This is a genomic window from Nocardia sp. NPDC004151 (assembly GCF_042874235.1).
Lineage (GTDB): Bacteria > Actinomycetota > Actinomycetes > Mycobacteriales > Mycobacteriaceae > Nocardia.
In genome coordinates this window covers 230,687-341,736 of sequence record NZ_JBIAMR010000007.1, presented here as the reverse complement: position 1 = coordinate 341,736, position 111,050 = coordinate 230,687, and the positions used below count along the sequence as shown (strand labels likewise).

General features: G+C 68.6%; 115 protein-coding genes, 3 pseudogenes and 1 riboswitch (2 of these 119 running past the window's edge). Of the genes and pseudogenes, 66 read left to right on the top strand and 52 right to left on the bottom strand.

Annotated features, from left to right (window positions below):
- A pseudogene (locus tag ACFYTS_RS18835) lies at positions 1-125 on the top strand (PaaX family transcriptional regulator C-terminal domain-containing protein); its annotated part reaches 202 nt to the left of the window's first position; the annotation flags it as partial.
- Here the strand turns inward: ACFYTS_RS18835 and ACFYTS_RS18830 are convergent.
- The gene (locus ACFYTS_RS18830) at positions 113-610 is read right to left on the bottom strand and encodes a hypothetical protein (protein WP_387305803.1); all 498 of its coding nucleotides are present in this window, start codon (positions 608-610) and stop codon (positions 113-115) included. The pseudogene ACFYTS_RS18835 and the gene ACFYTS_RS18830 overlap by 13 nt on opposite strands.
- A gap of 15 nt (positions 611-625) precedes the next feature.
- Complete coding sequence (locus ACFYTS_RS18825; protein WP_387305801.1) at positions 626-1,774, bottom strand: NAD(P)/FAD-dependent oxidoreductase; 1,149 nt, start codon at positions 1,772-1,774, stop codon at positions 626-628.
- A gap of 448 nt (positions 1,775-2,222) precedes the next feature.
- Here ACFYTS_RS18825 and ACFYTS_RS18820 point away from each other — a divergent pair, with 448 nt between their 5' ends.
- Positions 2,223-3,452, top strand: a complete 1,230-nt coding sequence (locus ACFYTS_RS18820) for a saccharopine dehydrogenase family protein (RefSeq protein ID WP_387305798.1) — start codon at positions 2,223-2,225, stop codon at positions 3,450-3,452.
- An 83-nt stretch (positions 3,453-3,535) separates the two neighbouring features.
- Positions 3,536-3,685 (top strand): annotated as a pseudogene (locus tag ACFYTS_RS18815) (XRE family transcriptional regulator); the annotation flags it as partial.
- Between the two features lie 25 nt (positions 3,686-3,710).
- Here the strand turns inward: ACFYTS_RS18815 and ACFYTS_RS18810 are convergent.
- Positions 3,711-4,352 carry a GNAT family N-acetyltransferase gene (locus ACFYTS_RS18810; protein ID WP_387305796.1) on the bottom strand — a complete coding sequence of 214 codons (642 nt, stop codon included), beginning with the start codon at positions 4,350-4,352 and terminating at the stop codon, positions 3,711-3,713.
- 8 nt (positions 4,353-4,360) lie between these two features.
- Positions 4,361-5,590, bottom strand: a complete 1,230-nt coding sequence (locus tag ACFYTS_RS18805; RefSeq protein ID WP_387305793.1) for a serine hydrolase domain-containing protein — start codon at positions 5,588-5,590, stop codon at positions 4,361-4,363.
- 94 nt (positions 5,591-5,684) lie between these two features.
- Here ACFYTS_RS18805 and ACFYTS_RS18800 point away from each other — a divergent pair.
- From ACFYTS_RS18800 to ACFYTS_RS18775, 6 genes and pseudogenes are all read left to right on the top strand, one after another.
- Positions 5,685-6,140 (top strand): annotated as a pseudogene (locus ACFYTS_RS18800) (ArnT family glycosyltransferase); the annotation flags it as partial.
- Between the two features lie 77 nt (positions 6,141-6,217).
- Positions 6,218-6,703, top strand: coding sequence for a hypothetical protein (locus ACFYTS_RS18795; RefSeq protein WP_387305790.1), 486 nt, complete (start codon positions 6,218-6,220; stop codon positions 6,701-6,703).
- A gap of 43 nt (positions 6,704-6,746) precedes the next feature.
- Entirely contained in the window at positions 6,747-7,976 is a 1,230-nt protein-coding gene (gene dinB, locus ACFYTS_RS18790) for a DNA polymerase IV (RefSeq protein ID WP_387305787.1), read from the top strand.
- A 36-nt stretch (positions 7,977-8,012) separates the two neighbouring features.
- Positions 8,013-8,813 carry a HugZ family protein gene (locus ACFYTS_RS18785; RefSeq protein WP_387305784.1) on the top strand — a complete coding sequence of 267 codons (801 nt, stop codon included), beginning with the start codon at positions 8,013-8,015 and terminating at the stop codon, positions 8,811-8,813.
- 180 nt (positions 8,814-8,993) lie between these two features.
- Positions 8,994-9,188, top strand: a complete 195-nt coding sequence (locus tag ACFYTS_RS18780) for a hypothetical protein (RefSeq protein ID WP_387305782.1) — start codon at positions 8,994-8,996, stop codon at positions 9,186-9,188.
- A 67-nt stretch (positions 9,189-9,255) separates the two neighbouring features.
- Positions 9,256-10,485: a site-specific integrase gene (locus ACFYTS_RS18775; protein ID WP_357276668.1), complete on the top strand. Its 1,230-nt coding sequence runs from the start codon at positions 9,256-9,258 to the stop codon at positions 10,483-10,485.
- 16 nt (positions 10,486-10,501) lie between these two features.
- Here ACFYTS_RS18775 and ACFYTS_RS18770 read toward each other — a convergent pair whose 3' ends face one another.
- Positions 10,502-10,894, bottom strand: a complete 393-nt coding sequence (locus tag ACFYTS_RS18770; RefSeq protein WP_387305779.1) for a nuclear transport factor 2 family protein — start codon at positions 10,892-10,894, stop codon at positions 10,502-10,504.
- 170 nt (positions 10,895-11,064) lie between these two features.
- On the opposite strand from ACFYTS_RS18770, the gene ACFYTS_RS18765 reads away from it, so the two are divergent.
- The 6 genes from ACFYTS_RS18765 to ACFYTS_RS18740 all read left to right on the top strand — a co-directional run bounded on the left by ACFYTS_RS18765 (position 11,065) and on the right by ACFYTS_RS18740 (position 17,108).
- On the top strand, positions 11,065-13,527 hold the full coding sequence (locus tag ACFYTS_RS18765; protein WP_387305776.1) for a patatin-like protein: 2,463 nt from the start codon (positions 11,065-11,067) through the stop codon (positions 13,525-13,527).
- 243 nt (positions 13,528-13,770) lie between these two features.
- Positions 13,771-14,721, top strand: a complete 951-nt coding sequence (locus tag ACFYTS_RS18760) for a hypothetical protein (RefSeq protein ID WP_387305774.1) — start codon at positions 13,771-13,773, stop codon at positions 14,719-14,721.
- Positions 14,722-14,830: 109 nt separating this feature from the next.
- On the top strand, positions 14,831-15,442 hold the full coding sequence (locus ACFYTS_RS18755; RefSeq protein WP_387305771.1) for an ArsR/SmtB family transcription factor: 612 nt from the start codon (positions 14,831-14,833) through the stop codon (positions 15,440-15,442).
- A 2-nt stretch (positions 15,443-15,444) separates the two neighbouring features.
- Complete coding sequence (locus ACFYTS_RS18750; protein WP_387305768.1) at positions 15,445-16,179, top strand: SRPBCC domain-containing protein; 735 nt, start codon at positions 15,445-15,447, stop codon at positions 16,177-16,179.
- A 47-nt stretch (positions 16,180-16,226) separates the two neighbouring features.
- Positions 16,227-16,799 (top strand): dihydrofolate reductase family protein, encoded by a 573-nt coding sequence (locus ACFYTS_RS18745; RefSeq protein WP_357276682.1) that lies wholly within the window; start codon positions 16,227-16,229, stop codon positions 16,797-16,799.
- A 99-nt stretch (positions 16,800-16,898) separates the two neighbouring features.
- The gene (locus ACFYTS_RS18740) at positions 16,899-17,108 is read left to right on the top strand and encodes a hypothetical protein (protein ID WP_357276684.1); all 210 of its coding nucleotides are present in this window, start codon (positions 16,899-16,901) and stop codon (positions 17,106-17,108) included.
- 238 nt (positions 17,109-17,346) lie between these two features.
- Here the strand turns inward: ACFYTS_RS18740 and ACFYTS_RS18735 are convergent, their stop codons facing one another.
- On the bottom strand, positions 17,347-17,889 hold the full coding sequence (locus ACFYTS_RS18735; RefSeq protein ID WP_387305765.1) for a hypothetical protein: 543 nt from the start codon (positions 17,887-17,889) through the stop codon (positions 17,347-17,349).
- Positions 17,890-17,987: 98 nt separating this feature from the next.
- On the opposite strand from ACFYTS_RS18735, the gene ACFYTS_RS18730 reads away from it, so the two are divergent.
- Positions 17,988-19,283, top strand: coding sequence for a glycoside hydrolase family 1 protein (locus ACFYTS_RS18730; protein ID WP_387305762.1), 1,296 nt, complete (start codon positions 17,988-17,990; stop codon positions 19,281-19,283).
- Positions 19,284-19,435: 152 nt separating this feature from the next.
- The gene (locus ACFYTS_RS18725; RefSeq protein WP_357276694.1) at positions 19,436-20,044 is read left to right on the top strand and encodes a helix-turn-helix domain-containing protein; all 609 of its coding nucleotides are present in this window, start codon (positions 19,436-19,438) and stop codon (positions 20,042-20,044) included.
- A 59-nt stretch (positions 20,045-20,103) separates the two neighbouring features.
- On the opposite strand, the gene ACFYTS_RS18720 is transcribed toward ACFYTS_RS18725, so the two are convergent.
- The 5 genes from ACFYTS_RS18720 to ACFYTS_RS18700 all read right to left on the bottom strand — a co-directional run bounded on the left by ACFYTS_RS18720 (position 20,104) and on the right by ACFYTS_RS18700 (position 22,973).
- Positions 20,104-21,276, bottom strand: coding sequence for a lipase family protein (locus ACFYTS_RS18720; protein WP_387305758.1), 1,173 nt, complete (start codon positions 21,274-21,276; stop codon positions 20,104-20,106).
- 65 nt (positions 21,277-21,341) lie between these two features.
- The gene (locus tag ACFYTS_RS18715) at positions 21,342-21,479 is read right to left on the bottom strand and encodes a hypothetical protein (protein WP_387305755.1); all 138 of its coding nucleotides are present in this window, start codon (positions 21,477-21,479) and stop codon (positions 21,342-21,344) included.
- Positions 21,476-21,898 carry an MFS transporter gene (locus ACFYTS_RS18710; protein WP_387305752.1) on the bottom strand — a complete coding sequence of 141 codons (423 nt, stop codon included), beginning with the start codon at positions 21,896-21,898 and terminating at the stop codon, positions 21,476-21,478. Before ACFYTS_RS18710 ends, ACFYTS_RS18715 begins: the two co-directional genes overlap by 4 nt.
- A 53-nt stretch (positions 21,899-21,951) precedes the next feature.
- The gene (locus ACFYTS_RS18705; protein WP_387305749.1) at positions 21,952-22,104 is read right to left on the bottom strand and encodes a hypothetical protein; all 153 of its coding nucleotides are present in this window, start codon (positions 22,102-22,104) and stop codon (positions 21,952-21,954) included.
- A 221-nt stretch (positions 22,105-22,325) separates the two neighbouring features.
- A complete protein-coding gene (locus ACFYTS_RS18700) occupies positions 22,326-22,973 on the bottom strand; it encodes an SDR family NAD(P)-dependent oxidoreductase (protein ID WP_387305747.1) in 648 nt (215 codons plus the stop codon).
- Positions 22,974-23,183: 210 nt separating this feature from the next.
- On the opposite strand from ACFYTS_RS18700, the gene ACFYTS_RS18695 reads away from it, so the two are divergent.
- Complete coding sequence (locus ACFYTS_RS18695) at positions 23,184-24,053, top strand: TIGR03619 family F420-dependent LLM class oxidoreductase (RefSeq protein WP_387305895.1); 870 nt, start codon at positions 23,184-23,186, stop codon at positions 24,051-24,053.
- Positions 24,054-24,070: 17 nt separating this feature from the next.
- Positions 24,071-24,511, top strand: coding sequence for a nuclear transport factor 2 family protein (locus ACFYTS_RS18690; RefSeq protein WP_387305744.1), 441 nt, complete (start codon positions 24,071-24,073; stop codon positions 24,509-24,511).
- A gap of 27 nt (positions 24,512-24,538) precedes the next feature.
- Here the strand turns inward: ACFYTS_RS18690 and ACFYTS_RS18685 are convergent, their stop codons facing one another.
- The gene (locus tag ACFYTS_RS18685) at positions 24,539-25,435 is read right to left on the bottom strand and encodes a LysR family transcriptional regulator (RefSeq protein WP_387305742.1); all 897 of its coding nucleotides are present in this window, start codon (positions 25,433-25,435) and stop codon (positions 24,539-24,541) included.
- A gap of 48 nt (positions 25,436-25,483) precedes the next feature.
- On the opposite strand from ACFYTS_RS18685, the gene ACFYTS_RS18680 reads away from it, so the two are divergent.
- Positions 25,484-26,209, top strand: coding sequence for an SDR family oxidoreductase (locus tag ACFYTS_RS18680; RefSeq protein ID WP_387305739.1), 726 nt, complete (start codon positions 25,484-25,486; stop codon positions 26,207-26,209).
- Positions 26,210-26,470: 261 nt separating this feature from the next.
- On the opposite strand, the gene ACFYTS_RS18675 is transcribed toward ACFYTS_RS18680, so the two are convergent.
- The 5 genes from ACFYTS_RS18675 to ACFYTS_RS18655 form a co-directional block, all read right to left on the bottom strand.
- Complete coding sequence (locus ACFYTS_RS18675; RefSeq protein WP_387305736.1) at positions 26,471-27,778, bottom strand: FAD-binding oxidoreductase; 1,308 nt, start codon at positions 27,776-27,778, stop codon at positions 26,471-26,473.
- A gap of 25 nt (positions 27,779-27,803) precedes the next feature.
- Positions 27,804-29,264: an amidase family protein gene (locus ACFYTS_RS18670; protein WP_387305733.1), complete on the bottom strand. Its 1,461-nt coding sequence runs from the start codon at positions 29,262-29,264 to the stop codon at positions 27,804-27,806.
- Positions 29,261-29,713, bottom strand: a complete 453-nt coding sequence (locus ACFYTS_RS18665; protein ID WP_357276728.1) for a DUF2871 domain-containing protein — start codon at positions 29,711-29,713, stop codon at positions 29,261-29,263. Before ACFYTS_RS18665 ends, ACFYTS_RS18670 begins: the two co-directional genes overlap by 4 nt.
- Before the next feature lie 7 nt (positions 29,714-29,720).
- Positions 29,721-30,158, bottom strand: a complete 438-nt coding sequence (locus ACFYTS_RS18660; RefSeq protein ID WP_387305730.1) for a DUF4267 domain-containing protein — start codon at positions 30,156-30,158, stop codon at positions 29,721-29,723.
- A gap of 73 nt (positions 30,159-30,231) precedes the next feature.
- The gene (locus ACFYTS_RS18655) at positions 30,232-33,420 is read right to left on the bottom strand and encodes a BTAD domain-containing putative transcriptional regulator (protein ID WP_387305727.1); all 3,189 of its coding nucleotides are present in this window, start codon (positions 33,418-33,420) and stop codon (positions 30,232-30,234) included.
- Between the two features lie 256 nt (positions 33,421-33,676).
- Here ACFYTS_RS18655 and ACFYTS_RS18650 point away from each other — a divergent pair, with 256 nt between their 5' ends.
- The gene (locus ACFYTS_RS18650) at positions 33,677-34,336 is read left to right on the top strand and encodes a class I SAM-dependent methyltransferase (protein WP_387305724.1); all 660 of its coding nucleotides are present in this window, start codon (positions 33,677-33,679) and stop codon (positions 34,334-34,336) included.
- Positions 34,337-34,488: 152 nt separating this feature from the next.
- On the opposite strand, the gene ACFYTS_RS18645 is transcribed toward ACFYTS_RS18650, so the two are convergent.
- Entirely contained in the window at positions 34,489-35,214 is a 726-nt protein-coding gene (locus tag ACFYTS_RS18645) for a TetR/AcrR family transcriptional regulator (protein WP_387305721.1), read from the bottom strand.
- A gap of 107 nt (positions 35,215-35,321) precedes the next feature.
- On the opposite strand from ACFYTS_RS18645, the gene ACFYTS_RS18640 reads away from it, so the two are divergent.
- The gene (locus tag ACFYTS_RS18640) at positions 35,322-36,446 is read left to right on the top strand and encodes an FAD-dependent oxidoreductase (protein WP_387305718.1); all 1,125 of its coding nucleotides are present in this window, start codon (positions 35,322-35,324) and stop codon (positions 36,444-36,446) included.
- 41 nt (positions 36,447-36,487) lie between these two features.
- Here the strand turns inward: ACFYTS_RS18640 and ACFYTS_RS18635 are convergent, their stop codons facing one another.
- Positions 36,488-37,300, bottom strand: coding sequence for a dienelactone hydrolase family protein (locus tag ACFYTS_RS18635; RefSeq protein ID WP_387305716.1), 813 nt, complete (start codon positions 37,298-37,300; stop codon positions 36,488-36,490).
- A 91-nt stretch (positions 37,301-37,391) separates the two neighbouring features.
- On the opposite strand from ACFYTS_RS18635, the gene ACFYTS_RS18630 reads away from it, so the two are divergent.
- Positions 37,392-38,384, top strand: a complete 993-nt coding sequence (locus tag ACFYTS_RS18630) for a GlxA family transcriptional regulator (RefSeq protein WP_387305713.1) — start codon at positions 37,392-37,394, stop codon at positions 38,382-38,384.
- On the opposite strand, the gene ACFYTS_RS18625 is transcribed toward ACFYTS_RS18630, so the two are convergent.
- From ACFYTS_RS18625 to ACFYTS_RS18610, 4 genes are read right to left on the bottom strand one after another with little or no spacing between them, the layout of a single operon-like run.
- The gene (locus tag ACFYTS_RS18625) at positions 38,359-39,537 is read right to left on the bottom strand and encodes a cytochrome P450 (RefSeq protein WP_387305710.1); all 1,179 of its coding nucleotides are present in this window, start codon (positions 39,535-39,537) and stop codon (positions 38,359-38,361) included. The two genes, ACFYTS_RS18630 and ACFYTS_RS18625, sit on opposite strands and share 26 nt — an antisense overlap.
- Positions 39,538-39,558: 21 nt before the next feature.
- A complete protein-coding gene (locus ACFYTS_RS18620; RefSeq protein WP_387305707.1) occupies positions 39,559-40,764 on the bottom strand; it encodes a GNAT family N-acetyltransferase in 1,206 nt (401 codons plus the stop codon).
- A complete protein-coding gene (locus ACFYTS_RS18615; protein ID WP_387305704.1) occupies positions 40,761-42,044 on the bottom strand; it encodes a DegT/DnrJ/EryC1/StrS family aminotransferase in 1,284 nt (427 codons plus the stop codon). The genes ACFYTS_RS18620 and ACFYTS_RS18615 overlap by 4 nt, the downstream gene beginning before the upstream one ends.
- Before the next feature lie 7 nt (positions 42,045-42,051).
- Entirely contained in the window at positions 42,052-43,233 is a 1,182-nt protein-coding gene (locus ACFYTS_RS18610) for a 2-deoxy-scyllo-inosose synthase (protein WP_387305701.1), read from the bottom strand.
- A 268-nt stretch (positions 43,234-43,501) separates the two neighbouring features.
- On the opposite strand from ACFYTS_RS18610, the gene ACFYTS_RS18605 reads away from it, so the two are divergent.
- Positions 43,502-44,314 carry a helix-turn-helix transcriptional regulator gene (locus tag ACFYTS_RS18605; RefSeq protein WP_387305698.1) on the top strand — a complete coding sequence of 271 codons (813 nt, stop codon included), beginning with the start codon at positions 43,502-43,504 and terminating at the stop codon, positions 44,312-44,314.
- Here the strand turns inward: ACFYTS_RS18605 and ACFYTS_RS18600 are convergent, their stop codons facing one another.
- From ACFYTS_RS18600 to ACFYTS_RS18565, 8 genes are all read right to left on the bottom strand, one after another.
- Positions 44,315-45,106: an alpha/beta fold hydrolase gene (locus ACFYTS_RS18600; protein WP_387305695.1), complete on the bottom strand. Its 792-nt coding sequence runs from the start codon at positions 45,104-45,106 to the stop codon at positions 44,315-44,317.
- A gap of 145 nt (positions 45,107-45,251) precedes the next feature.
- Entirely contained in the window at positions 45,252-45,848 is a 597-nt protein-coding gene (locus tag ACFYTS_RS18595; RefSeq protein WP_357276762.1) for an ATP/GTP-binding protein, read from the bottom strand.
- Positions 45,823-46,170: a DUF742 domain-containing protein gene (locus ACFYTS_RS18590; protein WP_357082077.1), complete on the bottom strand. Its 348-nt coding sequence runs from the start codon at positions 46,168-46,170 to the stop codon at positions 45,823-45,825. The genes ACFYTS_RS18595 and ACFYTS_RS18590 overlap by 26 nt, the downstream gene beginning before the upstream one ends.
- A complete protein-coding gene (locus tag ACFYTS_RS18585) occupies positions 46,167-46,601 on the bottom strand; it encodes a roadblock/LC7 domain-containing protein (protein WP_357276764.1) in 435 nt (144 codons plus the stop codon). The genes ACFYTS_RS18590 and ACFYTS_RS18585 overlap by 4 nt, the downstream gene beginning before the upstream one ends.
- Entirely contained in the window at positions 46,598-48,172 is a 1,575-nt protein-coding gene (locus tag ACFYTS_RS18580; protein ID WP_387305692.1) for a sensor histidine kinase, read from the bottom strand. The genes ACFYTS_RS18585 and ACFYTS_RS18580 overlap by 4 nt, the downstream gene beginning before the upstream one ends.
- Positions 48,173-48,592: 420 nt before the next feature.
- A complete protein-coding gene (locus ACFYTS_RS18575; protein ID WP_387305689.1) occupies positions 48,593-49,354 on the bottom strand; it encodes an aquaporin in 762 nt (253 codons plus the stop codon).
- A gap of 74 nt (positions 49,355-49,428) precedes the next feature.
- A complete protein-coding gene (locus ACFYTS_RS18570) occupies positions 49,429-49,803 on the bottom strand; it encodes a helix-turn-helix transcriptional regulator (protein WP_357277141.1) in 375 nt (124 codons plus the stop codon).
- Between the two features lie 191 nt (positions 49,804-49,994).
- Positions 49,995-50,708: a hypothetical protein gene (locus tag ACFYTS_RS18565; RefSeq protein ID WP_357276771.1), complete on the bottom strand. Its 714-nt coding sequence runs from the start codon at positions 50,706-50,708 to the stop codon at positions 49,995-49,997.
- 153 nt (positions 50,709-50,861) lie between these two features.
- On the opposite strand from ACFYTS_RS18565, the gene ACFYTS_RS18560 reads away from it, so the two are divergent.
- The 3 genes from ACFYTS_RS18560 (at position 50,862) to ACFYTS_RS18550 (ending at position 53,775) form a co-directional block, all read left to right on the top strand.
- The gene (locus ACFYTS_RS18560) at positions 50,862-51,428 is read left to right on the top strand and encodes a hypothetical protein (protein WP_387305686.1); all 567 of its coding nucleotides are present in this window, start codon (positions 50,862-50,864) and stop codon (positions 51,426-51,428) included.
- Positions 51,425-52,057 carry a hypothetical protein gene (locus ACFYTS_RS18555; RefSeq protein WP_387305684.1) on the top strand — a complete coding sequence of 211 codons (633 nt, stop codon included), beginning with the start codon at positions 51,425-51,427 and terminating at the stop codon, positions 52,055-52,057. The genes ACFYTS_RS18560 and ACFYTS_RS18555 overlap by 4 nt, the downstream gene beginning before the upstream one ends.
- 359 nt (positions 52,058-52,416) lie before the next feature.
- The gene (locus tag ACFYTS_RS18550) at positions 52,417-53,775 is read left to right on the top strand and encodes a family 1 glycosylhydrolase (RefSeq protein WP_387305681.1); all 1,359 of its coding nucleotides are present in this window, start codon (positions 52,417-52,419) and stop codon (positions 53,773-53,775) included.
- 17 nt (positions 53,776-53,792) lie between these two features.
- Here ACFYTS_RS18550 and ACFYTS_RS18545 read toward each other — a convergent pair whose 3' ends face one another.
- On the bottom strand, positions 53,793-54,464 hold the full coding sequence (locus ACFYTS_RS18545; RefSeq protein WP_357276781.1) for a MerR family transcriptional regulator: 672 nt from the start codon (positions 54,462-54,464) through the stop codon (positions 53,793-53,795).
- 102 nt (positions 54,465-54,566) lie between these two features.
- Here ACFYTS_RS18545 and ACFYTS_RS18540 point away from each other — a divergent pair, with 102 nt between their 5' ends.
- A complete protein-coding gene (locus tag ACFYTS_RS18540) occupies positions 54,567-56,297 on the top strand; it encodes a GMC oxidoreductase (protein WP_387305677.1) in 1,731 nt (576 codons plus the stop codon).
- A gap of 60 nt (positions 56,298-56,357) precedes the next feature.
- Here the strand turns inward: ACFYTS_RS18540 and ACFYTS_RS18535 are convergent, their stop codons facing one another.
- Positions 56,358-56,669 carry an EthD family reductase gene (locus ACFYTS_RS18535; RefSeq protein ID WP_387305674.1) on the bottom strand — a complete coding sequence of 104 codons (312 nt, stop codon included), beginning with the start codon at positions 56,667-56,669 and terminating at the stop codon, positions 56,358-56,360.
- Positions 56,670-56,696: 27 nt separating this feature from the next.
- Positions 56,697-57,161 (bottom strand): hypothetical protein, encoded by a 465-nt coding sequence (locus ACFYTS_RS18530; RefSeq protein WP_357276788.1) that lies wholly within the window; start codon positions 57,159-57,161, stop codon positions 56,697-56,699.
- Positions 57,162-57,399: 238 nt separating this feature from the next.
- Here ACFYTS_RS18530 and ACFYTS_RS18525 point away from each other — a divergent pair, with 238 nt between their 5' ends.
- The 10 genes from ACFYTS_RS18525 to ACFYTS_RS18480 all read left to right on the top strand — a co-directional run bounded on the left by ACFYTS_RS18525 (position 57,400) and on the right by ACFYTS_RS18480 (position 67,223).
- Positions 57,400-57,942, top strand: coding sequence for a DUF2599 domain-containing protein (locus ACFYTS_RS18525; protein WP_387305671.1), 543 nt, complete (start codon positions 57,400-57,402; stop codon positions 57,940-57,942).
- A gap of 114 nt (positions 57,943-58,056) precedes the next feature.
- Positions 58,057-59,337 carry an aminotransferase class V-fold PLP-dependent enzyme gene (locus ACFYTS_RS18520; RefSeq protein WP_387305668.1) on the top strand — a complete coding sequence of 427 codons (1,281 nt, stop codon included), beginning with the start codon at positions 58,057-58,059 and terminating at the stop codon, positions 59,335-59,337.
- Positions 59,334-60,590, top strand: coding sequence for a heavy-metal-associated domain-containing protein (locus ACFYTS_RS18515; RefSeq protein ID WP_387305665.1), 1,257 nt, complete (start codon positions 59,334-59,336; stop codon positions 60,588-60,590). Before ACFYTS_RS18520 ends, ACFYTS_RS18515 begins: the two co-directional genes overlap by 4 nt.
- Before the next feature lie 32 nt (positions 60,591-60,622).
- Positions 60,623-62,032 carry a decarboxylase gene (locus ACFYTS_RS18510; RefSeq protein ID WP_387305663.1) on the top strand — a complete coding sequence of 470 codons (1,410 nt, stop codon included), beginning with the start codon at positions 60,623-60,625 and terminating at the stop codon, positions 62,030-62,032.
- The gene (locus tag ACFYTS_RS18505) at positions 62,032-63,366 is read left to right on the top strand and encodes a pyridoxal-phosphate dependent enzyme (RefSeq protein WP_387305661.1); all 1,335 of its coding nucleotides are present in this window, start codon (positions 62,032-62,034) and stop codon (positions 63,364-63,366) included. Before ACFYTS_RS18510 ends, ACFYTS_RS18505 begins: the two co-directional genes overlap by 1 nt.
- Positions 63,367-63,466: 100 nt before the next feature.
- Complete coding sequence (locus tag ACFYTS_RS18500; RefSeq protein ID WP_387305658.1) at positions 63,467-64,075, top strand: hypothetical protein; 609 nt, start codon at positions 63,467-63,469, stop codon at positions 64,073-64,075.
- Positions 64,076-64,182: 107 nt separating this feature from the next.
- Positions 64,183-64,458: a hypothetical protein gene (locus tag ACFYTS_RS18495; RefSeq protein WP_357276802.1), complete on the top strand. Its 276-nt coding sequence runs from the start codon at positions 64,183-64,185 to the stop codon at positions 64,456-64,458.
- Positions 64,459-64,512: 54 nt separating this feature from the next.
- Positions 64,513-66,381 carry a Na+/H+ antiporter gene (locus ACFYTS_RS18490; protein WP_387305655.1) on the top strand — a complete coding sequence of 623 codons (1,869 nt, stop codon included), beginning with the start codon at positions 64,513-64,515 and terminating at the stop codon, positions 66,379-66,381.
- Between the two features lie 66 nt (positions 66,382-66,447).
- Entirely contained in the window at positions 66,448-66,912 is a 465-nt protein-coding gene (locus ACFYTS_RS18485) for a hypothetical protein (RefSeq protein ID WP_357276805.1), read from the top strand.
- Positions 66,909-67,223, top strand: coding sequence for a transcriptional regulator (locus tag ACFYTS_RS18480; protein WP_357276806.1), 315 nt, complete (start codon positions 66,909-66,911; stop codon positions 67,221-67,223). Before ACFYTS_RS18485 ends, ACFYTS_RS18480 begins: the two co-directional genes overlap by 4 nt.
- 28 nt (positions 67,224-67,251) lie before the next feature.
- Here ACFYTS_RS18480 and ACFYTS_RS18475 read toward each other — a convergent pair whose 3' ends face one another.
- Positions 67,252-67,881, bottom strand: a complete 630-nt coding sequence (locus ACFYTS_RS18475; RefSeq protein WP_387305652.1) for a hypothetical protein — start codon at positions 67,879-67,881, stop codon at positions 67,252-67,254.
- 567 nt (positions 67,882-68,448) lie between these two features.
- On the opposite strand from ACFYTS_RS18475, the gene ACFYTS_RS18470 reads away from it, so the two are divergent.
- From ACFYTS_RS18470 to ACFYTS_RS18460, 3 genes are all read left to right on the top strand, one after another.
- Positions 68,449-68,847, top strand: a complete 399-nt coding sequence (locus tag ACFYTS_RS18470; protein WP_387305650.1) for a hypothetical protein — start codon at positions 68,449-68,451, stop codon at positions 68,845-68,847.
- 57 nt (positions 68,848-68,904) lie between these two features.
- On the top strand, positions 68,905-69,525 hold the full coding sequence (locus tag ACFYTS_RS18465; protein ID WP_357276812.1) for a TetR/AcrR family transcriptional regulator: 621 nt from the start codon (positions 68,905-68,907) through the stop codon (positions 69,523-69,525).
- A gap of 93 nt (positions 69,526-69,618) precedes the next feature.
- A riboswitch (M-box (ykoK) riboswitch) is annotated at positions 69,619-69,792 on the top strand.
- Between the two features lie 221 nt (positions 69,793-70,013).
- Positions 70,014-70,727 carry an MgtC/SapB family protein gene (locus ACFYTS_RS18460; protein WP_387305647.1) on the top strand — a complete coding sequence of 238 codons (714 nt, stop codon included), beginning with the start codon at positions 70,014-70,016 and terminating at the stop codon, positions 70,725-70,727.
- 6 nt (positions 70,728-70,733) lie between these two features.
- Here the strand turns inward: ACFYTS_RS18460 and ACFYTS_RS18455 are convergent, their stop codons facing one another.
- The gene (locus ACFYTS_RS18455; RefSeq protein ID WP_387305644.1) at positions 70,734-71,498 is read right to left on the bottom strand and encodes an SDR family NAD(P)-dependent oxidoreductase; all 765 of its coding nucleotides are present in this window, start codon (positions 71,496-71,498) and stop codon (positions 70,734-70,736) included.
- An 87-nt stretch (positions 71,499-71,585) separates the two neighbouring features.
- Positions 71,586-72,425 carry a helix-turn-helix transcriptional regulator gene (locus ACFYTS_RS18450; RefSeq protein WP_387305641.1) on the bottom strand — a complete coding sequence of 280 codons (840 nt, stop codon included), beginning with the start codon at positions 72,423-72,425 and terminating at the stop codon, positions 71,586-71,588.
- 83 nt (positions 72,426-72,508) lie between these two features.
- Here ACFYTS_RS18450 and mraY point away from each other — a divergent pair, with 83 nt between their 5' ends.
- Positions 72,509-73,594, top strand: coding sequence for a phospho-N-acetylmuramoyl-pentapeptide-transferase (mraY, locus tag ACFYTS_RS18445; RefSeq protein WP_387305639.1), 1,086 nt, complete (start codon positions 72,509-72,511; stop codon positions 73,592-73,594).
- A 58-nt stretch (positions 73,595-73,652) separates the two neighbouring features.
- Here mraY and ACFYTS_RS18440 read toward each other — a convergent pair whose 3' ends face one another.
- On the bottom strand, positions 73,653-75,182 hold the full coding sequence (locus ACFYTS_RS18440; RefSeq protein WP_357277143.1) for a DHA2 family efflux MFS transporter permease subunit: 1,530 nt from the start codon (positions 75,180-75,182) through the stop codon (positions 73,653-73,655).
- Between the two features lie 233 nt (positions 75,183-75,415).
- On the opposite strand from ACFYTS_RS18440, the gene ACFYTS_RS18435 reads away from it, so the two are divergent.
- The 5 genes from ACFYTS_RS18435 to ACFYTS_RS18415 are packed head-to-tail and all read left to right on the top strand — an operon-like array spanning position 75,416 to position 79,434.
- The gene (locus ACFYTS_RS18435) at positions 75,416-75,634 is read left to right on the top strand and encodes a hypothetical protein (protein WP_379099087.1); all 219 of its coding nucleotides are present in this window, start codon (positions 75,416-75,418) and stop codon (positions 75,632-75,634) included.
- A 44-nt stretch (positions 75,635-75,678) separates the two neighbouring features.
- Positions 75,679-76,785: an SPFH domain-containing protein gene (locus tag ACFYTS_RS18430; RefSeq protein ID WP_357276824.1), complete on the top strand. Its 1,107-nt coding sequence runs from the start codon at positions 75,679-75,681 to the stop codon at positions 76,783-76,785.
- Positions 76,786-76,828: 43 nt separating this feature from the next.
- Entirely contained in the window at positions 76,829-77,224 is a 396-nt protein-coding gene (locus ACFYTS_RS18425; protein ID WP_357276826.1) for a cold shock domain-containing protein, read from the top strand.
- 51 nt (positions 77,225-77,275) lie between these two features.
- Positions 77,276-78,376, top strand: a complete 1,101-nt coding sequence (locus ACFYTS_RS18420) for an ATP-dependent DNA ligase (protein WP_387305633.1) — start codon at positions 77,276-77,278, stop codon at positions 78,374-78,376.
- A complete protein-coding gene (locus ACFYTS_RS18415) occupies positions 78,373-79,434 on the top strand; it encodes an ATP-dependent DNA ligase (RefSeq protein WP_357276830.1) in 1,062 nt (353 codons plus the stop codon). The genes ACFYTS_RS18420 and ACFYTS_RS18415 overlap by 4 nt, the downstream gene beginning before the upstream one ends.
- A gap of 218 nt (positions 79,435-79,652) precedes the next feature.
- Here the strand turns inward: ACFYTS_RS18415 and ACFYTS_RS18410 are convergent, their stop codons facing one another.
- Positions 79,653-80,198, bottom strand: a complete 546-nt coding sequence (locus ACFYTS_RS18410; protein WP_387305630.1) for a hypothetical protein — start codon at positions 80,196-80,198, stop codon at positions 79,653-79,655.
- Positions 80,199-80,224: 26 nt separating this feature from the next.
- Here ACFYTS_RS18410 and ACFYTS_RS18405 point away from each other — a divergent pair, with 26 nt between their 5' ends.
- The 4 genes from ACFYTS_RS18405 to ACFYTS_RS18390 all read left to right on the top strand — a co-directional run bounded on the left by ACFYTS_RS18405 (position 80,225) and on the right by ACFYTS_RS18390 (position 83,694).
- The gene (locus ACFYTS_RS18405; protein WP_387305627.1) at positions 80,225-80,416 is read left to right on the top strand and encodes a hypothetical protein; all 192 of its coding nucleotides are present in this window, start codon (positions 80,225-80,227) and stop codon (positions 80,414-80,416) included.
- A gap of 344 nt (positions 80,417-80,760) precedes the next feature.
- A complete protein-coding gene (locus ACFYTS_RS18400) occupies positions 80,761-80,961 on the top strand; it encodes a hypothetical protein (protein WP_387305625.1) in 201 nt (66 codons plus the stop codon).
- 161 nt (positions 80,962-81,122) lie between these two features.
- Positions 81,123-82,058 carry a cytochrome P450 gene (locus ACFYTS_RS18395; RefSeq protein ID WP_387305622.1) on the top strand — a complete coding sequence of 312 codons (936 nt, stop codon included), beginning with the start codon at positions 81,123-81,125 and terminating at the stop codon, positions 82,056-82,058.
- A gap of 340 nt (positions 82,059-82,398) precedes the next feature.
- Positions 82,399-83,694 (top strand): cytochrome P450, encoded by a 1,296-nt coding sequence (locus tag ACFYTS_RS18390; RefSeq protein WP_387305620.1) that lies wholly within the window; start codon positions 82,399-82,401, stop codon positions 83,692-83,694.
- Positions 83,695-83,792: 98 nt separating this feature from the next.
- Here ACFYTS_RS18390 and ACFYTS_RS18385 read toward each other — a convergent pair whose 3' ends face one another.
- The 4 genes from ACFYTS_RS18385 to ACFYTS_RS18370 all read right to left on the bottom strand — a co-directional run bounded on the left by ACFYTS_RS18385 (position 83,793) and on the right by ACFYTS_RS18370 (position 88,810).
- The gene (locus tag ACFYTS_RS18385; protein WP_387305617.1) at positions 83,793-85,040 is read right to left on the bottom strand and encodes a cytochrome P450; all 1,248 of its coding nucleotides are present in this window, start codon (positions 85,038-85,040) and stop codon (positions 83,793-83,795) included.
- A gap of 392 nt (positions 85,041-85,432) precedes the next feature.
- Positions 85,433-86,521, bottom strand: coding sequence for an amidohydrolase family protein (locus ACFYTS_RS18380; RefSeq protein WP_387305615.1), 1,089 nt, complete (start codon positions 86,519-86,521; stop codon positions 85,433-85,435).
- 43 nt (positions 86,522-86,564) lie between these two features.
- On the bottom strand, positions 86,565-87,803 hold the full coding sequence (locus ACFYTS_RS18375) for a serine hydrolase domain-containing protein (protein ID WP_387305612.1): 1,239 nt from the start codon (positions 87,801-87,803) through the stop codon (positions 86,565-86,567).
- 110 nt (positions 87,804-87,913) lie between these two features.
- The gene (locus tag ACFYTS_RS18370; RefSeq protein WP_387305609.1) at positions 87,914-88,810 is read right to left on the bottom strand and encodes a LysR family transcriptional regulator; all 897 of its coding nucleotides are present in this window, start codon (positions 88,808-88,810) and stop codon (positions 87,914-87,916) included.
- A 159-nt stretch (positions 88,811-88,969) separates the two neighbouring features.
- Here ACFYTS_RS18370 and ACFYTS_RS18365 point away from each other — a divergent pair, with 159 nt between their 5' ends.
- On the top strand, positions 88,970-90,376 hold the full coding sequence (locus ACFYTS_RS18365) for an MFS transporter (RefSeq protein ID WP_387305606.1): 1,407 nt from the start codon (positions 88,970-88,972) through the stop codon (positions 90,374-90,376).
- A 45-nt stretch (positions 90,377-90,421) separates the two neighbouring features.
- Positions 90,422-90,970: a YdeI/OmpD-associated family protein gene (locus ACFYTS_RS18360; protein WP_357276851.1), complete on the top strand. Its 549-nt coding sequence runs from the start codon at positions 90,422-90,424 to the stop codon at positions 90,968-90,970.
- 51 nt (positions 90,971-91,021) lie between these two features.
- Here the strand turns inward: ACFYTS_RS18360 and ACFYTS_RS18355 are convergent, their stop codons facing one another.
- Complete coding sequence (locus tag ACFYTS_RS18355) at positions 91,022-91,858, bottom strand: LLM class F420-dependent oxidoreductase (RefSeq protein ID WP_387305603.1); 837 nt, start codon at positions 91,856-91,858, stop codon at positions 91,022-91,024.
- A gap of 57 nt (positions 91,859-91,915) precedes the next feature.
- Positions 91,916-92,785: an AraC family transcriptional regulator gene (locus tag ACFYTS_RS18350; RefSeq protein ID WP_387305600.1), complete on the bottom strand. Its 870-nt coding sequence runs from the start codon at positions 92,783-92,785 to the stop codon at positions 91,916-91,918.
- Between the two features lie 150 nt (positions 92,786-92,935).
- Here ACFYTS_RS18350 and ACFYTS_RS18345 point away from each other — a divergent pair, with 150 nt between their 5' ends.
- Positions 92,936-93,973 carry a saccharopine dehydrogenase family protein gene (locus ACFYTS_RS18345; protein ID WP_387305597.1) on the top strand — a complete coding sequence of 346 codons (1,038 nt, stop codon included), beginning with the start codon at positions 92,936-92,938 and terminating at the stop codon, positions 93,971-93,973.
- On the opposite strand, the gene ACFYTS_RS18340 is transcribed toward ACFYTS_RS18345, so the two are convergent.
- The 3 genes from ACFYTS_RS18340 to ACFYTS_RS18330 form a co-directional block, all read right to left on the bottom strand.
- Complete coding sequence (locus ACFYTS_RS18340; protein WP_357277145.1) at positions 93,970-94,530, bottom strand: helix-turn-helix domain-containing protein; 561 nt, start codon at positions 94,528-94,530, stop codon at positions 93,970-93,972. The genes ACFYTS_RS18345 and ACFYTS_RS18340 overlap by 4 nt on opposite strands.
- A 172-nt stretch (positions 94,531-94,702) precedes the next feature.
- A complete protein-coding gene (locus tag ACFYTS_RS18335) occupies positions 94,703-95,848 on the bottom strand; it encodes an acyl-CoA dehydrogenase family protein (RefSeq protein ID WP_357276859.1) in 1,146 nt (381 codons plus the stop codon).
- A gap of 86 nt (positions 95,849-95,934) precedes the next feature.
- Entirely contained in the window at positions 95,935-96,597 is a 663-nt protein-coding gene (locus tag ACFYTS_RS18330) for a TetR/AcrR family transcriptional regulator (protein ID WP_387305595.1), read from the bottom strand.
- Between the two features lie 156 nt (positions 96,598-96,753).
- Here ACFYTS_RS18330 and ACFYTS_RS18325 point away from each other — a divergent pair, with 156 nt between their 5' ends.
- The 6 genes from ACFYTS_RS18325 to ACFYTS_RS18300 all read left to right on the top strand — a co-directional run bounded on the left by ACFYTS_RS18325 (position 96,754) and on the right by ACFYTS_RS18300 (position 101,937).
- Positions 96,754-96,969, top strand: coding sequence for a hypothetical protein (locus tag ACFYTS_RS18325; protein WP_379099041.1), 216 nt, complete (start codon positions 96,754-96,756; stop codon positions 96,967-96,969).
- Positions 96,966-98,039 (top strand): hypothetical protein, encoded by a 1,074-nt coding sequence (locus ACFYTS_RS18320; RefSeq protein WP_387305592.1) that lies wholly within the window; start codon positions 96,966-96,968, stop codon positions 98,037-98,039. Before ACFYTS_RS18325 ends, ACFYTS_RS18320 begins: the two co-directional genes overlap by 4 nt.
- Before the next feature lie 117 nt (positions 98,040-98,156).
- Entirely contained in the window at positions 98,157-99,608 is a 1,452-nt protein-coding gene (locus tag ACFYTS_RS18315; RefSeq protein WP_387305590.1) for an SDR family NAD(P)-dependent oxidoreductase, read from the top strand.
- Between the two features lie 298 nt (positions 99,609-99,906).
- Positions 99,907-100,683 (top strand): O-methyltransferase, encoded by a 777-nt coding sequence (locus ACFYTS_RS18310; protein WP_387305587.1) that lies wholly within the window; start codon positions 99,907-99,909, stop codon positions 100,681-100,683.
- A gap of 20 nt (positions 100,684-100,703) precedes the next feature.
- The gene (locus ACFYTS_RS18305; RefSeq protein WP_357276871.1) at positions 100,704-101,075 is read left to right on the top strand and encodes a DUF2784 domain-containing protein; all 372 of its coding nucleotides are present in this window, start codon (positions 100,704-100,706) and stop codon (positions 101,073-101,075) included.
- 85 nt (positions 101,076-101,160) lie between these two features.
- Complete coding sequence (locus ACFYTS_RS18300) at positions 101,161-101,937, top strand: O-methyltransferase (RefSeq protein ID WP_387305584.1); 777 nt, start codon at positions 101,161-101,163, stop codon at positions 101,935-101,937.
- Between the two features lie 51 nt (positions 101,938-101,988).
- On the opposite strand, the gene ACFYTS_RS18295 is transcribed toward ACFYTS_RS18300, so the two are convergent.
- A complete protein-coding gene (locus ACFYTS_RS18295) occupies positions 101,989-102,777 on the bottom strand; it encodes a thioesterase II family protein (protein ID WP_387305581.1) in 789 nt (262 codons plus the stop codon).
- A 65-nt stretch (positions 102,778-102,842) separates the two neighbouring features.
- Between ACFYTS_RS18295 and ACFYTS_RS18290 the strand changes: the two genes are divergently transcribed.
- Together ACFYTS_RS18290 and ACFYTS_RS18285 are read left to right on the top strand one after the other, a co-directional pair.
- The gene (locus tag ACFYTS_RS18290) at positions 102,843-104,213 is read left to right on the top strand and encodes a CoA transferase (RefSeq protein WP_387305578.1); all 1,371 of its coding nucleotides are present in this window, start codon (positions 102,843-102,845) and stop codon (positions 104,211-104,213) included.
- Positions 104,214-104,388: 175 nt separating this feature from the next.
- Positions 104,389-105,951 (top strand): MFS transporter, encoded by a 1,563-nt coding sequence (locus ACFYTS_RS18285; protein ID WP_387305890.1) that lies wholly within the window; start codon positions 104,389-104,391, stop codon positions 105,949-105,951.
- Between the two features lie 2 nt (positions 105,952-105,953).
- Here ACFYTS_RS18285 and ACFYTS_RS18280 read toward each other — a convergent pair whose 3' ends face one another.
- Positions 105,954-106,526 carry a helix-turn-helix domain-containing protein gene (locus ACFYTS_RS18280; protein ID WP_357276881.1) on the bottom strand — a complete coding sequence of 191 codons (573 nt, stop codon included), beginning with the start codon at positions 106,524-106,526 and terminating at the stop codon, positions 105,954-105,956.
- A 122-nt stretch (positions 106,527-106,648) separates the two neighbouring features.
- On the opposite strand from ACFYTS_RS18280, the gene ACFYTS_RS18275 reads away from it, so the two are divergent.
- From ACFYTS_RS18275 to ACFYTS_RS18265, 3 genes are read left to right on the top strand one after another with little or no spacing between them, the layout of a single operon-like run.
- Positions 106,649-107,680: a nucleoside hydrolase gene (locus ACFYTS_RS18275; protein WP_357277148.1), complete on the top strand. Its 1,032-nt coding sequence runs from the start codon at positions 106,649-106,651 to the stop codon at positions 107,678-107,680.
- Complete coding sequence (locus ACFYTS_RS18270; protein ID WP_387305575.1) at positions 107,677-108,564, top strand: amidohydrolase family protein; 888 nt, start codon at positions 107,677-107,679, stop codon at positions 108,562-108,564. The genes ACFYTS_RS18275 and ACFYTS_RS18270 overlap by 4 nt, the downstream gene beginning before the upstream one ends.
- A 40-nt stretch (positions 108,565-108,604) precedes the next feature.
- Positions 108,605-108,967, top strand: a complete 363-nt coding sequence (locus ACFYTS_RS18265; protein ID WP_387305572.1) for a DUF1304 domain-containing protein — start codon at positions 108,605-108,607, stop codon at positions 108,965-108,967.
- A gap of 3 nt (positions 108,968-108,970) precedes the next feature.
- Here ACFYTS_RS18265 and ACFYTS_RS18260 read toward each other — a convergent pair whose 3' ends face one another.
- Together ACFYTS_RS18260 and ACFYTS_RS18255 are read right to left on the bottom strand one after the other, a co-directional pair.
- A complete protein-coding gene (locus tag ACFYTS_RS18260; RefSeq protein ID WP_387305569.1) occupies positions 108,971-109,969 on the bottom strand; it encodes a zinc-binding dehydrogenase in 999 nt (332 codons plus the stop codon).
- Positions 109,966-110,421, bottom strand: coding sequence for a MarR family winged helix-turn-helix transcriptional regulator (locus ACFYTS_RS18255; protein WP_379099006.1), 456 nt, complete (start codon positions 110,419-110,421; stop codon positions 109,966-109,968). Before ACFYTS_RS18255 ends, ACFYTS_RS18260 begins: the two co-directional genes overlap by 4 nt.
- Positions 110,422-110,606: 185 nt before the next feature.
- Between ACFYTS_RS18255 and ACFYTS_RS18250 the strand changes: the two genes are divergently transcribed.
- Positions 110,607-111,050, top strand: the 5' portion of a protein-coding gene (locus ACFYTS_RS18250) for an acyl-CoA dehydrogenase family protein (RefSeq protein ID WP_387305566.1). The gene runs 741 nt beyond the window's last position; 444 of the gene's 1,185 nt are visible here — the first part of the coding sequence; its start codon is at positions 110,607-110,609; its stop codon lies off the right edge, out of view.

Genomic DNA, 111,050 nt, shown 5'->3' with positions numbered 1-111,050 from the left:
CGCGCGCGGCGGTGGCGGCCCGCTGGGCACAAGTGCTCAAATCCGATCCCGCGCAACCTGTTCGATTGTTCCGCTGGTACTCGAATGTCATCAGCGGGGCCTCCGACCCCGCTTACACGTCGTAGTTTCGGTTCCCGCCGTTGGGGCCACACACCTCGGCGCGCCACATTCGCCACAGCGACGCCGCGGTCAGCACTGTGGTCAGCAAGGTGAGGGTGAACCAGAGCCATCGCCACGACGGGGGTAGCGGTACCAGGATGCAGATCGCGGCCACGTACACGATGGTCGCTATCCGGAGCCGTCGCTCGTCCAGGATGAACTGGCGCAGCTGCTGTCCGCCGGAGAGTGCCGCCCGGTGATAGCGCAACCTCACACCGGTGGCGACGACCCGATGCCACACACGCAGGTTCGCGCCGAGGTTGGCCAGCAGGAATGACAGGCCGAGCAGTTGTGCCCACATCGCCGACTCCCCGTCCGACGGGTAGGACTGCGGCAGTGTCGCCACCCCCACAAGCAACCCGACGGCGGACTCGACGAGGACGAGACGCCGAGCGGGGCGCAGTTGATGTAGTCCGCGCAGGTATGAGCGCACAGTGCCGTTGTACTCCATCGACAACCTCGTGATTCAGATCGCAGCGAGCTCGGCGGCGCCGGTAATGTGATGGAGTACCCGGCGGGCAGCGGCAGGTGCCAAGGTGATTCCAGCATCCATACAGGCGACGAGCACCTGAGGTGCGCTGAGGAGGGCGCCCAGGTAGGGCCGCCCGGCCGTAGGCATCGGTTTGAAGCTGACGCGAAAGTCCATCAGTTGCAGGGGATTTCGCAGGCCGAAATCGCGGCGGATCACGTCGAGTGCGCGGTGCACGCGAGTTACGGGGCGATGCGGTCCTTCGGATGTCACGTAGTCCGCCGCACCCAGATACGTTCCTCGATGCCAGGGCCTGATCTCGTAGTCCGGGCCTGACAGGACTCGCCGTGACAGTGGCGCGGCGGCCCGGAAGGTGTATCGGATCGCCGGTGCGGACTCGACCTCGAGCACAGTGCCCACCTGTGCTGCCAGACGTGGGGCACCAAGCTCGTTCGCCAACACCACGTATCGCGCGTTGAAGACGCCGGCATCGGAGAAGACCTGTGCCCCACCGTCGATCCCGACCGCAATCTCGGAGACGGGCGCCTCCACGACCCGGACCCCATGGTCTCGGGCGGCGGCGAGAAGGGTTCGTCGCATTCGCCCTGGCGCGACCGCACCTTCCTGCGGTGCGTACGCCGCAATTTCCGGTCGGCGACGCAAGGAGGGTTCCAGACGTCGGAAGCCGTCGGCATCAACGGCTTCGGTCGGCAAGGCCAGCCCCTGTTGCCTCCTCACATACGATTCGGTGTGTTCCGGTGCCCGAAACCAGGTCAGCGACCCGGCCCATGAGATCGATAGCGCACCTCCGAGATCCGCTTCCAGAGCGCGGAAGTCAGCGATCGCGTCGCGATGCAGTTCCGAGCCGATACTGGTGTGAGTTGGGCGGATCCACCCGAACGCGCTATCGGTCACTCCAGCACCGCGCACATCGAGATCGATACAGATTGCGCGGATGCCGTTGTGCGCCAGGACATAAGCGATGGTGGCCCCGGTCGCACCCGATCCGATGACGATGACGTCGGTCGCCGTCTGTTCGAGATCTCGCTCGCGGAGGAAATCACATCCCTGCTGCCGAACTGTGCCAGCTCTGTGGCGGCGGCCGCTGCCGTTGAGGCCCGGTTGTCGAGTCGATGTCGATCGCATGCCCGGCGCGGTGCCCCCGGCCGCGGACTCGCACATATCTCGCCCTCCAATAGATCATACGTTCAACTATCGTTCTTGATACGATCGTACGACATTCGAAAGAAAGAGTGATGGTGAAGCTTCTGACCCGCAGTTCAGCCCTCCTGCTCCTGGCAGCGGCGATCACAACCGGAACGGTCCTGGCGCCAGCAGTCGCGGCCGCGGAGCACCGCCCGCACGTCGCGCAGCCGAGCAGCACCGAGCATGGTCACTTCAGCGACTTATCACGGCCGGGGTTGTCGTATGGGATTGGGGGGCAACGGTGTGGAGGCAAGTTCCAACGCCCTCTCTCACGAGTCCCACGCCCGGACGGCGCGGGCACAGCGCTCTGCCGACCACGCGCAAAGTGGTGCACGGCACCGTGCGCGTGAACCCGGCAACCCACGATCTTGGAAGTTAGGAGCACCCGATGAAGGTTCTTGCACTGGGAGGGTCGGGTGCTATGGGCACCGTGGCCGCGCAAACAGCGGTCAATGTCCGAGGGGTGACGGAAATCGTTGTCGCAGATAGAGATCTGGGCGCAGCCGAACGATTGGCGCGTCTCTTGGCAGAGGCGCCCGTGGCTGTGCGGGCGATCCAGGTGGACGTCACCGACGAAGCACAGTTGCGAGCTGCGCTCGCGCCGGCAGACATAGTGCTCAACACGGTCGGGCCCTACTACCGCTTCGGGCTGGCGGTATTGCAAGCGGCGATCGACACACAGACGCACTACCTCGATATCTGCGACGACTGGGAACCCACGCTGCAGATGCTCGAGCTCGACGCGGCGGCTCGTGCCCGGGAGGTGTGCGCGATCATCGGCATGGGTGCCAGCCCTGGCATCAGCAATTTGCTGGCGGCAATCGCTGCCGCGGAACTCGACTCGATACGCGATGCCTACACAGCGTGGCCGGTCGACGTCGACGACGCGGGCGACACGACCCGAGACGACGCGCAACTGCTCGGGCCCGACGGTCTCCCCTCGGCCGCGGCGGTGCACTGGATGCAGCAGAGCAGCGGCACGATCAAGGGTGTGACCGCCGGTCAGCTCAACGAGCAACGCCCCCTTCGCCCGGTGTCGTTGAAACTTCCCGGTGGACGCTGTGGAACCGCGTACTCCATCGGCCATCCGGAGCCGATCACCCTGCAACGCACCCTGAAACCCACCGGCGATGCGATCAACCTGATGGTGATGAGTACGTGGACTATGGCCTACCTCGATACCCTCCGACGCGATATCGACAGGGGCAAACTCACCAATGAAGGTGCCGTGGCCGCCCTCGCCGATCCGAATTTGCTGCGCATCATCCGGTCGGCGCCGACCGCGCTGCGCGCCAAGGGACCCGAGAATCTCCCGCCGTTCTTCGCAGCGGTATCGGGCATCAAGCGGGGGCGCCCGCACATGGTATTGGCGCACCTGAACCTGTCCGGCTCACCGGAGGACCCGGCCCGCGCCTTGCTCGGTGACATGGCGCGGGCAACCGGAATCCCGCTGGCAATCGGCATGTCTCAGGTCATCGATGGCTCGGCCCGCCGACCGGGCGTCCACCCGCCCGAGGCCGTTATCGACCCCGAACGGTTCTTCGAGGCTCTCGATGTGGTGTTGGGGCGCAAGGCAGGCACCCCCGTCTATCTGGTCGAGCAGGAACCGATCGAATAGTCGATACCGAGACTCCCGGTGGCCTGGCCGATTCCGGGCCACCGGGTGGTCGTCCGAGCCTGATTAATGGTTGTACGTGCTGTGACATCGTGCTCGGTCACGGTGAGGCCGCAGAATTCGACACCCGGGTGCCGCATTGGTTTGGCAGCACCGGCCGGGGATCGGTCGAGATCCTCAGCCTCTTCGGTTCCCAAGGGCAGCGCATGCACATGCGCGCGAAGTGGACCGGGTGAGAAGTGGTCGGCTCGAACGACGTCCTCACCGATCTCCGTGGGCGTCGCCGGTCGCGATAGCCAAGCGCATCTCGACCGAATCGAGTCCGGGCGCGAAGCCGTCACGGACGGACGCGATGGCCACGAAACCGAAGCGCTCGAAGAACGGCTGCGAGTGCTGGCTCGTTACGAGGACGACCCAGGACGCCCTGCCCTGCTCGCGAATCAGGCGGAGGCGTTCCCGGGTGAGTAGGGTGCCGATGCCCCCGTGGTGATCCGCGCGTCGCACCATGCCCCAGCACAGCGCGGCCGTGCCGTCTGGGCGCAGGCGCCACCCGCCGCATGCGACGATGGCGCCCTGATCCTCGACGACGAAGTATGGGTCGCTCAGATTGTCGAGATACTCCTCGAACTCCGAAACTTCGTGCCGTGCAAAGAATTCAGGGGTGTTGCTCGCCATGATCTTCAAACACGCTTGCTTGTCCGTAGGCTGGTACTTCCTGATATCGATGGTTCGCTCCCGTTCATCGTGTGCGGCCGCGCGATGGATGGCGTGTAATGCGTCCCTGGTGAACCCATGTGGGACGTAGATCTCGCTCGCGTAGAGAAGGTCTCGCCGCCGATGTCGCTGGGTTTCGTTGAGCCACACCACCGTCCGCGCGCTGACCGGGTTGACCCACCACGACACGACCTGAGTCAGCTCTCCGGGCGGATCGCCGTCGAGATTTGCGCGACCAACCGCGACGGCCGGTCCATGTCGGCTTGGGCCTTGCCGCTGGTCAGGATCGCGCCCGCGAGACTGCGCGCGGGGTCGGCCCAGCCGTACTGGGTGGTGAGTCCGCTGCGGCCGAAATGGGAGCCGGTGTCGGGGCCGAATTTGGAACGGCGCGCACCCAATTCGTAGCCCGCCACCGATACCCGGCCGGCGACGCCCGGCAGCCGGCGGGCCGGACGAGTCGCCGCGGCCAGGGTGTCGGGCCGCATGATCCGGACACCGTCGAGTTCGCCGCCGCGGGCCAGGATTTCGTAGAAGCGCGACAGCTCGGTGGCGGTGGTGACGAGGTTGCCGGAGGGGAGTTCCGCGGTCAGGAAGGCGCGGGCGGCGGATTCGTCGGTCGGGCCGGACAGGCCGCCGCCGAGCGCGCGCCCGGCGAGGTGACGCCACACCTTGGACGGGCCGGGGCCGACCCGCACGCTGGGGACCACGCTGTCGACGTCCTCGGGCCGGACACCGAAGTTGTTCCAGCGGAAGCCGAGCGGTTCGAGGACCTGCTCGCGCAGGTGGTCGCGCATGGCCCGCCCGGTGGCGCGCTGGACCAGGAGTCGCTGGATCAGGCCGCCGGTCATGGCGTGGTAGACGCGGAAGCGGTTGGGCCGCCAGCTCGGCACGAGATCGGCGAGGCCGCGCACGGCGAGTTCTTCGTCGAGGACGAGTTCGGAGCCCCGGTAGGGCGGGGTGATGAACGGGACGCCCGCGGAGTGCGACATGACGTCGCCGATGGTGATGCGATCCTTGCCGTGGCTGCTGAACTCGGGCACGTAATCGCACACCCGGTCGTCCAAGGCGAACGCGCCTTGTTCGATGAGCATGAACATCACGGCGGCGGCTACGCCTTTGGCCGTGGAGAAGCCGCAGAACGGCGAGTCGGGCGTCACCAGCCGCTTGTCGGCATCCGGTGCGTCCTTCGGCGCGTTGCCCCAACCGTAGCCGATGGCCCGGTTCAGGACGATGTGCCCGCGGTGGCGCAGGCACACCTGGATGGCCGGCGTGGTGCCCATCCGATACCAGTCCTGCACGGACCGCCAGATCGCCTCGATGTCGCCGCCCGGGAGGCCGGCGTCGGCGGGGTCGGATTCGGGACCGATCGTGGTCACGGCGTCGAGGTCGGGGTCGATCCGCACCAGCGCCGTCATCGGAGGGGTCATGCGACCAGCATAGGGAGATCTTGGTTCCCAGGAAGCTCCCAGCTTGAGGCCAGGGTGTTCACCGGCTGGCCGGACACACACTCCCGCGGTGAGCGTGACCACCGCCGAGCTGGCACCGTCCGAACCGACCACCCCGCCGACCGCGCAACCGGACGGCCTCGCCCCCGCCCGACGCTGGGAACGGATCGCGCCGGCGGTGCTGCTCCTCGGCACCGCGGCCGCCTACCTGTGGAACATCGGCGTCAACGCGATGGGCAACAGCTTCTACGCGGCAGCCGTCTGGTCCGGATCGCGGGATTGGAAGGCGCTGCTGTTCGGGTCGCTGAATCCGGGCAACTTCATCACGGTCGACAAGCCGCCGGTCTCGCAGTGGGTGATGGGCCTGTCCGGGCAGGTGTTCGGATTCAGCAGCGCGAGCATGCTTGCACCGCAGGCAATCATGGCGGTCGGCGCGGTGGCGCTGATGTACTCGGCCGTGGTTCGCGTGACCGGCAACCGCGGCGCGGGGCTGCTGGCCGGCGTCGCGCTCGCGGTGACGCCCGTGGTGGCGTCCTAGCGTCCCTGGCCGGTTCCACCGCCTACGCCGCCGCCACTCTGCCGCAGGCCCACACCGGTGGCAGTCCCACCGTGGGCCCGACCCGTCCGAAGCAGTCCGGGCCGGCCGACCAGTTCCGCCGCCAGCTCTCGACCCTGATGGGCGGGCAAGCGGATACCCAGCTGGTGGCCTTGCTGCAGCAGACGAACACGAAGTGGTCGGCCGCCATCGACCGTTCCTCCCCGGCGGCGGGCCTTGAATTGGCCAGCCGCACACCCATCCTCGCGATCGGCAGCTTCACCTCGGAGGATCCGGTTCCCACCCTCCCACGGTTCCAGCAGATGGTCCGTGACCACGACATCACCTACTACCTGATCCCCGAGGTCAAGCTCCCCGACTCCTGGCGCGTGGACCCCAAACCGGCGGACCCCTCCAGCACCATGCAACCGAATGCACCCCAAGGCATCTGGCACCCGGCCGGCAACACGGAAATCCTCGCCTGGGTGACCGCTCACTACACCGCCACCCACCACTTCGACGACATGGCCGTCTACGACCTGACCGCGCCACCGCACTGATTCGGCCGCCCCGCACACATCAGACCGATGGGTATGCGAACATATGTTCGTGTCCGGGTCGATGTCGAGCAGGCAGGAGCGCCCCGAGCGGGCGGCGATCCTGCACGCCGACCTGGACTCGTTCTACGCATCGGTGGAGCAGCGGGACAATCCGCGACTGCGCGGCCGACCCGTCCTGGTGGGTGGCGGGGTGGTGCTGGCCGCCAGCTATGAGGCGAAAGCGTTCGGAGTGCGGACGCCGATGAATCTGCGTCAGGCGGTGAGCCTTTGCCCGAACGCGATCGTGGTGCCGCCGCGGATGTCGGCGTATTCGGAGGCCAGCAAGGCGGTGTTCGAGATCTTCCGGGACACCACCCCGGAGGTCGAGGGCATCTCCATCGATGAGGCGTTCCTCGATGTGGCGGGCCTGTGGCGGATCGCGGGAAGCCCGGTGGATATCGCGCGCGGACTACGGGAGCGGGTGCGGGCCGAGGTCGGGCTGCCGATCTCGGTGGGGGTGGCTCGGACCAAGTTCCTCGCCAAGGTGGCCAGCGCGGTGTCCAAACCGGATGGGCTGCTGGAGGTTCCGCCGGACAAGGAGCTGGAGTTCCTGCATCCGCTGCCGGTGGAACGACTGTGGGGCGTGGGCGCCGTGACGGCCCGCGAACTGCACGAGCGCGGGATCACCAAGGTCGGCCAGCTCGCCGACATGGGTGAGGGACCGCTGGCCGCGGTACTGGGCCCGGGTGTCGGCCGGCACCTGCACGCTTTGTCGTGGGCGCGTGATCCCCGGCGCGTGGACACCGGCCGGAGGCGTCGGTCGATCGGCGCGCAACGGGCCATGGGGCGGCGGTACCGCAGCGACGAGGAGCTCGAAGCGTATCTGCACGGACTGGCCGATCGGCTCGGGCACCGGCTGCGCAGAGCGGGACGGGTGTGCCGAACGGTGGTGTTGCGCATGCGCTTCGACGACTTCACCCGCGCCACCCGCTCGCACACCCTTGCGGAGGCCACCGACAGTGGCACGGTGATCCTGCGTGCGGCGCGCACGCTGCTGGAGACAGTGTTGCCCCTGATCAAGGAGCGCGGTGGGCTCACGCTCATCGGCCTGACCCTGACCAATCTCGATCGGGCCGACAATATGCAGTTGTCGCTGCCGTTCGAGGCGCGCGCGGAATCGACCCTGGATTCGACGCTGGACGCGCTGCGGGATCGATTCGGTGCGGGCACGGTCACCCGCGCGGCGCTGCTGCGCAAGGGTGAAGGGCTGTCGGTGCCGATCCTTCCGGACTGATCAGTCGTGTTCGGTGGCGCGGGTAGCCTGTGACGCATGGCTCTCGACCACGGTGACCCCGGCGACGCTCCCTCGACTCCGCCGCCGCTGACCCCGATCGTGAACACCACGCGGCCGTCCGCGGCCGATGAGGCCAGAACGGTTGCCGCGGCGACGAATACGGCGACCTTGGCGACGTTGTCCGCCGACGGCGGACCCTGGGCCAGTTTCGTTACGTACGGGCTGCTCGATGGTCAGCCGGTGCTGTGCGTGTCCCGCATGGCCGAGCACGGCCGCAATCTGGCGGGCGATCCACGGGCCAGCGTCTCGATCGTCACCCCGGATCTGCCCGAGGATCCGCTGGCCGGAACGCGATTGACGCTGGCCGGTGTCGCCGAGCGGCCCGAGGGCGCGGAGGCGGTCGCCGCTCGTGAGGCGCACCTGGCGGCGGTCCCGGCAGCCAAGACCTACATCGACTTCAGCGATTTCACGGTGTGGGTGCTGCGCGTGCAGCGGGCCCGGTGGGTTGGTGGCTACGGCCGGATGGACTCGGCGACGGGCGAGGAATACGCGGCGGCTCAGGCCGATCCGATCATTCCCGCCGCGGGGCGGGCGATCGCGCATCTCAACGATGATCATGCTGATGCCTTGCTCGACATGGCGCACGCGCGCGGCGGGTACCCGGATGCGACGGCCGCGGTCTGCGAACGTGCCGACCGGTTCGGACTGGATCTGCGGGTCACCACGCCCCGCGGCATCGCCGTGACGCGGATCGGCTACCTCGAGCCCATCGACACCATCGCCGAATTGCGTACGGCGACAGTCGAATTGGCGCGAGCCTCGAAGGATGCGCCATGACCCACGGCGCCGCGCCTCAGGCGCCCGAACAGGGTCGCGTCGCGAACGGCGATCAACACCTCCATGGACAGCGGATGCCCTTCCGGCGCTGCGAAGACGCGCAGACCGCACGACAGCCCGCCACCTTTGAGGGATGATTGGGCCATGTCGGACACGCCGTCTGTCTTCAAGCATCATCGGATGCCAGAGCATGACGCCATGCGCTTGTCCGGCACGGTCGAAGCCATGCTCTGGACACACCGCAATTGCGTCGAAGGCGACGGCGACACCGAGCAATCCTGTGGACGACGGCAGCAACTGCTCGAACTGCGCGTCCGGCACGGCTGGATCTGGCCGCTCCCCAAACCTGACGCGGCCTGGCGGCTACAGCCCTGACCCGGTGCCGGACACGCGAAACGGGGTCTGCCGCAACGGGAACGCCCGCTCGATCTAGGGTCGAGACATGCCGGAACCGACCGAGATCAGCGAACGCCCGCCCGGGGATCAGTCCGCGGTGATCGCGGTACCCGACGAGGTGCGCGGCGAACTGCGGCGCGGGGTGCGCAGCGTGCTGGTCGACGCGGCGGCCTTGCGGCTGGTGCGAGACCGGTTCGACGAGGTCCAGGCGGAATCGTTGCGCCGCTATCTCGAAGCGTCGCAGTCGGCGAACACGCTGCGCGCCTACCGGACCGATTGGATCGCTTGGGCGGCGTGGTGCTCGGCCGAATCTCGGCAGGCGCTGCCCGCGGACGCCCTGGACGTCGCGGTCTATCTGGCCGCCGCGGCCGACGCGCGTCGGGAGAACGGCGAATGGGCGTTCAGCGCGGCCACTTTGGAACGCAAGGCCGCCGCGATCGCCGCGGTCCACGCTGCCAATGGACTGCCCTCGCCGACCCGCTCGGACGTGGTGCGGCTGACGCTGCGCGGTATGCGCCGCACCCGCCGCAGCCGCCCGAAACGCAAACGGCCGGTCCTGCTGCACACCCTCGACCAACTGCTGGGCGAACTTCCGCCCGCCGGGTGGCCCACCGAACCAGCGCGCCGCCGCGACACACTGCTGCTGCTGGTCGGCTTCGCGGGAGCGCTGCGACGCAGCGAGATCGCCGCCCTGCGGGTCACCGATGTCAGTGTGGCCACCGACCACACCACCGGCGAGCCGCTGCTGCTGATTCAATTGCCCGCCACCAAGACCGACGCCACCGGCGTGAACGAGCAGCGGGTGGCCCTCCCCCGCGGTCAACGCCCGCACACCTGCCCGGTATGCGCCTATGCCGACTGGACCCGGCTGCGCGAAGCGCACGCCGACGGCGACCTCCGCACCTGGATCGACGCCGGCCCCGCCCCCGACCCGCGTCTGCACCGCTGCCACGGCTTCACCGGCACCACGCTCACCGACCCGGATCTGCCACTGTTTCCCTCGATCTCACGCCACGGCGGGCTCGCGGCAACCGCCATGTCCGGCCGGGCGGTCGCAGAACTGGTCAAGCGCTACGCGGCCCGCGCCGGTCTCGATCCCGTGCTCTTCTCCGGCCACTCGCTGCGCGCCGGCTTCGCCACCCAGGCCGCCCTGGGCGGCGCCAGCGACCGCGAGATCATGCGCCAGGGCCGCTGGTCCAATCCGCGTACGGTGCACGGCTACATTCGGACGGCGAACCCCCTGGAGGACAATGCCGTAACCAAGCTGGGTCTCTAGGGCGCGATACCTCCGGTCAGGCGATCTCGGCGGGCACGGACAGTGCGGCCTGCATCGCCACGCCGTCGACGTAGGTGTGCTTCTCGCGTACCAGTCCGCCGTCGATTAGCACCAGGTCCGCGATATCGACGTGCACGGCGGCGCCGGTGATGGAGGTACCGGTCAGGACCCATTGGACGACCCAGAAGTCCTCGCCCACACGCAGATTCACCATCGTGAAGGTCAGGTCCGGGACGAGAGCGAAGTTCTCGGCGGCGGCGGCGCGGATCGCGTCGCGCCCGCGTGCGGGTTCGCGACCGGAGTGCAAGTGGAAAATGGCGTCGGGCGTGTGCAATTCGGCGATGCGGTCGGGGTCGTGCGCGGCCCAGCAGGCGTGATAGCGCTCGAAGAGATCCTTGGTATCGGACATGAGAAGAATCCTTCTGAGATACAAACAGGATGACTGCATGTTCCCGGAAGGCGGGTGACCGGGTCAAGGGGTGCTCCGCCAGCTATCGAGTAGCTCAATACGCAGGTCGCGGCGGTAGCGGTGGCTTAGTCTGATGGAATCGCCGTGTGGTGTCTCTCCAAGGGGGCCCGATGTCTCAGAACGCCGAACTGCGAATCGCGCTCGTCTGCTATGGGGGCGTATCTCTCGCCATTTATATGCATGGCATAACTAAGGAATTACACAAACTCGTCCGCGCCTCCCGCGCTTTCGATGAGCGGTTCGGTACCGAGGCGGAGAACGTGAATCCCTTCGTCGACGCCGACGGCAAGCCGGTCGATACGGAAAGCGTCTATTTCGACGCTCTTTCGCGGATGAATGCGCGAGGGCGGCCGCTGTCGGTCGGCATCGACATCATCGCGGGCACCTCCGCCGGGGGCATCAACGGTGTCGTGCTGGCCAAGGCGATCGCCCAGAATGCCGATCAGGGACAGCTGAAGCAGTTGTGGATCGACCAAGCCGATCTCCACCTGCTGCTGCGGGGCCGGCGGATCGGCACGCTGCCGCTGCGCTTCGCGCTGGCCTTCGCGGTCAAGCTCGGGACGTTCTGGACCGGGCGCTCCGTCCTCCGGGGTGATCTCATGTCGCGCCTGCTGTACGGCGCCCTGTCGAGCATGGACGATCGAGGAACGGTCCCGTGGTCCGCGACCACGGCGGGTCCCGTGCCCGCGACGTTGATTCCGCGGGAGGGTGAGCTGTCGCTGTTCGTGACCACGACGGATCTGAACGGTTTCGATGTGGCGGTCGCGTCGAGCGGCGGCGGGGTCGGGCAGCGTGACCGGCAGCACGCGCAGGTACTCCAGTTCCTGCGCGACGACGACGATCCGGCGGCCTTCGGTCCGCACGCCACCCCGACACTGTCCTTCGCCGCGCGGGCGACCTCCGCGTTCCCCGGTGCTTTCGAACCGGTCAATCCCACAACCTTCCCGGCCGAGGCCGGGTTCCCGCGCGATACGCGGGTCGATACCGATCGATTCCGGTACAGCTATCAGGAGATCGGGCGGGACGCGGGCACCGCCTGGTTCGTCGATGGCGGAGTGCTGGACAACGCGCCCTTCGACCTGGTCATCGAGGCGATCGGACGCAGACGGGCGGCGACCCAGGTGTATCGCCGGCTCGTCTATATCGAACCGGATCCCGCGTGCGGCCTCTCGGCCGCGGCCGCCGACACCAACGCGGGCAAATCCTCGAAGCGCCGGTGGGCAGCCGATGTCCGCAAGGTGCTCATCGGCATCCGCGGTAGTCGGTCATTGATCCCGGACCTCCTCCGGTTGCGCGACCTGAACGAGAAGATCGCCGAAGTGGGCGCCATCTCCATGCAGCAGGAGGCCGAGGTCCTCGACCACGTCGCCAGTGCTCTCGCCACGCTCCCCGGCATCCAGCGATCCGCGCCGCAGCCCGGCTCGCAGGGCTTGTGCGCGGCGATCGAGTCCATGCCGCCGCTGGACTTCCTCCTGGATCAGGCAGACTTCCAAAAGCTGTCGGACCGCCTGTACGCGGATGCGGTGACGGCACTCGGGTCGACCTGGAACACCTATCAGCGGCTCAAGGCCGACGCGGCCGCCCGGTGCCTGGCCGATGCGATCGTGGCGCATTTCGCCTTGCCCGGCGAATCGGGGACCGCGGTCTTCATCCGGTGCGCTATCGCTTCCTGGCTGCGCAGCCAACCCTGCTGGACCGCATCGGATTCCAGCGAACTCTCGCCGCTGCTGAAAGACATGGACGCCCCCTACCGGCAGCGCCGGATGCTGTTCATCGTGGCCGGACTCAATCGGCTCTACACCGTCGGGGACGGGCCGCCACGCGCGGACGTCAACAACCTCAAACGCCAGGCCTGGGCGCAGCTCGAGACGATATCCCAGGCGCCGCGCACGGCGATCCAGGCGCTGTCCGAACAGCACGTACTCGACTTCCTGGACCCGGTTCGCCTGCAGGCCGGGGACTTCCAGGGGGTGCGGTTCGGGACGCCGGAGGATTTCGCGAGCCGCGCGACGAAGAATTTCGACCGGCTGTTCACGGAGTATCGCGCCGTGATCCGGGGGCTCATCGGAAGCGACGGGCAGACGCTCTGGGAGGCGTTCGCACGAACGACATCGCCGTGGAACAAGCGCGACCGGATTCTCCTGGCCAGTCGCTACTTGGGATTCGGCCTCTGGGACGGGCTGTTGTTCCCCACGATCTCGCTGTCGGAGCTCCCGCAATTCACCCCTATTCCGGTGGTGCAATTCAGTCCCTTGCGCGCGACCGCGCTGACACCACTCGGGCAGCGCAAGCTCAAAGGCGTTGCCCTGCACCACTTCGGCGCGTTCGCCCACGCACCCGACCGAGAGAACGATTACCTGTGGGGGCGGCTGGACGCGGTCGAGTTGATTTTGCGGACGCTCGACGAGACATTCCAGAACGACGGCGACGTGGGACGGACCCTCCTTCCCCGGGCGCTGTCGGCGGTGCTCGCGACCGAGGCCGATCTACGGCGCATCCCTTCGAAATTAATGGAATCCTTGCGCGCGCAGATTGCCGCGCTCGAAGCCTCAGATATTGGTTATAACCGCTGAATCCAACCCTTTCCGGGCGCTATGAAGTGCATCACATTGGCCGAGAAAACAGCCGTATTCATGGTGAGTGGAGTCACCGCGGGTGGACTGTCCACCCGATCGACTGCTTTCCTATATGACGAAGATTCATTTCAGATTATCTGGGTTCTGGATCGCGGTCCGGGGCCGCTGCCTTCCGCCGCCGTGGTGTGAAAGATCCGCCAACGGCCAAAAAAGCAACAGGAATCCACAGTCATGCGTCTGATGTCCGCACCGTCGGAGGAAACAATTCGTGCCGCGCTGGAAATGGCACGGGAAGCGCCCCTCGCCAATGGCACGCTGCCGTGGATGTGGTGGCTCGACGGCGCGGCCCTGCATATCCGCATGGACGAGCCGCACGTGCCGCTGATCGCGGATCCGGCAGTGGAGCGGGCTCGAATGATCGGCAACGGCGCCGCCCTGCATCACCTGCGGACCGCGCTGACCGCCTTCGGCTGGGCCGTGGTGACCGTACCGCTACCCGACCCGCGCGATCCGAATCATCTTGCGGTGCTCCATTTCGCGCCGAGCACGGCCACCGGCGATCAGATCGGTCTGGCGGGTGCGATCTTTCAGCGGCAATTCCAGCACAACCGTTTCCGGCCCTGGGATATGCCGGCCACCATGATCCGCTCGATCAGCGGCAGCACCGCCGGGACCCGGGCGGCGGCACGGCATGTCCCGGATCAGCTGCGGCGTAGTCTGTCGACCGTGTATCGCGCGGCCGCCGACCGCGACGGCGACTACGGCGAATTCCTGACCGGTGTCGCGGGACGAATCGACCAGCGTGACCTCGCGGCCAGGCCCGCACCGCCGAGCTGGAGTTCGAACCGGTCCGCGATCGAGCCGATCCCGGCCACCGGCAGCCCCTACGACGAAAATGACCCGGACTCGGCCGAACTGCTCATCCTCTGCACGCCCACCGACGATCGACTCGGCCATCTCAACGCCGGTGTGGCCGCCAGCTCCATCCTGCTGACCGCCGCCCGCAACGGTCTGGCCAGCTCGCTGCTGACCCAGACCATGAAGGTTCCGGCAGTGCGGGAAGGCCTGCGCAGCGCACTGCTGCACGAGTGCGCCTATCCGCACGCCCTCATTCGGCTCGGCCGCCCCGACCAGTCCGATGCCGGGGCGGGCTATGTCCAGCCCCTGCCGGGCACCAGGAAGGCGGCCTGAACAGGTCTGGCCCCTGGTTCGGCGGGCCGCTCGGCCACGACGGCGCAACCCACGCACCGACAACATAGGTTGTCTTGACAAAAATATTTGTCGGTGGGAAGGTTGAGCCATGCTCGACGTCGCAGTGATCGAAGAACCCGCGGCGGCAGAGGCGTCCCTGGACCCGATCCGGTCTCGGATCCTCGCCGCGCTCGCCGAACCCGGGTCGGCGGCCATGCTGGCCGGACGGCTGGGGCTGCCGCGGCAGAAGATCAACTACCACCTCAAGGAGCTGGCCCGGCACGGGCTGGTGGAGTTGGTGGAGGAACGTCGCAAGGGGAACGTCACCGAGCGCGTGTATCGCGCTACCGCAGCGTCTTACGTGATTTCGCCCAGTGCGATGGGGGCGGTCAGTCCCGATCCGGCGCGGTCGCCCGATCAGCTGTCGGCGCGGTGGCTGCTGGCGCTGGGGTCGCGGCTCGTGCAGGAGGTCGGGACGCTGCTGAGCGGGGCCGCGCGGGCACAGCGGCGGGTCGCGACGTTCGGGATCGACGCGCAGGTGCGGTTCGCCTCCGCCGCCGACCGAGCCGCGTTCGCCGAGGAACTGGCCGATGCGGTCACCTCGCTGGTGAGCCGCTATCACGACGAGTCCGCATCGGCGGGCCGCATTCACCGGGTGGTGGTCGGGATGCATCAGATTCCCGACGCCGCCACCGAAACCGCAGCAGGACAGGGGAACTGACCATGGGACATCCGTTCGAGATCGAACTGGAGGAGCACCTGCCCGCCACCCCGGAGCAGGTGTGGGACGCGATCGCGACCGGGCCGGGGGTCGACTCCTGGTTCATGGGGCGCAATGAGATCGAGGCGCGCGAGGGCGGGATGTCGGCCATGGAGACCGGCGGCCAGCGGGAGGAAGCCGTGATCACCGCCTACGAACCGGGTAAGCGGCTCGCGACCCGCACCGGGACCGACGAGGACGGGCGGTTCATGGCCTTCGAGTATCTGATCGAAGGGCGCGAGGGCGGCAGCACCGTGCTGCGGGTCGTGCACAGCGGCGTGCTGGGCGACGACTGGCAGGACGAATACGACGCGCTGCGCCGGGGCTGGCCGTTCCACCTCAATACGTTGCGCGAATACCTCCGCTACTTCCCGGGGCGAATCGCGGTGCCCGTATTCGGTGTCGCGACAGGCTCTTCCGGCCGCGCGGTGCGGGACGCGCTCATCGCGGCGTTGCCCCTGCCGACGCCGCTCGTCGCGGGCGCCCAGGTGCACGCCTCCCCCGCCGGCCTGCCGCCGATCGATGGTGAGGTGGTGTGGGCCGACGACGAACGGTTCGAGATCCGGACCGCCGACGGCCTCTACACCTTCCACCAGGCCCCCACCGGTCTGGCCCTGATGTTCCACCACCTGTTCGGACCCGACACCGACGGCGCCGAAACCGCTTGGCAGCACTGGCTCACCGCCCTGGTGAGCTGAACCCGACTCGATCACCACCCCGCACCCCAGATATCAAGGAGAACAGCATGCGCACCCTGATCAGCACCGCCTTCGTGTCCCTCGACGGTGTCGTGGAAGGCCCCGGCGGCGAACCCGGCTACCGGAACTCCGGATGGACCTTCAAGGACATCGACTTCGTTCCCGAGGCCTACGAGATCAAGGGCCGCGAGCAGGACGAGTCGGCGGCGATCCTGCTGGGCCGCACCAGCTATGAGGCGTTCAGCCCCGTGTGGCCGGACATGGAGGACTTCGCCGGCTACAAGGTGATGCCGAAGTACGTCGTCTCCACCACCCTGAAAGAGGACAACCTGGTGTCCAACTGGGGCGAGACCACCATCCTGCGTTCCCTCGACGAGGTCGCCAAGCTCAAGGAGACCGAGGGCGGCCCGATCATCGTCCACGGCAGCGCCACCCTCAACCGCGGCCTGTCCGACGCGGGCCTCATCGATCGCTACCACCTGCTCGTCTTCCCGCTGCTGCTGGGCGCGGGCAAGCGACTGTTCTCCGACACCGACAAGGATGTCCAGAAGCTGAAGCTGGTCGAGTCCGAGACCTACGCCAACGGCATCCAGAAGAACGTCTTCGACGTCGTGCGCTGACCGTTCCCGGCTGCTCCGAATTCTGGCCCGGCGGATCGAATCCGCCGGGCCAGAATGTTCCTGCCGGTACTGGTGATCATCCGCGACTACGCTGACCCCGTGGGCTCAATTGATTACGGACCGGGTGACGTCGTCTACTTCCCATCCGGACCCTTCTCCGGAATCTGCGGCGTAGTCCGCACCGTCTACCCCCACCGCGAAGAACTCCGCATCGACTTCGCCGAAGGCATCGTCCACCGCGAGGGCGGTGTGCTTCGCGAACGCCGACACACCTTCACCGTCCGCTTCGACGAAGTTGAACTCGTCTGACCGGCTACTGCCTGACCATCGGGTGGTACGAGTGCCGAATCGTGTAGCCGGTCAGCATGCGAGCCGTGCGTTGATGGCGGCGGGCGCCAGCGAGTCGTCCAGAATCATCGCGGCACACGCCTGGACGCCGGTCGGGGCATCCGGGGCGGCGGGCTCGATACGCAGGGCCCGGGTATTGAGGGCCGAGGAGCGGCGGTAGATCTGTTCGCGCAGTCCGGCGGCCAGTGTTGAGGCGCGATCAGCTGCAAGCCGGGGATGTTTGATTCACCAGCGACAGCGTGGTGCAGGTCCAGTCCTTCTGGACCTTCCACTTGCCGTCCTTGGCGACGACCGGCACCACGACCGGGTTCGGCGCTCCACCGTCGATCGACACCTGAGCCTCGGCCATGACCGAGCCGTTGCCCGAGTCGATCACCTCGGTGACAGTGATGGTGACATTGCTCTGCTTGAAGGCGTCGGCCAGGCGTTGCGGCAGTATCGGATCAGCCTGGATGCCCTGGACCAGGTCCAGCTTCTGCCCGTTGGGGACGGTGGGATCCATGAGCTTGTGCAGCTCGGAATTCAGCTCCGTCGTCGTGGGGACCGGCGGGTAGTTCCCCTGGGCGGCGGCAACTTTCGAGGGGGTCGCCGGAGCTGGCGCGGCTTCGTCCTTGCCGCCGCAGGCGGACACCCCCAGTGCGGTCATCACCGTGACGACGGCGATCGCGATGCGAGCGGTGGCGGGAATCATCAACGTGCTCTCCTCCAGGTTCGTGCTGGCGTTCTGGTCGGCGGACGCCACGCCGGAGCGTACCGACTGAACAGTCAGTGTGTTATATATTCGTCGGAATTCTCGCTCCCGCCGCTCACCGTGAGCGGCCGCCGACGAAGGAGGACAACATGCGCCGGAAGATCGGAATCGCCGCGGTCGCCATGGGGCTCACGATGCTGTCGATCACGTCCGCGACCGCCGAGCCCGGCGGCGACCAGCGCGAAGGGAGACTGCCAGCGGGATTCCTGTGGGGTGTAGCGGGTTCCGGGTTCCAGTCCGAGGGATATTCACCGGACAGCAACTGGTCGCGCTATGCCGCGTCGGGCAAGACCCACGATCCCGTCGGAACCTCGGCCGACTTCCTGCACCGCTACCGCGAGGACATCGCGCGCGCTCGCGATCTGGGCGTCGGGGTGTTCCGCTTCGGGGTGGAGTGGGCGCGCCTGGAACCCGCTCCCGGACAATACGATCCGGCGGCATGGGCGTTCTACGACGATGTCGTGGCCACGATCCGAGCCGCCGGCCTGCGGCCGATGATCACCTTGGACCACTGGGTCTATCCCGGCTGGGAGTTCGACCGCGGCGGCTGGCGGCACGAGGACATGCTGACCGATTGGCTGGCCAACGCCCGGCAGGTCGTGGACCGCTACGCCCGGTTCGATCCGATCTGGATCACGTTCAACGAACCTTCGGCGTACGCGTTCCAGGAATTGCAGGTTGGCGGGCTCGCCCCGGCCGATCTACCCGGAGCGCTCGATCGCTGGGCGCGGGCCCACCGCACCATCTACGACTACATCCACTCGGTACAGCCGGACGCGCAGGTCTCGTCCAATGTCGCCTACTTCCCCCTCGGTGAGACCGCTGTCGACACCACCTTCCTCGACCGGGTCGCCGATGAACTCGACTTCATCGGGCTCGACTATTACAACTCGATGTCCCCGACGGATTTCAGCTTCTTCAACGCCTTCGCCGAGCCCTGGAAGGCCAACCCAGCTCCCGATGGCATCTATTACGCGTTGCGGCATTACGCCGAGCGCTACCCGGCCCGGCCACTGTATGTCGTCGAGAACGGAATGCCGACCGACAACGGTGAGCTTCGTCCGGATTACGAGCGCTCCGATCACCTGTCCGACGTCGTCTACTGGGTGCAGCGCGCCGTGCAGGACGGGATGAATGTCATCGGCTACAACTACTGGAGCCTCACCGACAACTATGAATGGGGCAGCTACGAGCCACGTTTCGGACTCTATACCGTCGACGTGCGCACCGATCCCGGCCTCGAACGGGTGCCCACCAAAGCCGTCGACACCTACCGGTCGATCATCGCGAACGACGGTGTCCCCACCGGCTACCGGCCGGTGTATCCGCAAACCCTCTGCTCGCTGGTCGATGCCCTGGAAAGTTGCCTGCGTCCCATTCGCTGACCCGACCCGGCGCGGCAATTGCCCGTCCGCGCCAACGACATCCATGGGCGAGTCGCGCCGAACCCCGGCGGTCGAGCAGTATGACTGGACAGTAGGCTGGCTACGACGGAGCGATCCAGCGAAACCCGTTCAGCGAGTGAAAGGTCGGATGAATGGCGCGAACACGCGACGCCGAACAGTCGGGCGCGGCACGTCGTGGCCAGATCCTCGCCGCGGCAATGACCTTGTTCGCCGAGAACGGCTATCGGGGCACGTCGCTGGCGGCTGTCGCCACCGCGGCCGGCATCACCCGGTCCGGGGTGCTGCACCACTTCTCCAGCAAGGAAGCGCTGTTGTCGGCGGTGCTGGCCGAACGTGATCAGCAGGCGTTCGACGCGGTCGAGGTCGATCGGGAGTACGAGGGCCCGGCCGTGATGCGAGCCCTCGACATCGTGGAGGATCTGGCCGAGCGCAATCGCGCGGATCGGGAATTGACCCGGATGAGTCACCTTGCGCTCTTCGGCTCGGCTGACGCGCCGGATGTGGCGCACGAGTGGTCGAATGAGCGGATCCGAACCTACCGCGACAACCTGGCGAGCGTGATCGCGCAGAGCGCCGCCGCGGGTGAGATCCGCTCCGACGTGGATGCCGAGGCCGCCGCGCTGCTGCTGGTGGGCGCGCTCACCGGCCTGACCGAGCTCTGGCTGCGCGACGAGTCGTTGGACATGGTGGCCGCGGTCCGAATGCTCACCGGCCTACTGCGCCGGGATCTGGCGAAGTAGGCCGGTGAGCTGCTTTCTACCGTCCCACGGGGCGATTCAGATCGGCATCGGCGACCGGGTCACCGACGGTGAGCCGGTCCCGGAGGAACTGCTGGGCCGTGGACTGCCGCAGCGACGCCTCCAGACCGTGTTCGCCCTGAGGGTCTCGGATGGTGACGACCGTCGCTCCCCCGCGCCGCCAGGCCGCGACCAGGTCGTCCGCCTGCGCTACGGGCACCACCTCGTCGGAGTCGGACTGAATAGTTGAGGATCGGCATGGTCGGCGCGCTACCGCCGAGCGAATTCCGTTGCAGCGCTTCGGTCAGCCGACTGTCGTCGTGGTACCCGTCGGCGGTGGCCGCGGCGAGCCGCCAGAACGGGTAGCGGATCAGCAGCTCGATCACGCACAGATCGGCGGCCGCCGCGATGTCTGCCCGGCCCCGCAGGTTGAGCAGCTCGTCGATGCGGGCTTCGGGGAACTCGCGCTGATAGCACACCAGCACGCCGACCAGGAAGCCGGAGAACACTCCGCCCTCGACGTTGTTCATGACCGCGGGCAGGCTCGCGGGCACGCCGCCGATGGCAGCCCCGGCGAAAGCCAGCTCGGGTGCGTAGGTGGGTCGCAGCTCCGCGGCCCAGCCGGTCGCCGCCGCTCCCCCGGAATATCCGTCCAACGCCCAGCGGGTGTCGGGACCGAGTCCCGCGGGAGTGAATCCACCGGCGGCCCGCACCCCGTCCAGGATGGCGTGACCGGATTGCGGGCCGGTGAAGGAGGCCGACTTCGGCCCTTCGAAGTCGGGTACCGCCACCGCCCAGCCCTCGGCCAGCATCGCCGCGAACTGATCCCCGGATTGCAGTGTGCCCGTGGCGATTCCATAGGACGGCGCGCACCGGGTACCGGTGGCGTCCTCGGGAATCTGCTCGGAGACCGCCGGCCGGGAACCGGGACCGGTCCACGGCGCGGTCGGCACCAGTAGCGTGGTGATGCCCAGTTCCGCGTTCCCGTGCGAATCGTTGGTGCGGTAGGACACCTGCCAGGCTCGCACCGGAATCGGCAGCGTGGTGCGGATTTCCCGTCCCGCCACCACCTGCCCGTTGCCCAGCGAGCCGATATCGGATGGCGCGGCGTAGAACGGATCCTGATCGGGCACCACCGAAACGGTGACGACCGGGGGTTGTTGGGCGGACACCGGGCCGGCGGCGGCCGCCGCGGCGACGGCCAGCACGGAGGCCACCGCTAGACGCGAAATCATGAAATAGGTTCTCTCGGTTGATTGTCGAATCGGCGGCTCGCCCCCGGCCGGCCGTCGCTGGTCGGTCAGCTGCCGGATCCGCTGCTGCTGCCCGATCCGAGCGAGGGCGGCATGCGCAGCACGGCGTCCGGCACTCCGGTGCCGTTGGGATCGAGGATGCCGCCCTGATGGGCGTACATGCTCTCGCCGGGCGCGGCGTTCACCGTGGACAGGTAGCGCCACACGCCGTCGACGACCGCCGCGCCTCCGGCGGTGAGCGTCCCCAGCAGTCCGCCCATCCCCGCGAACGTGCCAGCGCACCCGCCGCGGATAAGGCGAGGAAGCTCAACAAGATTCGCCGCTTGCCGTACAGATCGGCCAGCTTCCCGGCCACCGGCGCGGTGGCCGCACCGACGATCAGGAACGCCATCATGACCCACCCGGAGGCGGTGGTGCGGAAGTGCGACGCGATGGCGGGCTCGGTCATCGGAGCCAGCGGATAGCTGAGCGCGAGCGTCTCGACAACGGCGACAAGGGCGGCCAACGAGCGGGCCGACCCCCAGGTCCAGCCCGGTCGCGGCGGGCCCGGCGGTTCGACCTGCGCGGCGGGTTCTGTGGCGTCGAAGGAGGCGTGGGAAGCCATGGCGGATCCGTTCGGGAGTTGCGGTGGAGAGTTGTCGATTGGTGCCCGGCGTCTCAGCGGACGCTCTTGATCGGCAGCACGGCGAGCGCGCCGAGGGTGGAGACCACGGCGGCGGTCGGATACACCGCGCCGTAGCTGCCGCTGTGGTCGCCTGTCCCGCGGTGATCAACCCGACCGAACCGATCAGCGCGCCGAGCAGAATCCATGGTGGGCGCCCGCCCGCCCGGGTGCGGGTGCGGTCGGACAGCACGCCGATCAGCGGCTGGGCGACCATGGCGGCCACCGCCCCGGCCGCCTGCACCAGGGCCAGATTGGCCACCTTGGCGGCGGCGTCCACGGCCTGGACCTGAAGTGCGAGAAAGTATCCCGATACCGCGAACCCCAATCCCGAGGTGGCGCTGGCGAACGGCACGGAGGTCAGCAGTCGTTACGGTTCCCGCGCTCGACGGCCGAATCCGTCCGGCCGGTTGCGCTGTGCGTCGAGGATGCGGGTCGCCGCCTGCCCCGGGCACAGCAGGGTGACGCCGATCCCGTCGTCGGCCAGCTCGGAACGCAAGCCGAGGGTGAGGCCGACGACCGCGTGCTTGGTGGCGCTGTAGAGCGCGCTGGTGGCGGTGTCGGGCAGGAAGGCGTGCGTGGAGGCCGTGTTCATCACATGCCGCCACCCGCTGGTCTGCCGCATCCGGGGCAGGAAGGCGTGCAAGCAGTTCAGCATGCCTTCGACGTTCACCGACGACAGCCACCGCCAGTCGCCGATCGTCGAGTCGGCCACCTCCCCGAACAACAGCACTCCCGCGTTGTTGCACAGCAACTCGACCGACCCGAACTCCTCGTAACTGGCCGCCGCCAGCTCCGCCACCGATCCCGGGTCCGACACGTCCACCCCGTAACCGAGCGCGCGAACTCCCCGCGCGCACAGCTCCGCGGCGGTCCGGCGCACCCCGATCTCATCGATATCCGCCAGCACGAGCGACATCCCCCGCGCGCCGAGCTCGGCCGCGAGGGCCGCGCCGATCCCTCCTGCCGCGCCGGTGACGACGGCGGTACGGCCGGTGAAAGGGTCTGGTTCAGACAAGGGGGTCCTTCCTCGAACAGGCCTGTCCTCATTGGCGAGACACGCCGACTGACTCATCAGTCGGTCAGCCTAACCTGTTACCCCGCTCACGTCGAGGGGCCTCATCGGCAGGGTCGCCTTCCCGGAGATCGAGACTGCGCGGTGAGGAAGTTCGGGCGGCAGGTGATGGTGGTGGCATCTGTCACATGTCATCCAGGAGGTATGGCCGTCGTGCGATTCCACTTCGCTGAGGCTGCGGGCGACCCTGCCCATTGGCTCCCGCTGGCGCGATCGCTCGAGGAGGCCGGGTTCACCGGCATCTGTTTGGCGGACAGCCTTGCCTATCCGACGGAGTCCGACGCGCGGTATCCGTATACCGAGGATGGGACGCGGGAGTTCTTGCGGGGGAAGCCGTTCATCGAGCCGTTGGTGTTGGCCGCCGCGGTGACCGCGGCAACCAGCAGGCTGGAGGTGACTCCATTCGTGTTGAAGTTGCCGGTGCGGCCGCCTGTTCTGGTTGCCAAACAGGCGGCATCGGTCGCGGCTTTGAGTGGAGGCCGGTTGTCACTGGGCGTTGGGATCAGTCCCTGGCCGCAGGACTTCACGATGATGGGCGTGGACTTCGAGAAGCGGGGCAAGCGGCTCGACGAGTGCATCGATATCGTTCGCGGGCTGTGCGCGGGCGGGGCGTTCCAATTCCACGGGGAGTTCTATGACATTCCCGAGATCGAGATGAATCCGGTTCCCGCGCGGCCGTTGCCGATTCTGATCGGTGGGCACAGCGAGGCGGCGTTGCGGCGGTCGGTGGTGCGGGGCGACGGCTGGATGAGCGCGGGTGGGAGCAGCGAGGAGCTCGACCGGATTCTCGGTCGACTGGGTGAACTGCGGCGAGAATTGGCTCCGGAGAAGGAGTTCCGGACCTTTGCGGCGTCCCGTGAGGCATTCACGGTCGAAGGGGTTCGACGCCTGGCGGATTCGGGGGTCACCGATGTGGTGGTGGGGTTCCGCGGGGTTCACGAGAGCGGTCCCGACGAACGCACCCTCGATCAGCGGATCGAACAGATCGAAAAGTACGCCGCCGCGGTCATCGCGGCACTCTGAAATCCCGAGGAGAAACCATGGATACAGTCGAATCGATTCGCCGGCTGAAGTACCGCTACCTGCGGGCACTGGACCTGAAGAACTGGGACGAGTTCGCCGACACCCTCACCCCCGATGTCACCGCCGAATACGGTCACCGCCTCTCCTTCTCCGATCGCGACGCGCTGGTCGGTCACATGCGCAACAGCCTGACCCCCGCGATCATCACCGTCCACAACTGCCATCACCCGGAAATCGACATCGACGGCGAAACCGCCACCGGCACCTGGTATCTCACCGATCAGGTCATCTTCACCGAGCAACGCCAGATCATCTCCGGCGCCGCCTTCTACTCCGACGAATACCGCCGCTGCGACGACGGCGCCTGGCGAATCAGCAAGACCGGCTATACCCGCAGCTACGAAGCCATGGAATCGGTCAGCGACACCTGGCAACTGCTGGAGAACCGCTGGCGCTGAGCGCGCGGCATGCGCGGATGGCATCGGCTAGAGGCGTATCGCCGTACGGACGAGGTCGGCGACGGCTCGGGATCTGCTGTGTGGCGGCCAGGCGATGACGGTCGTGACGGCCGGTGCGTCCGGCACCGGCACGATGGCGTGATCGTCGCGGAGTTGGGCTCGCAGCGACTCGGGCATGAGCGCGCAGGCCCGTCCGAGCGTGATCAGTTGCGTCAACTGGGTATGGTCGCGAACCTGCGGGCCGGGGCCGTCCGGATAGCTCCCATCCGGTCGAGGCCAGCGCGGCAGGGGCAGGTCCGTCAGGGTCTTGACCTCGGCCATCGACAGGTGGGGTCGGACGGCGAGGGGATGCCCCGCCGGCAGGACCACGACCTGCTGTTCGGTGTGCAGGTCTTCGGTGTCGAGTCCGGCTGTCGTGTCGTAGGGCCGGTGCAGCAGGGCAACGTCGGCACACCCGTTGCGTAGCAGTCTTTCCGGCTCGCGGGGCCCGCACAGCATCACCTCGACCGCGACCGCGCCGGGTTCCGCGGCGTAGGCGTCCAGCAACTTCGACAGCAGTTCTCTGGACGCTCCCGCCTTGGTGGCCAGCACCAGACCGGGCCGGTCGGCCGCCGCGCGCCGGGTGCGGCGCTCGGCGGCTTCGACCGTTTCGAGGGCGAGCCGGGCCTCCCGCAGCAGCACCGACCCGGCCTCGGTCAATGTGATCGTGCGCGAACCGCGGTGCAGCAGAACGACTCCGAGCCGCCGTTCCAGCTGCTGGATCGCCCGCGACAGCGGTGGTTGCGCCATCGCGAGCCGTTGTGCCGCCCGCCCGAAGTGCAACTCCTCGGCGACGGCGACGAAATAGCGCATCTCCCGCGTCTCCACCACGTCATCGTATCCGGCGCTCACCAGGACGAATACCCGTGAGGTATCGTCGCCCACCCGATCGGTCTTGGACGCCGCACCCGAGTCGGCAGCACGATCGGCGGTGTGAGTGAACGAACGATTGCGCTGGTGACCGGCGCGAACAAGGGAATCGGATACGAGATCGCCGCGGGCCTGGGCGCCCTCGGCTGGCGAATCGGTGTGGGCGCGCGTGATCGGCAACGCCGCGAGACCGCGGTGGAGAAGCTGTGCGCGGCGGGGACCGATGCGTTCGGCGTGCCGCTGGACGTGACCGACGACGCGAGTGTGGCCGCGGCGGCCGAGTTGATCGCCGAGCAAGCAGGAGGGCTCGACGTCCTGATCAACAACGCCGCGATCACCGGCGGTATGCCGAAGACGCCCACCACGGTCGATCCCTCAACCGTGCGAATCGTCGTGGAAACCAACGTCATCGGGGTCGTCCGGGTGACCAACGCGATGCTGCCGATGTTGCGCGCCTCGGCCTCGCCGCGAATCGTGAACATGTCCAGCAGCGTCGGTTCGCTGAGCCTGCAAACCACACCGAGCATCGACATGGGCCCGGTTCCCGTTGCGTACTTGGCGTCGAAGTCCTTCCTCAACGCCATCACCATCCAATACGCCAAGGAACTGAGCGGCACCGGCATCCTGATCAACTGCGGCTGCCCCGGTTTCACCGCCACCGACCTCAACGGCTTCAGCGGCGTCCGCACACCACAACAGGGCGCGGCCGTCGCGATTCACCTCGCCACCCTGCCCGACGACGGCCCGACCGGCGAATTCATCGACGACGCCGGAGCCGTGCCCTGGTGACAGGCACACCGGTGCCTCACCACATCCCGCTCGAGTGATCAGCGACGAGGTGATCGGGTTCTCCGAGAAGCGGTCCGCCCAGGCCGAGTTGGTCGTAGTCGACGTCGACAACCTCACACACAAGCCGCGCAACGTCTCGTGGGCAGTCGCGGGCGGCCGGGTCGGTCGTCGGTGTGGCCGGGTCGGTCGTCGGTGTGGCCGCGCTGTGCCCCGCGGTTCACGATCGTCGGGGCACAGCGCGGCGGGTTCGACACCGCAGGGTCAGTGGAGGATCGGGAAATTGGCGCGGAATACGCCGTGTGGGTCGCGGGCGTGCTTGAGCTTTCGCAGCCGGTCCAAGGCGTTCGTGTCGAAAACCTCTGTGGCGCTGCCGCCCGCGGACAGAACGGTGAACGGTTTGCGACCGCCGACTCGCCCACCCAGATCGGCGACGATGCGCTTCTGGGTGGCCTGTACCGCGGCGACGATGTCCGGGGCCGAGCCGACGGCCTGCAGGGACAGTGTGTAAGGCTCCTCGAACGACGGGACCGCGCCGTCGGTGGGCTCGGCGAGCGCACCTCCCAACTGCCGGAGCTGGATACCCATCAGCGGATCGATCGGTGTGTGGAACAGGATCTCGGCGGCGGTCTCGTCCAGTGTGGTCAGCAACTCGGTGCGCGGCAGTCCGGGGCCGGGGGCGGTGGGCTCGTTGACGATCGTGCCCAGCTCGGCCGGGGACAGTTCCCGGCGCGTGTCCGCGAGGGCACCATCGATCGTGTCCAGCGGTCGCAGCAGTTCGCGTCCGTGGGCCGGCTCGCCGAGGTAAGTGGCGGCGATGGCGATGACCGGCGGAGCTTGCGGCAGTTCCAACCGGTTGAGCCAGACCGTCAGCTCGGCCGGGGCGTTGTCGGTGATCTCCCGGAAGGCGGCGCGGACGGCATCGGTCCGCGCGGCCGGCCAGGCGATCAGTCCGCCGAACAGGGCCGGAGCCGGGAACAGGTCGAACTCCATTGCCGTCACCAGCGCGAAATCGCCTCCGCCGCCACGCAATCCCCAGAACAGTTCCGGGTCGGACTCCGCGGTGACCCGGGCCGCACGGCCTTCGGCGTCGACGATGTCGAAGGCCCGGACGCTGTCGGCCGCCCACCCGTGTTTGCGGCCGAACCACGACAATCCGCCGCCGAGGGTGTAGCCGACCACGCTGACCACCGGGGAGCTTCCGGCGAGTCCGGTCAAACCGTACGGCGCGGCCGCCGACTGCACCTGGCCCCAGTTGGCTCCCGCGCCGACACGGGCACGCCGCCGCACCGGATCCACCTCGACCCGATCGAGTCGTCCGGTGCGAACCAGGATGCTGCCCGCGGTATTGCCGGAAGCGCCGTGGCCGTTGGGCTGTGCGGTCACCGACAGGCCCGCGCCGCGGGCGTACTCGACCACGGCGGCCATATCGCCGGCGTCCTCGACCTCCACGACCGCCGCGACGGGCTGGTCGATGTTCAGATTCCACGGGGTCCGCGCGATGTCGAACTCCGCGTCGCCCGGCAGCAGTACACGTCCGCGCACGGCGGATCGCAATGTGTTGTGTGACATCAGGATTCCTTCGTTCGAAAAATGGTCAGAGGGCGTCCGAGCCGCCGGCCGGAGCCCGGCTCGAGGCGGGACACCGCATGGTCGGGTCGGTTGCCGGGGAGATGGGTGTGGGCATCGGGAAGGCCGCCTCGATATGGGCGGCGGCCCTGAGCGCGCGACGCTCGGCGAACGGGGCGGTGATCAACTGGACCCCGATGGGAAGACCTTCGACCGAGACGCCCGCCGGGACCGTCGCCGCGGGCAGGGCCAGGTAGTTCGCGGCGATCGTGAGGCGGTGCGCCGCGTACATGGTCGCGACCTGTGCGGTGCCGCCGAGGTCGTAGTCGGCCGGCCAGGGCAGTTCGGTCGAGACCGGGCCGAGCACGATCGGATGTTCCGCGAGGAACTGGGACCAGGCCGCGCGGTGGGTGAGGCGCTCACCCAACGCGGTCATGTAGCCCGCCAGGTCCAGCGGCGGGAACAGGTTGATCGCGGCGTCCACGAAGGTATTGAGTCCGGCGCTGCCGAAACGCCGCATGGCGTCGCGGCGCTGCACCACCACCTCGGTGGACACCAGCCGACCGTAGTCGGCCGCCACGTCCCCCAGGTGCGGCGGATCCAGTTCGGCCACCGGATATCCCGCGCGTTCGAGGGCATCGGCGCAGCCGAGCACCGCGGCCCGCACCTGCGGATCGATATCGTCACCGAGCGTGACGGCGACCGCCGGCGGGGTGGCGTCCGGCGCGTCCGGCACCGGGAGCCACCCCGGATCGCGCGAGTCGGCACTGTCCCTCAGCACCTCGAACACAATCGAGAGATCACGCACGGTCCGCGCCAAGGGACCAGGCGCCGCGAACAATTGGTTCGTCGGCGCGGGTGCGGGCCCGGGCAGGCTCGACGCCACCGCCACCCGGCCGGGCGTGGTGCGCAGCGAGGCGACCCCGCAGAACGCGGCGGGCACCCGCAGCGAACCACCGAAGTCGGTGCCCAGACCCAGAGGCGTCATGCCCGTCGCCACCGCGGCCGCGTCACCGCCACTGGAACCGCCCGGGCTGCGCGTCGGGTACCACGGATTCACCGTCTGGCCCGCCGCGTCATTGTCGGTGTGCCAGCGAGTGGCGAAGTCCGGCATATTGGTTCGCCCGATGACGATCGCCCCGGCTCGCCGCAGGGCGGCCACCGCGGGTGCGTCCGCGGTCGCGATGGCCTGCCCGAACCCCGCTACACCCCAGGTGGTCGGGCTGCCCGCGACGTCGAGGTTGTTCTTGACGGTCACCGGCACCCCGTGCAGTGGCCCGGTCGGGGCCCCACGGTCGGCCGCGGCGGCCTCCGCGCGCGCGGTTTCGGCGAATACCGTAGTGAGCGCGCTGATTTCGGAATCGACCCGCGCGATGCGCTCGAGGTGCGCCTCGACGACCTGGGCGGCGGTGACCGCGCCCGCGGCGATCAGCGCCGCGAGCGAGACCGCGTCCCGCGTCCACAGCGCGTTGTGCCCGCCGGAGTTCACGATGCCTCCTGTTCGGCGAATGCCGCTGCGGTGCGCACGGTTCGGCTGCCGTCGACGGCCTTTCCGAGGGTGATGAAGAAGACGATCAGCCCGGCGGTCAGCAAGATGTGGCCCAGACCGGCGACCAGCGCGATGGCCTCGTTGCTCTTCTTGCCGAGCACGGTCAGGGTTCCGTGCAGCGTCATGACCGCGACGGTGAGAGCCAGGCCGGCGTTGTACAGCCAGAAGAACCAGGCGAACAGGTTCTTCCAGGCGCTGAGCGTGAAGTGCTTCTCCACGGCCAGCACGATGAGGAAGAACAGCATCCCCAGGGCCAGCACATGGGTGTGCACGACACCGAGCTGCGTCTGCCCCGTGAAATGTTCGATCTTGGTGATCTCGCGGTAGTACAGCCCCGAGAGCACGCCGATGATCATGTAGATGTGGGCGGTGTTGACCAGCGTCTTCATCGAGCGCTCACCGGTTCTCGCGGCGCAGCACCAGTACGCCGCTGGCGGCCACCATCGCGGCGGTGAGACCGTGCACCGACAGGGCGGTCGCGGTCGAGCCGCGGCGCGCCAGAATTGTCAGCATGTCGCCGGTCGGAATGAGGGCGAGGGTGAGCACGGTGACGCCGAGCGCGCGGCGCTGCCCGGCCGCGAGCAGAGCGAGCGGAATCAAGCCGGTGACCACATCGCGGACGCCCTTGACGTTCAGAAAGCCGTCGGCTTCGACGTGCGGGCGTTCGGTGAATCCGAAACCCGCGGCCATCCGTTGCGGGGCGAGCAGATAGCCGCCGCCCACGGACATGATGAACCCGGCGCCCAGCACGGCGCCCGCCGTGCCGAGACGTCCGCCGAGTCGGCGGGAACCACGCACGGAAACAACGGGTTCCGTGTTCGAGGGAACGGACATGTGCACTCCTGGATCGGTGGGATACGCGTCCCGAGCATCCAGTGCGGCCCATACCGTCCGCTGACAGTCGTTGTCAGCGAACGGTACGCAGCAGTTCGAGCACCGCCTCGTCTGGAAGCCGTGCGCCCGCGAGGAACTCCGCGCCCAGGCGCGCCGGCCCGAGCGCCGCCTCCGCTTGCCCGAGCGCCCGCCGCCGGAACGGGCCGATGCGGCTCACCCCGGCCCGCCGGTTGATCCGGTCGGTGGCGCCGAGAATCCGCGCCGCGCTGCCCGGAGCGCCCTTCGCGAGCGCGACCAGGGCGTAACCGATTCCGATCTCGGCCAGCAGCGCCGCCGACGACTGGGCGGCCAGATCTCGGGGCACGGCCAGCTCGCGCAGCGCGTCGTCCGGCCGGCCGGCCGCGACCAGGGCCGCCGCGTGCGCGGTGCACACGAAGACCAGGTTCACGAAGCGGACGGTATCGTGGCGGCCCGCGGGCGGCGGGCCGATGGGCAGCGGATACTCGGCCATCCGCCGGTACAGCTCCATCGCGCCGTCGTCGTCGCCGCGCAGATGCGCCAGGTGCGCCCTCATCGCGGTCAGGAATCGCCCGGGCGCGGGAATGATGTGCGGGGTGATCAAGGCTTCGGCCCGATCGATGTAGACCTCCGCGGCATCCGCGTCGCCACCGACCAGGTACATGTCCGCGGTGAACAGCAGCACGCCCATGCGCTCGCCGGCGCCCAGATCGGGGCTGAGCAGTTCCAGCGCGCTCGCGATCAGCGGGCGAGCGCTGTCCAGGCCGAGCATCCGGGTCCGGTAGCTGGCCAGCGAGATCAGGGCGCGGCTGTGTGACCGGGAGTCGCCGTGCGCGCTCAGGCAGGCCACCGCCGCCTCCAGGGTCGGGAGGGCGCGGGCCGGATGATCGCCGCCGAGTCCATCGAAACCTTTGGCGATCAGCGCATTTCCGCGCAACCAGGGATCGTCGGAGGTGGCGCACGCGGTCAGCAGGCGGTCATCGTCGCCGAGCAGGTCGCGCAGCGCGAGGATCAAGACGAACATCGGGTGCGGGGGTCGATCCTCGGTGAGGGCCGCGCGGGTCAGCCGCTCGAATTCCCCGGTGTTCTCGCGGATCTGCCCCCACCAGATATTGGTGAAGTACGCCGGCACATCCTCGGCGTACCGGCAGGCCAGGTAGGCCCCGGTGCACCCTGGCGGTGGTGTGTCGCCGAGCAGGGCGAGGACCTCGCGGCGGCGTTCGGCGATGTCGCCGTGCAATCCGCGCAGCAGCCAGTACCAGACGAGATTCGCGAACAGGCGAACCGCGCGCTCGCCGTCACCGACCTCCAGCGCCCAGCGCAGCGCCGCCTCACCATTGCCGTGTTCGGCGATCAGGCGCGCGAGCCAATCCGGTTGTGCGGCCGTGCGCAATCCGTGCGCGGCGGCGTCCGTGAACTCCAGGAAGTAGTCGGCATGGGTGCGGGCGACCGCGTCCGCCTCACCGCCGGCGGTCAGTTCCGCGGTCGCATAGGCTCGGATGGTCTCGGCCATTCGATAGCGCTGCCCATCGAAGTCCACCAGCGACTTCGTCACCAGCGAGGAGACCGTGTCGATGGCGTCCGGACCGCACACGCCGATGACGGCGTCCAAGGTCGCGCCGCCCGCGAAGAGGGAGAAGCGCCGGGCCGCGGCGGCTTCCGCATCGGTGAGCAGTTCCCAGCTCCAGGCGACGGCCGCGTGCAAGGTGCGATGGCGTGCGACCGCGTGACGAGTGCTGTTGGTGAGCAGCCGGAATCGATCGGTGAGCCGCGCCTCGAGCTCTGGCAGCGGCAGGCTCCGAAGGCGGGCGGCGGCCAGTTCGATGGCCAGCGGCATGCCGTCGAGTCCGCGCACGATGGCCCGAATGTCGGCCGCATTGCTGTCGGACAGAACGAAATCCGGAAGTGCCGCGGTGGCGCGGTCGATGAACAAGCGGACCGCGGGCGATGCGCCGGCCGCAGGTAGATCGGCGTCGGCTTCAGGCAGATCCAGGGTCCGGACCGGATACAGTCGCTCGCCGTCCACGCCGATCGGCTCCCGGCTCGTGGCGAGCACCCGCAGCAGGGGCAGCCGCTGCAGAAGATCGTCGATCAGACGCGCGGCCGCCTCCACGACATGCTCGCAGTTGTCGAGTACCAGCAGCATGCGACGGCCGGACAGCGTCCGTTCCAGGACGTCGGCCCACTCGGTGGACAGTTCGTCGGGTCGCTCGAACTGGGTGAGGGCATTCGCTATCGCCACGCCGACCGCGGTCACAGCCGACCGGTCGGCTCGTTCACGCTCGAGCGCAGCCAGCTCGACGAAGGCGTAACCATCCGCCCAGTCCACGGTGTGCGCCCCGACCGTCTCCGCGGCCAGCCGGGTTTTCCCCACGCCGCCGGAACCCGACAAGGTCACCAGCCGGGCCTCGCGCAGCGCCAGCCGCACCCCCTCCACATCACGGCCGCGTCCGACGAAACTGGTGTGCCGCTTGGGAAGCGGCGGCGCGGGGATCTTCGATGTACCGCTGACCCGGGATGCTGCCGCGACTCCCGCTGGACCCGAGCCGGACATCGTCGCGATCGCAGGTTCGCCTACCTCGCGATCCCGAGGTCCAATCGTGTGAATCTCGGCCAACGCCGAGCGCAGCACCTCGGCGGGCGCCGTGCCGAGTTCTTCCCGCAGCAAGGCCTCGATTCGCTGAAACTCCTGTATCGCCTCGGATGTTCGTCCCGCCGACGCCAGTGCCCGCACCAGCCGCGCGGCCAGCGTCTCACGGAAAGGATGCGCCACAACTTCCGCGCGGAGCTCACGCAGCGCCTCGCCGCCTCGCCCCGAGGCTCGCAAGGCGTCCGCCCACAGTTCTATGGCGTCCAGCCGCTGTTCGGTCAATCGCAGTGCCGCGGCGCGCAATACCTCCGACTCCCCCACATCGGTGAACGGTTCCCCACGCCACAACGCGAGCGCGGCATCGAGGCGCGCGACCGCTGCTTCGGTCTCCCCGGCCGCGAGCAATGCCCGCCCCGCCTCGACCTCCCGAGCGAACCGATGCGCGTCCACATCCTCGGGAGCGAGCTCGAGCACATACCCGCCCCCATCGCTCCGCACCACCCCCGGCGCGGCCGCACGCAACCGACTCGCCAAGGTCTGCAACGCATTTCCCGTCCCTGCGGGCGGATCCTCCCCCCACACCCCATCGACCAGTCGCGCCGCCGGCACCACTCGCCCGGCCTCCAGCGCCAGCAACCCCAGCAACGCCCGCACCCGAGGCCCCCCGACCGACGCACGCGTCCCGTCCGCGGCCTCCACCATTATCGGACCCAATAGCCCTACCAGCATGAATCGCCCATCTCACGATCGATCCTGCGTGGCATCGAGCCGCTCGTCAAACTGCGCCAGGTTGGGCATCGCGAACCGCACGCCCCGTAGTACATGCAGACAGTGGGATCGCCTGTGGCGCAACCGACCAGCCCTGAACTGAGGGCGGGTCCCGATCGGGTTCTCCGGATAGAGTTCGACTGTGGGAACGGGGCTGAACGCTGACGGCTGGCTCGAAGCCACGCAGAGGTCGTACGACACGGTCGCCACTGCGTATGCAGACCTCACCCGTTACCTCTTGGACGAAACACCCGAAGAACGTTCAGCGTTGGCGTCGTTCGCCGAACGAGTGCGAGTCCAGGGTGGCGGCCTGGTCGCAGATGTGGGCTGCGGAGCGGGGCGGATCACCGCCCACCTGCATCAACTGGATGTCGAGGCATTCGGAATCGACCTCTCGCCCGGGATGATCGAAGTCGCCCGCCGTGATCACCCCGACCTCCGGTTCGACGTCGGCTCCATGACCGACCTCGCCCTCCCGGACGCCTCGCTGGCCGGCCTGATCGCATGGTATTCGCTGATCCACATCCCCGATGACGAACTCGGTTCCGTCATCGACCAATTCCAGCGAGTGCTTCGCCCAGGCGGACCACTGCTACTCGGCTTCCACGTCGGAGACGAGTCGATTGTGAAGACCCACGGCTACGGCGGACACCCCATGCATCTCCAGGTCCATCGCCGTCGGCACAGCCGAATGCGCACGTGGCTCGACGATGCGGGCTTCGTCGTCGAGACCGAGAAGACTCTGACTTCGGCCGAGAGTCCGCTCGGCGGGATCATCCTCGCGCGCCGCAAGACCGCGTAGAAGCGCAGCAACGAAGCCATGGAATCGGCCGGCGACACCTGGCCCTATCCGGCCCTCGGAAACTTGCTGTGGCCGAAGTTGTCTCGTGAACGCGCGCCCCTGGTGCGGATCGGTGATTGTCTCGGCAACATGTGGCCGTTGCGCGCCGCGGGTCACCTGGCTGCGGGTTGCAGATCGTTCATGAGCAGGCGGAGGGTGAACTCGAAGCGCTCGTGTCCGCTGCCGGAGATCAACTCGGAGGCATGGCGTCGAGTCAGAGGGAATTTCTCCACGGGCAGTGCGGTGAAGCGGTCCAGCAACTCCTCGTGGCTGAGCACCCATTCCTGATCCTGGTGCTTGCGTCGTTGTTGGACCAGTGACTTTTCCAGTGCATAGGCGCTGACGTAGAGAGACATCGCGTCGCGGGCCCATCCGGCGGCCTTGGGTTCGATGTCGCCCGCGAGCAGGATCGCCAGGATTCCTTCGCCGACCCGCAGCGTTTCCAGATTGGTCGGCACCATGGCCAGCGCGGCCCGCGAGACTCCGGGGTATTTCAGGTACAGGTCGCGGATCTGCGTGTACACCCCGAGCAACTGCTCACGCCAGGCGTCCGAATTCGGTTCGGGGAGAACGACTTCAGCGTAGAGCCTGCCGATCAGCAAATCGTCGATGTCGTCCTTGTTGACGATGTGCGCGTAGAGCGACGACGGACCGGTGCCCAGCGCGGCGGCGACCCGGCGGATGGTCAGCGCGTCATACCCCTCGGTGGCGACGACTTCCAGGGCGGCGTCGGTGATCCGTTCGACGGTGATGGGTTTCTTGCGTGGCGCCGACACGACAGCTTCGGTTGCGGGTTGGGCGTGGCGGGCTGCGCGGCGTTGGCGGGGATCAGCGGGCATACCGCCAACTATAGCTTGACACGAACTAAGTTCGTTTCGTAGAACTTAGTTCGTTAGAAGCGAACTTAGTTCACATTGCTGTCCAGTTGCTGTCCAGGAGGTGCGTGATGCGAGTTTCCGTCGTCGGAGCCGGTCTGGGAGGTCTGGCTCTCGCGCAGGGTCTGCGTGGTGCCGGGATCGAGGTCGACGTGTTCGAGCGCGACCCGGGGATCGTCGCGCGGTTCCAGGGCTACCGGCTCGTGCTGAATCCCACCGGCTTCCAGGCGGTGCGCGGCTGCCTGCCGACGCGATGGCACCCGCTGCTCGACGAGATCGTCATGGACGCCTCCGCCGAACAGCTGATCCTGGATCCGCAACTGAACGAGATCGGCAGGCTCGGCGCGAGCCGGGCCGGCATCGTCGTAGACCGGCAGGTGCTGCGACACCTGTTGCTGACCGGTCTCACCGTGCACACCGATGCCGCGCTGACCGGTTACGACGTGCTGGCCGGCGGCAAGGTCCGAGCCCGGTTCGCCCGCCGCGGCCCGGCCACCGCCGACCTGCTCGTCGGCGCGGACGGAGTCACTTCCGCGGTCCGGGGGGTGTTGTCGCCACAGACCACCCCGACCGACACCGGCGTCCGGTTCGTCATCGGCCGCACCCCGCTGACCGACGAATTCGCCAGTCTGGCTAAGGCATTCGGCTCGAAGGTCACGGGCGACGGCGTCAGCCTGCTGCTCGGCGCAATGCGCTTCCGAACCCCGCCGAAGCAGGCCGCCGAACACCTGGCCCCCGAAGTCACACTGCCCGACATCGGCGACTACGTGCGCTGGGCGATGATCCTGCCGCCGAACGGCTCACTGGAGAACCTCACCGCCCAGGAAGCCGTGCTGTCCAGGATGAAAGGTTGGCACCGGCAGCTGCGCGCGCTGATCGAGCAGGCCGACCCGGACAACAGCACGCTCCTGTCCATCCGGGTGGTCAAGCCCGGTGAGCGCTGGGTCTCCGGCCCGGTCACGCTGCTCGGCGACGCGATCCATGCCACCTCCCCGACCGGCGGCAACGGCGCGAACACCGCGCTGCGCGACGCGGACCTGTTGCGCCGCTGCCTGATCGAGGCCAACGAAGGCCGCCAGGGTCTGCTCAGCGCGGTCGACGACTACGAGCGACAGATGTTCGAGTACGCCACCGAAGCCGTGCGCAGCAGCCTCGACAAGCTGCCCGCCTTCGCCCCCGAAGCCAAACTGTCCTGAGGACGTTCACCTTCCGCCGCTGCGGATCCCGCTTTCGCGGGCTACTGCGGAGGGGTGGTCAGGCGGGTGGTCAGGAAGGCGAGGATTTCGTCTCGGGCTTCGAGGGTGGGGTGGCCGGGTTTGTCCACGAGGTGGGCGGTTACGACGCTGTGGGGGGTTTGGACTGTCTGGGCGAAGAAGGGGGGTGGGGTGGGGTTTGCTTGGGCGGCGGGGAGGACTCGGGCGTCGAAGCGGTCGCCCAGGAGGGAGTGGTAGGCGGCGAATCGGGCTGCTGTGCACCACTTGTCACCCTCGAAGCGGTAGCCGAGGGCTCGGAGATCTTCGCGTTCGAAGCGGGCGGCGATCGCGGAGGCGTCCGCTGGGGAGAGTTCGAGGGCGCAGGGGTCGTCGAAGGGTAGGGAGGGGTGGTTGATCACGGGAGCTATTACGGCGGGGTCGAGGGTCATTGTGAGGGCGAAGTTTCCGGTCAGGCAGAGGCCGATCGCGCCTACTCCGGGGCCGCCGCATTCCGCGTGGGCTCGGCGCGCCAGGCCGCGAAGCCAGCTGACGACGGGGCTGGTGCCGGTGCCGGCGAGCACTCGGAATTCGGCGCTCACGCAGATGTGGTTGTAGACGCGCTTGCCCAGTTCGACGGTGGGGTAGGCGCCGTCCACGCCGAAGAGGGAGGGCATGTGAACGGTGAAGCCGGCGTCTCGGATCCAGCGGGCGAAGCGGGCTACGTCTGGGCTGATGCCAGGCATTTCGGGCATGAGGATGACAGCGGGGCCGGATCCGGAGACGTGGACGATCTTGGTGATGTCGTCGACGGTGACAGCGCGTGGGGTGAAGTCGTCGAGAGGGTCGTCATGGTCCATGCCGAGGAAGGTAGGGCGTGGGCGCGGCCTGTCACATAGGCTGGATCGCCATGTATGAGGGTGATCTGGCCACCGGCGCAGGAGGTGTGATGTGACGCGATTGCGGGTGGGGGTGCTGGCGTATGACGGGTGCTTCGCGTCGCAGGTGTACTCGGTGCCGGATCTGCTGACGATCGCGGCGCAGGTTGCGCCCGCGGGGCAGGCGCCGGAGATCGTTGTGCTGTCGCCGCGGCGGCACGTGGTGGCGGCGGGTGGGCTGCGGGTCGCGGTGTCGGCGCTGCGCGAGGTCGATGTGTTGATCGTGCCGGGGTTCGAGACGGGTTCCGGCGCGACGTTCGCGGGTGTGCGGTCGCGGTTGGGGCCCGAGATCGCCGCGATTCAGAGGCTTCGCGCGCAGGGCACGAAGGTGGTGTCGATCTGTGTCGGGGCGTTTCTGCTGGCCGAGGCCGGGTTGCTCGGTGGGCGCGAGGCGACCACCTCGTGGCTGTACGCGCATGATCTGGCGGAGACGTACCCGGAGGTCAGTGTCGTGGCCGAGCGCACGGTGGTGGTCGCCGACGCGGAGGTGATCACCACAGCGGCGTTCAGTGCGATGTACGACCTGGCGCTGACGCTGGTGCGTGAACACCACGGAGATCGGGTGGCACGGACAACCGCGAGACTGACGCTGCTAGATGACACTCGGACTCGGCAAACTCCGTATGTCGACCCGGCACTCGTTCCGGCCCGCCGCGGTGGTCAGCTGTCGCGAGAGGTGACGCGGTACCTGGATCGAAACCTCGACCAGCGCTACGACCTGGATGCCCTGGCCGCGGTCATCGGGGTCAGCCCGAGGACGTTGCTGCGCCGTTTCACCAGCGAAACGCAGCAGACGCCTTTGGAATACCTCCAGCGGGCCAGGGTGCGGCGGGCCGGCCTGCTCTTGGAGGAAACCGATCATTCGGTGGCGAGGATCAGTCACCTCGTCGGATATCGCGACGCCGCGACCTTCGCCAAACTCTTCCGACGGCACACCGGCTGCGCGCCCGGCGAGTACAGAACCGCCTTCAAGCGCTCGGCTACCAGCGCACCGGCAACGCCGTGAGTCCGCCGGTGAAGATGTCGTCACGTTCGGTGAGAGTGGCGGGATCCACGGCGAAGGCCAGGGTCGGGAAACGAGTCACCAACTGCGAGAACGCTATTTGGAGCTCGAGCCGGGCCAGCGGAGCGCCGAGGCAGTAGCGGGGGCCGTAGCCGAACATGAAATGGGCCGATTCCTGGCGGGTGATGTCGACCCGGTCCGGGTGGGTGAAGGTGGTGCGGTCGTGGTTGGCGGAGGCCACGCCGAGCAGGACGAGGTCGCCGGGGGCGATGTCGGTGTCGCCGACGGTCAGGGCGTCGCGGGCATAGCGGGGCAGGCTGCTGGCGTTGCAGGCGCGCAGGAGTTCCTCGGCGGCGGAGGCGACCAGGTCGGGGCGCTCGTGCAGGAGCTGGAACTGGGCGGGGTTCTCGAGCAGCATGCGGATGCCGACGCCGATCTGGACGGCGGAGGTTTCGTGGCCGGCGAACAGGAGAACCATGGCGTGCGTGGCGATTTCGTCGTCGGTGACGCCGTCGACGGCGCACAGGCGTGACACCACGTCGTCGCCGGGGTAGCGGCGTTTGCGGCCGACCAGGTGCAGGCAGTAGGCGAACAGTTCGGCGACGCCCTGTTCGACCTTGGCGCGGTCGGCGACATTGCCGACGGCGTCGACCCAGTCGCGGAAGCGGTTGCGGTCCTCGTAGGGGACGCCGAGCAGTTCGCAGATCACCAGCAGTGGCAGCGGAAGCGCCAGGGCGGCTTGCAGGTCGGCGGGCGGGCCCTGGTCCTCCATGGCGTCGAGCAGTTCGGTGGTGAGTTGTTCCACGCGCGGGCGCAGTTCACGCATGCGTTTGGGTGAGAAGTGCGGTTGCAGCAGGGTGCGCATGCGGGCGTGGTCTTCGAGTTCGGTGTCGAAGTTGCCGATCGGGCCGCCGGAGAAGGCCGATTCCCCCAGGCGCGCCGCGGTTTCCGGGGTGCGGTGCGAGCGGCCCAGGCGCGGGTCGGTGAACAGGTCACGGACCAGGTCGTAGCCGGTGGCCAGCCAGGCGGAGTCGCCAGTGGGGGTGGTGGTGCGGGTGATGCCGGAGCCGACGACGCCGGTGACCGGGCAGACCGACGGGGTCGTGTCGCGCGCGGCGCCGGCCGCGGGCAGGGGTTCGGCGGGTGTGGTTGTCATCGGTGGTGTCCTCGGGTGCGTTCAGAAGGGTGTGGTGTTGAAGGGTTTCCGCGTGGTGGCGAAGGCGCGGTCGAGTGCGTCGGCGGCGCCGGCGGTGAGTGAGTACACGCGGCCCGCGCGCTCGAACTCGCTGATCGAGTGCGTGCCGAAGTAGGCGGTCGTGAGTTCGAGCGGCCCGATGCGGACGTCGGCGGCCGCCCCGTCGGCGGGCGTCCAGGTGCCGTGGCCGCCGGTGATGTCGAGCCGGTAGGCGCCGGCGCTCAACCCCCACGGATCGGCCACCTCGATGACACCGTGGAAGTCGGCCCGGAACTCTCGTGCCGCGATGGCCTTGGGCAGGTTCAGGATCCACGTCGACAACCCGGCATCGACGCCGGTCACCGCCGCGGCGCGAGCATCCTCGAGCAACAGCGGGGTGGGGTCGTCGATGGCGGTGTCGAGGAGGATCCGGGCGTATTCGCCCTGGCCGAGCAGGCAGCGCAGCAGCTCCCGGTGGGCGGGCACGGTGAGCGCGCAGAAGTCGCGCACATGCACGGTGTCTCCGGCGAGTTCGTAGACGACATAGCCGTCGGCGTGCGTCAAGACGAACGCCCGCGGATGCAACGCACTGGGCCACCAGGACTCCGCGCGATCCAGCGCCCCGGGCGTGCCCTGCTGCCAGCGGGCGTAGAGCCGGCGCAGCTCCCCCATCGACTCGGTGTACGAAGACTCCCGCACTCGGCCCGAATCCGGTTCGGCCGCTCGAAGTTTCGCCCGCGCGCGGTCGATCCGCAGATGCCGGGTGTGGGTGGTGACGCCGACATAGGCGTAACTGCCGCCGGGCCCGGGCATGGCGGCGAACACGTCGGCTTCGGTCTCCAGGGCGATGGCCATCAGCTCGGCCTGCACCTTGGCGTAGATTCCGCGCTTCTGATGGGTGGTGGCGACCATCCCCTGCGCGCAGGCCGCGACGGTCAGCTGGGCCCCGCCCGGCGCGGTCACCGTGGTGCGAATGATGGCCGCGGTCCCCACGATGCGCGGTTCCCCGGCCTCGGTGACGTCCTCCACCACCGCGATGTCCTCGAGCCGGAACTGCCGTTTCCACGCCTCGAAATCGTGGGTCTTCACGCCCCCGAACGCGCGGTCGTAGCGCCCGCGCAGCGCCTCCCAGTCGGATTCGACGGCGCGGCGGGTGCGGATCCCGTCGATGGTGCGGCTCTGCCAGTCGGCCATGAGTTCCGAGGTCATGCCAGGCCTTTCGGGTCGAGGGCGGCGGCGTGGGTGCGCACCTTGTCCAGCGCGGTGAGGATGTCGTCGATGTCGGCGCGCTCGCCCAGCAGCACGCTGTGGTGCATGAGCAGGGTGTGATCGCGGTAGTGGTCGGCGCCGGTGAAGTCGCGCCCGGTGGCGCGTTCGACGGCCTCGGCCCAGCGCCGCGCGAAGCGAGGCTTGGTCTGCGGGCGCAGCAGAGCGCTGCGGTGCAGCGGATCGCGGGGCGGGTAGACCTTGGTTCCGAGTTCGGCCGTGAGCGCCGCCGCCACCTGATCGACGCTTGCGAGACCGAAAGCACCAGGTTGCAGACGGATTCCGTATTCGTAGACGGCACGCCGGTCCACCGCCGCGGGGACGGGAATGCGTTCCAGGCCGGGAATGTCGGGCAGCCCGGCTTCCAGCTCCTTCGCTCTGGCCTCACGCAGCGCGTGCTGGTCGTCGAGGCGCGGCAACTGGTCGAGCAGGAGCCCCGCGGTGAGTTCGGACATGCAGTAGTTCGCGCCCATGACCGTGGCCTGTTCGACGAGCTCGAACTCCCCGGCAGCGGGTGCGGCCTCCGTGTACGCGCGAGAGTCCGCGCGCAGCATGAGCATCCGCTCGTACAGGTCGCGGCGGTCGGTGATCGCGGCCCCGGCCTCCCCCGCGGCCAGCGACTTGGCCGCACCGAGGCTGAACACCCCGATCGCGCCGAACGTCCCGACCGCGCGCCCGGCCCACCGAGTGCCGTGCGCTTGCGAGCAATCCTCGATCAAGGCGAGCCCCTCGTCACCGGTGACCGCCACGATGTCGTCGAGTTCGGCCGCGGTGCACGCCAGATGCACCACGATGACCGCCCGCGTGCGCGGCGAGACGACCGCGCGCAGTTCATCACCGGTCAGGCAGCCGGTATCGGGATCGACATCGGCGAGCACCGGGACCGCGCCCACCCGCAGCGCCGCCGTCGCCGGAGCGACCCAGGTCATGGCCGGCACCACCACCTCGTCCCCGGGCCCGATCCCCAGCGCCTCCAACGCGATCACCAGCGCACTGGACCCGTGGTCCACGCTGATCCCGTAGGCCGCGTCGTTGTAGCGGGCGAACGCCTCGCCGAACAACCGCTCGCGGGACTTGCCGCCGCGCGGGCTGTACCAGGTCACCGACCAGCGCGAGGAGTGCAGCGCGGCAAGCAGTTCCGCCGCGGTCCGATTGTCGTATTGCGGCCAGCGCGGCCAGGCCCGTCCCCCGCGGACCGACGCACCCCCGTGCAGTGCGAGCATGGCGCGCCTACCCGACCACGACCGGCGCGGACGTCCGCGCGACGACATCGAGCGCGGCCCGGATCTCCGACACCTGCACCGGCACCAGCGGAAGGTCCCCCGTATTCGCCGGACGCCCCAGCGACCGCAGCAGCACGAACGGCACCGTGTCCGGCCGCGGCGGCAGGTACCCCTTCTTGTTGTCGTCGGCGATCACCGCGAGCACATCGTCGACGCTCACCGACGCGGGCAGCGCCGGCTCCACGCCCAGCCCGGTGACGATCTCGTAGTGGACGCTCACCTCGTCATCGGACAGCCATCCCCGTGCGTGCGAGATATGCGCGGCCACCAGCATTCCCAGCGCAATCGCCGCGCCGTGCGGAAGTCCCGCGACCCCGCGCACCCGGTGATCGCAGATCTCGATGGCGTGCCCGGTGGTGTGCCCGTATTCGAGGACCAGCCCGGTGCGGCGCTCGAAGGTGTCCGACCGGGTGACCGCGGATTTCGCGGCGATGCTCGCGTCCAGCAACCACAGCAGCGAATGCGGGCTGCTCAATTCGCCCGCCGCGATGACCCTCCGCAATCCGTCCAGCGCCGACGGTTGGATCGCGAGGCAATTCTTCGCCATTTCACACAATCCCGAAAGCAATTCGCGCTCCGGCAGGGTGGTGAACAGTTCGACGTCGGTGAATACCGCCTCGGGCGCGTAATAGGTGCCCAGATGATTCTTCCCGACCCCGGAGTTGATCGCCTGCTTGAGCGACAGTACCGAATCCATGGCGGCGATCGTGGTGGTCGGCACGTGCACCAGCCGCACCCCTCGGAACAGCAGGTTCGCCATCAGCCCGGCCAGATTCCCGGGCACCCCGCCGCCGAAGGACACCACGACCGAACGCCGCGTGACGCCGGCCCGCAAGGCGGTCTCCAGATGGCTCGACAGGCAGGTCAGCGTCTTCATGGATTCGCCGGAGGGATGCGAGAGGATCAGTGCGGGAATGGATCCGGCCAGGGTGTCGAGGTGGTGACGGTAGCGGGTGCGGACGTCGTCGTCGGTGACGATCACGAGTTTGTCGGGTCCCAGGGCGGTGATCGCCGCACCGATCTCGGCTAGGCAGTCGCGGCCGAAATAGTAGGGAAACGATTGTTCGCCGATCACTATCGTGCGCGACCGCAGACCCGATTCGTCGCGCGACAATGAAGTATTGGCCATTTCCGGTGCCGCTCCTCGCTATTGGCCGATCCCCCATCGACTCCCCTGCCGGCGCCATTGCCGACCCTCGCACGGCAAATATCGAATGCGCGCTCCCCACTTGGCAACCGCTGGGATTCCCCAGTCAGGTGCAGGCGAATTCGCGAGTACCACTGTGCGAAACACGGTGTTGCGCCGCCACCACCGCCGGTGGTACCGCCGCCTCCGGCCACCCCGGGTCGTCGTTCCGTGCGGCCCCGCCCGGTGCCGCCCCCTAGGCTGGGGGCAGATGACCGTGTGCGAGGGGATGCTGTTGGCCGACAACGAATTCGGGCTGCCGACCGTCGAGGTGCTGCGCGCGCCCACGCTGGCGGAGTTCGTGCGCGAACGCCGGGCGCGGGCCAGTACGCGTTATCCGGCGGGGCTGACCCGTAAGCAGCTGGCCGAGGCCACCCACGCCAGTCTGGGCTACATCGCCAAGATCGAGCAGGGTGAGGCGCTCAATCCCGGTCCGGCCATTCTGGATTCGCTCGCGGTGGTGCTCGAGCTCGACCCGGCCGAACGCGTGCACCTGTACCACCTGGCCCAGCAGCGTCCGGCGGCGTCGTCGGCGCGGGCGTTGCGTCACGGTGACTCGGCGGCCTCCGCGGTGCGCACCACGCTCGACGCCCTGCTGCCGCATCTGGCCGCCGCGATCGACGATGCCTGGAATGTGGTGGCCTGCAACAGCGCCTTCGACGAGGCGCTGCCGGGACTGTCGTGCCGGGGGCACGTGCTGCGCTGGATGTTCACCGATCCGCGGGCGCGCATCGTGCTCGAGGAGTGGGAGCGTGAGGCGCGGTTGATGGTCGGGCGCTTCCGCGCCTACGCCGCCGGCGTTCCGGAAAGCGGCGACCTCGACGGTCTGCTGCGGGAACTGGGTCAGCAGCACGACTTCCGGCGGCTGTGGAACGAGGGCCATGTGCACATCGGCCGCCTGGACCCCACCTTCACGTTGCGAAACCCCCGCACCGCCACCGTGTTCGACGTGCGGGTGCAGCGCTATCGCGCGACCGACCCCGGCCCGGCGCACCAGTTGTTCATCGGACTGCTCGAGCCGTGATCAGCGGGGCATGCCCGCGAGGAACCCCCGCAGCAGCGCGTTGACCTCTCCGGGATGGGTGAGTGAGGGGGTCATGGCGGCGCCGGCGATGGTGTGCACCGGCACCGGATTGCCCAGGGCCGAGGCCAGTTCCTCGACCTGCTCGGCGCTGATCGCCTGATCGGCCAGCCCGCGCAGCACCAGCGCCGGACACCGGATCTCGCCGAGCAGTTCGAGCACGGTGTCCCGGTTGACCAGGCACTCCCCGGCCAGCCGGATCCGTTCGCGGTCAGCGGCGCCCCATTTGTCGCGCCAGGGCTGCTGCTCCTCGACCGTGCCGCCGACCATGAGTGAGCCCACCATCCTGATGGTCGGGCTCGGGGTGGCGCTGCTCGTCCACTGCGCGAGCACCTCCTGGTACCCGGCGCGGCGTTGCGCGGTCATGGCGGTGCCGCTGCAACCGACCACGATCAGCCCGTCGACACGCGGCTGCGCCAGCAGCGCCATGCGCAGCGCCGTGAACCCGCCGTGCCCGACCCCGCCCACCACGACCCGGTCCAGGCCCAGTTCGTCCACCACCGCCCAGGCGTCGCGGGCGAGATCCCAATAGCTGAACGGGGTGTCGTCGTCCTCGGTCTCGCCGTGCCCGCGCGAATCGATGGCGATGATCCGGTAGTCGGGCGCGAGCGCCTCGATCTGGGGTGCGAACATCGCCTGATCCATGAACAGCCCGTGCCCGAGCACCACCGCCGGACCCGGCCCGCCGGTATCGGTGTAGTGGATCTTCACCGATCCTCTGCTCGCAAACGGCATTCCGAAACTCCTTCAGTTCACCCTGCAGGAATCGCTCACCGTACAGCAGATTCCACACCGGGTGACCGTCCTTGCGAGATCCGTCACGCGGCCCGTTCCGCCAGGCCTCTCACCACGAATGATGTTCTGCCCGTAGAAAATACGGCTAGACGCGGGGCTCCAGCAGATACTCGACCAGAGTGATCAGCGCCTGCAGGCAGGGGTTGCGGTCGCGGGCGTCCAGACGCAGCAGCGGGGTGTCCGGATCCAGGTCGAGGGCCTCCCGGATCTCCTCGAGCGGGTGGCGGGGCGCTCCGTCGAAGTCGTTGACGGCCACCGCGTACGGCACGCCGCGCTCCTCCAGGATCGACAGCGCCTCGTCGGCCTTGTCCAGGCGGCGGGTGTCCACCAGCACCAGCGCGCCGAGCGCGCCGACGGCCAGGTCCTCCCAGATGGGCACGAACCGGCGCTGGCCGGGCGTGCCGAAGAGATACAGGGCCAGGCGGGGATTGAGGGTGATGCGGCCGAAGTCCATGGCCACCGTGGTGGTGGTCTTGCCCGGCAACCCGGCCATGTCGTCGACGCCGACGCTGGCCTCGGTGATCGTCTCCTCGGTGCGCAGCGGCCGGATCTCGGACACACTGCCTACGAACGTGGTCTTCCCGACGCCGAAGTTCCCCGCCACCAGCAACTTCACGGTGCGGGTGACGGTCTCCGGCACATAGTCGACGACGCGCTCATGCGGAGAGAGCGCGGAGTCCATGGAGTACCTCCTCCAAGAGGGCTTGTCCCGGCAGCGCTTCCACCGGGGCAGGGTGGGCCAGATGGCCACTGTCGAGCAGATCGGCTACCAGGATCTTCACCACCGATGGCGGCAGGTCCAGGTAGGCCGCCAGCTCGGCGGGGGTCAGCACCCCGCGCCGAGCGATCTGCAGGATGCGGCGAGCGTCCGGGGACGCACCGGGTGGCGGATCGGACACCGCGACAACCAGACTGACCAGATCCAGCGCCCGACTCGGACGCGAGCGGCCGCCGGTGCGCACGTAGGCCCGGACCAGGTCGGGATCGCGCCGGGGCCGGCTCATGACCGCGGCAGATCCACTCTGGTCCGCGACGTACTGCCGAGCTCACGCCCGACCCGCCCGGCCAGTTCGTTCATCCGGTGCGCGACCAGGCTGACGTCGACGTCCTGGGTGGTCGAGACTCCCAGCAGCGCACCGGCTCCGGCGGCGGTGATGAAGATCATCCCGTCGGCGTACTCGGTCATGTTCTGGCGCACCGAGTTCCCGGGCGAACCGCCACAGAATTCGGCGAGCGCCTTGCCCAGGGCCCGCAGACCCGACGCCGCGGCGGCGAACCGCTCGGCATCGTCGATGCTGACGCCGCCGGTGTGGGCGATGCGCAGGCCGTCCTCGGACAACAGCACGGCGAACCGGACACCGGGGGCCTCGAGATCCTCGAGCAGCCAGGCCAGCCGGTTGGTATCACTCACTGCCGTCGCGGGCGTACCGGTCACGATGTCATCCCTTCGGAGTGCTCGTACGCGGCCGCACGGCCGCGCTGGGAGCCGCTGTGCCAGGCAGCGGCGATATCGGGACGCGCGGAGGCGGTGGCGTCCGCGGCGTCCGGGCCGGCGGTGGCCAGGGCCACCGTCGCGGAGCGGCGGCGCCGTCGAGGCAGGCCGCCGGAGGTCAGTTCCTGGGGTGCGACCGAATCCATGGCCACCACGGTAGGTTCGGGATCGGGCGAGGGCAGCCGGGTGGGCGCGGGCACCGGGGCGGGGGCCGCCACGGTCATCGGCACCGGGGCGGGCGTCGGCACCGCGGCAGGGGCGGTCGGCTGCGCGGCGGCCGGTGCGGCCAGCAGGGTTTCGGGGATGAACACCATGGCACGCATACCGCCGTACATGTTCGGGCCGTCGATGTAGACCGAGAACCCGTAGCGGCGCGCCAGCGCGGCCACACCGGGGAAGCCGACGCGGGGCGTCGGGCCCAGCGCGTGGATGTCGACGACCTGGTCGCCGGCCAGCACGCGGCGGGTCTCCTCGAGCTGTTCGGGGTTCATCCGGACACCGGCGTCATCGACGATGACGGTGACGCCGTGGTGGCCCTCCTGGAAACCGATGTCCACGAACGAGGTCGGCGGCGAGTAGCGCAGGGCGTTGTCCAGCAGCGTCGCGATGGTGTGCACCAGCGGCTCGACCACGCGGCTCACCACCGGGCGGTCCAGTTCGCCCGAACGCACCCGGGTGTAGTCGCGCACGCGGCCGGTGGCCCCGCCCACGACGTCGGTGAGGGACTGCTGCGGCCAGCGGCGGCCGGGCAGACCACCACAGACGATCACGTAGGACTGCGCCTGACGGATCATCTGCTGCACGGAATGGTCGATGCGGGTGAGCGTCTCGAAGGTCTCGTCATTGCGGTGGCGACGCAGCGCGGCGCTCACCACCTGGCTGACGTCGGCGCCCAGGCTCACCACGGACGCGCCGAACGCGCGCACGGCCGCGGAGGTGGCGTCGCGCGCCGCGCCTTCCACCTGCGCACGAGCGCTGTCGGCGGCGTCGGCGACCGCGGCGCGGGCGTTCTCGTTCGATTGCGCGACCGAGACGCGGGCGGCCTCCTCGGCCTGGGCGATGGCCAGCTGCGCCATCTCCTCGATCTGGGCGATCGCGCTCTCGCGGGAGGATTCGGCCTGGGCGAGGGCGAGCTGGGTCTCGTTGGCGCGTTCGCGCGCGACCCGCTCGGCGGTCTCGGTGGCGACCTTCTGCAGTTCTTCGCCGCAGCGGGCGGTCCACTGCCACACCAGTTCCGCGATGCGCGACTGTTCGAGGACGACCGGCAGGTTCACGGTCGGGTTGTCGGGGTCCGAGCGGCGCACCGCCGCACCGATGGCGGGCACGACATTCTCGGTCAGGTTCGCGATCATGGCCTCGACCGCGGCGTCGCGGTCAACCTGTTCCTCGCGCACAGCCGCGACACGCCCACGTTCGGCGCGCAGGGCGCGCCACAGGAATACCACCCCTACCACCGCGAGCACGAGAGCGGCGGCGAGGACCCAGGAAAGCAGCACGGCGTTGTCTTGATTCATCAATTCTCTTGTCGTCCGGCCGATCCTGAAATCGGCGGAGCCACCATAGCAGAATCGTCTGTGTCCCCGAACCTTTCGGTATCTCCGAGCAAACTGCCGACCGGAGTCCATGCAGCTCATCGCATTTCAGCGCACTCTTGCAGGCCGAGGGCTCGCTGCGTTGGACCTGCCCGCCGAGCGGGTTCGAACCCGAGGTCCGAGCGCCACAATATGGACGTTCGACCATTACTTCCGAGGTCGTGACCCGAGGTGCCGTCACCGGGCCTGGATCACCGGTCGCGCTGCCCTGAGAACGGTCCAGCGGCCCAGCTACTCCCCCGCGCCCGCAGCGGGGGCGCCTGACCCTACAAGCCCGCTGGGTCGCGTCCCGCTCACCGCCGCACTCGATGCCGGCACGGCCGCAGACGCCGACTTCTGCCGTCACGACCCCCGCGGGGCCTGGACGCCGCGGACGGCCGGGCGGTACAGCAGGGTGATCAGGCTGGAACCGGCCAGGCCGCCGAGGATCTGGGCCGCGGTGAACGCGGGCACCGAGGACGGGGCGATGCCGGTGAACGAATCCGACAGCATGCGCCCCAGGGTGAGCGCGGGATTCGCGAACGACCCCGAGCTGGTGAACCAGATGGCCGACCCGAGGTAGGCGGCCACCGCCGCGGCGCCGGCTCCGCGTCCGAGCCGGGCGGCGGCGAAGCCGATCGCGACCAGTCCCGCGGCGGCGAGCATCTCGCCGAGCAGGTGGCCGCCGGTGACGCGCTGCTGGGTCGCCAGTTGCAGCGGAGGCCGGTCGAACATGGCGTTGGCCAGCAGCGCACCGACGATCGCGCCGGAGCATTGGGCGGCGAGGTAGACGCCGAACGCCCGAGTGGACAGTCCCCGACGATCGCGCCGACCGCCCAGCCAATCCGCCAGCGACACCACCGGATTGAGGTGCGCGCCCGAGATCGGGCCGAAGATCAGGATGAGCGCGGCCAGCCCCAGCGCGCTGGCGGTCGAGTTCTCGAGCAGTCGCAGGCCGGGGTCTGCGGGTGAGAGCTGGTCGGCCGCGATGCCCGAACCGATCACGACGGCGCCGAGGGCGGCGGTACCGGAGAACTCGGCCACCGCTCGACGCCCGAGCGGCAGCGGGCCCGCGTCGGGGACGGCGCGGTACGCGGCGAGGACGGGCGGTTCGGGGTTCGGCACCCGGTCACAGTGCCAGACCAGGGGCTTCCGAAGCCGGGCTCGGCACAAGATATTTCGTATATACCGCCGCCGCGCTATTCGAGGCCGCCCGCGCCCACCTCCGGCAGGCCCTCGGTGAGGCGCAGCCGCTCGGCCATGGTAACGAGCAGGTGCTGGGATTCCTCGCTCAGATCGACGGCCGCGATGGCGAGTCCGCGCAGGCCGGGGAATTGCAGGCGGGCGAGCAGGTCCAGGTCGTGGCCGCGCGGGACCGGATGGGCGGCGGTGGCGAAATGGTCGGGGCGGACACGGAAGTAGCGCGCCAGGGCGGCGATGGTCTCGCGGGAGGGGTTGGTGCGCGCACCCGAGCGCAACTGGCTCAGATAGGGCTTGGAGATCGGGTGACCCCAGGCGGTGAGCTGGGCGGCGACCGCGGAGTTGGTGTGCGGGCGTCCGCCGGGCGTGGGCATGGCGTCGAAGAGCTCGTTGAGCCGGGCCGCGAACCCGGTGACGGCCGACGGGATCGGGGCGGGCGTGCTGCGCCGCGTCGGGGTGCGATGCGGGATGCGGGCGTAGAGGCGGCGCAGGGCGGGGTCATTGAGTGAGGAGCGTTCGATCAGGTCTGCGATGCGCAGCACCGGGTCGGGGGCGTGATCGGGGCTCATTCGGCCACCTCCTGGCCGTCGAGGCCGGTCATCCAATCATGGTCGCTGCGCAGTCCGGCCCAGCGCACTTCGACGGCCGGGACCGACGGGAACGCGAAGAGCTGCGCGATCTCGTGGGCGCTCAATCCCATCGCCTTGCCCCAGGCGAGCGCGCGGTCACGCTCGCTCAGGCCCTCCAGACGGCTGCGGAACGCCAGGCGGGAGACGACGGATCCGGCGATGTCCTCGGCGGCGGCCAGGACCTCGGACAGCTCGGGGCCGTCCTCGCTCACCACCGCCACCGTCGACGCGGGCTGGTACTGGTAGAGATCTCCACCGCGGCGGCTGCGGCGGAAGTGCTCGACGAACGCGCGGACACACGCACCGAGGAAGTAGCCGCTCAGACTCTGTCCGCCGTCGGCGGCCCAGCCGTCGCCGTCACGGGCGGCGCGGCGAAAGCGTTCGAGGGCGCGGGTGATGGTCTCGCGCACGAAGTCCTCGGCGAAGCGGGTCTCCACCAGCAACCGCTCCTGCGCGGTCGGACGCAAGGGCATCCCCTCGCGTTCGGCGACCGCGAAAATCCAGCCGCTGCGTACCCACGGCCCCAGGACGGCCAATGCGTGGCGAACCAGACTGTCCGCCAACAGCTTCCAGGATGATCCCTCAAATCCGGCCTTCCGAACCAGCTCGAACAGCTCGTGTTCGGCCGCGCATCTCTCTGGGTGGGTCATGTTTCAGGTGTCCTCCGCCCTGCACCTCCAGATCGCTGACGAACACGTTATAGGGGCGGCAAACAAAGCGCATTTCTTTCAGCTAATGCTCAGTAAGCGGAGTGTGTAAATCGTTCCTTGACAGCCGCATTCGCGTCAAGGCAGCATTTACATATGAGTGATTCCCCGCACCGGGATCCCGCCGACGAGCGAGCGATCCTGGCGAAGCTGTTGTCCACCAATGCCGATGTCGTGGTCGAGGTCTTGCGCCCCGGCCAGGGCGTTCCGCCGCCCTCGGTCATGGCCGCGCTGCGGGCCGCGCGCAGTCTCGACGGTGTCGTGGACGATGTGCTGCGGTCGCTGGTGCGGCAGGCCCGCGACGAAGGGCGGACCTGGGCCGAGATCGGCGAAATCTTCGGCACCTCACGTCAAGCCGCGTTTCAGCGCTTCGGCGGAGCCGGCGCCGGAATCCCGATCCCCCCGCTGCACTCCACGCCGCCGATTCAGCCGGTTCCTACCATTCCACCCATGCCGGGCATTCCACCCATGCCCTCGATACCCCAGATGCCTTCCCTGCCAGGCATGCCCGAATGGCCCAAGGGTCCCGGCATGCCGCCCGCACCGGGACGCCCGTTCGCCGGACCCGGGCAGCACGGACCGCACGGTCATCGCGGCCCCGGTCCGCACGGTCCGGGCAACGCGCCGGGACCCGAGCCGCGCGACGACGAGCCGGGCGCATGAGAGCCGCCGCCGCGGGCCGCGAGGTACCGCACCCACCCGGTGGCCGGAGCCGCCGACTGCTCGCGGCGGCCCGGCAGCGCTATGCCGAGGACCGGCTCGCCGACGCGGTGTCGGCGGGGACACGTCAGGTCCTCGTTTTCGGCACTGCCCTGGACACTTTCATCGCGCACAATCCGTACCGTGACGTGCGGGTCATCCGGGTCACCGACCGGGAGGGCGGAATAGCGCCGCCACCAGGGGATTCCGAGCCTGTCGGCCGAGCCACGGCGAGGCAACTTGCGGAATTCGTCCGATTCGCACCCGGATTCGAGCCCGGGGACCCGGTGTTCGCCGTTCGACTCGACGACCCGGGCCGCCATGGTTCGGCCGGTGCCGCCACCGGCCCCGCGTGTCCCAGAAAGACCATGACGGCATTGCAGTTGCTAGCCAGTTGCCTCGGCGGCGCGGAGATCGTGCTCGAGGTGCCTCGCACCGGCGTCACCAGCGTCGCCCGTGCGGTGCGCGACGCAGGGTGGGTGGTGCAGGAGGACCTGAGCGCCGACACACTGGCCTCCCGCTATCTCGATGCCACCGCCGGACACGACTATTCGGTCGAACCCCGCATTGTTCGAGCGCGGGTCGCGCACTGACGCCGGTCGATGTCCGCGTCGGCCGCGCCGACCCGGCGACGCCGCCGCGCTGAGGATACGCCGGGTGGTTGCACCGGACTGTGACTCCCCCTCCTGGAACCGCTTGGGCCACAGGCCGGTACATCACGAACGGTAGGCGGCATGGGTTCGGCTCGACACCGAGATCATCAACGGGACCACCATCGCGGCAGGTGAGGGCCGCGCGAGGGTTTTCCGGTCCGGAAATCCGGCGCTGATCGGCGGGTGAGCCGAGCGCAGCGGGCCCCGCGACACGCCCCTCACTGCCCCGGAATTCAGCTAATAGGCAGCTACGCTCCGAATGGGACATTCCGACCAGGCGTCCCGGAGAAGGAGCCCCGATGCGCCGTCGCCTGCACCGACTAGTCCTAGCTGGGCTCGCCGCCGCCGCGACGCTGCTGCCGGTGGCCACAGCCGCCCACGCGACTCCCGCACTGCCGCCCGCCACTCCGGGCACCCACGGCGGACTGGGCCCCGACTTCCTGTGGGGCGTGGCCGCGTCCGGCTTCCAGTCCGAGGGGCACGCCCCCGACAGCAACTGGATGCACTACATCGACGCCAATCCCGACTGGGACCGCTATCGCAACTCCATCGACTTCCGCTCCCGCTACCAGACCGACATCGCACTGGCGGCGGGCCTGGGCTCGAAGGTGTTCCGCATCGGCATCGAATGGGCGCGCCTACAGCCCGAACCCGGGGTATGGGACGAGGAGGGCTTCGCCTTCTACGACCGCGTCATCGACGACATCGTGGCCAACGGCATGGAACCCATGCTCACGCTGGACCATTGGGTGTACCCGGGCTGGGCCGCCGAACGCGGCGGCTGGAACGACGACGCCATGGTGGGCGACTGGCTGGCCAATGCCCGCAAGGTGGTCGACCGCTACACCTTCCGCAGTCCGGTCTGGGTGACGGTCAACGAGCCGGTCGCCTACATCATGCACGAGGTCCGCCAGAGCGACACCGACGCCGACCAGATGCTCGACCGGGTCGCTCAGGCACACAACGAGATCTACGACTACATCCACCAGGTGCAGCCCAAGGCGCTGGTCACCAGCAATGTCGGCTATGTGGCCGGGGCCGAGGCGCAGGTCAACGGGCCGCTCATGGAACGCATCGGCGACAAGCTCGACTTCATCGGCGTGGACTACTACTTCGGCTACGAGCCGCCCGAGGCCAACACGGTCAATATGCCGGACGGGTCGGTCGCGCCGCCCGCCGGGATGTGGGATCTGCCGATCCGCCCCGAGGGCATCTACTATGCGCTGCAACACTATTCGCGGATGTTCCCCGGCAAGCCCTTGTGGGTGGTCGAGAACGGCATGCCCACCGAGAACGGCAAGCCGCGCGCCGACGGCTACACCCGCTCCGATCATCTGCGCGACACCGTGTACTGGTTGCAGCGCGCCAAGGCCGACGGCATGAACCTGGTCGGCTACAACTACTGGAGCCTCACCGACAACTACGAGTGGGGTTCGTTCGCGCCGCGTTTCGGCCTCTACACCGTGGACGTGCAGACCGATCCGAACCTGACCCGCAAGCCCACCGACGCGGTCGACACCTACCGGCAGATCATCACCGCCGGCGGGGTGCCCTCGGGCTACGAGCCAGTGCGGTTCCCGTCCGACTGCAAGCTGGTCGATCCCCCGGCCAGCTGCGAGAACCCCGTCACCGTCCCCGCCGCGGTCCCCGCGCCGTGATGCGGGCGCGGCGCGGGTCAGCGCCGGCGGACCGCGCGTTCGATCTCCTCGGCCAGGGTGGCCCCGCCGACCTCGCGGGCCGTGGCCAGGAACCGGTCCCGGAATCGATCCAGGTCCAAATCGATGCCCTCGCCGGTGTACTCCCGGCCTGAGGCCTCGCGCACCACCCGGATCATCTCGTCGGCCAAGGTGGCGATGTGGGTGCGGATCAGCTTGCGCAGCACGCCCGACAACGCGATATCGGTGCCCACGTCATAGAGGATCAGCGCGCCGGTGAGCATGGCCGGTTCGGGCACCCGCCAGCGGGTGCCGAGCGGTTGGAGGTAGCCCTCGGACAGCAGGTCGTCGAGGATCTCGGGGCGGCGATCGCCGAGCAACTCGGTCAGGGCATCGTCGTCGAGGACCGTGCCGGTGTCGATGTCACCGCTGTAGCGCGGATCGAAGACCTCCCGCCAGTCGCCGTCGCCGGGAACCTCGGCCTCGAACACCTCGCGGATGGCGTCCAGGCGCAACCCGCGCGCCTGCATGGCGGTGATGGCCCGCAGTCGTTCCAGGTGGTCGGGACCGTAGACCGCTTCCTTGCCCGCGCGCCCGGGCTTGGGCAGCACGCCGACCGAGTGGTAGTAGCGGATGGTGCGGGCGGCGACACCGCTGAGTTCGGCGAGTTGCAGGCGGCTGTATCGGTCCACGCGAACAGCATAGATACCGCAACCCGGCCCGACGTTGACAGCCACAACTGTCCGCATTAGCGTAACCGCCGCCACACTGTCGACGACGACAAGGGAGTCCTCATGACCCAACGCGACACCGATTTCGACGTGCTCATCGTCGGGTCCGGCTTCGGCGGCAGTGTCAGCGCACTGCGCCTCACCGAGAAGGGCTACTCGGTCGGCGTACTCGAGGCCGGTCAGCGCTTCACCGACGACCAGCTCCCCGACACCAGCTGGGACCTGCGCAAGTTCCTGTGGGCCCCGAAGCTGGGCTGCTTCGGCATCCAGCGCATCCACCCGCTGCGCGATGTGCTGATCCTGGCCGGCGCGGGCGTGGGCGGCGGCTCACTCAACTACGCCAACACCCTCTACGTGCCCCCGGCCCCGTTCTTCGCCGACCCGCAGTGGCGCGAGATCACCGATTGGCGCGACGAGCTGATGCCCTACTACGAGCAGGCCCGCAAGATGCTCGGCGTCGTCACCAACCCGCACATGACTCCCGCGGACGAGGTGTTCAAGCAGGTCGCCGAGGACATGGGTGTGGGCGACACCTTCGTGCAGACCCCCGTCGGGGTGTTCTTCGGCGAGGCCGGCAAGACCGTGCCCGACCCGTACTTCGGCGGCGCGGGCCCCGAGCGCACCGGCTGTATCGAATGCGGCGAGTGCATGACCGGCTGCCGCCACAACGCCAAGAACACCCTGGTCAAGAACTACCTGTACCTGGCGGAAAAGGGTGGCACACAGGTGTTCCCGATGACCACGGTCACCACCGTGCGTCCGCTGCCCGACGGCACCTGGGACGTGGAGACCGAACGCACCGGCGCCTGGTTCCGCAAGCAGCCCAAGACCTACACGGCCAAGCACGTGGTGCTGGCCGCCGGCACCCGCGGCACCCAGCAGCTGCTGTTCGCCATGCGCGACAAGGGCGTCCTGCCGCAGCTGTCGTCGCGGCTGGGCCTGCTGACCCGCACCAACTCCGAATCCATCCTCGGCGCGGCCACCCGCAAGGTGAACCCCGACGTCGACTACACCCGCGGCGTGGCCATCACCTCCTCCATCCACCCGACCCCCGACACGCACATCGAGCCGGTCCGCTACGGCAAGGGCTCCAATTCGATGGGCCTGCTGCAGACGCTCATGGTCGACGGCGGCGGCAGCATCCCGCGCTGGCTGCGCTTCCTGGGCATCGTGCTGCGCCACCCGCTGATGCTGCTGCAGTTCATGTCGGTGAAGAACTGGAGTGAGCGCACCATCATCTCGCTGGTCATGCAGCATCTGGACAACTCCATCACCACCTACACCAAGCGCGGGCTGTTCGGGCGCAAGCTCACCTCCAAACAGGGTCACGGCGAACCGAATCCGACCTGGATCCCCGCGGGCAACGAGGTCACCCGCAAGGTCGCCGACACCATCGGTGGTGTCGCGGGCGGCACCTGGGGCGAAGTCTTCAATATCCCGCTGACCGCCCACTTCCTGGGCGGCGCGGCCATCGGCGCGGACGCCGACCACGGTGTCATCGACGCCTACCATCGCGTCTACGGCTACCCCACACTCTCAGTCGTCGACGGCGCCGCGGTCTCGGCCAACCTGGGCGTGAACCCCTCGCTGACCATCACCGCCCAGGCCGAGCGCGCCGCGGCCATGTGGCCCAACAAGGGCCAGATCGACACCCGCCCCGACCAGTCCGAGGGCTATGCCCGCATCGCACCCGTTGCACCCTTGCAGCCGATGGTTCCCGCCTCGGCCCCCGCGGCCCTGGTGCTGCCGATCGTCGAAATCCGTGGCGGCAGCTCCGAATCCACGCCCGCCTGACCACCCGCACCTGAGTAGGGCCCCGGCCGATCGACGGCCGGGGCCCTACTCAGGTCGACATCAGATCAGGTCCCGCTCGTGGCTGTAGACGAAAGTGACACCGCCGGTGGCGAAGTTGGGGACATCGGCGACCGCCGCCTGCCCCTGCGGGCTGGCGAGGACCGCCTCGAGCTCGGCGCGCGAATCGGCGTAGAGGCCCACGACCAGGTAGTAGGGCGAAGGTTGGCTGGGATCGGCGCTCTCACCGTAGCCGATGGTCCACTTCTTCAGGCCGGTCATCTCCCGAGCGATCGGGATGTGGGTGTTCCAGTAGTACTCGTCGAAAGCCGCCGGATCCTGCGGATGTCCGTAGAGGATCGAGAGTCGGTGCATCGCACCGAGGCTACGGGGCGGTCCGGCTCAGTGGGCGTGGATGTGCGAGATGCCCATCGGGGAGGTCGGGGGTGGGACGTCGCCGAGGGGGGCGCGAAATTCCTGGAGGGCGGCGAGGACGTCGACGTGGCGGGCGGCGTAGCAGCGGACCTGGGGCAGGGCGTGGGCGACCTCGCTGCGCTCGAGGGGTTCGGCGTCGATGTAGCCGACCTGGCCCAGGCCCACGCCGAGGGTTTCGGCGATGCGGGCGATGGCGGCGGACTTGCGGCCCCAGCCGACCTCGACTGCGGCGAAGCGGTCGGCGACGCCGTGGCGGCGCAGTTGCTCGACCGTCCAGGCCCATTCACCGCGGGAGGCGACCGCGTGCATGACGCCGCGCTCGCTGAGGATGCGCAGTGAGCGCGCGGCCTCGGCGCGCAGCGCTCCGGCGGTGGAGTCGCACACCACCCCATCCCAGAGCGTGTTGTCGCACTCCCACACAAGCAGTTTCACGTTCGCGGCATTCATCGTTCCCCTACCAGTCAGCAACCATCCGGTACCAAGGGTGCCGGACGGTCCCCTCTTTCACGAACCGCCCCGCGCGTGACATCGTAGGGGCTGTCTGGGCCAATACACCAGCGCGGGCAAAACCGGAGCACCGAAGTCCGGGGCTGCCCTGCGTGTTCCGCGTGTGCGCGATTGTCGCTGGTAGTTTCGGATCCCGGCCGGACGAATCGAACGAAAGGGGCGTATGCCCATGCGGCGGCGCTGGAAACTCGCGGGTGGCCCGCCCGTGCTCGCGCTGGCACTGGTACTGACCGGTTGCGGCGCGGCCGAGGACTCGCCGCCGGTGGTGGTCAGTTCGCTGGGGCCGATCTCGGCGACCGTCGCACCCGTGCAGCCGGTTCCCACCGCAAATGCGTCGGCTCCCACGACCGCCACCGCGATCTCGAGCGCGGCGACGCCGGCGGTGGACCCGATGGCCGATCAGGCGCTCATCGATCACACCGAGTGGACCGACGAGATCGACGGACGCCGATTGAAGGTCTTCCCGACCCGCGCCGGGCGCATCGACCTGTTCCCGACGGCCGGGGATCGCGCCTGGGGCGAGGTGCTGGCGCTGGCTCCCGACGCGGACTCCCCCGGCATGTTCGACCAGTTCCGATGCCACTGGGAGTGGGCGCGCGCGGTCGCGCCGGACAAGGCCAGCTGGAACCTCGAGCCGTGGCGGCCCGCGGTCGGGTACGACGCGACGGTGTCGGCGCTGTGCAACCCGGGCGGTCCCGAACGCTGAGCGGTTGTTCGATGCGGTAACGAAACCGGTTGCCCGCCATAACCTTCGAGCCGATCGCCAAATGTGCGTATCGTGGGTGACGTCCAGCGCTCACTCCTGGGAGGGAGGGCAATGGTGCGCGCCTCGGCACCCGAGACCTCTACGCCCACGCCGCCCGCAGCCGCCCGGGGACCGGCGCATCCCGGCGTGCGCGCGCTGTTCCCGGCGCTGACCGAGACCGCCGAGGTCTACCTCGATTCCGCCTCCACCACCCAGAAGCCACGACCGGTGATCGACGCGGTGCACCGCTATCACCGCGAACGCACCGCCAATGCCGGGCGCGGCACCTATCCGTGGGCCGGCGCGCTGACCAGCGAGGTGGTCGCCGTGCGCGTGGCGATGGCCGAATTCATCGGGGCCGCACCGGATGAGGTGGTCTTCACCGGCGGCGCCACGGCCGGGCTGAACGCGGTGGCGCTGTCATGGGGGCTGGCGAATCTGCGCGACGGCGACGAGATCCTCTACAGCCCACGCGATCACGCCTCCAATGTGTATCCGTGGCAACATCTGCGCGGCCTGCTGGCCCGGTTCGGACGGCGGATCGAGCTGGTGCCCTACCGGGTGAACGAGCTCGGCGAGGCCGATATCGAGGATGTGGCGGCGCGGATCACCCCGCGCACGCGGATGATCACCGTGGCGCATCTGCACCATGTATTCGGCGGACTCACCACCCTGGAAGAGTTGCGCGGGCACATCGATCCGCGAATCGCGCTGTGCTTCGACTGCAGTCAGTCCGGCGGACATGTGCCGGTGCGGATGGCGGAGCTGAACGCCGATTTCGCGGTGTTCGCCGCGCACAAGATGTTCGGAGCCCCGGGGACGGGCATGCTCTATTGCCACCGCCGCCGACACAGTGAACTGCTGCCGTTTCTGCCGGGCGGCAATTCGGGAGTGTCACTGGACGATTCGGGCCTGGTGGGCGGCGCGATGCCGCAGCTGCTGGAGGGCGGCACCCACAACCTGCCCGGGATCCTCGCCCTCGGAGCGGCCCTCGAGGTGCTGGGCGAGCTGGGCCTCGACGCGATCACCACCCACAATCGGGCCCTCACGCGGCGGTTGATCGCGCGTCTGCGCCCGATCACCGGGGTCGAGTTCACGCCCGGCCCCGCGTACGCGCCGTGCGAAACCGGGTACGGGATCGTGTCTTTCACCGTCGCCGGGATCAGCGCCACCGACCTGGGATTCGTGCTCAGCGAGCTGGGCTTCCTGGTCCGTACCGGAGCGCACTGCGTTCCCGCCGGCGGCCCGGCGGCCGACGAGGATTCGGTGCGGGTGAGCACGCACATCTACACCACCGTCGACGAGATCGACCGGTTCACCCAGTGTGTCGCCACGATTGCCGAGGAGGTCTCGTGACCAAGTCAGGCCCCGAACCCCGCTACGACCGCCGCGCCGCCTCCCGGGTGCTGGCCGGACTGGCCCGACCCGGACTGGGCGTGGATTCGGAGCCGCCGCCTCCGCGCCGCGTCGAATACACCTGCACGCCGCTGGCTTCGGAGTCCGGCTCGCATCTGACGCTGTCGCAGCGGCTGTATCTGGAACGGTTCATGCGCCCGTGCCGTGCCGACCAGGTGACCAGCGCGACCCACCGCATCACCTGGACAGACAGCGACGGCATCCCCAATACCGGGCATTTCCGTACCGGCGGGCTGGGCCCGGTCGTGCCGATCGCCATGCGCGAGACGGTGCTGGCGCTGTGGCACGCCCTTGACGCCGATCCCGCACTGGGCCAGCGGATGACCAAGCTCGGCCCGCGCGAACAGGCGGTACTCGACGGCACCACCACCGATCACGCGCCGCACGAGATCTTCCGGGTGGGCATCGAGGCGGCGGGGCGGGCGCTGGCCCAGCACGCGCTGCTGGCGCGGGAGACGCCGTATCGCACCCCCTCCGAATTCGCGATCGGCATGCGCGATTCGGGCATCTACGCGGCGGTCGCGACGCGCTGGTTCTGGGAGTTACAGGCCTCGAGCTACCGGCGCGGCATGATCGCGGTCACCCTGACCACCCAACCCGATGGGACCGTACGGTATTCGGCGGAGACGGTGGCGACACTGCGCGCCATGAAGGACATGACCATCGAGGACGCGCACCGGGTCATGCGCCGCGCCACCAACGCCGAGGGGTTGAGCGTGACCGAGGCGATCGCCAAGTATCACGACGAGCTGGATCTGATCTCGCGCCAGTACGCGCTGCTGCCGCCGGGCACCCGCCCGGCGTGCCTGGCCGCCATGCCGCATCAACTCGACGGCGCGCACTACAGCATCTTGCCGCTGGTCGTCGACCGGTTCACCGAAGTGTTCACCCATATCGTCGACCGGATCACGGTGACCGAGGTGGCGGCCGAAACGGGGTCGGAGACCGGTGAACTCGCGACCGAGGACCAGGTGTTCTATGTCCCGGACATGACGTGCAAGCACTGCGTGCGCACCATCGGCGGGGTGCTGGACGCGATGGGCATCGGGGTCGGCGATATCGATCTGGTCAGCAAGCGGGTGGTCGCGGAGTTCCGCAGTCCCCGTAACCGGCATCGCGCCTTCGAGGCGCTGCGCGACAGCGGCTACAACCCGACCCTGGTCACGCCCGCGACCAGCGAAACCGCCGTATGACGGCTGCGGCGCCGCCGGGGTTGCCGGCGAAGATGCATGCGCTGGTGTCGGAATTCCTGGCCACGCCGGGCGCGGTCCGGGACGCGGTCGCCGAGTTCGGATCACCCGCGCATCTGGTGTTTCCGCAGGTCTTCGCGGAGAATGTGGAGCGGTTGCGGGCTGTGCCGGCGGCACGCGCGCCAGGGTTCCGGATCTGCTACGCGCACAAGGTGAATCAGTCGCGCGCGTTCGTGGCGACCGCGCGCGCGGCGGGCATCAGCATCGATGTGGCCTCGGAGGCCGAGCTGCGAGGGGCGTTGAAGGCGGGATTCGAGCCCGAGCGCATCGAAGTCACCGGTCCCAAGGGTGAGGGGTTGTTGGGCGCGCTGGTCGGCACCGGGGTGACCATCAATGTCGACAATCTGTGGGAACTGGAACGCATTGCGGCACTGGCGGATATCCCCGTGCCGGTTTTGGTGCGAATATGCGGATTCCCCGGGACGCCGGTGAGCCGATTCGGGGTGCCGTTGACCGACAGCGAGCAACTCCTGGCGATGCTGTCGTCCCAGCGCGATCGGATCGAGTTCCGCGGGTTCGCCTTTCACCTGGATTCGGGCGAACCGGCCGAACGGGTCCGGGCGGTGGAGAGCTGCCTGGAGTTGACCGAACGGGCCTACGGGTACGGATTGACGCCGACGGTGCTGAATATCGGGGGCGGCTTCCGGCAGGTGTTCACCGCGGACGCGGGCGCATTCGATGCATACGTGCACGCGCTGCGCGAATCACTCGTGGGCCGTGGCGAGCAGATGGCCTGGGGCGCCAACACTTTCGGATTCCACGTCGAGGACGGCGCGGTCCACGGGACACCAGTTTTTCACAAATACGCCAACATTGTGGATGCCGACCGCATGCTCGCCGATCTCCTGGATACGGGCCTGGAATCGCAGGGCGGCCGCAGTTTTGCACAGGTGGCTGGGGAGAACCTCCTCGACATCTGGCTGGAGCCGGGCAAGGCGCTGGTCGACCACGCCGGAATCACCGTGGCGCGGGTGGAATTCGTGAAGCGGACCGCCGACGGGTCGACCCTGGTCAATCTGGATCTGAGCCGCGACACCGTCACGCCGGCCGATCAGGAGGTGATGGTCGACCCGATCCTCCTCCCCGCTCGAACCGGCGCTGACGAGCCGGTTTCCGTCCCAGGCGACCCGAATCCCGATGCGGCGGGCGTGTTCCTGGCCGGGCGGCTGTGCCTGGAACGGGATCTGATCACCAACCACAAAGTGTGGCTACCGCGGTATCCACAATCGGGGGATTTCGTGGTGTTCCCCAATACCGCCGCCTACCACATGGATCTGTCGGCCGCACGGGCCTCGATGCATCCGGTGCCGCCGAAATTGGCGGTGTCGCGCGAATCCGGGATGTTCCGGGTGTGCTGCGACGTTGATTGGCACGAGGTGCACTGATGCGGTACGACCACATCACCGAACTGATCGGCAATACCCCCTTGCTGCGGCTGGATCCGGCCGTGCACGGGCTCGCGCGGGTGGAGCTCTACGCGAAGCTCGAGTTCTACAACCCGTTCGGGTCGGTGAAGGATCGGGTGGCATGGGGCATGATCCGCGACGACCTCGACGAGATCATCGCCGGGAAGCAGACTTTGATCGAGGCGTCGAGCGGCAATACCGCGAAGGCATTGCGGGTGCTGGCGGCCTTGCACGGGATCGGGTTGCGCGCGGTCACCAATCGGATCAAGGTCGCCGAGGTGCGAGACCTGTTGCAGCTGTTGGGGACCGATATCGAAGAATTGCCTGGTTTGTCGGAATGCCCGGATCCGACGGCCCCCAATGACGTGTACTCGATCATCGAATCGACCATGGCCCGCGCACCCGGCGCCTGGTACCACCCCTCGCAGTACACCAGCGAGAAGAACATCGAGGCCCACCATCACGGGACCGGGCGCGAGATCCACGAGGACCTGGCGCGCGACGGCATCACCCGTGTCGACTATCTGATCGGCGGGCTGGGCACCACCGGGTCCACCCGCGGCACGGCGACCTTTCTGCGCAAACACAATCCGGAGTTGAAGACCGTCGCGGTGGTCGCCGAACGCGGCGACTTCATCCCCGGTATCCGCTCGGAGACCGAGATGTGGGACGTGGGCCTGTTCCAGCCCGACTTCTACGACCGCATCATGGCGGTGGAGGCCGGGCGCGCGGTCGACGCCACGCTGACCCTGGCCACCGGCCACGGGGTGCTCGCCGGGCCGACGAGCGGGGCGACCTATGCCGCGGCGCTGGAGTTCCTGGGGTCGGTGGAATCGCCCTCGGCGCAGGCGGATCCGCTGGTCGCGGTGATCATCGTGTGCGATCGGCTCGAGCCGTACCTGTCCTACATCCGCAAGCGTCGCCCGGAACTGTTCGGCAAGCCCGGCCGGGCCCCGGCTCCGGACGCGGCCGAACTCGCCGCCACCCCCGCCCTGTCCCCCGACGAGCTCGAGCAGCTCGATCGCGCCGCGCGCCCGACCATCGTCGACACCCGCGGCGCGATGGCCTACCGGATCGCCCATGTGCCGGGCGCGTTGAACATCCGCGACGATCAGCTCGACGACATGCTCGTCCAGGGAGTCCCGTTCTCGCGGTCGCGGCCGGTGGTCTTCGTCTGCCCGGTCGGTGAGGTGTCCTTGCGGTTCGCGGCGCTGGCTCGCCGGGCTGGGTACGACGCGCACAGTCTGGCGGGTGGCATCACGGCCTGGCGCGACGCGGGCAAACCGATGGAATCCGCGCCCCGGCACAGTTGACGCCAATGTGCCGCGGCCCCAGCGATTTCGGCTGTGGCGACCCCTACCCGGGCGATAGGATTGCGGTGCTGCCGCACACGCATGGAACAAGGGGCCGCTCGTGCTCGAACAGTTCTCGCAGTTCTTCTCCCCACTGTGGACCCCATTCTCCCAACGGGTGCTCGCACCGTTGCTGAGGCGCGTACCGGCGTGGGCGCTGGCCGTGATCGTGGTGGCGGTGGCCGCCGCGGTGATCGTCACCCCGTTGATCGTCAACGTCGTCGCTGATCGCACCCAGTCCTCGACCGCGCCGAGCGTGCCCGCGTCCACCTCGATCGGCGGGCTGGATCTGGCGCAGTACTGCGTCTCCTACGGGTACGGCCAGGTCGACGGCCAGTCGTGCGAGGCGGTCATCGATTTGGGCAAGGCGTGCGACTGGCAGTACAAGCAGACCGGTCTGCACCTGTCCTTCTCCATGAACGACCCCTACAGCGGTATGTGCTTCACCCCCGAACAGGTGGTCAAGGGCGGTATCCGGGATATGCCCGGCTACTGCAAGGCGACGTACCCGACCAGCAACGAGGTGCGTCCGGCCGTGATCGACAAGACCACCTGGGTGTGCCAGGCCCCGATCGACATGCAGATCGCGTGCATTTGGCAATACCAGTCGCCGAAGGTGGAGGCCCGCAAGGACGGCGAAACCTGGATCTGCGTCAAGCAGACCCCCTGATCCGAATCGCGAATTCCGTTGAGCAACACCGCCACCGCGCCCCGCCCGCGAACACGGCGGGAACGGTGAGCTGCTGGACTCTGCACTTCCGGCTTCGGGAGGCTATGGTGCCTGGGGTCGAATTCAACAGTGTTGCCAGGAGTTTCACCATCAGTATCGAGCGCGCCGCGGGTCCGGACACCGACCTGCGCATCACCCTCACCGTCTGTCATGCCGCCACCGTGCTGTGTTTCTCGGCGGGTGTCGTCTCCATCCTGGTCGGCTCCTACACCGGCGCCGGTCCGATGCTCAATATGGTCGGCGTGGTGCTGTGGGTGGTGGCGCTGGCCGCGCGCATCGGGGTCTTCGCGATCACCCGGTCACGTTCGGGCCACGCCGACTGACCCGTCCGCGGTGCCGCTGCCGGAAACGGACACCGCGACTGGCACGATGAACACGTGGAGTGGGCGTTCGGACTCGTGGTGCTGGTGTCGGTCGCGGTCGCACTGGCGGCCGGTGCGCGCCGGCTGGGGTTGGGTGAGCCGTTCGTGCTCACCGTGGCCGGGGTAATCGCGTCGTATCTGCCGTTCGTGCCCGAGTTCGACATCGAGCCCGAACTGGTGTTGCTGGGGTTGCTGCCGCCGCTGCTGTACACGACGGCGATCCGCACCTCGCTGGTGGACTTCCGGCCGAAGAAGACCTCGATCACGCTGCTGTCGGTGGGGTTGGTGTTGTTCACCGCGTTCGCGGTGGGCGCGGTGGTGTATTGGCTGCTGCCGGTGCCGTTCTCCGCGGCGGTGGCGATCGGCGCGATCGTGGCCCCGCCGGACGCGGTCGCGGCGACCGCGGTGGCGCGGCGGGTCGGGATGCCGCGCCGGATCGTGACCCTGCTCGAAGGCGAGTCGCTGTTCAACGACGCGACCGCGCTGGTGACCCTGCGGACCGCGGTCGCGGCCATGGCGGGCAGTGTGACGCTGTGGCAGGCGGGGGCCAGTTTCATCGGCGCGGCCGGCGGCGGCGCGCTGATCGGGGTGGCCGCGGCGATGATGCTGGCGTTCCTGCGCCGCCGGATCACCGATCCGGTGCTGGACACCAGCGTGTCGCTGCTGGCGCCGTGGATCGCGTATCTGCCCGCGGAGTCGGTGCACGCCTCGGGCGTGATCGCGGTGGTGACGTGCGGGCTGATCCTGGGTCACGGTGCGCCGCACTGGCAGAGCGCGGCCTCGCGCATCGCCGAGCACACCAATTGGCGGACCATCGCGTTCATTCTCGAGTCCGCGGTGTTCCTGCTGATCGGGTTGCAGGTGCGCCACATCGTGGAGGCCGCCTGGCACAGCGACCTGCCGCATTCGACGCTGCTGTGGACGTGCGCGGCGGTGCTGGTGACGGTGATCGTGGTGCGGCCGGTGTGGGTGTTCCCGGCGACGTACGCGGCCTGGCAGATCGAGGGGCGGCGGCAGGGGAAACCCAAGCCGGAGTGGACCGGACCGGCGGTGGTGGCGTGGGCCGGTATGCGCGGAGTCGTGACGCTGGCGGCGGCGCTGCTGCTGCCCGGCGATACCCCGGAACTGGACACGTTGCGGCTGCTGGCGGTCGTGGTGGTGGGCGGAACGCTGCTGCTGCAAGGACTCTCGCTGCCGTGGCTCGTGCGGATGCTGCGCCTGCGCGGGCCCAGCCGGGCCGAGGACCTGTTGCAGGAGGCGAATCTGCTGCAACAGGCGACGACGGCGGGGTTGAAGGCGCTCGAGGAGAACATCGCGCCCGAGACGCCGCCGGATGTGGTGGACTCGCTGCGCAACCGGGTGGTGGTGCGGGCGCAGTCGGCATGGGAGCTGTTGGGGCGCTCGGAATCCCAGCGGGTCACCCCCAGCGGCGAGTACCGGCGGCTGCGGCTGGCGATGCTGGCGGCCGAGCGGGAGACGGTGCTGCGGATCCGCGACGCGGGGCAGGTCGATCAGGAGGTGCTGCAGGCGGTGATGGCCGCCCTCGACATCGAGGAGTCCACCATCGACCGGGTCGCCGAGGCCGAGGACGACGACGGGCTGGGCTTGCGGGCGCCGATGCCGCCGGGCGCGTGCGAGCACCTGCGCGAGGCGCCGTGCGTGCGGGTGCCCGATACCCCGGACGCCTGCGGGGAATGCCTCGACGAGGGTCTGGTGTGGGTACATCTGCGGATGTGCCTGGAGTGCGGGCATGTGGCGTGCTGCGATTCCTCGCCGGGCAATCACGCGACCAAGCATTTCAACGGCACCGGTCATCCGGTGATCCGCAGCGTGGAGCCGGGTGAGTCGTGGCGCTGGTGCTATCTGGACGAGCTGCTGGGCTGACCGCCCTTGACTTTCCCATCGGGAAAGTGGAGTCTTACTTTCCAAGCAGGAAAGTGAGGAGTCATCATGGACGGCATCACTCCGGAGCAGGCGCGTTCGGCACTCGACGCGGCCGGGCGGGCGCGGCAGCGAATGGCCGCCGAAGTCGGATTGCCCCGCGGTTATTGGTGGGGAATGGCCTGCGGCTGGCTGGCTTTGGGAGTCCTGGGCGATCTGGGCCCGGACTGGTTGGTCGCGGTCGCGACCTTGGCGTTCGGGGCCGGGCACGCGACGGTGGCGTCGCGGCTGCTCGACGGCCGCCGCCGCACCGGCGGGGTCCAGGTCAGCGCCGAGGTGGCCGGGCGACGCACGCCGCTGGTCGTGATCGGCATGCTGGTGGGCCTGGTCGCGCTGACCGTGGCCGCGGCGATCGCCCTCGACGCCGACGGGGCAGGGCATCCGCGGATCTGGTCGGCGCTGCTGGTGGCCGCGGTCATCGGTTTCGGCGGGCCCGAGCTGCTGGCGGCGGGGCGGCGGTGGGTGCGCGCGTGAGCGAGGCCCGTTTCGACGAACTGATCCACCCGAGCACGCGCCTGACGCTGGTGGCCACGCTCGCCGCGGCCGACTGGGCGGAGTTCGCGTTCCTCAAAGAGCGCCTGGGACTGTCGGATTCGGCGCTGTCCAAGCAGTTGGCGACCCTCGAGGAAGCCGGGTACGTCAGTACCGAGCGCCGTCTCGAGGGCAGTCGCCGCAAGGTGCGGGCCCGCTTGACCGACGCCGGGCGCACCGCCTTCGACGGGCACATCGCGGCGTTGCGCGAGATCGTCGCGGGCGCCACCGCACCCGGCGAGCCGCTCGGATAGACGGCCCCGATGGGCCGGGAGCGGTTGGTCAGGTGCGGGCCGGACGGCGGGCGGGCTGTTCACCGCGCGCGGGGCGGCGCTGCTGGGGCGGCTCGGGTCGCGGCTGGCGGCGCTGGGGCTCCTCGGCGCGGGCCGGCCGGCGCGGCGGTTCCTCGGTCCGCGGCTGGCGGCGCGTCGGCTGCTCGGCCGCGCGCCACTGGTGATGCTCGGCGACTTCGTAGTGCTCGGCCTCGTGATGCTCGGGCCCGTCGTTGCGGTCGGCCATGGCGCGCGCCGACCACCGGATGGCGTAGGCGACCCAGAAGCACGGCAACGACGCGGCCAGGAAGATCGCTCCCGCGGCGAGCAATCCGGAGCCGACCCCGAGCACCAGCAACTCCCAGCGCGGATAGCAGGTGGCGGTGCCCGTGCAGTCGCCGTAGGTCCGCTGACCGTACTCCCAGGCGAACAGGCCCACGCCCGAGCCGAGGGTCGACCCGAGCAGGAAGTTGGCGATGTACCAGCAGCGCACCAGTTTCCGGGCGAAGATGAGCGCGCCGAGCTGTCCGGAACCGAGACTGTCCGCGATGTCGTCCCCGACGCCCAGATGTCGGCCCCAGCCCGACGGCTCGGCGGGATCGGCTACGTCGGAGTTACTGACATACCGGCTTGCGGTCATCCTGCGCGATCCTTCTGCTCCTCGAACAGTCCACCGGCACAGGGTGATTCGCAATGCCTACCCGAACTGAATCCGAACTGGTCGATCATCGCAGCGTCACGGCATTCGCGCCGTCCTTGTGGCGGAATCGGCGCTTATGAGACGGCGTCGCCGGGCCGGGATCGGGGTCGGCCCGGCGACGCCGGGGTTCGCGGCGCCCGCTGCGCGGCGGGGACGCGGGAGACGAGTCTCGGGGAAGAGGACTCGCGCGGTGTCCGATCACCGGTAGGTGTCTGCGCTTCGTCACCCAGGCGATTCGGACAATCGGAACGTTAGCGATGTAATAGCTGAATTGCACTGCGAGCACGGGAATTAGGGGTCGATTAGGGGAACCCCCAGCTTTCGGCGTCGGCCCTGGACAGCCGACTGATTGCCGGAGATCGCGAATTGCGTTGGCGGGGTGGCCGGTTCGCATCGAGTAGTCCGATACTCGTGTGTCGGGTGTGCCGACCACCGACACTTGCCTATGTGCGCCAATGGCGTCGCAGTGTTCTCATTCATCCCGTTCATCTGGGGAGATGATCGACAATGATCCGCTCACGCACCTCGGCCGTGTCCGTGTTCGCCACCTGTAGCGCCGCGGCCGCGGCGCTCGTGCTCGCCGCGCCCGACGCGTCGGCCTACGTCAGCAGCGTGACCATCGCGACCGGCACCAGCATCGGCGGCGGCTACGGCACCAACTGCGCCTACACGGTCACCGTCAACGGCAGCCCCAACGAGTACGTGTGGCTCTACGACAGCGCCTCGGCGACGTTCAGTCCGCAGCAGTTCAGCCTGGGCAGCGGCGGCACCGCCACCTCGAGCTGGACGCCGACCTCCACGGGCACCCATTACGTGCAGGCCTGGACCTACAACGGCTCGCAGTGGGCGACCGTCACGGTCGGCACCGGCATCAACCTCGGCAGCGCGTGCGTGGTCACCAAGTGAGCCGGTCCGGGACCGGGTGTGCGCTCACACCCGGGCCCAGGCATTACTCTTGACCCGGTGCAGACCGAGCAGCCTCCCGCCGAGGAGCCCCGCATCTGGGGCGGAACCACCCTCACCGAACGCCGTGAGGCGCGCCGCACCGCGCTGCTCGAGGCCGCACTGGACCTGATCGGCGAATCCGGGGCGGGCGCGGTCACCATGCGCGCGGTGTGCCGGCGCGCCACGCTGACCGACCGGTATTTCTACGAATCCTTCGCCAGCCGCGACGAACTGCTCGACGTGCTCTACCGTCAGATCGCCGACGAGTTCCTGGATCCGATGACGGCGTTCGCGGTCGCCGATGATCCCGATCGGGATCGCGCGCTGTCGGAAGCGCTGGTGGACAAGGTGCTGCAGGATCCGCGCAAGTCACGACTGTTCCTGGTGGAGCCGTATTCGTCGACGGGGCTGGGCCAGACCACGATCGCGGTCATGCCCGCGTTCACCCGCCTGATCCAGGATCACCTGTTCGCCCACATCGATGATCCGGTGCGACGGCGGCTGGCCGCGGTCACCATGGCCAGCGGCAATGCGGGCATGTTCTCGGCGTGGCTCAATGGCACGCTGCGCGCCACGCGCGATCAGATCGTGGACCATCTGGTGGCGACCATCGACGCCTATCGCGGCATGTATCGCTGACCCTTCCACCGGCGCGGTTGCGGCGTGGATGCGGGCGACCGCGGTCACATCGGGTTGCGAGGCGCGACGCGGGGGTGTTTACTCGCTGACGCAAGGTGCCGTCGTTAGCTGAGGCTCCTTCACGGATACAGGCCGGCGATCCCGAACGTCGAGAGACGCCCCGGATCAGGACAGGCTTCCCCGAGCTAAGGGGATGCCCCGACCGGCTCCCGCCCTGGTGGCGGGTTACGCCGTGGAGTGCTGAAGGTCTTACGAGGGGTGGTACCCGTGCCGGCGATTCCCCGCCGGTCCCACTCCCCCGGCATGTACGCGACCTGGCGGTCGCTTTGTGCGCGTGTGTCGAGGAGGTGGTGGTCGTGCCCGATGGACCGGACCGAGTTCCGTTAGCCAATCGTTCACCAGGCGACACTCCATCAATCCTCAGGCCGCTTCCGCGCACCCGGTAGCGTCCACTTTCCGAGTGCGCCGTCATCCGCTGGGAGATCGAGATGACCACCTGGGAAATGCTGCTCCGCCTGGCCACCGGTGTCGGGTTGGGCGCGATCATCGGATTCGAGCGCCAGTTCCGGGCCCGCATGGCCGGGCTGCGCACCAACGCACTGGTCGCCGCCGGTGCGACCCTGTTCGTGCTGCTGTCCGCGCACGGCTTCAACGGCGCCACCGCCGACCCGACCCGCGTTGCGGCGCAGATCGTTTCGGGTATCGGCTTCCTGGGCGCGGGCGTGATCCTGCGCGACGGGTTCAATATCCGCGGCCTCAATACCGCTGCCACGCTGTGGTGTTCGGCCGCGGTCGGCGCGCTGGCGGGTGCCGGCATGTACTCGACGGCCGCGGCGGGCACGGTCGCGGTGGTGGTGGTCAATACCGCGTTGCGCACGGTCGCCCGGTCGGTGGACCGCCCGATCGCCGACGGCACCGACGCCCAGGACGCGCTGTACGCCTTCCACGCCGACACCGACGACGCGCACGAGGCGCAGGTGCGGGCGTTGCTGGTGCAGTCGTTGACGCGCACCGACTTGCGGCTGGTGTCCATCTCGAGTCATGACACGTCCCCGGGGCGGGTGCAGGTGCGGGCCGAGCTCACTGGCGATCGTCGCGACGATCGCCAGATGGAGTCCGCGGTGAGCCGTCTGAGCCTGGAGCCGTCGGTGACCAGCGTCGGCTGGCGCACGGTGCCGCGGCCGGTGGAAACCGAGCAGTGAGCCGCTTCAGACCATGGCCGAGGGGATGACAGTGGTGAGCCCGCCGTCGACGAGCAGGTCCTGGCCGGTGATGTAGGAGGCGTCGGCGGAGGCCAGGAACGCGACCGCGGCGGCCACATCGTCGGAGGTGCCGATGCGAGCGAGCGCTACCCGCGAGGCCGCCTCGGCCTGGGTCTCGGGTGTGGTCTCGACGCGGAAGGCCGGGGTGTCGGTGTAGCCGGGGCTGATGGAATTCACCCGAATCCCCTTGGGTGCCAGCTCCGCCGCGAGGGTCCGCGCCAGGGAATCGACAGCGGCCTTGGTGGCGGTGTACAGGGCGGTACCGGGGGCACCCCGGTAGGTGGCGAACGAGGCGTTGATGACGATCGCGCCACCCGCCGACACCAGCGGCAGGACCTGCTGGACGGTGAAGAACACCGACTTGAAGTTGAGGCCCACGATCCGGTCGAACTCCTCGGTGGTCACAGCGGCGAACGGCTGGAACGCCCCGACCCCCGCGTTAACGAACACCACATCCAGCCGCCCGAACCGCTCGCCGACCGTACGGCCCAGCACAGCAAGATCCTCGGCGTCGGTGACGTCGCCGGCAATCGCGGTCGCGCGCTCCCCCAGCTCGGCAACGGCAGCGTCGAGCCGACCCTTGTCCCGCCCGGTGATGATCACCTCCGCGCCTTCGGCAATGAGGCGCTGCGCCGTGGCCAGCCCCATGCCGCTGCTGCCACCGGTAATGAGGGCGATCTTGTTCTCGAAGCGGATCCCGTTGTGCGTCATGACTTCAGCGTGCCGGGATGCGCAGCGGGAAAACAGTGCGTGTCTATCGTGGGTGTGACACCACCACCCTGCGCGGCCTCCACCGTTTCAGGCGGGTGGTGCGAGGCGGAGGCGGTGGAGGCGGTCGAGGGCTTCGGCGGTGTCGGTGTCGGGGCGCGGGTTGTAGAGGACGACGTGTTGGTCGGGGCGGTCGGCGAGAGTCAATGTGGTGGTGTCGAAGTGGAGTTCGCCGACTTCTGGGTGGTGGAGGGCGTTGACGGCTTGAGTCGGGGTGCCGACGTCGTGGCGGGACCACAGGTCTGCGAATTCGCGGCTGCGGCCGGCGAGGTCGGTGATGACGGCGTCGAAGCCGGGGTCGTCGGGGCAGGGGGCGGAGTCGGCGCGGTAGGCGGCGACGACGGCGGGGGCGGCTCGGGTCCAGTGGTGGGGCATGGCCAGGTAGCGGGGGTTGGTGAAGTAGGTGATCAGGCAGTTGTGGCCGGGGGCTTCGTAGCCGAAGACAGCGCGGGCGGCGTCGTTGTAGGCCAGCACGGTCCAGTAGCGGTTGCGGAGGACGGCGGGGCGGGGGCCCCAGGCGTCGAGGAGGTTTCGGGTTTCGGGGGTGATGTCGGCGGTGGCGGTGCCGGAGCGGCAGGGCGGGTTGAGGCCGGCGAGGACATACAGGTGGGTGCGTTCGGGGGCGTCGAGGAGCAGGGCGGCGGCGATGGCGTCGAGGACGTCGGTGGAGACGGTGATGTCGCGGCCCTGTTCGAGCCAGGTGTACCAGGAGACGCCGACTCCGGCGAGGACGGCGACTTCCTCGCGGCGCAGGCCGGGGGTGCGGCGGCGGCCGGCGGTGGGGAGTCCGACCTGGTCGGGGGTGATGCGGGCGCGTCTGTCGCGCAGGAACTCTCGGAGTTGGTCGCGGCGCGCACCCGGGGTGTTCATATCTCACGCTAACAATCACGGGAGCCCCTTTCGTTCCGGCGGCGGTTAGCATGTGACCGGATTTCGGGTTTCGAGGGGGTGCGATGCGGCAGATTCTGGTGGCGGCGCTGGTGGCACTGGTGGTCTCAATCACGGTGACGCCGTTGCTGATTCGGCTGTTCACGCGGCAGCGGTGGGGGCAGGCGATCCGCTCGGACGGCCCGGCGAGTCACTTGTCCAAGCGGGGCACGCCGACCATGGGCGGGTTGGCGATCCTGGTCGCGATCTGGTGCGGGTACGGGGCGGCGGCGCTGGTGGGGCGGCATTTCGACGGGCGGGGCACGTCGGCGTCGGGGCTGCTGGTGCTGGGGTTGGCGACGGCGTTGGGGGCGGTGGGGTTCGCCGATGACGCGATCAAGTTGTCGCAGCGGCGCTCGCTGGGGTTGACGGCGTCGGGCAAGATCGTCGGGCAGTTGTGCGCAGCGGTGGTGTTCGGGGTGCTGGCGTTGCGGTTCCGCGGCGGGTCGGGGCTGACGCCGGGCAGCAAACAGATCTCGATCGTGCGCGACATCTCCACGGTGTCGCTGGCGGTGGCGGGGTTTCTGGTGGTGGCGTGCATCATCGTGGTGGCCTGGTCGAACGCGGTCAATATCACCGACGGCCTCGATGGTTTGGCGGCGGGTTCGGTGGGGTTGGCGCTGGGTTCGTATGTGCTGATCACGTTCTGGCAGTACGCGCACGCGTGCGCGACCAGGGCGGTGCCGGGCTGCTACACGGTGCGCGATCCGCTGGATCTGTCGGTGGTGTGCGCGGCGGGCGCGGCGGCGTGCGTGGGATTCCTGTGGTGGAACGCGGCTCCGGCGAAGATCTTCATGGGCGACACGGGGTCGCTGGCGTTGGGCGGGCTGCTGGCGGGGCTGTCGATCACCACGCGCACCGAACTGCTGATGATCGCGGTCGGCGCGCTGTTCGCGGCCGAGATCTCGTCGGTGGCCTTGCAGATCGTCATGTTCCGCACCACGCGCACCCGGGTATTCAAGATGGCCCCGTTCCATCACCATTTCGAGCTGATCGGCTGGCCGGAGACCACGGTGATCATCCGATTCTGGCTGTTGGCGGCGATCTCGGCGGCGACGGGCTTGCTGTTCTTCTACGCCGAGCACCTCGCCTCGTCGGGGCCGCGGCGCTGAGAAACGCGAAAGCCCACCCGGGACAACAGTTTCCGGGTGGGCTTTCGACGGTGCTAGCTCAGTGCACGACCGCGGGTGCGTCGGCCGCGGCCGGGGTCGCCGGTTTGGTGCGCGGCAGGAAGAACGCCGGGATCAGCGTCGCCAGCAGCAGCACGGTGGCCACCACGAAGGTGTGGGCGAACGCCTGGGCGGCTTGATCGAAGCCGTCGGCGAGGACCTGCGGCGGAACCTGCTGGGAGATGCGCGGATCGTAGTGCGATCCGATGGCCATCTTGGCTTCGGGCCGGTGGTTGAGCAGGGTGGTCAGCACCACGGAAATGGTTGCGGTACCGATGGATCCCGCGGTCTGGTTCACGATGTTCATCAGGGTGGAACCACGCGCGACCTCACCGTGGGTGAGGGTCTGGATGGCGGCGGTCATGGTCGGCATCATGGTGCAGCCCATGCCCAGACCCATGACGAACAGCACCCCGCACAGCAGCGGGTAGGGGGTGTCGGCCTTGACCTGGGTCAACGCGGCCATCGACAGCGTCATGATGGAGATACCGGTGAGCACGATCTTGCCGGGCCCGATCTTGTCGACCAGGCGGCCCGCGATCGGCATGGTCAGCATCGCGCCCAAACCCTGCGGTGCGATGAGCAGGCCGGCGGCCAGGGTGGATTCACCGCGCACCTGCTGCAGATACGAGGGCAGCAGCAGACCGGAGCCGAAGAACGCCATGGCGAACAGGGTCATGGTCATGACGGCGTAGCGCAGCGACTTGTTCTTGAACAGCCGCAGGTCGATGAGCGGGTGTTCGGTGCGCAGGGCGTGGAAGACGAACGCGATCAGCAGGCCCGCGCCGATGATGGCGGGGATGAGCACCTTGGCCGATTTGATGGTGCCCTCACCGGGGATGGAGGACACACCGAACAGGAAGGCGGCCAGGCCGGGCGAGGCGAGCAGCATGCCCAGGAAGTCGAAGCTCTGCGACGGCTCGGGATTGTCGCGCGGGAAGATCGTGTAGGCCAGGACCAGCGCGATGATGCCGATGGGCAGGTTGATCAGGAAGATCCAGTGCCAGCTGAAGGAGTCGATGAGCCAGCCGCCCAGGATGGGGCCGCCGATGGGGCCCAGCAGCATGGGCACGCCGAGCACGGCCATGACGCGGCCGATGCGGGTGGGGCCCGCGGCGTGGGTCATGATCGTCATACCCAGGGGCATGAGCATGCCGCCGCCGAGACCCTGGATGACGCGGAAGGCGATGAGGGACTCGATGTTCCAGGCCGTCGAGCACAGCACCGAGCCGATCACGAAGAACACCAGCGCCATCATGTAGAGGCGTTTGGTGCCGAATCGGTCGGCGGCCCAGCCCGTGAGGGGGATGACGGTGGCCAGCGCGAGGGTGTAGCCGGTCATGGACCAGGCGGCGATGGCGTAGGTGGTGTCGAAGTCGTGCTGGAAGGTGGGGATGGCGACGGTCACGACCGTGACGTCGAGGATCGACATGATGGCGCCGAGCACCACGACACCGGCGATTTTGAAGACGCCGATGTCCAGCTTGTCGTCGGCGGAGTCGGCCGCCTTGGTATCCGGAGGGGTGGTCACCGCTTCAGCCTGCCAGCCGGTCGGTGCGGACACCAGCACATTTTTCTCTCGGCGTGGATCGGAATGCTCACGAGCGGGTCCTTCCTGCCGCGCGACTGTCGCTCCGAGGTGGGACAGTCGAATCATACCGAGCGGTAGCAAACGTTAGGCGACCGCGCAGCGGCCCGAGCAGCGCACTCCGCGCGCGTACGCTGGCGTTTTCAGCAACCCCCCCCGGCGAGGAGAACATCGCGATGACCGACCCGGTAGTGGGCCTGACCGGTACGCTGACCTCGCCGATCCGGGGTGCGGGAGCCCTCGGTGAGGTACTGGTCGCCATCCGAGGGGGAACCGAGCTCTACATCGCGCGCGCGGACGAGCCGCTGCCCGCCGGTGCGCCCGTACTGGTGGTCGCCGCTCATCCGGGCCGTCTCGTCGATGTTGTTGCGTGGGTGCCGCTTCCGGGCGATTGATTCAACGGAAATGCTCGGGAACCACGTTCGAGGGGAAAGACACGATGCTGGGTTATCACGTACCCGATCCCGATGAGGCGATGCTGGTCAGCGGTGGCCGTCACGGCAAGGACGGCGGCGCGCCGTTCCGGGTGATCATCGGTCACGGCGCCTGGGTGGTGCCGTTGTTCCGCAAGGTGCGGTATCTGTCGCTGGCGATGTTCGAGGCCGAGATCGGTGAACGCTGCGTCACCAAACAGGCCATCCAGCTCGACGTGCGGGCGGTGATCGCGTTCAAGGTCGCCAATGACGAGCAGTCGATCGTCAATGCCGCGCAACGGTTCCTGTCCGAGCAGGAGAAGGAGATGAGCGTGCTGACCGGGCGCATCTTCTCCGGTCATCTGCGGTCGATCGTGGGATCGATGACGGTCGAGGAGATCATTCGCGAGCGCCAGAAGCTGGCCGACGAGGTGCTGGTGGCCTCGAAGGTGGAGATGAGCAATATCGGGTTGTGGGTGGACTCGTTCCAGATCCAGCACATCGACGACGGCAATCTGGGCTACATCTCGGCCCTGGCCGCCCCGCACAATGCCGCGGTGCAGCGTGACGCGCAGATCGCGCAGGCCGCGGCCGCCCAGCTGGCCGCCCAGGCCGAGCAGGAGTCCCAGCGCAAGCAGGCCGAGTATCAGCGGGAGACCGCGATCCTGCGGGCGCAGTATCAGCGCGATATCGACAAGGCCAATGCCGAAGCCGCGCAGGCCGGTCCGCTCGCGCAGGCCACCGCCATGCAGGAGGTGCTGGCCGCCCAGGCCGAGCAGGCGCGCAAGCAGGCGGAATTGCGTGAGCAGCAGTTGCAGGCCGAGGTGGTCAAACCCGCTCTGGCAGAAGCGGATCGGGTGCGCATTCTCGCCGAGGCCGAAGCCGATCGGACCCGGATCCAGGCCGAGGCGGCGGCGTCGAACAATCGGATCGCGCTCGATCAGCTGCTGATCGAACAGTTGCCCGAGATCGTGAAGCAGGCCGCGGGCGGGCTGTCGAAGGCGAATCTGACGGTGCTCAATGGTCCCGACGGGGTGTCGGAGATCGTCAACGGCATGGTGGGCCAGGGGTTGACGGTCTTCAATTCGTTGCAAAAGGCACTTTCCTCCAACAATGATCAGCCCGCGGACTAGAGTGACCGCCAGAGGGACGCGGCGACGAGGAGCGGGTGTTTAGGTGTCCATCGGGAAATTGGTGTCGTTCGACAGCTCTCGGGGTTTCGGGTTCATCCGTCCGGAGGACGGCGGCCCGGATGTGTTCGTGCATGTCAACGACATCGGGTTGGATGAGGACGAGCTGCGCCAGGGGCGGGTTTTCGAATTCGATGTGACCGAGGGTGATCGGGGTCCGAAGGCGATCAATCTGGCGGTGGTGCCGGGTCAGCCGGCGGCGCCGGCGCGGCACAAGGGTAAGGAGCATCGTGCCGCGGGGCAGATGACAGCGGCCGAGCATCGCCGGTTGATCACCGAACTGCTGTTGGATGCCTCGCCGCAGTTGACGGCGGCGGAGATCATCACGATTCGGGATCGGCTCACCTCGTTCGCCGATGCCCACGGGTGGCTCGAAAACTGACCGGTTCGCATTACGATCGGTCTCGGATCCGCCGCGAACCGAGGAGGCCGTGTGCTGTTGCCCGTCATGCCGCCGGTGAAACCGATGCTGGCCAAATCGGTGTCGGAGCTGCCCCGGGATCCGGGGTTGCGGTTCGAACCGAAATGGGACGGTTTCCGCTGCATCGTGTTCCGCGATGGACCCGAGATCGAGCTGGGTTCCCGCAATGATCGGCCCCTGACCCGGTATTTCCCCGAACTGGTGGAACTACTGGGTCAGGCGCTGCCGCCGCGGTGCGTGGTGGACGGGGAGATCGTGGTCGTCACCGAGAACGGCCTGGATTTCGACACGCTGCAGCAGCGGCTGCATCCGGCGGCGTCACGGGTGAAGAAGCTGGCCGCGGAGACCCCCGCGAGTTTCGTGGGCTTCGACCTGCTGGCCTTGGGTGACGAGGATCTGACCGAGCGGCCCTTCGCCGAGCGGCGCGCACTGCTCGAAACGGTGCTGGACGGCTCGCATCCGGGTACGCATCTGACGCCGATCACCGAGGATCCCGATGTCGCCGCGGACTGGTTCACCCGGTTCGAGGGCGCGGGGTTCGACGGGGTGATGGCCAAGGCATCGGATCTGGCGTATCTGCAGGACAAGCGGGTGATGCTCAAGATCAAGCATGAGCGGACCGCCGATTGCGTGGTGGCCGGGTTCCGTTGGCACAAGGACGGCCAAGGGGTCGGGTCGCTGCTGCTGGGCCTGTTCGACGACGACGGCAATCTGCATCATGTCGGGGTGGCGTCGTCGTTCACCGCGGCCCGGCGCAAGGAACTGGTCGACGAGCTGGCCCCGTTGCGCGAGCACGCCCTGGACAACCATCCGTGGCGCTCGTGGGCCGATGCCGCCGCCCAGGCCAAGGCCGACGGGAAGATGCCGGGCGGGGTGAGCCGCTGGACCGGTGGCAAGGATCTGTCGTGGGAGGCGTTGCGGCCGGAGCTGGTGGCGGAGGTGCGCTACGAGCATGTGATGGCCGGGCGGTTCCGCCACGGCGGCCGGCTGGTGCGGTTCCGCTCCGACCGCACCCCCGACTCGTGTACCTACGCTCAGCTCGACGAGGTCGCGCCCGCCGAGCTGGCCGATATCTTCGCCGAGGCCAGAAATTCGAAAGGGGCCGCGCAGTGAGTGATTCGGTGCGGATCGAGGTGGCCGGGCGCACGGTGCCGGTGTCGAATCCGGGCAAGGTGTACTTCTCCAAGCGCGGGGACACCAAGCTGGATCTGGTGAATTACTATCTGGCCGTCGCCGATCCGATCATGCGGACCATCGGCGGGCGGCCGGTGCTGCTGGAGCGCTACCCGGACGGGGCGTCGGGCAAGTCGTGGTTCCAGAAGCGTGTCCCGTCCTCGGCGCCGGACTGGTTGCAGACCACGGTCGTGTCCACCCCGAACGGCACCACCAGCGACGCGCTGGTCGCGGTCGATATGGCGCATATCGTGTGGGCGGTCAATCTGGGCTGCTTGGGTTTCCACGTCTGGCCCACCCATGCCGGGGCCGAGGCGGCGTCCACGTTCCCGCCGGTGCTCGACGCGGCGGGGAACGTGCTGCCGCCGACCGGGGTCACCGATGAGCTGCGCATCGATCTGGATCCCTCCCCCGGCATCGGTTTCGACGATCTGCGCGCCGCGGCGTTCGCGACCCGCGAGTTGTGCACGGAACTGGGTATCGATGTGCGGGTCAAGACGTCCGGCTCGCGGGGGCTGCACCTGTACGCGATGCTGGAACCGAACTGGGACGGCTACCAGGTCCGTGCCGCCGCGGTCGCGCTGGCTCGTGAACTCGAACGCCGCCACCCCGACGACATCACCGCGGCGTGGTGGAAGGAGGAGCGCGGCTCGCGGGTGTTCGTCGATTTCAACCAGAATGCCCCGCACAAAACGGTTTTCGGCGCGTGGTGCGCCCGCCCGAAGGTCGGCGGGCAGGTCTCGACCCCGATCTCCTGGGACGAGCTGGCGACCATCATCGCCGACGACCTGACCATCGCCACCGTCCCCGCCCGCGTCGCCGAACTGGGCGACCCATGGGCCGACCGCACCCCGCAGTCACTGATTCCCCTGCTGGAGATGTCGGACAAGGACATGGCCGCGGGCTTGATGGACGCCCCGTGGCCGCCGGTGTATCCGAAGATGCCCAACGAGCCGCCGCGCGTGCAGCCCAGCAAGGCCCGCAAGGACGCCGACTAGCTTTCACCCACCTCGTTCACAGCAGGGCACGCCACCGTCGCCGAAACCACCGAACTCGCTCGCGTCCTGGGCCTCGACGACCGCCGCGGGCGTCGAGGACGTATCGAGCGCAACCTTGTTGAAGTGGAGCCCTCCTCGGCTGAGCCGACGTAGCGTCGACGGTGGCGCCGATTCACGATTCGGCATGCGCGCCAACAAGACCCAGGCCCCGCGGGGTGTCAGTGGCGGTGGTCGCGGGTCAAGCCCAAGCGCAGTCCACCGAACTCCGCCGCCGGGGGCAGCACCAAGCCGTCGTAGTTCAGCTCGCTGGGATGGGCGATTCCGCCGTCCCGCAAGGCTTGCAGGGTGTCGGTGGCTATGTGTTCTCCGCAGTCCGGACGGTGGGGGTAGTCGATGTACCGAATGTGCTCACCCCTGTCTCCGTGCTGTATCTCGAGGCGGTGGTCCTGGCCACTGGCGAACCAGCCTTGGACGAGGAACCCCGTTGCGCCGGCACGATTCAAGCTCCACACGACGGTCTGCACGTGCGGTGTCAGTCTGACCACATCGACTGCGAGGGAGGCGAACACACGCCGCAGCCTCTTCTCGAAATCGTTCCAGTCGGCGACGGGACGGTCGGGGACGTAGCGCATTCCCCGCAGCGGCGAGCGGGCCGCATCGAAGTCAGGTGCCATCTGCCACGCGTTCACACCATCCATGTTCGAGCGCGACCACGTGCTCGGATCCAGTTGGGCCACAAACGATACGACCTCATCCCCCCTCATCGTGGAACCGTAGCCGAACCGAATCGGTGCTGGCCTCGAGATTCGAGGCGTGGAATGGTGGCGCCGGTCTGCTGGTCGATCGCACCGATCACCCGACCACGGCCCTGTGGTGCAGTGCCGCCTTCACCGCCGCGGCGGTGGGTGTCGCGGTGATCGGCCGGCGTCCGCGCGCCACCAGCCCGGTCGAGGATCAGCGGTGTGCCCGATCTCGTATCTGACTGGGGGTGACCCCGTATTTGTCCCGGTAGGCGCGGTTGAAAGTCGACAGCGTGGAAAACCCACTCGCGTACTCGGCCGTGAGTGAAATGTCAGGTTGATTTATCACCGACATCCGTTGTCGCACAATCAATTACGTGGCGACCACGGCACGCCATCGGTGATTCCACGACCGGGCCGGACCGTATGGCAGGCGCAACGATTCCGACGGGGCTCGTGCCTTCTTCGCCGCAAATCCGGGAGGTGTTGTCGCAGATCCGGTAGCCCCGATTCCGTCAGCGCACTTAGCCTTCCCCCACCAGTCACACTCGGGACAACCCGACGGCTGGAAAGGGAGGACGACGCAATGACCACCGGCACCGCCATCGCATCCAGCGAGGACGCCGCCGCTCGCACCGCAGGTCAGATCGACGAGGCTGCCGAGCTTCTCGACAACGGTGACGTCTTCGCCGCGGAAGCTCTGATCATGGCCATGTCGCCCGGCGACATGACCAATGCCATCACAGTCGCCGCAGGAGCTGCCGAGAATCCGCGTGGAAGACGCTGATCCGGGCTGAGCTCGATTGCCTGGCGCCGGCCGCGAACTGGCCTGTCACAACTTGAAGACGTCGACATTGGGGGATCATTATGGCGATTTCGCAGCCGCCGAGGACAGCTCAGCAGACTGCAGCCGGGCCCATCGTCGGTGGCGAGCAATCCCGCCGATCGATGTACTCGGCTGCATTCGCCGAGGCTCCGCACTCACTCTATGAGCAGTGGCGTGCCGAATGCGGGTCGCTGGTGCCCGTCGAGCTGTCTCCGGGCGTGCCCGCCACCCTGGTCATCGGGTACGCGACCGCGTTGCGGATCTTGAACGACCCCGATCGTTCTCCCGCCGATCCGCGCCGCTGGCAGGCTTCCGTGCCGTCCGGGTGTCCAGTTCTGCCCATGATGGAATGGCGGCCGAACGCGCTGCGCAGCACCGGGTACGAGCACAAACGCTATCGCCACGTCAATGTCACCGCGCTCGACACCGTCGATCTGCACGGCTTGCACGCGGTCGTCGAGCAGGTCGCGATCCCGCTGATCAACACGCTGTGCGGCGAACCCGGCGGCCGCGGCCAACGCTCCGCGATCGTCCACGCGGAGTTGCTCGGGCAATACATCCGTCCGCTGGTCCATCGGGTGCTCGCGTACGTGCTGGGTCTTGATCCCGATACGAACGACTTGGTGAGTGCGGGTATGGCGGCCATGTTCGAAGCCGCCGAGGATGCCAACGCCGGTGGTGAGCTGCTGGTCGCGGCTCTCGATGAACACATCGAGCGAAAGCGGGCCCGGCCGGGCGACGACGTCACATCCCATCTGATCAAGGCCGGCGACATGAGTGCCGAAGAGCTCATCCATCAGCTGGTGACGCTGCACGCGGCGGGCAGTGAGCCCTTGGCGCACCTGATTTCGAACACGCTGTTGTTGATGATGACAGACGAGCGGTTCGCCGGTGGGCTGCTCAGCGGCAGCCTGTCCACGCGGGACGCACTCGATGACGTGCTGTTCACGAATCCGCCACTGGCGAACTACTGCATCAGCTACCCCCCACAGTCGGCGCTGATCGACGGAGTGTGGCTGCCCGCCCATCAACCGGTGGTGATCAGCATGGCCGGCTGAGACAACGACCCCGCCATTCGATCCGGTCTCCATGACCGGTCCGGCAACCGGTCGCATCTGGCGTGGGGCGCGGGACCACACCAATGCCCGGCCCGGCAATTGAGCTACCAGGTCGCCGCGGACGCGATCGACTACCTGCTCGATGTTCTCCCTGAGATCGACATCGCGGTGGCCCCTGGCGATCTGGTGTGGCGGCGGGGTCCGTTTCACCGTGCCCTGGAATCGCTACCCGTCCGGTTTCGCGAAGCTGTCCCGTTGCCGGTGTAGTTCACCCAGTGCGGGAGAGTTGCCTCGCAACTCTCCCGTAAAACGTTGAGAATCAACAACATCGGCTACTTTTGTGAAGGCCCGGAAGCTGAAGGGCGCTACACCAGCCCCTGTAGGCAGGGTTCACGGTCAGATTGGAGTTCACATGAAGAGCCACACCGACCCCATCGTCCTCGATCCCGAAGGTCCGGACATTCAGGGTGAAATTGCCCGCATCCGCGAGCGGGGACCGGTCACCAAGGTGGTGCTCCCGGGCGGAGTGCTCGCATGGTCGGTGACCGACACGGCGATGCTCAAGGAGATTCTCTCCAGCCATGCGGTTTCCAAGGACCCGCGCCAGCACTGGCCGGCCTTCCGGGAAGGCCGGATCGGCACGGAATTCCCGCTGCTCAACTGGGTGAACACATGGTCCATGTTCACCGCCTACGGACCAGATCATCGTCGGCTCCGCGCCCCTCTCGTGCCGGTCTTCACCGACAGGCGGACCGCGGCGCTGGAGCCTCGGATCCAGGCGATCGCCGGTGATCTGGTGACGGGTCTCGAGGCCAGGACGGGGGGTGAGCCCGTCGACATCCGCGAGCATTTCGCCTATCCACTGCCATTGCGGGTGATCAACGAGTTGATGGGGGTTCCCCAGCAGCTGATCGAGCCACTGCGGAAGTGTGTGGACGGGATCTTCGACGTCGCCTTGAGCGAAGCGGAAGCCGTAGCCAACTACCACGCGATGATCGGGCTGCTGCAGGAGCTCGTCGCGTATCGCCGCGATAATCCCGCCGAGGACATGACCAGCACCCTCATCGCCCACGCCGACGATCCCGCAACGGTTTTCAGCATTGAGGAGCTCATCGGGACGCTCTATCTGACGATCAACGCCGGGCACGAGACGACAGTGGACCTCCTCGACCAAGCCGTCTTCCTGTTGCTCACCCACCCGGACCACCTGGCCGCCGCACTCGACGGCACGCTGTCCTGGTCCGATGTGATCGAGGAAACGCTGCGGTTCGAACCATCGATCGCGCATGCCCCGCTGCGCTACGCGGTGACCGATTTCGTTCTCGGCGACGTCGCGATCACCGCAGGCGATCCGATCCTCTCGTGCCCCGCCGGCGCCAACCGGGACCCGAAGGTATACGGCGACAGCGCCGATACATTCGATCCCACTCGGACGAACAAGGGCCACATGGCGTTCGGGCACGGACCCCATCGCTGTCCGGGCGCACCGCTGGCCCGGCTCGAGGCCCTCGTGGGTCTTCCCGCGCTGTTCCAGGCGTTCCCGCAGATGAAGCTCGCCGTCTCGCCCGACGAGCTCGGCGCGGTGCCCGGTTTCATCGCCAACGGCCATGACCGTCTGCCGGTTTTCCTGCGATAGACGCGGCTGATCGCTGACCCGCCGTGGGGCCTGCCCGGAAAGCCGAGGCCCCGCGGCGAGGCCGTCTCGCCGGTCATCGCGCCGTGGGCGACTACCCCTTACGGGACTGGAAATGGCGTCGACGGCGGAAACACGGCGGGCAGCGCTGTCAGAGCGCGGTGAAACGGACCCGGCCGCCACACCAAATCGTCGACAGGCACCGCCAGCCTTATTTCGGGTAGGTAGTCCAGGAGTTGATCGATGGCCTCCTGCGCGAGCAGGACCCCGAAGGGCCGGGCGTGCGCGGGGCAGGCGTGCGGGCCCGAAGAGAATGCCAAGTTCCAGCCGTTATCCAGGGGACTGCCCGGCTCCAACTCTGGGTCGGTGTTGCAGGCAGCCATGCTGATGATGACCGGTTGATGCGCCGGCAGCCACACCTTGTCCAGCATGACCGGCTGCTGCGGGTAGGTCACGCAGTAGTTCGCCATCGGCGGGTCGGACGTCAACCGCTCGTCGATCGCGATGCGCGTGGGCAGCGGGATCCCTTGAACGATGCTGCTGGTGAATCGGGGGTCGGTCATCATCAGCAACAGCGTGTTGGCGATGAGGTTTGCTGCCGGCTCGACGCCCGCGGCGAACAGCAGGACCAGCTGATGCACCATCTCCTCGTCGGTGAGCCCAGCCGGATGTTGGACCAGTCGCGTGGTGACGTCATGGGCAGGCTGGGCTCGTTTGAGCGCGGTGAGGTCGAGCAGCGCTTCGCCCATGAGCCGGTTCACTTCCGCGGTGTCCACGCCATCGAACATGGCGGCGTTGACCGCCGCGATACGCTCACCGATTTCCGGTGGACAGCCCACTGCCTGGCAGAAGGCCGAGAAGACGAGCGGGAAGGCGTATTGACCGAGTACGTCAGCCGTGCCGTCCGCACAGAAACTGTTGACCAGGGGAACAGCGGTGCGCTCCACCATCGCCCGCACGGCGTGGAGGTCGATTCCAGCGAGCGCGTCGTTGATCGTCTGACGGTATCGGGCATGGGCGTTCCCGTCCGTGCGGATGGCGTTGGGCCGGGCTTCGACCATGGGCATGATCGGGATATCGGAGGGCACGCTCTGTTGCCAGATGCTCGGATCGGACGGAAAGCGGACAGGATCGTTGAGGATCCGCACCGCGGTCGCGTACTTGATCACCAAGGTCGCAGGCACTCCGGGCCATATCTCGACCGGCACCAGCGGCCCGTAGGTGGCGCGCATCCACCGGTAATGCCCGTGGGGATCAGCGGCGAACTCGGGACCGTAGATCGAGACTCGCGCGTGATCGGGCGACCTCACGCCGAGGGTCGCGCCCTGATGCGCGTACTGCGGATCCACATATGCTCCAAGATTCCATCAAACCGGTTGCGGGAAAATATAACCCACGCTGGCAGCGGTCTCATCTTCAACTCTCCTCGACGTGGCTGCTCATCGACCGCGGAGCCGTCCGCGTCGGTGCGCCGATCAGCTCGCCGGGGGAGGCCATTTTCAGGCGACCCCGCACCACCGGCCTGCAGTACCGAGGGTCAGTGGCACCGTGAGCGGACGTGAAGCCTTCTGCTGCACAGGATTCCGCCGATGCCAGCCCGCCCCGCACCACGATCGACATCCCGCCGGCCTCAGGGGCAGCCCGGCCTCACGACCATCAGACCCGCGGCCAGGACCGTCGCCGCTCCCCCGGGGATGAATGCCCCGGTCCGGAGGCGGCGGCGAGCGGCGGCGGGTATGGGTCAGACCGTGGCGGGAGCGTGTTCGGTACCGGCGCACCAGATCTTGCGGATGGCGCGGGTGGCGGTGATGTCGGCCAGCGGGTCGGCGTCGAGCAGGATCAGGTCGGCGCGCAGGCCGGGGGTGATGGCGCCGCGGTCGGTGAGGCCGAAGTGGTGGGCGGGCAGGGTGGTGGCGGCGTTGAGGGCATCGGCGGGGGTGAGACCGGCTCGGACGAGGAGTTCGAGTTCGTGGTGCAGGCTCGCGCCGTGGGGCGGGTGGAAGGGGATGCCGGGCATCTGATTGGCGTCGGTGCCCGCGAGGATGGGGACGCCCGCGGCGTGGAGGGCGCCGACGGTTTTCACAGAGGCGGGGAAATACTGTGCGACGCCGTGGATTTCGGCGACGCCTTCCATCATGACGAGGGTGGGGATCACCACGTGGGCGCCGGTGGCCAGACGGTCGATGTCGGCGGCGGGCAGGCGGGCTCCGAGGGGGACGTGGGTGAGGGCGTCGACACCGGCGTCGATGGCCATGGCGTACGCGCCGGGGGTGGAGGTGTGGGCGACGACGGTCAGGCCGCGGGCGTGGGCGGCGGTGACGACGGCCTTGGCGGTGTCGGCGTCGGGTCCGCCTTCGCCGGGGGCTTCCAGGACCAGTTCGATGTAGTCGCTGCCGGTCGAGACACGCTGCGCGACCATGGTTTCGGCGTCGCCGGGGTGGCGGATGACGCCGACCTCGGCGATGCCGGGGACGTGGGCGTGCACGCCGGCGGAACCGATGATCGGCGCTCCGGCGCAGCGCACGGTGGTCGTGGCGGTGCGGGCGCGCGCCTGCTCGATCAGGGCGGTGTCGACCGATCCCATGTCCAGGGCGGTCGTGACGCCGTGGGCGGCATAGGCATCCAGCGTTTGCGGGCTGTCGAGGTGGACGTGGGCGTCGATGAGGCCCGGGATGAGGATGGCCCCGTCGGCGTCGAGGGTCTCGGCGCCGATGGGGTCGGTTCCCAGGACGGTGCCGTCGATGACGAGGGTGGTCGGTGCGGTGATGGTGTGGCCGTCGAAGATTCGGACGTTGCGGATGGCCAGCTTGTGGTTCGACTCCCCCTGCATGCAGCCAATCTAGAACCCGTTGCAGCAGTGGGCAAGATCGACGTCAGGCGGCTCCGGCGGTGCGCTGTTCGGCGAGGGCGGCGGGTTGGCGGGCGCCGCGCAGGATCAGGTGCAGCAGGGCCACGAACAGGGTTTGGTCGATCGGACTCCAGCCCGCGGACATGCGATTGTGCACGAATCCCACGGCGACACCGGAGTCGGGGTCGGCCCAGCCCATCGACCCGAACAGGCCCATGTGCCCATAGCCGCGCGGGGCGTGCGGGGACGGGAAGCTGTGGTAGCCGACGTGCCAGAACGGGATGACCAGGGCGCGGTCGAGTTGGTAGGTGCGGATGCGTTGCAGGCCCCGAACGGTTTCCGGCGACAAGTAGGTGCGGTCGTCGACAGTGCCACCGCCGGCCAGGGCGCTGTACATCTTGGCCAGGGCCGGTGCGGTGCACACCGCGTTGCCCGCGGGCAGGGCGGTGTCGAGGATGGCGGGACGGTCGCCGCGGAAGATCGATTCCAGGCCGGGGACGTAGATGGAGGAGATCGGGGATCGCAGCAGGCGCGGCAGTTGCGGGACGGCGGTGGCGACCGAGCCCGGAATGGTGCGCTCGGCCAGGTTTTTCAGCGATCCGACCAGGTCGGCGGGGCGGGTGCGGGATCCGGCGGGTGGGCGGCCCAGGTGGATGCCGTCGACGCCGAGGGGTTCTGCGACCTCGCTGCGGTAGAGGCGGGTCATGTCGTGGCCGGTGATGGCGCGGGCGAGGCCGGCCATGAGCCAGCCGATGGTGAGCGCGTGGTAGATCGGTTTGCCCAGCAGGTGATCGGGTTTCGCGGCCGCGAGGCGTTGTTCCATGAGTTCGTGGTCGAGGACTTCGTCGGCGGTGACGGCGGGCAGGCCCGAGAGTCCGGCGCGGTGGCTGAGCAGTTCGGTGACGGTGATGCGGGCTTTGCCGTTGGCGGCGAATTCGGGCCAGTATTCGGCGACGGGGGCGTCGTAGTCGAGCAGGCCGCGATCGGCCAGACGCGCGAGCACGGTGGCCGAGACACCTTTGGACGCGGAGTACACCATGGCGCCGGTGTCGGCGGTCCAGGGTGTGCCGTGCGCGTCGGCGGCGCCGGCGTGGATGTCGACGACCGGTTCGCCGTCCTGATACACCGCGAGTGCGCCGCCGTTGCCCCGGCGTCCGGCCAGGATACGGGCGAATGTCCGTATGGCGGAATCGAATCGGGGGTCGGCGGTGCCGTGCACTCCGGCGGGCAGTCCGGCGGCGGTGGCGGAGCTGTGGGTCGTCATCGATCCACGGTAGCGGCGGCACCACCACCCCGGCAAGATGTGTCTGGGACAATTTTGGGGCGGGGTGGGAGGTTTCGAAACCGGTGATGTGGGAACGGTTATGCGCCCGGTCAACCCAGTGCGGTGCGCAGCGTCTCGCGCAGCCAGCGTTGGGCGGGGTCGGCGTCGAGGCGGGCGTGCCAGCGCAGCCGGATGTCGACTTCGGGGAGGGGCGCGGGGATGTCGAACCAGCGCAGGCCCAAGGTGTCGCCGTAGTGTTCGGCGAGCCGGTGCGGGACCAGCCCGACGTAGGGGGTTTGTGAAACCAGCAGGGCGGCAAGGGCGGAGGTGGGCACGACCGCGGCGACGTGGCGGTGCAGGCCCGCGGCGGTGAGCGCGTCGTCGAGGGGGCCGCGGGCGCGGCCGCGCCGCGACGCCGAGACGTGCGGGTGTGCGCAGAGTTGGGCCAGGGTGGGGCGGCGGTGTCGGCCCAGCGGATGCTCGGCGCGGACGATGCCGACGAGGTGTTCGTGGTAGAGCTCGGCGGTGTGGATGTCGGGTGCGGCGGCGGTGTCGGCGCCGATGTCGAGGTCGACGGTGCCGTCACGTAACGCTTCGAGGCTTTCGTCGCCTTCGGGCACGAAGCGCAGGACCACGCCGGGTGCGGCGGCCGCGGTGGCCGCGACGGCGGCGGTGACCAGGGTCGCGGCGACACCGTCGTTGATGCGGATGGCGAAGGTGCGCTTCAGTGCCGCGAGGTCGATGGTGCGGTCGGCGCTGATGAGGGCGGCGGCCTCTTCGAGCAGGGACCGCACGCGGGGTGCGGTGCGCAGCGCGAACGGGGTGGGCGCCATGGCGCGCCCGGCTCGCACCAGGATGGGGTCGCCCATGGCGCGGCGCAGTCTGCCCAGCGCGCGGCTGGTCGCGGGGATCGACAGGTGCAGGCGTTCGGCGGCCGCGGTGACACTGGCGTCCTGGAGCAGGGCGTCGAAGACGCGCAACAGGTTCAGGTCGAGCTGCTCGGTCATTGTTGCATCTTATGCAACTCTGGGTTGCCGAACTTGCGTCGCGCGAATACTCACCTGATCCATAGCGTGCACCGCATGCAAACAAACCTTCTCCCCCAGGCTGGGACCGCGCCGAATGCGGTTGTCCGGCGGGGGCTCGTCTCGTTGATGTGCGCGTGTGTGGTGTTGGTCGTGGGGATGGTGGCCGCGATCAATCTGGCTGTTCCGATGCTGGCGGCGAGTCCGCTGCGACCCTCGGCGTCGGCGCTGGTGTGGATCGTGGACACCTATGTGATCGTGTTCGCGTGCCTGGTGATTCCCGGCGGCGCGGCCGGTGACCGGTTCGGGCGCAAGGGGGTGCTGCTGGCCGGGCTGGGGTTGTTCGCGGTCGGCGCGCTGGTCTCGGCGCTGGCGCCGTCGGTGGGCGTGTTGCTGGCGGGTCGAGCGATCACGGGGGCGGGCGCGGCGGCGGTGTTGCCCAATACGTTGGCGGTGCTGCTGCACGCGGTGCCCGTCGATCGCAAGGCCGCGACGATCGCGACGTGGGCGTCGATGACCGGGATCGGCGGGGTGCTGGGCAATGTCGGTGGCGGCGCGGTGCTTTCGGGCGGGTCGTGGCGGTGGCTGTTCGTGGCGGCGGCGCCGTTGGCGGGGGTGCTGGCCGTGTTGGTGGCCTGGGTCGCGCCAGTGTCGGGCCGTCACGATCGGCGGTTGGATCCGGTGGGGACGGTGTTGCTGGTCGCGGCGTCGGTGGCACTGCTGGTCGGGATCGTGGAGGGTCCGGTGGCGGGGTGGGGCAGTGCCGTGGTGGTCGCGGGGTTCGGGTGTGCGGCGGTGCTGTTCGCGGTGTGGACGGCGGTCGAGTTGCGGGTGCGGCATCCGTTGCTGGATCCGCGGCTGTTCGCGTCGCCGGGTCTGCGCGGCGCTTGCCTGGGGATGACGGCGGTGTTCTTCGGGATGTTCGCGCTGTTCTACGTGAACGCCTCGTTCCTGCAGTACGCCAAGGGTTTCGGGGTCCTGCGCACGGGGCTCGGGATCATTCCGTTGACGGTTCCGGTCATCGTGGGCGCACGCCATGTCGCACGCCTGTCGGGGCGGATCGGGGTGGACGCCACGATCGCGATCGCGTTCGGTTTCGTCGGCGGCGGACTGCTGGGCCTGTCCACCACCGGCCTCCACACCTCCTACCTGGTGTACGCGGTGTGGCTGGTGGTCACCGGAATCGGTGTGACGCTGGCTCTTCCGACCTTGTCGGCGGCGATCACCGGCGCATTGCCGCAATCGCTGGCCGGGGTCGGCGCGGGATTGCAGGCCACGACCCGCGAATTCGGCAGCGCGTTGGGTGTCGCGGTGATCGGCACCGTCCTGACCTCCCGTTTCGTCGCCACTCTCCCAGCGGAGGTCCGCGCGGGCGGCGCGCACACCGTGGCGCAGGCCCGAGGCTTCGCACCCGAGCGTTCCGATGCGATCGTCGCGGCGTTCGTCTCGGGCGCGGATGCCGGATTCCGAGTGGTCGGGGTGGCGGTGCTGGTCCTGGGTGCGCTCGTGCTCGGGCAGGCGTTGATGTCGCGTCGCGTCGCCCGGTAGCGGCGATCAGCGGTGGTGTCGGTGCGGTCTGCGACAGTGGCGGGTATGGATGCGGTGGCGTTCGGTGATGCGGAGGCGTTCGATGCCTGGCTCGAGGTCAATCACGGGCACGCGGAGGGGGTGTGGATTCGGATGGCGAAGAAGGGATCCGGGATCGCGTCGCTGACCGAGGACGAGGCGGTGGATGTGGGGTTGTGCTGGGGCTGGATCTCCGGGCAGCGCAAGGGCCTCGATGCCGAGTTCTATCTGCAGAAGTATGTGCCGCGGCGGCCCGGGAGTTTCTGGTCGCAGGTGAATGTCGACAAGGTGGCGGCGTTGACGGCGGCGGGGCGGATGCGCGGGCCGGGGCTGGCGGAGGTGGCGGCGGCGCGCGCGGACGGGCGGTGGGCGGCGGCGTATCCGTCACAGGCGAACTTCACGGTGCCCGAGGATTTGGCGGAGGCGTTGGCGGCGCGGCCACGGGCCCGGGCCGCGTTCGCGGCGCTCGACCGGACCGCCCAGTATCTGATCGTGTTGGACGTGGTGCGCACGAGAACGGCGAAGACACGGGCTTCCCGGCTGGAGAAGGCCGTGAGCGGGCTCGAAAACCAGTGAGACCGGCTGATTCCGGGCGACACGCGTGATGCGTGTCGCCCGGAATCGGTGTCAGTCCCGGTTCGTGGTGAGGACGGGGGCGAGGGCGCGCAGCGCCGCAGCAGCGTCGTCGCCGAGGACTTGGATGGCGACGTGGTCGGCTCCGGCGCGCAGGTGCTCGTTCAACCGGTCGGCGACCTGATCGGCGGTGCCGTGGGCGACGACAGCGTCGACGTAGCGGTCGCTGCCGGGGGCGGCGAGGTCGGTGTCGTCGAATCCGAAGCGGCGCAGGTTGTTGGTGTAGTTGCTCAACCCCAGGTAGAAGCCGGCGCGGTCACGGCCCTGGGTGCGGGCGCGGGCCGGGTCGTCGTCGAGGACCACTTTGTGTTCGACCGCGAGCAGGGAATCGGGGCCGAGGATGCCGCGCAGTTCGGCGGTGTGTTCGGGCACTGTCAGGTAGGGCAGGGCGCCGGCGGTGCGGTCGCGGGCCAGGCGTGCCACGCGCGGGCCGAGTGCCGCGAGGGCGCGCCCGTGCCGGGGGACGCCGCGGGCGTCGAGGACATCGAGGTAGTCGACCAGCGCGTCATAGGGTTTGGTGTAGTCCGCGGTGTGTTCACGGTGGCCCGCGCCGATGCCGAGCAGGAAGCGGCCGGGGAACTTCTCGTCCAGACGCAGGTAGGTCTCGGCGGCGGCGTCGGGCGCCGAGGCCCACACATTGACGATGCTGGTGGCGACCACCAGTGATTCGGTGGCGGCGAGCAGTTGCTCGTAGCCGTCGAAGTCGGCGGGCGGGGAGCTGCCCAGCCAGATCGTGCCGTAGCCGAGTTCCTCTATTTCCCGCGCGGATTCCGGGGTGAACTGCGGATAGGGCTGCCACACGCCGAATGTTCCCAAGCCGTCGAATGCCATACCGGGCACCAACCGTCGATGATCGGGTTGCATTCCCCGGCGTGGTATCGAATTCGCTCAGGCGGCGTCGGGGCGGCCCTGGGCGCGGAATCGTCCCGGTGCGACCCCGAATTCACGTTTGAACGCTTTGGCGAACGCGTATTCGGAGGTGTATCCGGACTTTTCGGCCACGACGCGCAGCAGCAGATCGGTGTCACGCAGCAATCGGGCCGCGCCGGTCATGCGCCACCAGGTCAAGTAGGTGAGCGGGCCGATGCCCAGGGTGGTGGTGAACCGTTGCGCGAACACCGATCGTGAGACGCCCGCGCGGTCGGCCAGTGATTGCACGGTCCACGCCTGGCCGGGGTCGGCGTGGATGGCTTGCAGGGCGGTGTGCACGGCCGGGTCGCGTAGCGCGCCGATCCATCCGGTGTCGGAGGGGTGGGCCTGGTGCCAGGCGCGCAGCAGGAACAGCAGCAGCACTTCGAGCAGTGGCGCGATGGCTCCGGAGCCGTCGGCGGTGTCGAGCTCGTGGCCGAGCAGGTCGATCGCGGCGCGCAGCGGGCTGTGGTGGCCGACGCGGGCGGGCAGATGGATCACATCGGGCAGTTCGGCCAAGGCGGGGTGAGGACGCGCGTCGTCGAGCGAGTATGCGCCACACAGCAATACGGTGTCCGATGCCGCCGCGGCGGGACCGGGGTCGCCGTCGGGGCGGTCGGCGATGGCGTGGCCTCGACTGCGCGGCATGAACGCGACGTCACCGACGTGGAGGTGGATCGGGTCGCCGTCGTCGGGCAGCAGCCAGCACGAACCTTGCAGCACCACATGGAAACCGGCGCTGTTGCCCGCGGCGGGAAAGTGGGTATGCCAGCTGCCGCGCCGGACGGTGCGGTTGGAATGCGGTGTGCCCAGCCGCATCGCGGCGACCGCGTCACTGAGGATGTCCACGAATCCCACCGTACCGGTGGTGCCCGCGACACCGGACGATCGGACATCGGGACCGGACTTTCGAGCATGGATCGTCCGATCGGGGGTGCCTAGCGTGGGTTGCGAGCCGATTCCCGGCCGTATCCCCTTCACCCGATGGAGTTGTCCCTCATGCGTATTGCCGTGCACGGCGCGAGCGGTTTCACCGGTTCGCTCATCGTCGCCGAACTCGCGCGCCGCGACCTGTCCCCCATCCTGGTGGGCCGCGACGAGACCCGATTGCGGGCCGTCGCCGCCCGCACCGGGATCCCCGACGCCGAGATCCGGGTGGCCGCCCTCGATGACACCGCCGCCCTGACCGCCGCGTTCGACGACAGCGACGCCGTCGTCAATGCCGCCGGACCGTTCACCCTGTGGGGCGAGCCGGTGGTGCGGGCCGCGATCGCCGCCCACCGCCATTACATCGACACCACCGGCGAACCCGGCTACCTGCACAAGATCCTGTCCACCTATGACGAGCCCGCGAAACAGGCCGGGGTCGCGGTCGTTCCGGCGGTCACCGATGACGGTGTGCCCGGTGATCTGATCGCCGCGCTCACCGCGGCCCGCCTCGGCGCGCCGCTGCGGGAGGTCCGGGTCGCCGACCTGCGTCGCCCGGGCGCGGCCTCGCGTGGCACGGCCCGTTCGATGGCCGCCATCGCCGTGCTCGATCAGGTCGAATACCGCGACCGGACATGGCAATCGGCGAACGAGTCGGCCACCACCCTGATCGAACCCGGCGAACCGGAACCGGTGTCGGTGACGCCGCTGGCCTTGCCGGGCGTTTACACCATTCCCCGCCACCTCGACACCCCGATCGTGCGCGGGGTGATCCGCACCGAGATGGGTGAGATCTTCGCGGGCCTGGGTGGTGAAGTCGCCGAGACGATTCCGGAGGTCCCCGACGCCGACGCCTTGGCCGCCTCACGCTGGCTGATCCTGGCCGAGGCCACCGCCGTCGACGGCAGCCGGGCGCGGGGCTGGGTGACCGGGTTCGACCCGTACGCGGCCACCGCGGTCATCGCCGTCGAGGCCGCGCGCCGCCTGGCGCTCGACGGCGCCGCGGCCGGAACCCTCACGCCCGCACAGGCTTTCGACGCCACGAGCTTCCTCGACCATCTCGCCACCACGGGCGTGCACTGGCAGGTCGAGGAGCTCGCGAGCGTCTAGGGGTTCGCGTCGACCTTCGGGAACGTCTCGGCCACCAGCGTGGTGAGGGCGTCGGCGAGCAGGTGGTGCACCTGCTCGCGGGTCAGGCTGCCGCGCACGATCCATTCGCGCCCGGCGGCCTTGACCAGACCGCCGTAACAGCGCACCAGCGCCCGCAATTCGGCCGAATGCAGCGAATCGTCGAGACCCATCATCGCCACCATGCGGTCGGCGGCGGCGTAGTCGGCCTCGTCGAGGATGCGCTGCACCTCCGGATCGTCGCCGACGCCTTCGTGGCCGGTGACCTTGACCCAGGTGCTGCCGTGCTCGCCGATGGTGTCGAGCAGCCAGGCCACGCTGGCGTCCACTCGCTCCCGCAGCGACCCGGCGGGCACCGCCATCTTCTCCGGCCGCGGCAGCGTGACCATGCGGCGCACCACCGCCAGGTACAGGTCGCGCTTGTTGCCGAAGTAGTGGTTGATCAACCCGCGCGCCACCCCGGCCCGCTGGGCCAGCTCGGCGGTGGACACCGCCGCGTAGGGTCGCTCGCCGAACATGTCGATCGCGCAGGACAGGATCTGCGCGCGACGTTCGTCGGGTTCGAGGCGACGACGGCGCGTGGCGCCGTCGTCCGCCGAAGGGTCGGAGTTACCGCCGGGCCTAGGCGGCGCGGTGGGTTCGGGGTTACCGCCGGGCCTTTGCGGCGCGGTGGGTTCGGAGTTACCGCCGGGCCTTGGCGGCGCGGTGGGTTCAGAGTGAGCGGGCAATGAGATCCTTCATCACCTCGTTGGCTCCCGCGAGGATTCGCAGGACCCGAGCGCCGGTGTACAACTGCGAGATCGGGTATTCGGTCATGTATCCGTAGCCGCCGAAGAACTGCAGGCAGCGATCCACCACATTACCGAGTTGATCGGTCAACCAGTATTTCGACATGGCCGCGGTGGGGATATCGAGCTCCCCGCGCAGGTGCTTGCTGATGCAGTCGTCGAGGAACACGCGTCCGACCTTGGCGATCGTCGCGCACTCGGCGAGTTCGAACCGGGTGTTCTGCATGGCGTAGAGCGGCTTGCCGAACGCCTCGCGGCCCTTGGTGTAGTCGACGGTCAGCTGCACGGCCTTCTCGGTCATGGCGACCGCGAGGATGGCGGTGACCAGGCGTTCCTGGGCCAGCATCTGCATCATCTGATAGAAGCCCTGGCCCTCGGCCTGCCCGAGCAGGTTCGACGCGGGCACCCGCAGGCCGTCGAAGAACAGCTCGGCGGTGTCCTGGGCCTTGCCGCCGATCTTGGACAGGATGCGGCCGCGCTTGAAGCCGGGGGTCTCGTCGGAGACCTCGGCGAAGATCAGCGAGACGCCGGCCGCGCCCTGGGTGGGGTCGGTCTTGCAGGCGATGATGATGCCGTCGCACAGCCAGCCGTTGGAGATGAAGATCTTCGAGCCGGTGATGACGTACTCGTCACCCTCGCGCACCGCGCGGGTCTTGATGTTCTGCAGATCCGAGCCGGTGCCGGGTTCGGTCATGCCGATGGAGAGCACCATCTCGCCGCTGGCCGCCTTGGGCAGCACGCGCTGTTTGAGTTCCTCGGAGCCGAACTCGTGGATGTAGGGCGCGATGATCGAGGAGTGCACCGACATGCCCAGGGAGCCGTCCCCGGCGTGGGTCTGGGCCTCGATGATGGCCGCCTCGTGGGCGAAAGTGCCGCCGCCACCGCCGTATTCGGTGGGGATGGCCGCGCACAGCAGGCCCAGTTCGCCGGCCCGGTTGTAGAGGGCGCGGTCGGGGTGGCCCTGTTCGATGAACTTCTCGGTGTGCGGGATCACCTCCTTCTCGAAGAAGGTGGTCGCCAGAGTCCGTACCGCTTCGACCTCGTCGTCGCTCCATGCGGGGCGTGCCATCGCAGATCCTTCGCTTGCCTGAACGGGGTGCGCATATGCGCCTCGCCCCTAGGGTGCACGGCTATTGGCGTGGTGTCAACAACGTGTCAATACTCGGTCGACCGGGCCTGATTCACCTCGGCGAACGTCGTGAAGATCGGCACGTCCGGATCCGCGGCGATCCCCTGACGCCGCAGAAAGCCATCGATCAACCCCCACACCAATTCCGTGGCCTGCGCCACGAACTCCGCGGTCTGCGCCGCCGACGGCGTATCCGAATCCGACAGCCACAGATCGGTGATCGACACCACCGCACCGGTCAGCGCGCGCGACAGATAGTCCAGCCCCGCCGTGTCCAGGGGCACCGCCTCGGCCACCGACCGCGCCAGCTTCTCCAACCGCAGCGCCGCCTCGCGCCCCAGATCCAGCTGTAGCACCCCCGAGCCCGACTGCTGGATCACCGGGGCCTGACCCAGATACCGGAAGACGTTGGGATGCTCCAGGATTCCGCGCGCGTACTCACCGAACACCCGCGTCAACGCCCGCCGCGGCGGCTGCAGCATCAATGTCATGTCCGCGCCCGCGGCCGCGAACGCCCGCCGCGACATCCGCGCCGCGATCTCGGTGAACAAATCCCCCTTGTCCGCGAACTGCCGGTACAACCGCGGCTTGGTGATCCCCGCCTCACGCGCGATGTCATCCATGCTCGGGCGCGGACCCGCCCGATCGATCACCCGGATCGCGGCGTCCACAATGTCCGCACGCGACACCAGCCGAGTCCCCCCAGCACTGCTACGAACCACCCGCGCAGCATACATGTACCGCCGGTACAGCAGGTCCACACGATAATCCCGCTTGATTTCGGACCGATCGTACTGCCAGTATCGAATCCCGTACCGGCAGTACGCACCACCGGAAAGACGACGATGTCCGACCCAGCCCGCCAACTCGGCGACACCCTGCGCGCACCCCTGCCCGCAGCCTTCGACCAGCTCCCCGACAGCGACCTGGCCGAACTCCACCGCCTCCTCGAAGCCGCCAAGACCCACCGCCGCGACACCCTCGACGCCGCCCTCGGCTCCTCCCTCGACTTCGTCCCGCGCCTGCTGCGCCCCGCCGTCAAGAAAGCACTGGGTCTATGAGCGACCACCTCGCCGCCGTCGCCGAAACCACCAAACTCGCCCGCGTCCTGGGCCTCGACGACCCCACCGACCTCGACTTCCTCGTCGACCTCCCACCCGCCGCCCTGCGCGAATACCGCGAACGCGTCACCGACCTGCTCTTCGACCGCGACGCCCAACGCATGAAGGCCATCGCCACCGCCAGCGCCATCGTCCCCGTCGCCATCGGCTCCAAGATCGCCGAACGCGCCTTCGGACCCATCCTGTGCGCCGCCGTCGCCGGCGCCGTCGAACCCCGCCGCGCGGTCGACATCGCCAAGAACCTCACCCCGGCCTTCCTCGCCGAAGCCGCCGTCCAGCTCGACCCCCGCCGCACCGCCGCCATCATCGCCGCCGTACCCGCCACCATGGTCGCCGACGTCGCCCGCCAACTACTGTCCCGCGGCGACCACATCACCATGGGCCGCTTCGTCCACGTCATCCCCGAACCCGCCCTGCGCGCCGCCGCCCCCGTCATGAGCGACCCCGACCTGCTGCGCATCGGCTTCCTGCTCGAGGACAAAACCGCCCTCGACCGCGTCCTGCACATCGTCGCCGACCGCGTCCCTGGCATCATCCGCGCCGCCCACGACCAGCGGATGTGGGCCGAAGGCATCGACCTGCTCGACAACATCGCACCCCACAACCGCGCCTGGATCGGCGACATCACCGCCGGCCTCGGCGACGACGTCCTCGACGGCCTCATCACCGCCGTCGCCGAACTCGACGCCTGGACCACCCTGCTGCCCATCACCAGCGCCATGAGCCCCGACAGCCTGCGCCTGTTCGCCCAACGCCCCGCCATCCACGACGAACATATCCTCGCGGCCATCATCGACGCCACCGCCGCCCACGACCTGTGGCCCCAAGCCATGCCGCTCGTCGACGCCGCCCTCACCCCCGACACCCCGGACACGGTGTGGCACACCCTCATTCACCTCCGCGACCACATCCCCGCCGACCTGCTCACCCGGGTCGCCGACCACGCCCGCGAACTCGGCCACGACCACCACGCCATCCGACTCGAACCCCTCCGCACCGCCACCGCCTGACCCGACCCCCACCCACCGCGCCCGGTCCCAGGTCACGGCCGGGCGACCCGCACCTGCGGCGCTCTGGGAGAATGGCTCGGTCCACCGCCCCGCACACGAAGGATCACCGCAGCTCCGATGGCCGAGCAGACCACCCCGACCGACGCCCCGGCCATCGACCCCGCAGATCTGGCGACCTGCCTGCGCGTCCTCGAACAAGCCGGACAGCTCGACAAGGACCACCCGGACTCCGTCACCGTGCAGCGCGCCGTCGGGCACATGTTCAAGAAGTTCAAGCGCAACAAGCGCATCGCCACCCGCGACGCCATCTCCGCCGCCGACAAGGAAGTCGTGGCCGCCACCGCCACCGGCTCTCCCAACCGCATCGACGACGAAACCGCCGGGATCCCGATCAGCTCCGCCACCGAAGGCGGCAGCGCCGGAACCCTGCTGCGGGCGCGCCCCTGCTACATATGCAAACAGCGCTATACCCGCGTGGACGCCTTCTACCACCAGCTCTGCCCGGACTGCGCCGCCAAGAGCCACGCCAAGCGTGACGCGGGCACCGACCTCACCGGCAAGCGCGCCCTGCTCACCGGCGGCCGCGCCAAGATCGGCATGTACATCGCGCTGCGCCTGCTGCGCGATGGCGCCCACACCACCATCACCACCCGCTTCCCCAACGACGCCATCCGCCGCTTCGCCGCCCAGCCCGACAGCGCCGACTGGCTGCACCGGCTCCGCATCGTCGGCATCGACCTGCGCGACCCCGCCCAGGTCGTCGCCCTCGCCGACGACGTCGCCGCCCAGGGCCCGCTCGACATCCTCATCAACAACGCCGCACAGACCGTGCGCCGCTCGGTCGGCGCCTACAGCGCCCTCGTCGAAGCCGAGAACGGACCGCTGCCCGCCGGCGAACTGCCCGACGTGATCAGCTTCGGCAAGACCATGCAGGCCCACCCCACCGCGCTGACCGCGAGCCTCACCCCCAACCTCACCGCCGCCGACATCACCGACCTCGCCCTGATCGCGGGATCGGCTACCCCCGAACGCATTTCGCAGGGCGTCGCCATCGACGCGGGCGGCCTGGTGCCCGATCTCGCCCACACCAACAGCTGGGTGCAGAACGTCGGCGAGGTCGATGCCACCGAACTGCTCGAGGTGCAGCTGTGCAACTCGGTCGCGCCGTTCATCCTCATCTCCCGACTACGCCCGGCCATGGCCGCGGCCCCCGCCCGCCGCAAGTACGTCGTCAACGTCTCCGCCATGGAAGGCGTCTTCGCCCGCGGCTACAAGGGCGCGGGGCACCCGCACACCAATATGGCCAAGGCCGCGCTGAACATGCTGACCCGCACCAGCGCCCGCGAGATGTTCGAGTCCGACAAGATCCTCATGACCGCCGTCGACACCGGCTGGATCACCGACGAGCGACCGCACTACACCAAGATCCGGCTCGCCGAGGAGGGCTTCCACGCACCCCTCGACCTGGTCGACGGCGCGGCGCGCGTGTACGACCCGATCGTCCGCGGCGAATCCGGTGACGACCTGTACGGCTGCTTCCTCAAGGACTACGAACCTTCCAACTGGTAGCCGACTCCCTTACCGACCCAGCTCCCTCCCCTCTTTGCTGTTTTTGAAGGTGAGGGGGCTGTTTCTTGACCATTTTCGAGAACGTGAGGATTCATGTTTAGATGCGCATATGTACGTACTCATATGACTTGATTGTCGAAATCGGCTCCGCCGAGCGTCGGGCGGCCGTCAGAATTGGACGAGAAGCTCCCCTACCCTGCGGGTTTCCCGAATTCGATCCACGTGCACTCCCCCACCCCGCGTTCCGACCGCGGCCCATGATCGACACACGCACTCCCCCACCAGGACGGGTGATCTCATGAGCGCTAAGTCTGTGGCTGATGCATTGCGGGAGCGGTTGCCGTTCCTGCGCTGGTCGGTGATCCGATTCGCCTTGGGCGGGCCGGCTTTCGCACGTACGGGTCAGGTCGGCGACGGCCGGGAGGAGGCGGCGCGGGCATACGTGCTGGCCCACGGGACGGCCGGCGATCCGGATAGTGTGCTCGCCGCGTACGACGGCTTCGCGCGGACCCGCAGCATGCTCGTGAACGTCGGCGACGAGAAGGGCCTCATCCTGGACGCGGCGGTGCGCCGAGCCAGTCCCGCGTCGGCCCTCGAATTGGGTGGTTACTGCGGGTACAGCGCGGTCCGGATCGGGCGGGTGCTGGCGCCGGGCGCACGGCTGGTGTCGGTGGAGCTCAATGCCGACAACGCGTCGATCGCGCGCACGCTGCTGGAGCACGCCGGACTCTCGGATCGGGTGACCGTTGTCGTCGGCACCATCGGCGACGGCGGCGACACTGTGAAGCGTCTGGTATCCGAGCACGGATTCGGTGCCGGCACACTCGATTTCGTCTTCCTCGACCACGACAAGAAGGCTTATCTGCCGGACCTGAAGACGATCCTGGAGGCCGGCTGGCTGCACCCGGGCAGCCTCGCCGTCGCCGACAATGTGCGCATTCCGGGAGCACCGGACTACCTGCGGTACATGCGCGAGTCCGAGGGCACCACATGGCGCACCGTCGAGCACCACACCCACGTCGAATACCAGTCGCTCCTGAAAGATCTCGTACTGGAGTCGGAGTATCTGGGCTGACCCGCACCTATCCTGGGGTCATGGTCTACCGGCTGCTGGCCGACGCGACCGCGGTCGTGCATTTCGCGTTCGTGGCCTATGTCGTGGTGGGCGGGTTCATCGCCTGGCGCTGGCCCCGCACGATCTGGCTGCACCTGCTCGCCTTCGGATGGGGATTCAGCACCGTGCTGTTCACGGTCGAGTGCCCGCTGACGAACCTGGAGAACTGGGCGCGCCACCGCGCGGGCGAGGCGGGCCTGCCGCCGAGCGGATTCATCGACCACTACATCACCGGTGTGCTCTACCCCCGCAGCGCGCTGGAAGAGGTCCGAGTGGTCGTGGTGGTGTGCGTCGTCGTTTCCTGGGTGGGCCTGTACCTGCTGTCGCGGCGGCGGGCCGCCACACCGTCGTGATCACCGACGATCCGGGCGCCGTGGGCGAATCCGCTTCGGGGCGTGCATAATCGCGCTGGTTGTCGAAGTGACTTAAGGGGTTTTCATGGGTGGCTCATCGATCGCGTCGGTGTTCCTGGAGCGGGTGGTGTATCCGGTGCGCACGGCGGTCAGCACCGTCTGGGGAATCGGGACCTTCACCCGCACGGGCCAATTCGGTGACGGGCGTGAGGCCGCGGTGCGCGATCACGTGCTGGCCAATGCCGAGCAGGGCAACCCGGACAGTGTGCTGGACGCGATCGACCGGTTCGCACGTACGCGCAGCAATCTGGTGAACGTCGGCGACGAGAAGGGCCTGCTGCTGGATGCCGCGGTACGCCGGGCGAATCCGGCACTGGCCCTGGAGCTGGGCACCTACGTCGGCTACAGCGCGGTCCGCACGGCACGGGTGCTGCCCGAGGACGCGCGGCTGATCTCGGTCGAGTTCAGCGCCGCCAATGCCGAGGTGGCGCGGGCCATCATCGCGCACGCCGGATTCGCGGATCGGGTGACGGTGGTGGTCGGCACCATCGGCGACGGCGGGGACACCATCCGCACGCTCGCCGAGGAGCACGGGATCACCGAGGGCGCGGTCGATTTCGTCTTCGTCGACCACGACAAGTCGGCGTACCTCGCCGATCTGAAGCGCATTCTCGATGCGGGCTGGCTGCACCCGGGCACCATCGTGGTGGCCGACAATATGCGCATTCCCGGCGCGCCGGACTACCTGGCCTACATGCGGGAGGCCGAGGGCACGTCCTGGCGCACCGTGGAGCACGACACCCATATCGAGTACCAGTCCCTGCTCAAGGACCGGGTGCTCGAGTCGGAATACCTGGGCTGACGGCGAACTCGCCGCGGCGGCCCAGGCGCTGTCCGCGGTAGTCCGGCCGACTCACTTCGAGGGGCCGGGCGTCGCCGCGGCGAGCGCGCGGGTGATCGAGTCCGCCAGGGCCTTGATGTTCTCGGGCAGGTCCAGATAGAAGTGGCCGCCTTCGAAGGTGGCGAGATCGAAATCGGCGGTGGTGAAGTCGCGCCACTGCCCGGCCTGGACGGCCGAGGTGGTCGGGTCCGAGGAGCTGATCAGCGCGGTGATCGGCGTGCGCAGCGGAGCGCCGATCTGATGGCGGTAGGTCTCGACCGCGCGATAGTCGGTGCGGACCGCCGGGAGGACCAGATCGGCCAGCCCCGGTTCGTCGCGCAGGATGCGCACCGAGGCCGGATCGTTCGACAGGCGTTCGAGTTCGGCGATGAGACCCTCGTCCGGGCCCTCGTGCAGGCGTCCGGACTCCTCGTGCACCGGTGCGGGACGGCCGGAGACGAACAGGTGCGTCACCTCGCGTCCGCCCGCCTCGACTCGGCGGGCGGTCTCGTAGGCCACGGTCGCGCCCATGCTGTGCCCGAAGATGGCCAGCCGCACGTCTTTCGGCCAGGTCAGCAGGTCGGTGGCGGCGTGCCCGGCCAGTTCGGTGAGCGCGGGGACGGGCGGGTCGCCGAGGCGGTCCTGCCGCCCGGGGTACTGCACGCCGAAGACCGCGGTGCCCGCGCCGAAGCGCTGGGCCAACTGCCGGTAGGCGCCGACGGAGCCGCCGCCGGGCGGGAAGCACACCAGTACGGTCTCGGGGGCGGGATCGGGCTTCAGTTCGCGCAGCCAGGTGGTTCCGGGGAGTCGATGGGCGCTCATCCGATCGAGTATGCCCCGAGATCTCGCGTCGGGCTCGCACCTGGGCCCGGCGTTAGAGTCGGCTCGTGGCCACCTATGACGCATTGGTTCGCGACTACGAGACCGGAATCGGGGTTGCCGGGACGCCGGTGCCGACCCTCGATGCGGGCGCGAATCTGGCTGCGACGCTGCCGGTCTGGGCGCTGGCGGGTGGCGCGGTCGCGGCCTTCGCCGGTGCCGCCGACCGGTGGCGCGAAGTCTGCGGGGTGACGCCGCTGCGCGGTGTCGTCGATCCCGGCCGTGTCGCGGCGGCCTTCCAGAGCGACAAGCTGCTGCGGATCGATGGACGGCAGCCGCGAATGTTCGCGGAGTTGTCGGGCTTCTTCCGGAGCGCGGACGGCTGGGTGCGGACGCACGCCAACTACCCGCACCATCGGACGCGTCTGCTGGCGGCGCTCGATCTGTCCGCCGGGGCCGGGCCCGAGGATTTCACCCGGCGGGTCGCGACGCTCACGGCCGCCGATATCGAACGCCGCGCCGCCGAGCACGCGGCCATCGCGTTCCGGGTGCGCACCGAGCGGGAGTGGGCTGACAGCCCACAGGGCACAGCGGCCGCGTCCGGCCCGCTGGTCGCGCTCGACGCCCGCGACGATCGGGGCGCGCTCGACTCACTCTGCGCCGCAACGGCAATGCTCCCGTTGCGCGGGATCCGGGTGCTGGATCTGACCCGGGTGATCGCCGGTCCGGTGGCGACGCGGGCATTGGCCCTGCTGGGAGCCGATGTGTTGCGGATCGACCCGCCGGAGCTGCCGGAGATCGACTGGCAGTTCCTGGACACCTGTCAGGGGAAGCGTTCCACTGTAGTCGATTTGCGCACCGAACTTCCGGTCTTTCGCGAATTGATCAGCAATGCGGACATAATCATCTCGGGTTACCGACCGGGCAGCTTGGAACGGTTCGGAGTGCGGCCCGGTGATATTCGACCGGGAATTGTGCACGGCCGAGTTTCGGCGTGGGGCGAACAGGGTCCGTGGGGAGATCGCCGCGGTTTCGACAGCATCGTGCAGGCCGCATCCGGAATTTCTCTGATCGAAGGCACACGCGATAATTCTCGTAACGAACCTGTCGTGGGCGCCCTCCCGGCCCAGGCCCTCGACCACGCCAGCGGGTACCTGCTCGCGGCGGGCGTGCTGGACGCGCTGTGCGCGCGCCGCGCCGACGGTCGCGGCCGCGACGTCCGGGTCGCGCTGGCTCGCACCGCATCCTGGCTGATCACCGCGCCGGGCCGGACGCCCGGGCACGCGCCGGCGCAGGTCCCGGATCCGCGCTACGCGGTGACGCACGCGGCGGTGAGCACCGCGGGCCCGGCGTTGAGCGAGTATCCGGACTTTCCGTGGCCCGCTCCGGCCTACGGATCGAGCGCTCCCGAATGGAAAGCCCGACCGGACGGTTCGTAACTTCGGCGAATGTATACAAGCTGCTGCACGCACACCCGTAAGCACATCCGAGAAATAGTCGAATTGCCTTGCAATGCAGCACTTTCGACACGCCTCCACTTATCCCACATACGGCGTTAATAAATGAGACCCTGAAACCGACATCAAAATTGTCGACCCGTATGTCGACATGCGGATGGAGGACGTCACCGTGGACACACCTGCTCCCTTGCTCACCGCCGCCAGCGACACCGGCGCCACCAAGGTAGGGAGACGGGAATGGGCCGGACTGTCGGTGCTCGCACTGGCGTGCCTGGTCTACTCGATGGACCTGACGGTCCTGCACCTGGCGGTGCCGCAGATCAGCGAGGTCCTGCGGCCGACCAGTTCCCAATTGCTGTGGATCATCGACGTTTACGGATTTCTCGTCGCGGGTTTGCTGCTCACCATGGGCACCATCGGCGACCGCATCGGCCGTCGCCGGTTGCTGATGGTCGGAGCGGCCGCGTTCGCGGCGATCTCGGTGATCGCGGCGTTCGCGCCGTCCGCGCCGGTGCTCATCGCCTGCCGGGCACTGCTCGGCGTCGCCGGGGCCACCCTCGCGCCCTCCACACTCTCGTTGATCTTCACCATGTTTCGTGACGCGGGGCAACGGTCGGTCGCGGTCGGGGTCTGGGTGGGCTCCTACTCGGTCGGCGGCTCCATCGGGCCGCTGGCGGGCGGGCTGATGCTCGAACACTTCTGGTGGGGGTCGGTGTTCCTGCTCGCGGTGCCGGTCATGGTGCTACTGATCGTGCTCGCGCCCCGGGTGCTGCCCGAGTTCCGGGATCCCGACGCGGGCCGCCTCGATCCGGTCAGCGCCGCGCTGTGCACGGCGGCGGTGCTGCTGGTGGTATTCGGCATGAAGAAGGCCGCCCAGGACGGGCCCGGCCCGATCGCGGTGGCCGCCCTGGCCACCGGCATCGGGATCGGGGTGATCTTCGTTCGGCGGCAGCTCAATACGCCCGAGCCGATGCTGGACCTACGCCTGTTCCGACTAGGCAGCTTCCGGACCGCGCTGACCATCAATATGGTCGCCATCTTCGTCGCCTTCGGATACGCCCTGTTCGTGGGCCAGTACTTCCAGCTGGTGCTGGGCATGTCGCCGCTGCGCGCCGGCCTGGCCACCATCCCGGCGGGCCTGGGCTTCATGGTCGGCTCGCAGCTCGGCCCGCGCATCATGAAGGTGGTACGGCCCGCCTACATGATCGGCGCGGGCATGGCCATGGCCGCCGCCGGACTGCTGCTGCTCACCCAGATCACCACCTCCGGCGGGGTGGAGCTCACCATCGTGGCGTCGCTGCTGGTGTCGTTCGGCCTGGCACCGGTTTTCGGGGTGACCACCGAGCTCATCGTCGGCACCGCTCCGCCGGAGCAGGCGGGGGCCGCCTCCGGACTCTCGGAGACCGGGGCCGAATTCGGTGGCGCGCTCGGGATCTCCATCCTCGGCAGCATCAGCATCGCCATCTACCGCAGCCAGCTCAATGCCGGCCTGCCCTACGGCATGCCGGAACCCGACGCGCGCGCGGCGCGGGACACGCTCGGCGCGGCATTGGAAGTCGCGCGCACCATGCCCGGCAGGCTGGGCACCACGGTGGCCGACGCCGCCAAGCAGGCCTTCCTCACCGGCATGCACCTGACGGCGGCCATCGCGGCGGGGGCCGCACTGCTGCTGGCCGTCATCGCCGTGACCCGGCTGCGGCACGTGCCGCCCAGCTGAGATCACTCGCCTCGGATCGCCTCGATGGCGGTGGTGAGCGAATCACCGTCCAGCAGTTCCGCGCTCGGGGCGATGACCATCTGGATGGCGAGCCCCTGGAACACCAGGAACAGCAGCTTCCCGACCGCGACGGCCTGATCCTGGCTCAGATCCGGATGGGTGGATTTGACGATGGCGACGATATCGCGGTGCGCCACCTCGGTGGCCTCGGCCATGAAGATCTGCTGCGCGGGATCGCGCGCGATCTGCAAGCCGTTCTCCATGCTCAGCAGCAGGCCGTCGCGATTGCGCTGCACGACGTCCACGAATCCGTTCCAGGTCGCGGCGAGCGACTCCCAGAGCGTGCGGCCCTCCCCCGCGTCGCGGATGGCGGCCTCCATGCCGTCGCCGATCTGGGTGCCGACCCCGATGGTGATGGCCTCGGTGATCAATTGGTCCTTGGACCCGAAGTGATAGCCGATGGCGGCGAGGCTGACACCGGCGGCGCTCGCGATGTCCCGGGCGGTGACCTTGGCCAGTCCGCGCTCGAGGACGGCCTTGCGTGCACCTTCCAGCAGGTCTTCTCGATTTCCCATGACCTCACCCTAGCAGTGTCTTAGACATTCGTTCCAGACACCCGTATCAAACGCCCGGTCGGGCCTCGGTTCCATCCGGCATCGTCCCCGCTACCCTCGAACCCGTGCGGCAGAAGATCCTCATGGACAACGACACCGGCATCGATGACGCCCTCGGTCTGCTCTACCTGCTCGCCTCCCCCGAGGCCGAGATCATCGGAATCGCCTCCACCGCGGGCAATGTGCCCGCACCGCAGGTCGCGGCCAATAATCTGGCGCTACTCGATCTCGCGCGAGCCCCGGAAATCGAAGTGGCACAAGGAGCATTGACACCCCTGGCGGTGCCGCTGCGCACCACCGAGGACACCCACGGGCCGCAGGGGGTCGGGTACGCGGAGCTGCCGCCGAGCAAGCGGACGCTGTCGAACCGGCCGGCCGCGCAGCTGTGGGTCGACCTGGCCCGCGAGCACCCCGGCGAGATCGTCGGCCTGTGCACCGGCCCGCTCACCAACCTGGCGTTGGCACTGCGCGTCGAACCGGAACTGCCGCAACTGCTCCGGCGGCTGGTCATCATGGGCGGGGCGTTCAACCACCCGGGCAACACCACCCCCACCAACGAGTGGAACGTGCACGTGGATCCGGAGGCGGCCAAGGAGGTCTTCGACGCCTTCTCCGCCGTGCCCGCCGACCGCCGGCCGATCGTGTGCGCGCTCGACATCACCGAGACCATCGAGATGAAGCCCCCGCACCTGGCGCTGCTGGCCGAACGGGCGGGCAGCACGCCGGTGGAACTGGTCACCGAGGACGATCCGCCACACGCCCGCTCGAAGGCGAGCAATCCGCTGGTGCGGTTCCTCACCAACGCGGTGCGCTTCTACTTCGACTTCCACAAGCTCTACGACCAGGGCTATCTGGCGCACATGCACGACCCGTTCGCGGCGGCGGTGGCACTGGACCCGAGCCTGGCCGTCACCAAGCCCGCGACGGTCGACGTGGAGTTGACCGGCACCCTCACCCGCGCCACCACCGTGGCCGACTGGGCCGGGATGTGGGGCCGGGAACCCAACGCGGACATCGTGGTCGCGACCGGGCCCGAGGAATTCTTCGAGCGGCTGATCGGCCGCGTCGGCGACTACGCGCGGACGGTGTTCGCGGAAGGAGACACCGACCGGTGACCGGCGGAACAGACCTCGACTACGTCACCGGATTCCGCGAACGCCTCGGACTGCCCGGAATCATCGACGTGCACACGCATTTCATGCCCGAGCAGGTGCTGCGCAAGGTGTGGACCTACTTCGACACGGCCGGACCGCTGGTGGGTCATCGCGAATGGCCGATCACCTACCGCGACGAGGAGCAGGTGCGGCTGAAGACGCTGCGCGGGTTCGGAGTCAGCGCCTTCACCTCGATGATCTATCCACACAAACCCGACATGGCGGCCTGGCTCAACAGCTGGTCCGCCGACTTCGCCTCCCGCACGCCGGACTGCCTGCACACCTCGACCTTCTATCCGGAGCCGGGCGCGCCCGAGTACGTGCGCGCGGCACTGGAGTCCGGGACTCGAATCTTCAAGCTGCACATCCAGGTCGGCCACTACCACCCGGCCGATCCGCTGCTGGACGAAGTGTGGGGCCTGATCCAGGACGCGGGCACGCCGGTGGTCATCCACTGCGGATCCGGGCCCGCCGCCGGGGAATTCACCGGTCCCGAGCCGATCACGGCCCTGCTGCGGCGTTTCCCGCGACTACGGCTGATCATCGCGCACATGGGGGCTCCCGAGTACCGCGAATTCCTCGACATCGCCCAGGCTCACGCCGGCGTCCTGCTCGACACCACGATGAACTTCACCGATTTCTTCGAGGCCGCGGACCCCTTCCCCACCGCCGAACTCCCCCGCGTCCGCGATCTCGGCGACCGGATCCTGTTCGGCAGCGACTTCCCGAACATCCCCTACCCGTACGGGCACGCGCTGTTCGCGCTGGAACGCCTGGACCTCGGCGACGACTGGCTGCGCGCGGTCTGCCACGATAACGCGGCACGCGTGTTCACTCTCGGATAGCACCTCACGTCCTGGCGATATCGAGAAAGGCGGGCCGGTCATGCGGTTGGTCGCGGAAATCCTCGTCGGATTGCTCGCCGCGTTGCACGTCTATACCCTGGTCATGGAGATGTTCCTGTGGACCACGCCCCGGGTTCGCGCGAGCTTCGGCACCACCGCCGAGTTCGCCGAGGAGACCAAGGTGCTGGCCGCCAATCAGGGCCTCTACAACGGTTTCCTGGCCGCGGGCCTGATCTGGGGCCTGGTCGCGTCCGATCCGGTCGGGCAGGCCGCGAAGATCTTCTTCTCGGTCTGCGTGGTGGTGGCTGGACTGTACGGCGCGGCCACCGCGAGCCGGCGGATCCTGTTCGCCCAGGCGGTGCCGGGCGCGATCACGCTGGCCGCGGTGCTGCTGGCCGGATAGTCGCTAGCTGCCGGAGACGCTGAGCGCGATCTTGGCGTTGCGGCCCGGCCGTTCGCTGGCCGCGGCCGCCTCGGCGGCCTGTTCGAGCGGGTAGGCGGTCTCGACGGACAGATCCAGCACGCCCTGGGCGGCCAGGGTGACCAGTTCGGTGATGAGCCGGCGGCGCTCCTCGCCGCCGATCTCCTCGGCCCGCTTCGAGCCCCAGAAGCCCTTCACCACGGCCTGTTTGAAGATGATCGGGCCGGGATCGAGCACCAGCGGCTGACCCGAAAGGGCACCGAAGGTGATGAGCTCGCCGCGCGGCGCCAGCACGGTGAGCAGGTCGTTGGCGGCCTTGCCGCTGACCTGGTCGACGGCGCGCACGATCGGCTCACCGCCGGTGACCTCGGCGGCCCGCTCGACCCAGTCCGCGGACTCGGTGTCGAGCACCGGCTCGAAACCCCGCTCCCGCAACGACTTCGCGGCGGACTCACTGCGCACAAGATTGAGCACATTCACGCCGCGGGCGCGGGCCAGCAGGTTCAGCAGCCGCCCGACCGCGCCGTTGGCGGCATTGATCGTGATCCATTGCCCGGGTTCGACCTTCAGGTCCTCCAGCAGCATGAGCGCGCTCAGCGGCATGGCCAGCAGCTGGCTCGCGGTCGCGTCGGACACCGAGTCCGGCACCGGCACCACGCCGCCCGCCTTGGCGACGAAGTACTCCGCCCACGCACCCTGCACACCCGAGACCGTCACGCGCTGACCGACTTCCAGGCCGGTGACTCCCGCGCCGAGCGCGTCGACGCGGCCGACGGCCTCGGTGCCGGGGACGGCGGGCAACTCCGGCCGATAGCCATAGATGCCGCGAATGATGGCCAGGTCGTGATTGTGGATCGGGGCCAGGGTGGTCGCGACGCGCACCTCGCCCGGGCCGGGTTCGGGCACCGGCCGTTCGGACGTGGTCAGCACGTCCTTCGGCTCGCCGAATGCTTCGATGACCACCGCGCGCATGGGAGCGTTCATGAGGGGTTCTCCTTCGATCGAGGGTGGGCGGCCAGGGCCGCGGTGAGCCGGTGCAGGGTCGTCCGCAGGTCGGCCAGTTCGGTGGTGGACATGCCGGAGATCTCCTCGGCCCGTCCGGGGATGTGGCAGGCGGCCGCGCGCAGGTCGCGGCCGCGGTCGGTCAGGCTGATCTCGACACGACGTTCGTCGGTCGTGGAGCGGCGGCGGGTCACGAAGCCCGCCGTTTCGAGGCGCTTGAGCAGGGGTGAGAGCGTGCCCGAGTCCAGGTCCAGCGCCGCGCACAGATCGCTGACAGTTCGCTCGTCGCGCTGCCAGAGCGCGGCCAGAACCAGATATTGCGGATAGGTGATGCCGAGCGCGTCGAGCTTGGACCGGTACAACCCGGTCATCGCCCGCGACGCCGCGTACAGCGCGAAGCACAGCTGGTTCTCCAGTGCCTGCTCATCGGTCACGGACAATACGGTAGCCACCAATTAGATTGTGCACAATCTATCTGCCGGTCTGCTCCGTCACACCGGCAGCGCGGAGACGATGCATGGTGATAGCGATCGGGTTTATCCGGCGAACCGCGGACATTCGGGATACGTTGCCCTGGAACGCGTTCCAATCGAGGAATGCCGAGCAGCGGGGAGTTGCAATGACGCATGAGGTAGTGAGCCGTATCGAGGAGCTGTCCGGACAGCTCGCGGCGACTGCCCCGGAGACCGAGCGGCTGGGGAAGCTCTCCGACGAGAGCGTGAAGCTGCTCCGCCAGACCGGCATCATGCGGATGCTGCAGCCGACCGAGTACGGTGGCCTGGCCGCGCACCCGCGCGACTACGCCGAGGCGGTCATGGCCGTGTCCAGGAACTGCGGCTCCACCGGATGGGTGACCGGCGTGGTCGGTGCGCACCCGTGGGAAATGGCGCTGATGGACCGCCGGCTCCAGGAGGAGGTGTGGGGCGAGAACCCCGAAGCCTGGATCGCCTCGCCGTACGCGGTGATGGGCGTCGCGAAGCAGACCGACGGCGGGTACACGCTGAACGGGCGCTGGGCGTTCTCCTCCGGCACCGACCACTGCGACTGGATCTTCCTGGGCGCG

Bases quoted from the DNA above. Each gene is read 5' to 3' on its own strand.
- ACFYTS_RS18830 (WP_387305803.1), bottom strand. From the start codon at position 610: ATGGAGTACAACGGCACTGTGCGCTCATACCTGCGCGGACTACATCAA.
- ACFYTS_RS18825 (WP_387305801.1), bottom strand. From the start codon at position 1,774: ATGCGATCGACATCGACTCGACAACCGGGCCTCAACGGCAGCGGCCGC.
- ACFYTS_RS18820 (WP_387305798.1), top strand. From the start codon at position 2,223: ATGAAGGTTCTTGCACTGGGAGGGTCGGGTGCTATGGGCACCGTGGCC.
- ACFYTS_RS18805 (WP_387305793.1), bottom strand. From the start codon at position 5,590: ATGACCCCTCCGATGACGGCGCTGGTGCGGATCGACCCCGACCTCGAC.
- dinB (WP_387305787.1), top strand. From the start codon at position 6,747: ATGTTCGTGTCCGGGTCGATGTCGAGCAGGCAGGAGCGCCCCGAGCGG.
- ACFYTS_RS18785 (WP_387305784.1), top strand. From the start codon at position 8,013: ATGGCTCTCGACCACGGTGACCCCGGCGACGCTCCCTCGACTCCGCCG.
- ACFYTS_RS18780 (WP_387305782.1), top strand. From the start codon at position 8,994: ATGCCAGAGCATGACGCCATGCGCTTGTCCGGCACGGTCGAAGCCATG.
- ACFYTS_RS18775 (WP_357276668.1), top strand. From the start codon at position 9,256: ATGCCGGAACCGACCGAGATCAGCGAACGCCCGCCCGGGGATCAGTCC.
- ACFYTS_RS18770 (WP_387305779.1), bottom strand. From the start codon at position 10,894: ATGTCCGATACCAAGGATCTCTTCGAGCGCTATCACGCCTGCTGGGCC.
- ACFYTS_RS18765 (WP_387305776.1), top strand. From the start codon at position 11,065: ATGTCTCAGAACGCCGAACTGCGAATCGCGCTCGTCTGCTATGGGGGC.
- ACFYTS_RS18760 (WP_387305774.1), top strand. From the start codon at position 13,771: ATGTCCGCACCGTCGGAGGAAACAATTCGTGCCGCGCTGGAAATGGCA.
- ACFYTS_RS18755 (WP_387305771.1), top strand. From the start codon at position 14,831: ATGCTCGACGTCGCAGTGATCGAAGAACCCGCGGCGGCAGAGGCGTCC.
- ACFYTS_RS18750 (WP_387305768.1), top strand. From the start codon at position 15,445: ATGGGACATCCGTTCGAGATCGAACTGGAGGAGCACCTGCCCGCCACC.
- ACFYTS_RS18745 (WP_357276682.1), top strand. From the start codon at position 16,227: ATGCGCACCCTGATCAGCACCGCCTTCGTGTCCCTCGACGGTGTCGTG.
- ACFYTS_RS18730 (WP_387305762.1), top strand. From the start codon at position 17,988: ATGCGCCGGAAGATCGGAATCGCCGCGGTCGCCATGGGGCTCACGATG.
- ACFYTS_RS18725 (WP_357276694.1), top strand. From the start codon at position 19,436: ATGGCGCGAACACGCGACGCCGAACAGTCGGGCGCGGCACGTCGTGGC.
- ACFYTS_RS18720 (WP_387305758.1), bottom strand. From the start codon at position 21,276: ATGATTTCGCGTCTAGCGGTGGCCTCCGTGCTGGCCGTCGCCGCGGCG.
- ACFYTS_RS18710 (WP_387305752.1), bottom strand. From the start codon at position 21,898: ATGGCTTCCCACGCCTCCTTCGACGCCACAGAACCCGCCGCGCAGGTC.
- ACFYTS_RS18705 (WP_387305749.1), bottom strand. From the start codon at position 22,104: ATGGATTCTGCTCGGCGCGCTGATCGGTTCGGTCGGGTTGATCACCGC.
- ACFYTS_RS18690 (WP_387305744.1), top strand. From the start codon at position 24,071: ATGGATACAGTCGAATCGATTCGCCGGCTGAAGTACCGCTACCTGCGG.
- ACFYTS_RS18675 (WP_387305736.1), bottom strand. From the start codon at position 27,778: ATGTCACACAACACATTGCGATCCGCCGTGCGCGGACGTGTACTGCTG.
- ACFYTS_RS18665 (WP_357276728.1), bottom strand. From the start codon at position 29,713: ATGAAGACGCTGGTCAACACCGCCCACATCTACATGATCATCGGCGTG.
- ACFYTS_RS18660 (WP_387305730.1), bottom strand. From the start codon at position 30,158: ATGTCCGTTCCCTCGAACACGGAACCCGTTGTTTCCGTGCGTGGTTCC.
- ACFYTS_RS18645 (WP_387305721.1), bottom strand. From the start codon at position 35,214: ATGCCCGCTGATCCCCGCCAACGCCGCGCAGCCCGCCACGCCCAACCC.
- ACFYTS_RS18640 (WP_387305718.1), top strand. From the start codon at position 35,322: ATGCGAGTTTCCGTCGTCGGAGCCGGTCTGGGAGGTCTGGCTCTCGCG.
- ACFYTS_RS18635 (WP_387305716.1), bottom strand. From the start codon at position 37,300: ATGGACCATGACGACCCTCTCGACGACTTCACCCCACGCGCTGTCACC.
- ACFYTS_RS18625 (WP_387305710.1), bottom strand. From the start codon at position 39,537: ATGACAACCACACCCGCCGAACCCCTGCCCGCGGCCGGCGCCGCGCGC.
- ACFYTS_RS18620 (WP_387305707.1), bottom strand. From the start codon at position 40,764: ATGACCTCGGAACTCATGGCCGACTGGCAGAGCCGCACCATCGACGGG.
- ACFYTS_RS18615 (WP_387305704.1), bottom strand. From the start codon at position 42,044: ATGCTCGCACTGCACGGGGGTGCGTCGGTCCGCGGGGGACGGGCCTGG.
- ACFYTS_RS18610 (WP_387305701.1), bottom strand. From the start codon at position 43,233: ATGGCCAATACTTCATTGTCGCGCGACGAATCGGGTCTGCGGTCGCGC.
- ACFYTS_RS18605 (WP_387305698.1), top strand. From the start codon at position 43,502: ATGACCGTGTGCGAGGGGATGCTGTTGGCCGACAACGAATTCGGGCTG.
- ACFYTS_RS18600 (WP_387305695.1), bottom strand. From the start codon at position 45,106: ATGCCGTTTGCGAGCAGAGGATCGGTGAAGATCCACTACACCGATACC.
- ACFYTS_RS18595 (WP_357276762.1), bottom strand. From the start codon at position 45,848: ATGGACTCCGCGCTCTCTCCGCATGAGCGCGTCGTCGACTATGTGCCG.
- ACFYTS_RS18590 (WP_357082077.1), bottom strand. From the start codon at position 46,170: ATGAGCCGGCCCCGGCGCGATCCCGACCTGGTCCGGGCCTACGTGCGC.
- ACFYTS_RS18580 (WP_387305692.1), bottom strand. From the start codon at position 48,172: ATGAATCAAGACAACGCCGTGCTGCTTTCCTGGGTCCTCGCCGCCGCT.
- ACFYTS_RS18570 (WP_357277141.1), bottom strand. From the start codon at position 49,803: ATGCCCACGCCCGGCGGACGCCCGCACACCAACTCCGCGGTCGCCGCC.
- ACFYTS_RS18565 (WP_357276771.1), bottom strand. From the start codon at position 50,708: ATGACCCACCCAGAGAGATGCGCGGCCGAACACGAGCTGTTCGAGCTG.
- ACFYTS_RS18560 (WP_387305686.1), top strand. From the start codon at position 50,862: ATGAGTGATTCCCCGCACCGGGATCCCGCCGACGAGCGAGCGATCCTG.
- ACFYTS_RS18555 (WP_387305684.1), top strand. From the start codon at position 51,425: ATGAGAGCCGCCGCCGCGGGCCGCGAGGTACCGCACCCACCCGGTGGC.
- ACFYTS_RS18550 (WP_387305681.1), top strand. From the start codon at position 52,417: ATGCGCCGTCGCCTGCACCGACTAGTCCTAGCTGGGCTCGCCGCCGCC.
- ACFYTS_RS18540 (WP_387305677.1), top strand. From the start codon at position 54,567: ATGACCCAACGCGACACCGATTTCGACGTGCTCATCGTCGGGTCCGGC.
- ACFYTS_RS18535 (WP_387305674.1), bottom strand. From the start codon at position 56,669: ATGCACCGACTCTCGATCCTCTACGGACATCCGCAGGATCCGGCGGCT.
- ACFYTS_RS18525 (WP_387305671.1), top strand. From the start codon at position 57,400: ATGCCCATGCGGCGGCGCTGGAAACTCGCGGGTGGCCCGCCCGTGCTC.
- ACFYTS_RS18510 (WP_387305663.1), top strand. From the start codon at position 60,623: ATGCATGCGCTGGTGTCGGAATTCCTGGCCACGCCGGGCGCGGTCCGG.
- ACFYTS_RS18505 (WP_387305661.1), top strand. From the start codon at position 62,032: ATGCGGTACGACCACATCACCGAACTGATCGGCAATACCCCCTTGCTG.
- ACFYTS_RS18485 (WP_357276805.1), top strand. From the start codon at position 66,448: ATGGACGGCATCACTCCGGAGCAGGCGCGTTCGGCACTCGACGCGGCC.
- ACFYTS_RS18475 (WP_387305652.1), bottom strand. From the start codon at position 67,881: ATGACCGCAAGCCGGTATGTCAGTAACTCCGACGTAGCCGATCCCGCC.
- ACFYTS_RS18470 (WP_387305650.1), top strand. From the start codon at position 68,449: ATGATCCGCTCACGCACCTCGGCCGTGTCCGTGTTCGCCACCTGTAGC.
- ACFYTS_RS18460 (WP_387305647.1), top strand. From the start codon at position 70,014: ATGACCACCTGGGAAATGCTGCTCCGCCTGGCCACCGGTGTCGGGTTG.
- ACFYTS_RS18455 (WP_387305644.1), bottom strand. From the start codon at position 71,498: ATGACGCACAACGGGATCCGCTTCGAGAACAAGATCGCCCTCATTACC.
- ACFYTS_RS18450 (WP_387305641.1), bottom strand. From the start codon at position 72,425: ATGAACACCCCGGGTGCGCGCCGCGACCAACTCCGAGAGTTCCTGCGC.
- mraY (WP_387305639.1), top strand. From the start codon at position 72,509: ATGCGGCAGATTCTGGTGGCGGCGCTGGTGGCACTGGTGGTCTCAATC.
- ACFYTS_RS18435 (WP_379099087.1), top strand. From the start codon at position 75,416: ATGACCGACCCGGTAGTGGGCCTGACCGGTACGCTGACCTCGCCGATC.
- ACFYTS_RS18430 (WP_357276824.1), top strand. From the start codon at position 75,679: ATGCTGGGTTATCACGTACCCGATCCCGATGAGGCGATGCTGGTCAGC.
- ACFYTS_RS18410 (WP_387305630.1), bottom strand. From the start codon at position 80,198: ATGAGGGGGGATGAGGTCGTATCGTTTGTGGCCCAACTGGATCCGAGC.
- ACFYTS_RS18400 (WP_387305625.1), top strand. From the start codon at position 80,761: ATGACCACCGGCACCGCCATCGCATCCAGCGAGGACGCCGCCGCTCGC.
- ACFYTS_RS18395 (WP_387305622.1), top strand. From the start codon at position 81,123: ATGTACTCGGCTGCATTCGCCGAGGCTCCGCACTCACTCTATGAGCAG.
- ACFYTS_RS18380 (WP_387305615.1), bottom strand. From the start codon at position 86,521: ATGCAGGGGGAGTCGAACCACAAGCTGGCCATCCGCAACGTCCGAATC.
- ACFYTS_RS18375 (WP_387305612.1), bottom strand. From the start codon at position 87,803: ATGACGACCCACAGCTCCGCCACCGCCGCCGGACTGCCCGCCGGAGTG.
- ACFYTS_RS18370 (WP_387305609.1), bottom strand. From the start codon at position 88,810: ATGACCGAGCAGCTCGACCTGAACCTGTTGCGCGTCTTCGACGCCCTG.
- ACFYTS_RS18360 (WP_357276851.1), top strand. From the start codon at position 90,422: ATGGATGCGGTGGCGTTCGGTGATGCGGAGGCGTTCGATGCCTGGCTC.
- ACFYTS_RS18355 (WP_387305603.1), bottom strand. From the start codon at position 91,858: ATGGCATTCGACGGCTTGGGAACATTCGGCGTGTGGCAGCCCTATCCG.
- ACFYTS_RS18345 (WP_387305597.1), top strand. From the start codon at position 92,936: ATGCGTATTGCCGTGCACGGCGCGAGCGGTTTCACCGGTTCGCTCATC.
- ACFYTS_RS18335 (WP_357276859.1), bottom strand. From the start codon at position 95,848: ATGGCACGCCCCGCATGGAGCGACGACGAGGTCGAAGCGGTACGGACT.
- ACFYTS_RS18325 (WP_379099041.1), top strand. From the start codon at position 96,754: ATGTCCGACCCAGCCCGCCAACTCGGCGACACCCTGCGCGCACCCCTG.
- ACFYTS_RS18320 (WP_387305592.1), top strand. From the start codon at position 96,966: ATGAGCGACCACCTCGCCGCCGTCGCCGAAACCACCAAACTCGCCCGC.
- ACFYTS_RS18315 (WP_387305590.1), top strand. From the start codon at position 98,157: ATGGCCGAGCAGACCACCCCGACCGACGCCCCGGCCATCGACCCCGCA.
- ACFYTS_RS18310 (WP_387305587.1), top strand. From the start codon at position 99,907: ATGAGCGCTAAGTCTGTGGCTGATGCATTGCGGGAGCGGTTGCCGTTC.
- ACFYTS_RS18305 (WP_357276871.1), top strand. From the start codon at position 100,704: ATGGTCTACCGGCTGCTGGCCGACGCGACCGCGGTCGTGCATTTCGCG.
- ACFYTS_RS18300 (WP_387305584.1), top strand. From the start codon at position 101,161: ATGGGTGGCTCATCGATCGCGTCGGTGTTCCTGGAGCGGGTGGTGTAT.
- ACFYTS_RS18295 (WP_387305581.1), bottom strand. From the start codon at position 102,777: ATGAGCGCCCATCGACTCCCCGGAACCACCTGGCTGCGCGAACTGAAG.
- ACFYTS_RS18285 (WP_387305890.1), top strand. From the start codon at position 104,389: ATGGAGGACGTCACCGTGGACACACCTGCTCCCTTGCTCACCGCCGCC.
- ACFYTS_RS18280 (WP_357276881.1), bottom strand. From the start codon at position 106,526: ATGGGAAATCGAGAAGACCTGCTGGAAGGTGCACGCAAGGCCGTCCTC.
- ACFYTS_RS18275 (WP_357277148.1), top strand. From the start codon at position 106,649: ATGGACAACGACACCGGCATCGATGACGCCCTCGGTCTGCTCTACCTG.
- ACFYTS_RS18265 (WP_387305572.1), top strand. From the start codon at position 108,605: ATGCGGTTGGTCGCGGAAATCCTCGTCGGATTGCTCGCCGCGTTGCAC.
- ACFYTS_RS18260 (WP_387305569.1), bottom strand. From the start codon at position 109,969: ATGAACGCTCCCATGCGCGCGGTGGTCATCGAAGCATTCGGCGAGCCG.